Source organism: Bradyrhizobium sp. S3.12.5 (assembly GCF_040548225.1).
In the GTDB taxonomy this organism is placed as follows: domain Bacteria; phylum Pseudomonadota; class Alphaproteobacteria; order Rhizobiales; family Xanthobacteraceae; genus Bradyrhizobium; species Bradyrhizobium cytisi.
The window spans coordinates 1-110,593 of record NZ_JBEPRF010000021.1 but is presented as its reverse complement, the minus strand read 5'-3'; the positions used below and the strand labels follow the sequence as shown (position 1 = coordinate 110,593).

General features: G+C 64.2%; 110 protein-coding genes and 1 tRNA gene. 63 read left to right on the top strand and 48 right to left on the bottom strand.

Translation table 11 applies throughout. The features are described 5' to 3' along the window. Positions 1-28 precede the first annotated feature (28 nt). From ABIC09_RS27905 to tolA, 3 genes are all read left to right on the top strand, one after another. A complete protein-coding gene (locus ABIC09_RS27905) occupies positions 29-340 on the top strand; it encodes a helix-turn-helix domain-containing protein (RefSeq protein ID WP_148754841.1) in 312 nt (103 codons plus the stop codon). A 140-nt stretch (positions 341-480) separates the two neighbouring features. Continuing rightward, a complete protein-coding gene (locus ABIC09_RS27900) occupies positions 481-1,299 on the top strand; it encodes an aldo/keto reductase (protein ID WP_354111252.1) in 819 nt (272 codons plus the stop codon). A 49-nt stretch (positions 1,300-1,348) separates the two neighbouring features. Further along, the gene (gene tolA / locus ABIC09_RS27895; RefSeq protein ID WP_354111251.1) at positions 1,349-2,254 is read left to right on the top strand and encodes a cell envelope integrity protein TolA; all 906 of its coding nucleotides are present in this window, start codon (positions 1,349-1,351) and stop codon (positions 2,252-2,254) included. Positions 2,255-3,238: 984 nt separating this feature from the next. On the opposite strand, the gene ABIC09_RS27890 is transcribed toward tolA, so the two are convergent. Beyond that, positions 3,239-3,958 carry a DUF599 domain-containing protein gene (locus ABIC09_RS27890; RefSeq protein ID WP_148754845.1) on the bottom strand — a complete coding sequence of 240 codons (720 nt, stop codon included), beginning with the start codon at positions 3,956-3,958 and terminating at the stop codon, positions 3,239-3,241. Between the two features lie 122 nt (positions 3,959-4,080). Here ABIC09_RS27890 and ABIC09_RS27885 point away from each other — a divergent pair, with 122 nt between their 5' ends. The 5 genes from ABIC09_RS27885 to ABIC09_RS27865 all read left to right on the top strand — a co-directional run bounded on the left by ABIC09_RS27885 (position 4,081) and on the right by ABIC09_RS27865 (position 7,264). After that, positions 4,081-4,743 (top strand): glutathione S-transferase family protein, encoded by a 663-nt coding sequence (locus ABIC09_RS27885; protein WP_148754846.1) that lies wholly within the window; start codon positions 4,081-4,083, stop codon positions 4,741-4,743. Positions 4,744-4,878: 135 nt separating this feature from the next. Beyond that, entirely contained in the window at positions 4,879-5,247 is a 369-nt protein-coding gene (locus ABIC09_RS27880) for a YidB family protein (protein WP_354111250.1), read from the top strand. A gap of 183 nt (positions 5,248-5,430) precedes the next feature. Continuing rightward, positions 5,431-5,634 (top strand): hypothetical protein, encoded by a 204-nt coding sequence (locus tag ABIC09_RS27875; RefSeq protein ID WP_148754848.1) that lies wholly within the window; start codon positions 5,431-5,433, stop codon positions 5,632-5,634. 157 nt (positions 5,635-5,791) lie between these two features. Continuing rightward, a complete protein-coding gene (locus ABIC09_RS27870) occupies positions 5,792-6,781 on the top strand; it encodes a hypothetical protein (RefSeq protein WP_354032607.1) in 990 nt (329 codons plus the stop codon). Positions 6,782-6,823: 42 nt separating this feature from the next. After that, on the top strand, positions 6,824-7,264 hold the full coding sequence (locus ABIC09_RS27865) for a DUF1489 family protein (protein WP_354032608.1): 441 nt from the start codon (positions 6,824-6,826) through the stop codon (positions 7,262-7,264). Positions 7,265-7,301: 37 nt separating this feature from the next. Here ABIC09_RS27865 and panC read toward each other — a convergent pair whose 3' ends face one another. After that, complete coding sequence (panC, locus tag ABIC09_RS27860; protein WP_354111249.1) at positions 7,302-8,156, bottom strand: pantoate--beta-alanine ligase; 855 nt, start codon at positions 8,154-8,156, stop codon at positions 7,302-7,304. A gap of 273 nt (positions 8,157-8,429) precedes the next feature. Here panC and ABIC09_RS27855 point away from each other — a divergent pair, with 273 nt between their 5' ends. The 4 genes from ABIC09_RS27855 (at position 8,430) to ABIC09_RS27840 (ending at position 12,317) form a co-directional block, all read left to right on the top strand. Then, the gene (locus ABIC09_RS27855) at positions 8,430-9,353 is read left to right on the top strand and encodes a division plane positioning ATPase MipZ (protein WP_354111248.1); all 924 of its coding nucleotides are present in this window, start codon (positions 8,430-8,432) and stop codon (positions 9,351-9,353) included. A 344-nt stretch (positions 9,354-9,697) separates the two neighbouring features. Next, positions 9,698-10,558, top strand: coding sequence for an alpha/beta fold hydrolase (locus ABIC09_RS27850; RefSeq protein WP_148754853.1), 861 nt, complete (start codon positions 9,698-9,700; stop codon positions 10,556-10,558). A gap of 126 nt (positions 10,559-10,684) precedes the next feature. Continuing rightward, on the top strand, positions 10,685-11,440 hold the full coding sequence (locus ABIC09_RS27845) for a VWA domain-containing protein (RefSeq protein WP_148754854.1): 756 nt from the start codon (positions 10,685-10,687) through the stop codon (positions 11,438-11,440). A 151-nt stretch (positions 11,441-11,591) separates the two neighbouring features. After that, a complete protein-coding gene (locus ABIC09_RS27840; RefSeq protein ID WP_354111247.1) occupies positions 11,592-12,317 on the top strand; it encodes a DnaJ domain-containing protein in 726 nt (241 codons plus the stop codon). 224 nt (positions 12,318-12,541) lie between these two features. Here ABIC09_RS27840 and ABIC09_RS27835 read toward each other — a convergent pair whose 3' ends face one another. Further along, positions 12,542-14,350: a serine hydrolase gene (locus ABIC09_RS27835; RefSeq protein WP_354111246.1), complete on the bottom strand. Its 1,809-nt coding sequence runs from the start codon at positions 14,348-14,350 to the stop codon at positions 12,542-12,544. A gap of 388 nt (positions 14,351-14,738) precedes the next feature. On the opposite strand from ABIC09_RS27835, the gene ABIC09_RS27830 reads away from it, so the two are divergent. Next, complete coding sequence (locus ABIC09_RS27830; protein ID WP_148754857.1) at positions 14,739-15,077, top strand: phasin family protein; 339 nt, start codon at positions 14,739-14,741, stop codon at positions 15,075-15,077. A gap of 72 nt (positions 15,078-15,149) precedes the next feature. On the opposite strand, the gene ABIC09_RS27825 is transcribed toward ABIC09_RS27830, so the two are convergent. The 3 genes from ABIC09_RS27825 to ABIC09_RS27815 are packed head-to-tail and all read right to left on the bottom strand — an operon-like array spanning position 15,150 to position 17,713. Beyond that, positions 15,150-15,743, bottom strand: a complete 594-nt coding sequence (locus ABIC09_RS27825) for a TadE/TadG family type IV pilus assembly protein (protein WP_354111245.1) — start codon at positions 15,741-15,743, stop codon at positions 15,150-15,152. Then, positions 15,740-16,300, bottom strand: coding sequence for a TadE/TadG family type IV pilus assembly protein (locus ABIC09_RS27820; protein ID WP_354111244.1), 561 nt, complete (start codon positions 16,298-16,300; stop codon positions 15,740-15,742). The genes ABIC09_RS27825 and ABIC09_RS27820 overlap by 4 nt, the downstream gene beginning before the upstream one ends. Before the next feature lie 9 nt (positions 16,301-16,309). After that, positions 16,310-17,713, bottom strand: a complete 1,404-nt coding sequence (locus ABIC09_RS27815; RefSeq protein WP_354032802.1) for a TadE/TadG family type IV pilus assembly protein — start codon at positions 17,711-17,713, stop codon at positions 16,310-16,312. Positions 17,714-18,196: 483 nt separating this feature from the next. Between ABIC09_RS27815 and clpS the strand changes: the two genes are divergently transcribed. Next, positions 18,197-18,529, top strand: coding sequence for an ATP-dependent Clp protease adapter ClpS (clpS, locus tag ABIC09_RS27810; RefSeq protein WP_027530069.1), 333 nt, complete (start codon positions 18,197-18,199; stop codon positions 18,527-18,529). 294 nt (positions 18,530-18,823) lie between these two features. Next, positions 18,824-21,232 (top strand): ATP-dependent Clp protease ATP-binding subunit ClpA, encoded by a 2,409-nt coding sequence (gene clpA / locus ABIC09_RS27805; protein WP_148754862.1) that lies wholly within the window; start codon positions 18,824-18,826, stop codon positions 21,230-21,232. Positions 21,233-21,301: 69 nt separating this feature from the next. Here clpA and ABIC09_RS27800 read toward each other — a convergent pair whose 3' ends face one another. From ABIC09_RS27800 to ABIC09_RS27780, 5 genes are all read right to left on the bottom strand, one after another. Next, positions 21,302-21,760 (bottom strand): translation initiation factor 2, encoded by a 459-nt coding sequence (locus ABIC09_RS27800; RefSeq protein WP_354111243.1) that lies wholly within the window; start codon positions 21,758-21,760, stop codon positions 21,302-21,304. Positions 21,761-21,888: 128 nt separating this feature from the next. Further along, positions 21,889-23,310, bottom strand: coding sequence for an MFS transporter (locus ABIC09_RS27795; RefSeq protein WP_354111242.1), 1,422 nt, complete (start codon positions 23,308-23,310; stop codon positions 21,889-21,891). Positions 23,311-23,494: 184 nt separating this feature from the next. Then, positions 23,495-24,520 (bottom strand): aldo/keto reductase, encoded by a 1,026-nt coding sequence (locus ABIC09_RS27790; RefSeq protein ID WP_148754865.1) that lies wholly within the window; start codon positions 24,518-24,520, stop codon positions 23,495-23,497. 115 nt (positions 24,521-24,635) lie between these two features. Further along, positions 24,636-24,872 carry a hypothetical protein gene (locus ABIC09_RS27785; protein ID WP_148754866.1) on the bottom strand — a complete coding sequence of 79 codons (237 nt, stop codon included), beginning with the start codon at positions 24,870-24,872 and terminating at the stop codon, positions 24,636-24,638. A gap of 104 nt (positions 24,873-24,976) precedes the next feature. Further along, positions 24,977-25,933 (bottom strand): AraC-like ligand-binding domain-containing protein, encoded by a 957-nt coding sequence (locus tag ABIC09_RS27780; RefSeq protein WP_354111241.1) that lies wholly within the window; start codon positions 25,931-25,933, stop codon positions 24,977-24,979. Positions 25,934-26,130: 197 nt separating this feature from the next. Between ABIC09_RS27780 and ABIC09_RS27775 the strand changes: the two genes are divergently transcribed. Further along, entirely contained in the window at positions 26,131-27,147 is a 1,017-nt protein-coding gene (locus tag ABIC09_RS27775) for a carbon-nitrogen hydrolase family protein (protein WP_354111240.1), read from the top strand. A 27-nt stretch (positions 27,148-27,174) separates the two neighbouring features. After that, positions 27,175-28,215 carry a phenylacetaldoxime dehydratase family protein gene (locus tag ABIC09_RS27770; protein ID WP_354083669.1) on the top strand — a complete coding sequence of 347 codons (1,041 nt, stop codon included), beginning with the start codon at positions 27,175-27,177 and terminating at the stop codon, positions 28,213-28,215. Here the strand turns inward: ABIC09_RS27770 and ABIC09_RS27765 are convergent. Continuing rightward, on the bottom strand, positions 28,212-28,850 hold the full coding sequence (locus ABIC09_RS27765) for an HAD family hydrolase (protein WP_354111239.1): 639 nt from the start codon (positions 28,848-28,850) through the stop codon (positions 28,212-28,214). The genes ABIC09_RS27770 and ABIC09_RS27765 overlap by 4 nt on opposite strands. A 72-nt stretch (positions 28,851-28,922) precedes the next feature. Next, positions 28,923-29,939 carry a TRAP transporter substrate-binding protein gene (locus ABIC09_RS27760; protein ID WP_354111238.1) on the bottom strand — a complete coding sequence of 339 codons (1,017 nt, stop codon included), beginning with the start codon at positions 29,937-29,939 and terminating at the stop codon, positions 28,923-28,925. Between the two features lie 39 nt (positions 29,940-29,978). On the opposite strand from ABIC09_RS27760, the gene ABIC09_RS27755 reads away from it, so the two are divergent. From ABIC09_RS27755 to tsaA, 5 genes are all read left to right on the top strand, one after another. Further along, on the top strand, positions 29,979-31,001 hold the full coding sequence (locus ABIC09_RS27755) for a transglycosylase SLT domain-containing protein (RefSeq protein WP_354111237.1): 1,023 nt from the start codon (positions 29,979-29,981) through the stop codon (positions 30,999-31,001). A 118-nt stretch (positions 31,002-31,119) separates the two neighbouring features. Continuing rightward, complete coding sequence (locus tag ABIC09_RS27750) at positions 31,120-31,683, top strand: hypothetical protein (protein ID WP_354111236.1); 564 nt, start codon at positions 31,120-31,122, stop codon at positions 31,681-31,683. A 105-nt stretch (positions 31,684-31,788) separates the two neighbouring features. Beyond that, positions 31,789-32,529, top strand: coding sequence for an AzlC family ABC transporter permease (locus ABIC09_RS27745; protein WP_354111235.1), 741 nt, complete (start codon positions 31,789-31,791; stop codon positions 32,527-32,529). Further along, positions 32,526-32,876, top strand: a complete 351-nt coding sequence (locus ABIC09_RS27740; protein ID WP_354032622.1) for an AzlD domain-containing protein — start codon at positions 32,526-32,528, stop codon at positions 32,874-32,876. The genes ABIC09_RS27745 and ABIC09_RS27740 overlap by 4 nt, the downstream gene beginning before the upstream one ends. Before the next feature lie 31 nt (positions 32,877-32,907). Further along, positions 32,908-33,399 carry a tRNA (N6-threonylcarbamoyladenosine(37)-N6)-methyltransferase TrmO gene (tsaA, locus tag ABIC09_RS27735; protein ID WP_148754876.1) on the top strand — a complete coding sequence of 164 codons (492 nt, stop codon included), beginning with the start codon at positions 32,908-32,910 and terminating at the stop codon, positions 33,397-33,399. A gap of 3 nt (positions 33,400-33,402) precedes the next feature. On the opposite strand, the gene ABIC09_RS27730 is transcribed toward tsaA, so the two are convergent. From ABIC09_RS27730 to ABIC09_RS27715, 4 genes are all read right to left on the bottom strand, one after another. Next, positions 33,403-33,828 (bottom strand): HIT domain-containing protein, encoded by a 426-nt coding sequence (locus ABIC09_RS27730; protein WP_354111234.1) that lies wholly within the window; start codon positions 33,826-33,828, stop codon positions 33,403-33,405. A 64-nt stretch (positions 33,829-33,892) separates the two neighbouring features. Further along, on the bottom strand, positions 33,893-35,134 hold the full coding sequence (locus tag ABIC09_RS27725) for a GNAT family N-acetyltransferase (protein WP_354083665.1): 1,242 nt from the start codon (positions 35,132-35,134) through the stop codon (positions 33,893-33,895). A 48-nt stretch (positions 35,135-35,182) separates the two neighbouring features. Beyond that, complete coding sequence (locus ABIC09_RS27720) at positions 35,183-35,935, bottom strand: glycerophosphodiester phosphodiesterase (protein ID WP_354111233.1); 753 nt, start codon at positions 35,933-35,935, stop codon at positions 35,183-35,185. Between the two features lie 10 nt (positions 35,936-35,945). Then, positions 35,946-36,413, bottom strand: coding sequence for a RidA family protein (locus tag ABIC09_RS27715; protein ID WP_354032626.1), 468 nt, complete (start codon positions 36,411-36,413; stop codon positions 35,946-35,948). Positions 36,414-36,666: 253 nt separating this feature from the next. On the opposite strand from ABIC09_RS27715, the gene ABIC09_RS27710 reads away from it, so the two are divergent. After that, the gene (locus ABIC09_RS27710; RefSeq protein ID WP_354111232.1) at positions 36,667-37,512 is read left to right on the top strand and encodes a cell envelope integrity EipB family protein; all 846 of its coding nucleotides are present in this window, start codon (positions 36,667-36,669) and stop codon (positions 37,510-37,512) included. Positions 37,513-37,685: 173 nt separating this feature from the next. Further along, positions 37,686-38,087 (top strand): RidA family protein, encoded by a 402-nt coding sequence (locus ABIC09_RS27705; RefSeq protein WP_027559671.1) that lies wholly within the window; start codon positions 37,686-37,688, stop codon positions 38,085-38,087. Positions 38,088-38,381: 294 nt separating this feature from the next. Here the strand turns inward: ABIC09_RS27705 and ABIC09_RS27700 are convergent, their stop codons facing one another. From ABIC09_RS27700 to ABIC09_RS27690, 3 genes are all read right to left on the bottom strand, one after another. Beyond that, positions 38,382-38,789 (bottom strand): ACT domain-containing protein, encoded by a 408-nt coding sequence (locus tag ABIC09_RS27700; protein WP_354111231.1) that lies wholly within the window; start codon positions 38,787-38,789, stop codon positions 38,382-38,384. Between the two features lie 136 nt (positions 38,790-38,925). Further along, positions 38,926-40,230 (bottom strand): DNA polymerase IV, encoded by a 1,305-nt coding sequence (locus ABIC09_RS27695; RefSeq protein ID WP_354111230.1) that lies wholly within the window; start codon positions 40,228-40,230, stop codon positions 38,926-38,928. Continuing rightward, on the bottom strand, positions 40,227-40,538 hold the full coding sequence (locus ABIC09_RS27690; protein ID WP_148754883.1) for a DUF3572 domain-containing protein: 312 nt from the start codon (positions 40,536-40,538) through the stop codon (positions 40,227-40,229). The genes ABIC09_RS27695 and ABIC09_RS27690 overlap by 4 nt, the downstream gene beginning before the upstream one ends. A gap of 250 nt (positions 40,539-40,788) precedes the next feature. Between ABIC09_RS27690 and ABIC09_RS27685 the strand changes: the two genes are divergently transcribed. Beyond that, positions 40,789-41,154 (top strand): response regulator, encoded by a 366-nt coding sequence (locus tag ABIC09_RS27685; protein WP_008130064.1) that lies wholly within the window; start codon positions 40,789-40,791, stop codon positions 41,152-41,154. 14 nt (positions 41,155-41,168) lie between these two features. Further along, a complete protein-coding gene (locus ABIC09_RS27680) occupies positions 41,169-42,542 on the top strand; it encodes a PleD family two-component system response regulator (RefSeq protein WP_148754884.1) in 1,374 nt (457 codons plus the stop codon). A 164-nt stretch (positions 42,543-42,706) separates the two neighbouring features. On the opposite strand, the gene ABIC09_RS27675 is transcribed toward ABIC09_RS27680, so the two are convergent. Next, positions 42,707-43,309 carry a TetR/AcrR family transcriptional regulator gene (locus tag ABIC09_RS27675; RefSeq protein WP_354111229.1) on the bottom strand — a complete coding sequence of 201 codons (603 nt, stop codon included), beginning with the start codon at positions 43,307-43,309 and terminating at the stop codon, positions 42,707-42,709. Between the two features lie 152 nt (positions 43,310-43,461). Between ABIC09_RS27675 and ABIC09_RS27670 the strand changes: the two genes are divergently transcribed. Further along, a complete protein-coding gene (locus ABIC09_RS27670; protein ID WP_354111228.1) occupies positions 43,462-44,700 on the top strand; it encodes an MFS transporter in 1,239 nt (412 codons plus the stop codon). A 162-nt stretch (positions 44,701-44,862) separates the two neighbouring features. Here ABIC09_RS27670 and ABIC09_RS27665 read toward each other — a convergent pair whose 3' ends face one another. Together ABIC09_RS27665 and dctA are read right to left on the bottom strand one after the other, a co-directional pair. Continuing rightward, a complete protein-coding gene (locus ABIC09_RS27665) occupies positions 44,863-46,026 on the bottom strand; it encodes a mandelate racemase/muconate lactonizing enzyme family protein (protein WP_354111227.1) in 1,164 nt (387 codons plus the stop codon). A gap of 34 nt (positions 46,027-46,060) precedes the next feature. After that, positions 46,061-47,377 (bottom strand): C4-dicarboxylate transporter DctA, encoded by a 1,317-nt coding sequence (gene dctA, locus ABIC09_RS27660; protein WP_354111226.1) that lies wholly within the window; start codon positions 47,375-47,377, stop codon positions 46,061-46,063. A 193-nt stretch (positions 47,378-47,570) separates the two neighbouring features. Between dctA and ABIC09_RS27655 the strand changes: the two genes are divergently transcribed. After that, on the top strand, positions 47,571-48,461 hold the full coding sequence (locus ABIC09_RS27655; RefSeq protein ID WP_354032635.1) for a LysR family transcriptional regulator: 891 nt from the start codon (positions 47,571-47,573) through the stop codon (positions 48,459-48,461). A 33-nt stretch (positions 48,462-48,494) separates the two neighbouring features. Here ABIC09_RS27655 and ABIC09_RS27650 read toward each other — a convergent pair whose 3' ends face one another. After that, entirely contained in the window at positions 48,495-49,481 is a 987-nt protein-coding gene (locus tag ABIC09_RS27650) for a cysteine synthase A (protein WP_354111225.1), read from the bottom strand. Positions 49,482-49,901: 420 nt separating this feature from the next. Between ABIC09_RS27650 and ABIC09_RS27645 the strand changes: the two genes are divergently transcribed. Together ABIC09_RS27645 and ABIC09_RS27640 are read left to right on the top strand one after the other, a co-directional pair. After that, positions 49,902-50,747, top strand: a complete 846-nt coding sequence (locus ABIC09_RS27645) for a transglutaminase-like domain-containing protein (protein WP_148754891.1) — start codon at positions 49,902-49,904, stop codon at positions 50,745-50,747. A gap of 315 nt (positions 50,748-51,062) precedes the next feature. Continuing rightward, on the top strand, positions 51,063-51,344 hold the full coding sequence (locus tag ABIC09_RS27640) for a type VI secretion system-associated protein TagO (RefSeq protein WP_148754934.1): 282 nt from the start codon (positions 51,063-51,065) through the stop codon (positions 51,342-51,344). Between the two features lie 14 nt (positions 51,345-51,358). Here ABIC09_RS27640 and ABIC09_RS27635 read toward each other — a convergent pair whose 3' ends face one another. The 4 genes from ABIC09_RS27635 to ABIC09_RS27620 all read right to left on the bottom strand — a co-directional run bounded on the left by ABIC09_RS27635 (position 51,359) and on the right by ABIC09_RS27620 (position 55,506). Further along, positions 51,359-51,625 (bottom strand): hypothetical protein, encoded by a 267-nt coding sequence (locus tag ABIC09_RS27635; RefSeq protein WP_148754893.1) that lies wholly within the window; start codon positions 51,623-51,625, stop codon positions 51,359-51,361. Positions 51,626-51,706: 81 nt separating this feature from the next. Then, a complete protein-coding gene (locus tag ABIC09_RS27630) occupies positions 51,707-53,539 on the bottom strand; it encodes a tetratricopeptide repeat protein (RefSeq protein ID WP_354111224.1) in 1,833 nt (610 codons plus the stop codon). A 349-nt stretch (positions 53,540-53,888) separates the two neighbouring features. Then, a complete protein-coding gene (gene rpmG / locus ABIC09_RS27625) occupies positions 53,889-54,056 on the bottom strand; it encodes a 50S ribosomal protein L33 (RefSeq protein ID WP_007603295.1) in 168 nt (55 codons plus the stop codon). Between the two features lie 124 nt (positions 54,057-54,180). Next, positions 54,181-55,506, bottom strand: coding sequence for an LLM class flavin-dependent oxidoreductase (locus ABIC09_RS27620; RefSeq protein WP_354083651.1), 1,326 nt, complete (start codon positions 55,504-55,506; stop codon positions 54,181-54,183). A gap of 296 nt (positions 55,507-55,802) precedes the next feature. On the opposite strand from ABIC09_RS27620, the gene ABIC09_RS27615 reads away from it, so the two are divergent. After that, positions 55,803-57,161 (top strand): metallophosphoesterase family protein, encoded by a 1,359-nt coding sequence (locus ABIC09_RS27615; RefSeq protein ID WP_354111223.1) that lies wholly within the window; start codon positions 55,803-55,805, stop codon positions 57,159-57,161. Positions 57,162-57,188: 27 nt separating this feature from the next. On the opposite strand, the gene ABIC09_RS27610 is transcribed toward ABIC09_RS27615, so the two are convergent. Genes ABIC09_RS27610 through topA form a run of 4 tightly spaced genes read right to left on the bottom strand, consistent with a single transcriptional unit; the run spans position 57,189 to position 63,518 of the window. Then, positions 57,189-57,935, bottom strand: coding sequence for an NUDIX hydrolase (locus ABIC09_RS27610; RefSeq protein WP_354032641.1), 747 nt, complete (start codon positions 57,933-57,935; stop codon positions 57,189-57,191). A gap of 32 nt (positions 57,936-57,967) precedes the next feature. Continuing rightward, complete coding sequence (locus ABIC09_RS27605; RefSeq protein ID WP_354032642.1) at positions 57,968-58,408, bottom strand: DUF983 domain-containing protein; 441 nt, start codon at positions 58,406-58,408, stop codon at positions 57,968-57,970. Then, positions 58,402-60,753, bottom strand: a complete 2,352-nt coding sequence (gene rnr / locus ABIC09_RS27600; protein WP_354111222.1) for a ribonuclease R — start codon at positions 60,751-60,753, stop codon at positions 58,402-58,404. The genes ABIC09_RS27605 and rnr overlap by 7 nt, the downstream gene beginning before the upstream one ends. A gap of 8 nt (positions 60,754-60,761) precedes the next feature. Further along, positions 60,762-63,518, bottom strand: coding sequence for a type I DNA topoisomerase (gene topA, locus ABIC09_RS27595; RefSeq protein WP_354111221.1), 2,757 nt, complete (start codon positions 63,516-63,518; stop codon positions 60,762-60,764). A gap of 216 nt (positions 63,519-63,734) precedes the next feature. Here topA and ABIC09_RS27590 point away from each other — a divergent pair, with 216 nt between their 5' ends. Then, positions 63,735-63,983, top strand: coding sequence for a hypothetical protein (locus ABIC09_RS27590; RefSeq protein WP_148754901.1), 249 nt, complete (start codon positions 63,735-63,737; stop codon positions 63,981-63,983). A gap of 207 nt (positions 63,984-64,190) precedes the next feature. Here ABIC09_RS27590 and ABIC09_RS27585 read toward each other — a convergent pair whose 3' ends face one another. Both ABIC09_RS27585 and ABIC09_RS27580 read right to left on the bottom strand, forming a co-directional pair. Next, positions 64,191-64,745 carry a flavodoxin family protein gene (locus ABIC09_RS27585; protein WP_354111220.1) on the bottom strand — a complete coding sequence of 185 codons (555 nt, stop codon included), beginning with the start codon at positions 64,743-64,745 and terminating at the stop codon, positions 64,191-64,193. A gap of 179 nt (positions 64,746-64,924) precedes the next feature. Next, entirely contained in the window at positions 64,925-65,392 is a 468-nt protein-coding gene (locus tag ABIC09_RS27580; protein WP_354111219.1) for a winged helix-turn-helix transcriptional regulator, read from the bottom strand. Between the two features lie 118 nt (positions 65,393-65,510). Here ABIC09_RS27580 and ABIC09_RS27575 point away from each other — a divergent pair, with 118 nt between their 5' ends. Then, positions 65,511-66,284 (top strand): SDR family oxidoreductase, encoded by a 774-nt coding sequence (locus ABIC09_RS27575; RefSeq protein ID WP_354111218.1) that lies wholly within the window; start codon positions 65,511-65,513, stop codon positions 66,282-66,284. Positions 66,285-66,457: 173 nt separating this feature from the next. Then, the gene (locus tag ABIC09_RS27570; protein WP_354111217.1) at positions 66,458-66,640 is read left to right on the top strand and encodes a hypothetical protein; all 183 of its coding nucleotides are present in this window, start codon (positions 66,458-66,460) and stop codon (positions 66,638-66,640) included. A gap of 68 nt (positions 66,641-66,708) precedes the next feature. Here the strand turns inward: ABIC09_RS27570 and ABIC09_RS27565 are convergent, their stop codons facing one another. Then, positions 66,709-67,317: an FMN-dependent NADH-azoreductase gene (locus ABIC09_RS27565; protein ID WP_354111216.1), complete on the bottom strand. Its 609-nt coding sequence runs from the start codon at positions 67,315-67,317 to the stop codon at positions 66,709-66,711. 83 nt (positions 67,318-67,400) lie between these two features. On the opposite strand from ABIC09_RS27565, the gene ABIC09_RS27560 reads away from it, so the two are divergent. Next, positions 67,401-67,811 carry a winged helix-turn-helix transcriptional regulator gene (locus ABIC09_RS27560; protein ID WP_354111215.1) on the top strand — a complete coding sequence of 137 codons (411 nt, stop codon included), beginning with the start codon at positions 67,401-67,403 and terminating at the stop codon, positions 67,809-67,811. Here the strand turns inward: ABIC09_RS27560 and dprA are convergent. Together dprA and ABIC09_RS27550 are read right to left on the bottom strand one after the other, a co-directional pair. Continuing rightward, a complete protein-coding gene (dprA, locus tag ABIC09_RS27555) occupies positions 67,808-68,950 on the bottom strand; it encodes a DNA-processing protein DprA (protein ID WP_354111214.1) in 1,143 nt (380 codons plus the stop codon). The two genes, ABIC09_RS27560 and dprA, sit on opposite strands and share 4 nt — an antisense overlap. 104 nt (positions 68,951-69,054) lie before the next feature. Continuing rightward, entirely contained in the window at positions 69,055-69,480 is a 426-nt protein-coding gene (locus ABIC09_RS27550; protein ID WP_148754908.1) for a DoxX family protein, read from the bottom strand. Positions 69,481-69,823: 343 nt separating this feature from the next. Between ABIC09_RS27550 and ABIC09_RS27545 the strand changes: the two genes are divergently transcribed. Next, positions 69,824-71,068, top strand: a complete 1,245-nt coding sequence (locus ABIC09_RS27545; protein WP_354111213.1) for an amidase — start codon at positions 69,824-69,826, stop codon at positions 71,066-71,068. Here ABIC09_RS27545 and ABIC09_RS27540 read toward each other — a convergent pair. The 4 genes from ABIC09_RS27540 to ABIC09_RS27525 form a co-directional block, all read right to left on the bottom strand. Continuing rightward, positions 71,060-72,232: a patatin-like phospholipase family protein gene (locus ABIC09_RS27540; protein ID WP_354111212.1), complete on the bottom strand. Its 1,173-nt coding sequence runs from the start codon at positions 72,230-72,232 to the stop codon at positions 71,060-71,062. The genes ABIC09_RS27545 and ABIC09_RS27540 overlap by 9 nt on opposite strands. Before the next feature lie 149 nt (positions 72,233-72,381). Next, positions 72,382-72,978, bottom strand: coding sequence for a glycerol-3-phosphate 1-O-acyltransferase PlsY (plsY, locus tag ABIC09_RS27535; protein WP_354084048.1), 597 nt, complete (start codon positions 72,976-72,978; stop codon positions 72,382-72,384). 98 nt (positions 72,979-73,076) lie between these two features. Further along, positions 73,077-74,378 carry a dihydroorotase gene (locus tag ABIC09_RS27530; protein ID WP_148754936.1) on the bottom strand — a complete coding sequence of 434 codons (1,302 nt, stop codon included), beginning with the start codon at positions 74,376-74,378 and terminating at the stop codon, positions 73,077-73,079. A gap of 5 nt (positions 74,379-74,383) precedes the next feature. Continuing rightward, positions 74,384-75,331: an aspartate carbamoyltransferase catalytic subunit gene (locus tag ABIC09_RS27525; RefSeq protein ID WP_148754911.1), complete on the bottom strand. Its 948-nt coding sequence runs from the start codon at positions 75,329-75,331 to the stop codon at positions 74,384-74,386. 221 nt (positions 75,332-75,552) lie between these two features. Between ABIC09_RS27525 and ABIC09_RS27520 the strand changes: the two genes are divergently transcribed. Genes ABIC09_RS27520 through ABIC09_RS27510 form a run of 3 tightly spaced genes read left to right on the top strand, consistent with a single transcriptional unit; the run spans position 75,553 to position 78,754 of the window. Further along, entirely contained in the window at positions 75,553-76,326 is a 774-nt protein-coding gene (locus ABIC09_RS27520; protein WP_502917704.1) for a M15 family metallopeptidase, read from the top strand. Continuing rightward, entirely contained in the window at positions 76,323-77,966 is a 1,644-nt protein-coding gene (locus ABIC09_RS27515) for an acyl-CoA dehydrogenase family protein (RefSeq protein ID WP_354111211.1), read from the top strand. The genes ABIC09_RS27520 and ABIC09_RS27515 overlap by 4 nt, the downstream gene beginning before the upstream one ends. Before the next feature lie 23 nt (positions 77,967-77,989). Beyond that, the gene (locus ABIC09_RS27510) at positions 77,990-78,754 is read left to right on the top strand and encodes a CPBP family intramembrane glutamic endopeptidase (RefSeq protein WP_148754937.1); all 765 of its coding nucleotides are present in this window, start codon (positions 77,990-77,992) and stop codon (positions 78,752-78,754) included. A 105-nt stretch (positions 78,755-78,859) separates the two neighbouring features. On the opposite strand, the gene ABIC09_RS27505 is transcribed toward ABIC09_RS27510, so the two are convergent. The 3 genes from ABIC09_RS27505 to ABIC09_RS27495 form a co-directional block, all read right to left on the bottom strand. After that, positions 78,860-79,783, bottom strand: a complete 924-nt coding sequence (locus tag ABIC09_RS27505; protein WP_354111210.1) for an AEC family transporter — start codon at positions 79,781-79,783, stop codon at positions 78,860-78,862. Positions 79,784-79,786: 3 nt separating this feature from the next. Beyond that, entirely contained in the window at positions 79,787-80,278 is a 492-nt protein-coding gene (ruvX, locus tag ABIC09_RS27500; RefSeq protein ID WP_148754915.1) for a Holliday junction resolvase RuvX, read from the bottom strand. Positions 80,279-80,354: 76 nt separating this feature from the next. Then, positions 80,355-81,245 carry a LysR family transcriptional regulator gene (locus tag ABIC09_RS27495; protein ID WP_354083633.1) on the bottom strand — a complete coding sequence of 297 codons (891 nt, stop codon included), beginning with the start codon at positions 81,243-81,245 and terminating at the stop codon, positions 80,355-80,357. A gap of 96 nt (positions 81,246-81,341) precedes the next feature. Here ABIC09_RS27495 and ABIC09_RS27490 point away from each other — a divergent pair, with 96 nt between their 5' ends. From ABIC09_RS27490 to ABIC09_RS27455, 8 genes are all read left to right on the top strand, one after another. Next, the gene (locus ABIC09_RS27490) at positions 81,342-82,319 is read left to right on the top strand and encodes an NAD(P)H-dependent flavin oxidoreductase (protein WP_354111209.1); all 978 of its coding nucleotides are present in this window, start codon (positions 81,342-81,344) and stop codon (positions 82,317-82,319) included. A 17-nt stretch (positions 82,320-82,336) separates the two neighbouring features. Further along, on the top strand, positions 82,337-83,413 hold the full coding sequence (locus ABIC09_RS27485; protein WP_354111208.1) for an NAD(P)H-dependent flavin oxidoreductase: 1,077 nt from the start codon (positions 82,337-82,339) through the stop codon (positions 83,411-83,413). 76 nt (positions 83,414-83,489) lie between these two features. Then, the gene (gene gatC, locus ABIC09_RS27480) at positions 83,490-83,777 is read left to right on the top strand and encodes an Asp-tRNA(Asn)/Glu-tRNA(Gln) amidotransferase subunit GatC (RefSeq protein WP_008548395.1); all 288 of its coding nucleotides are present in this window, start codon (positions 83,490-83,492) and stop codon (positions 83,775-83,777) included. Positions 83,778-83,795: 18 nt separating this feature from the next. Beyond that, positions 83,796-84,011, top strand: coding sequence for a hypothetical protein (locus tag ABIC09_RS27475; RefSeq protein WP_014494728.1), 216 nt, complete (start codon positions 83,796-83,798; stop codon positions 84,009-84,011). Further along, positions 84,008-85,483 carry an Asp-tRNA(Asn)/Glu-tRNA(Gln) amidotransferase subunit GatA gene (gatA, locus tag ABIC09_RS27470; protein ID WP_354111207.1) on the top strand — a complete coding sequence of 492 codons (1,476 nt, stop codon included), beginning with the start codon at positions 84,008-84,010 and terminating at the stop codon, positions 85,481-85,483. The genes ABIC09_RS27475 and gatA overlap by 4 nt, the downstream gene beginning before the upstream one ends. Continuing rightward, positions 85,474-85,776 carry a hypothetical protein gene (locus ABIC09_RS27465; protein ID WP_354032661.1) on the top strand — a complete coding sequence of 101 codons (303 nt, stop codon included), beginning with the start codon at positions 85,474-85,476 and terminating at the stop codon, positions 85,774-85,776. The genes gatA and ABIC09_RS27465 overlap by 10 nt, the downstream gene beginning before the upstream one ends. Beyond that, positions 85,773-87,251: an Asp-tRNA(Asn)/Glu-tRNA(Gln) amidotransferase subunit GatB gene (gene gatB / locus ABIC09_RS27460; protein WP_354032662.1), complete on the top strand. Its 1,479-nt coding sequence runs from the start codon at positions 85,773-85,775 to the stop codon at positions 87,249-87,251. Before ABIC09_RS27465 ends, gatB begins: the two co-directional genes overlap by 4 nt. Positions 87,252-88,819: 1,568 nt before the next feature. Next, positions 88,820-89,086: a hypothetical protein gene (locus ABIC09_RS27455; protein WP_148754922.1), complete on the top strand. Its 267-nt coding sequence runs from the start codon at positions 88,820-88,822 to the stop codon at positions 89,084-89,086. 299 nt (positions 89,087-89,385) lie between these two features. Here the strand turns inward: ABIC09_RS27455 and ABIC09_RS27450 are convergent. Further along, positions 89,386-89,478: transfer RNA gene (locus ABIC09_RS27450), tRNA-Ser, on the bottom strand. An 899-nt stretch (positions 89,479-90,377) separates the two neighbouring features. Between ABIC09_RS27450 and ABIC09_RS27445 the strand changes: the two genes are divergently transcribed. Continuing rightward, entirely contained in the window at positions 90,378-91,928 is a 1,551-nt protein-coding gene (locus ABIC09_RS27445) for a porin (RefSeq protein ID WP_354032663.1), read from the top strand. Between the two features lie 825 nt (positions 91,929-92,753). On the opposite strand, the gene ABIC09_RS27440 is transcribed toward ABIC09_RS27445, so the two are convergent. Further along, complete coding sequence (locus tag ABIC09_RS27440) at positions 92,754-95,153, bottom strand: lytic transglycosylase domain-containing protein (RefSeq protein ID WP_354111264.1); 2,400 nt, start codon at positions 95,151-95,153, stop codon at positions 92,754-92,756. A gap of 296 nt (positions 95,154-95,449) precedes the next feature. Here ABIC09_RS27440 and dapA point away from each other — a divergent pair, with 296 nt between their 5' ends. The 4 genes from dapA to ABIC09_RS27420 all read left to right on the top strand — a co-directional run bounded on the left by dapA (position 95,450) and on the right by ABIC09_RS27420 (position 97,941). Beyond that, positions 95,450-96,340: a 4-hydroxy-tetrahydrodipicolinate synthase gene (dapA, locus tag ABIC09_RS27435; protein ID WP_187435282.1), complete on the top strand. Its 891-nt coding sequence runs from the start codon at positions 95,450-95,452 to the stop codon at positions 96,338-96,340. Positions 96,341-96,366: 26 nt separating this feature from the next. Then, positions 96,367-96,810 carry a large conductance mechanosensitive channel protein MscL gene (gene mscL / locus ABIC09_RS27430; RefSeq protein ID WP_354111206.1) on the top strand — a complete coding sequence of 148 codons (444 nt, stop codon included), beginning with the start codon at positions 96,367-96,369 and terminating at the stop codon, positions 96,808-96,810. Between the two features lie 72 nt (positions 96,811-96,882). Then, positions 96,883-97,356, top strand: coding sequence for an SsrA-binding protein SmpB (gene smpB / locus ABIC09_RS27425; RefSeq protein WP_061847806.1), 474 nt, complete (start codon positions 96,883-96,885; stop codon positions 97,354-97,356). Between the two features lie 3 nt (positions 97,357-97,359). Further along, positions 97,360-97,941 carry a peroxiredoxin gene (locus tag ABIC09_RS27420; RefSeq protein ID WP_354111205.1) on the top strand — a complete coding sequence of 194 codons (582 nt, stop codon included), beginning with the start codon at positions 97,360-97,362 and terminating at the stop codon, positions 97,939-97,941. Here ABIC09_RS27420 and ABIC09_RS27415 read toward each other — a convergent pair. Both ABIC09_RS27415 and ABIC09_RS27410 read right to left on the bottom strand, forming a co-directional pair. Beyond that, positions 97,938-98,612 (bottom strand): uracil-DNA glycosylase, encoded by a 675-nt coding sequence (locus ABIC09_RS27415; protein ID WP_148754928.1) that lies wholly within the window; start codon positions 98,610-98,612, stop codon positions 97,938-97,940. The genes ABIC09_RS27420 and ABIC09_RS27415 overlap by 4 nt on opposite strands. Continuing rightward, positions 98,593-99,237 carry a LabA-like NYN domain-containing protein gene (locus ABIC09_RS27410; RefSeq protein WP_148773836.1) on the bottom strand — a complete coding sequence of 215 codons (645 nt, stop codon included), beginning with the start codon at positions 99,235-99,237 and terminating at the stop codon, positions 98,593-98,595. The genes ABIC09_RS27415 and ABIC09_RS27410 overlap by 20 nt, the downstream gene beginning before the upstream one ends. A gap of 328 nt (positions 99,238-99,565) precedes the next feature. Between ABIC09_RS27410 and rpoZ the strand changes: the two genes are divergently transcribed. From rpoZ to parC, 11 genes are all read left to right on the top strand, one after another. Continuing rightward, positions 99,566-99,958, top strand: coding sequence for a DNA-directed RNA polymerase subunit omega (gene rpoZ / locus ABIC09_RS27405; protein WP_014494742.1), 393 nt, complete (start codon positions 99,566-99,568; stop codon positions 99,956-99,958). A gap of 209 nt (positions 99,959-100,167) precedes the next feature. Then, positions 100,168-102,453, top strand: coding sequence for a RelA/SpoT family protein (locus ABIC09_RS27400; protein WP_354083624.1), 2,286 nt, complete (start codon positions 100,168-100,170; stop codon positions 102,451-102,453). A 45-nt stretch (positions 102,454-102,498) separates the two neighbouring features. Continuing rightward, positions 102,499-103,251 (top strand): pyridoxine 5'-phosphate synthase, encoded by a 753-nt coding sequence (locus tag ABIC09_RS27395; RefSeq protein WP_148753495.1) that lies wholly within the window; start codon positions 102,499-102,501, stop codon positions 103,249-103,251. Continuing rightward, on the top strand, positions 103,248-103,667 hold the full coding sequence (acpS, locus tag ABIC09_RS27390) for a holo-ACP synthase (RefSeq protein WP_354032669.1): 420 nt from the start codon (positions 103,248-103,250) through the stop codon (positions 103,665-103,667). Before ABIC09_RS27395 ends, acpS begins: the two co-directional genes overlap by 4 nt. 248 nt (positions 103,668-103,915) lie before the next feature. After that, entirely contained in the window at positions 103,916-104,680 is a 765-nt protein-coding gene (lepB, locus tag ABIC09_RS27385) for a signal peptidase I (protein WP_354032670.1), read from the top strand. Continuing rightward, the gene (gene rnc, locus ABIC09_RS27380; protein ID WP_148753498.1) at positions 104,677-105,561 is read left to right on the top strand and encodes a ribonuclease III; all 885 of its coding nucleotides are present in this window, start codon (positions 104,677-104,679) and stop codon (positions 105,559-105,561) included. The genes lepB and rnc overlap by 4 nt, the downstream gene beginning before the upstream one ends. Next, positions 105,551-106,477: a GTPase Era gene (era, locus tag ABIC09_RS27375; RefSeq protein ID WP_354032671.1), complete on the top strand. Its 927-nt coding sequence runs from the start codon at positions 105,551-105,553 to the stop codon at positions 106,475-106,477. The genes rnc and era overlap by 11 nt, the downstream gene beginning before the upstream one ends. A gap of 21 nt (positions 106,478-106,498) precedes the next feature. Next, a complete protein-coding gene (locus ABIC09_RS27370; protein WP_148753500.1) occupies positions 106,499-106,879 on the top strand; it encodes a hypothetical protein in 381 nt (126 codons plus the stop codon). Between the two features lie 147 nt (positions 106,880-107,026). Next, on the top strand, positions 107,027-107,779 hold the full coding sequence (gene recO / locus ABIC09_RS27365; protein WP_148753501.1) for a DNA repair protein RecO: 753 nt from the start codon (positions 107,027-107,029) through the stop codon (positions 107,777-107,779). 125 nt (positions 107,780-107,904) lie between these two features. Beyond that, positions 107,905-108,180, top strand: a complete 276-nt coding sequence (locus tag ABIC09_RS27360; protein WP_354032672.1) for a hypothetical protein — start codon at positions 107,905-107,907, stop codon at positions 108,178-108,180. 60 nt (positions 108,181-108,240) lie between these two features. Continuing rightward, a complete protein-coding gene (parC, locus tag ABIC09_RS27355; RefSeq protein WP_354111204.1) occupies positions 108,241-110,499 on the top strand; it encodes a DNA topoisomerase IV subunit A in 2,259 nt (752 codons plus the stop codon). Positions 110,500-110,593 lie beyond the last annotated feature (94 nt).

Here is a 110,593-nt window from a genome sequence, read left to right as displayed (position 1 = left end):
TGCCGCATGATCCCTCACGCTTGGGGGAATGAGCATGCGGTTGCGGCTGAAGGCGGACGGACGGGTGGTTGAGTTGCGGGACGGGCAAGAGTTTCCTGTCCAGCCGGTCGTCTCTGCGGTTGAGCCTCCGCCGGCGGAGGCGGGTTCGCCCGCGGTGCGCGATTTGCGCCGGCGCGCCTGTCTCACCCAGATGGAGTTCGCCGCCAAGCTCGGCGTGCCCGTCGAGACCATCCGCAACTGGGAGCAGGGCAAGCGCGCCCCGCGCGGACCCGCTCGCGCACTGCTGGCCGTGATCGCGCATGCGCCCGACACGGTGTTCCAGGCGCTCGCCAAAGCCTGAACGCCTGACGCGAACCCCCCGTTAGCATTGCGCTGAAGATCCGGCCCCGAGGTCGGCGTCCTCAGTTGCACTCTGGCGGACCGGGCCCATAATGATGCCTGTGATGACACTTGGGGCTGCCGCAACAGAGAGGATTCCTCATGCTGTTCGTCGAGGCCAATGGCGCGAAAATTCCGGCGATCGGGCTGGGGACCTGGGAGCTGAGCGGCCGGACCTGCGCGCGCGTGGTCGAGCAGGCGCTGCGGCTCGGTTACCGCCACATCGACACCGCCCAGGTCTATGACAATGAGCGCGAGGTCGGCGACGGATTGCGCGCCTCCGGCGTCCGCCGCGACGACGTTTTCGTCACCACGAAAGTCTGGACCAACCATTTCGCGCCCCACGATCTCGAGCGGTCGGTCAAGGAGAGCCTGGTGCGGTTGCGGCTTCCCGCCGTCGACCTGGTGCTGCTGCACTGGCCCAATTCGCATGTGCCGCTGGAGGAGACGCTGGGCGCGTTGGCGCACGCCAAGCGCATGGGCCTGACACGCCACATCGGTGTCTCCAATTTCACGGTGGCGCTGATCGAGCAGGCGGTCGCGCTGTCACCCGAGCCGCTCGTCTGCAACCAGGTCGAATATCATCCCTATCTGGATCAGGCGAAGGTGAGGGCGGCCTGCGACCGGCATGGGATGGCGCTCGTTGCCTACAGCCCGATCGCGAAGGGCCGCATCAAGGCTGACCAGACGCTCGCCGGGATCGGCCGCGCCCATCACAAGACACCGGCACAGATCTGCCTGCGCTGGCTGGTGCAACAGAATGTGTCCGCGATTCCCAGAACTTCGCGTGTCGAGCGTCTGTCGGAAAACATCGAGATCTTCGATTTCGAGCTCTCCGATGACGAGATGGCGGAGGTCGCGGCACTCGCCAGCCCCAAGGGCCGCCTGACCGATTTTGGCTTCGCGCCGAAATGGGATTGAGGGGCTGTTCCGGTATGCTAGGAGCAGGCCGGCAACCCAAGATCGGGCGATGGAACTGCGGAAGATCATACGGACGGACATTGCGGCATCAGCCATCGCGCATCTGACGCTGGTGGTGCTGATCATCGTGATCAGCGAGGTCCATCCGTTTCATTCCGGGCCGCCCGAGACTGTCGCGGTCGATATCGTCACGCCGGAGCAGGTGAAGCAGGAGGAGGCCAAGGCAGAGGAAAAGGCTGAGGAAAAGGCTAAAGAGGAGGCCAAGGAGAGGCCGCCGGAGCCGCTCCCCGAGCTGAGGCTGCCGAAGCTGGATATCAACGACAAGCCGGACGCCGCGCTGAAGCCTGCGCAGGCCAAGGAGAAGGCGTCACCGCAATCATCGCCGCAGAAGCAGGCCTCGCACGAACCGCAGCAGAAGCAGCCGCAGCCATCGCAGGTGCCGCCGCAACAGCCGCCGCCTCAGCCTCAGGCGGCTCAGCCGCCACCGCCGGCACCGCAGCGGCAGGCCGCGCCGCCAGCCTATCGGGCGCCGGAGCCTGACGTCACCGTCAAATACGGCGTGATGCTGGGCCTGCCGCCCGAATTGCCGCCCGCGCCGAAAGACGCGCCCAAGGATGACGGCGGCGATGCCATGGATTCGATCGGCGCCAGATTGTCGCCCGAGGTCATTGCCGAGCTTCGCCGGCACTTGAGGAGCTGTTCGAAACTTCCGGCCGGGGTCGCGCCGACCGATGCCGTGCGCATCAAGCTGCGTGCGGTGCTCGCCACCGACGGCACGCTGGCGCGCCCGCCGATCCTGATCGAGGCGCCGCCGTCGGCGAAGGGCGTGGCCATCGTGGAATCGGCGATGAGCGCGCTGCAGGCTTGCCAGCCCTACAAGATGCTGCCCGTCGACAAGTACGAGGAATGGAAGGTGATGGACCTGTCGTTCACGCCGGTGGATTTCGGGTCGTAGGCTCGGCGTCGCACCGACGGGCGAAACACCGCAAAACACCTCAGAGGCTGTCAATCCGTCTTTGCAAAAATATTCCACTTTACCGAAATTCGGAAATGGCGTATGTATCGCCCATCCCGGCTCATCCTCGAGGGGCGATCGTACGTCGTCACTGATTGCGAGCCGGAGTTGCGGTGGACGCGGCAGCGTCGGCACGAGAGGTGCGGGCAGGGCGGGTAGTCCCTGTGAGCCCGAAACCGCGTGTGGATGAGCGGCGCTGTCAGTTCGTCTCGCCAACATTCTTGCGGCGCGTGTGCACACTGCCGCGAGACCCTGTGGCATCAGGCGAACATGCGTACGGCAAAACCGTGTGGTCCTGGCCGTCGTCGCTACGGTCAAGCCTGTTGCGGAGGTGTGGAGCGCCCAACCGGGTCAACCGCATCGCTAATCCGCGAGGCGAGGGAGGCCAGAAGGAATTCGGCTCCCGGGAGAGCACGGCATAAGCCGTCAAACCACTGCGCAGGGAAGGCCGAGTGATTGGCACCACCTGTATGCTGCTGTGCGGTTTTCCTGCGCTACATTTTCGCGCAGCGGACCGCGGGTGCGAGGTCAGCACCCGGCCTTCCCTGCGCCCTCTTGGACAAGAGGGCGGAGTGACCAGGCAAAGCTCGGGCGAAATGCGCCGCGAGGGCGCGAAGGCGCGTCTACGATTCAAATGCGAGGGGGAAGAGCAAAGCTGTTGCCTCATACTCCGTCATTGCGAGCGCAGCGAAGCAATCCAGAGTCTTTCCGCGGAGGGATTCTGGATTGCTTCGCTGCGCTCGCAACGACGATGGGGAGAGGTCCGCGCGACAGACTCCGCTCTCGTGCCCCGGACGCAGTGCAGCGTCTCTTCGACGGTGCGCCGCAGAGCCGGGGCCCATGTCTCAGAGCAATCCGTGCGGCGTGGGTCCCGGCTCCGTGCAGCAACGCTACGCGTTGCAGCGCGTCCGGGACGAGAGAGCATCAATGACCTTGCTTCCGTACCTCCCCACCGTCCACCACCACATCCGGCGCCATCGCCGCCCATGCACTGGACGCAAACTGCCGGCGCCAGGTTACGATCACCACGGCCGCCGTGGTCACGAACAGCACCCAGGGGCTAACGAACCAGCCGAGATAGCCGAGCGCGAAGAAGAAGGCGCGCTGGCCGCGATTGAAGTGGCGGCCGGCGGATTCGAACACGCGCGAGGTGCGGTTGACATGGGCCTCGGCCTCCGGCGTGCCGCGCTGGGAGGCGGGCGGCATGCCGCCGAACAGGATCGCGACATAGTTGAACAGGCGATAGGCCCAGGCGAACTTGAAGAAGGCGTAGACGCAGATCAGCACCAGGCCGACGCATTTCAGCTCCCACATTGCGGGCGAGGTGCTGAGGTCGATCGGCAGCTTGCCCAAAATGGTGATGGCGTCGTTGGTCGCATGCAGCAGCGCCAGCGCGCCGCCGAGCGCGAACAGGCTTGTGGAGGCGAAGAAGGCGGTGCCGTTCTGGAGCGAGGCCATGATCTGCATGTCGACCATGCGCGCATCGCGGTCGAGCAGGCGGCGGACCCAGACCTCGCGGTAGCGGTTCATCCGCGCCGACAGGCTGTCGCGGCCATAGGCGGAGTGCTCGAGGGTTGCGGCATAGACCAGCCATTCGATGATGAAGAAGCCGACGGCGGTGATGTCGACCCAATGCCTGCTCATGTCTCTCTCCTCGCGAGGATCGCAACGATTGCCACGCATGCTGGGTTGCGGCAACGATTGATTGGCGGCAGGCAATGGCGTTAAAAGCAGCCGCATAAGAGGACTTACGGAAGGATCAGGACATGGCAGCGCTCAAGCTCGCGATCGGCAACAAGAACTACTCGTCATGGTCGATGCGTCCCTGGCTTGCGCTGCGCGCCAACGACCTCCCGTTCGTGGAGACCGTAATCCCGCTCTACACCGACAATCCTGAGGACAAGGAGCAGATCCTGTCCTTCAGCCGCGCCGGCAAGGTGCCGGTGCTGGTCGATGGCGACATCACGGTGTGGGATTCGCTTGCCATCATCGAGTACATCGCCGAGCGTTATCCGGAAGTGAAGCTGTGGCCCGATGACGTCGCGGCCCGCGCGTTTGCCCGTTCAGTGTGCGCCGAGATGCATTCCGGCTTCATGGCCTTGCGCAACGAATGCGGCATGAACCTGCACCGTCCCGTGCGTCCGGTGACGCTGTCGGCGGACGCCAGCGCCAACGTCGCACGCGTGCAGGAGATCTGGCGCACGTGCCGGACCCGCTACGGCGCCGGCGGGCCGTTCCTGTTCGGCCGCTTCGGCGCGGCGGATGCGATGTATGCGCCGGTCGTGCATCGCTTCCGGACCTACGCCATCGAGGTCTCACCGGAGACCAAGGCCTACATGGATACGATGATGGCGATGCCGGCGTTCCAGGAATGGACCCGCGACGGCCTCGCCGAAACGCTTGTCATCGAAAAATTCGAGACTGTGTAATCGCGAGCATGATCCGGAGAAGTGGACACCGGTTCTCCGACAAGATCATGCTCACTAGAAATGTGAATGGGCGCGGCTTGACGGCATGGCCGCTCGCAGCGCTCAATCACAGGGAATAATGGAGAGGCGACCGCTATGGGAATTCTGGACTCGCTGGAGAACAATCCCGCGCTGCGCAGCGCGCTTGGCCAGCTCGGCGCCGCCGTTCTGCCGGCCGTGATGAACGAGGTGCTCGGCAGCAACAACCAGGGCGGCCTGGGCGCGATCGTCGCAAAGCTCCAGCAGGCGGGTTTTGGCGACCAGGTCAAATCCTGGCTCGGCAACGGGCAGAACCTGCCGATCTCCGCCGACCAGCTGCGCGCCGTGCTCGGCAACGACACCGTCCGGCAGCTTGCCGCGCGCTACAATATTCCGGTCGACCAGCTGGGCGAGATCCTGGCCCAGGAGCTGCCCAAGGCCGTGGATCAGGCAAGCCCGGAGGGTCATCTGCCTCATGCCGCCTGAGGCCTGGTTCCAGCGGTCTGCAGCCCGGCTCTGTTCCCGTTATCGCCCTGAAAAGACTTCAAAATTGGTAGGTTTGCCATGCTCGCGAGGCTGGTCAAAAACGCCGCATGCGTGCTATACAGTGGCTGGGCTTCCAGCCGCCTCGCAGTGGGACCACGGGCGAGGCAGGCGTTGTTTGAGTGAATGGAGAGGGTGTTGAAGCACAAATTCTCGATTGGAACGCGCGTATTGTTCACTGCTAGCAACGTCGCGCGCCCGGCTGCGAGTGGTTCGTACGAGATCATTCGCCTGCTGCCGACGGACGGCGACGACTGCCAGTACCGGATCAAGAGCTCGACCGAAGCCTTCGAACGGGTCGCCAAGGAAAGCCAGCTCGCGCTCTCGTAACGCGCTGACGGCACCACCATTGACATCGCGGATGAATTTGCTCCGCCCGCCGTCAAAAGGCCCCGCTTCGCCTCGACAAATTGGGCCGGGGGGCAGTTGCCGACTCGCGGTGCTCGCTTGACCATTCGCTCTTTGCTCGCGTGAGGGGACATCGCGCATGAACTGGGCATGGGCCTCGTCGCTCGACCAAATCTGGCGCTTGCCGGCCTTTCCGATGTGGATGACGCTGGCGGCTGCCGGCTTCTTCGGATTGATCCTGCTGATCACGCTGCTGCGGGCCGAGAAATCGGTCGCCAACGGTGCGCTGACCGTCATCACGCTGCTCTCGATCGGCATCGCGGTGGCCGCAACCATGCGCGTCTACGGACCCGCGGGGCAGGCCGCGCCGAGCGAAGCGCGCGCGCTAGCCATGGCGAATATAAACCTGCCGGCGCTGTCCTGCCTCGACGATCTCGCCGGTGATGCCGTGGCCGTTGGCTGCGAGAAGGCGCTGTTCGGTGCGCCTGACGCGGCGGCTGCCGCCGTTGCTTATACGGCGGCCCGGATCGATCGGCTGACCGCGCTCGGCGACGTCGCGACCGCCGAAATGAGCCTGACACCGGACACGAAGGTGCTGCGCAAGTCGCTGGAGCGCGATCGCTACGGCCTCGTTGCCCAGGTGCTGGTCGTGCGCGACGGCTGCACCCAGTTCGATTGTGCCGCCTTCCGCTCGCTGACCGATCAGCAGCAGGTCGCCGCCCACATGGACGCCCATCTCTACGACATGCTGGTCGCACGCTACGCGCCGACCTGGAACGCCGCCGCGGCGCCGGCGGGGGCCTCGGGCCCGGTCGCCGCGCTGCCGCCATCGATGCCCACGGGCAAACCGACCAATGCGGAGTTCCCGAGCGCGTCGTCGACGCCGCCGGTGAGCATCATGAATCCTGAGCCGCCGACGGCGGCCACGCGCCAGGGATCGGCCGCCAATGCGGCGGCGGCACCCGCTGCGCCGCCGGCACCACGTGCCCCGGCTGCGACCTCGGCCCAGGCCGCAGCACCGGCTGCGAAGAAGCCGCCGGCGCCGAAGGCTGCGCGCGCGCCCGCGGCCCCGCCGGTTCCGCTCGCGCCGCCGCCGGGCTCGGCTCCCGCGGCTGCGGATAACAACTAGTTCGGCTTTGAAAACCTGTGGCTGGCCCGCTAATGCTGGGCCATGCCACTCCATCTGATCAAGCTTGCCGTCGGCTGTGACTCCGTCAAGGAATTGAAGGGGTGGATCGCCGAGCGGATGCAGACGGCCAAGAAAAAAGGCCTGCCGCGACACCACATCCACATCACCCGCATGGTTCCCAAGCGCGACGCCGAGATTCTCGCGGGCGGATCGCTTTATTGGGTCATCAAGGGCGAGATCGCCGCGCGCGAAAAAATCATCGGCATCGAGCCGTTCCGCGACAAGGACGGCATCGGGCGCTGCCGGATCGTGATGCAGCCGAAAGTGATCTCGGTGTCGCCGCGGCCGATGCGCCCGTTCCAGGGCTGGCGCTATCTCACCGATGATTCCGTGCCGCCGGATCTCGGCAAGTCCGCCGCAGGCACCATCGCGGCGATGCCGGAGCCGATGCGGCGCGAGCTGCGCGATCTCGGACTGCTGTAGTCGCTAGTTCCAAGGTCAATTTTGAGATCAACCTCGGCTATCGCACCGCGATATTGTCGATCAGTCGCGTCGTGCCGAGCTTGGCTGCGACCAGAATCCGCAACGGCCCGTCCCTGCGCGAGGTGACAGGTGCCAGCGTCTCGCCATGACGGAGCTCGAAATAGTCGAGCGCAAAGCCGGCGGCGTTGATCGCCTCCGCGCCGCGCGCCATCGCGCTCGCGATGGCTTCGCCGGCCTGGATCCGCCCGGCGCTGTCCTTCATGGTGCGGTACAGGACGGTGGCGGTCTGCCGCTCCTCGAGCGAGAGGTAGACGTTGCGCGACGACATCGCGAGCCCATCGCGCTCGCGCACAGTGCGGGAGCCGATCACCTTCACGCCAAGGTCGAGGTCGCGCGCCATCTGCGTCACCACCCGCAGCTGCTGAAAGTCCTTCTCGCCGAAGATCGCGACATCCGGCCGGCATTGCGTGAACAGCTTGCCGACGACGGTGGCGACGCCACCGAAGAAGTGTGGGCGAAAGCGGTCCTCGAGGCCGGCCAGCGCCGGTCCCTCAGGCACGATGCGCGTCGCAAAGTCCTCCGGATACATCGCCTCGACGCCGGGGTGCCAGACCATGTCGACATCCTCGGCCGCAAGCTTGGCGATATCGGCCTTCCAGGTTCGCGGATAAGCGCCGAAATCCTCGGTCGGCGCGAACTGCGTTGGATTGACGAAGATCGACACAACGACGCGGCTCGCGCGTCGCTTGGCCAGGCGCACAAGCGACACATGCCCGTCATGGAGCGCCCCCATGGTCGGAACCAGCGCGACCGTGGCTTTTCGCTTGCGAAGATTGTCGACGGCGCGTCGCAGGGCGGGCACCGTGCGGGTGATCAAGGGGTGTCGTGACATCAGGACTCGGGGATCGTTGGGGAATGGGAGCGGCCTGCCGCGCTAGCGGCTAACCTTAACAAGCGGCGGTCGTGGACGCCATGCGTCGACATGCGGCACAGCATCCCCGCAACGCGGATGTCGCGCCATTGTGGGCCGGATCACAGACGCGACACCGCGACACGATTCACGATGAAGACCCGCGCACTGTGATTTCGTTATCCTGTCACGCATTTCACTTGACCGCAGACGCGGCCAACTCGAAGATATTGTTTAGGGGTGTTGAGGATCGCCATGCTTGTGCAGGCTAGCCAAAGCCAATCCGGCTCGGCGCACGTCGTCGTGCTCGGCAATGAAAAGGGCGGCTCCGGCAAATCGACCACCGCCCTGCACATCGCGGTTGCGCTCCTGAAAGCCGGCCAGCGCGTCGCCACCATCGATCTCGACTGCCGCCAGCAAAGCTTCACCCGCTACATCAACAACCGCTCTGCCTGGGCGCGCCGCACCAAGCTCGACCTCGAGCTGCCGATGCATCGCTGCATCAAGCTCGGCGAGACCATGCAGGTCGCCGAGAACGAGAATTCGGAGTTCCTCCAGTTCATGGAGGCGGTCTCGGCGGTCGAGAGCAGCTTCGACTTCATCGTCATCGATACGCCCGGCACTGACAGCTATCTGATGCGGCTGGCCCATTCGATGGCCGATACGCTGGTCACGCCGATCAACGACAGCTTTCTCGATTTCGACGTGCTCGGCACCGTCGACCCCGCCAATTACGCGGTGACAGGTGAGAGCCATTACGCGGAGATGGTGCGCGACGTCAGGCGCAAGCGCCGCCAGCTCGACGGCTCGACCACCGACTGGGTCGTGGTGCGCAACCGCCTGTCGATGCTCGGCTCCCGCAACAAGCAACTCGTCGCCGAGGGGCTGAAGGATCTGTCGCTGCGGCTCGGCTTCCGCTACGTCGACGGCTTCGCCGAGCGCGTCGTCTATCGCGAGTTTTTTCCGCGCGGCCTGACGGCGCTCGACGAGATCGACGAGGCCACGCTCGGGATGCGGCCCAATCTCGGCCATCTCACCGCGCGGGAAGAGGTGACGAGCCTGCTCCGCCAGCTCAAGCTGCCGCTCGATGAACGTGGCCGCCGCCGTGCGGCAAATCGCGCCGAGTGGTTCAGCCAGGTCGACAAGCCGCTCGAGGTTCACGACATCCTCGGCGCCTGATCCAGGCGGTATAACGCTACTTCCAGTCGACCAAAACAGCCAGTTCCCGCGGGAACCGTGGTCGTGTTCGGCCGTTTTCATCCCACGTTTACCGCGAAATTGAACCCAATCGAGACGGGTTGCGTCGGATGGTGACCTACACCCTGACGTAGCCGTACAAGAACGCGATGCCCAAGAAACGTGTGCGGCGCACAACGAAAGGGCTGCCAGTTCACAATATTTGGCCTTCCTGTCACGCGGCTGTGACATATATTAGGGAATAGGCGCGAAGGGGCCGAAGAGCTCCTCGAATAACACGATTTTCAACAGGGATCAGGTCGCAGGACCTGAGGCTGAGGACGAAAATGAAGCGTGGAATTGCCGTTCTGGTTTCTGTCGGAGCCCTCTGCGGCGTCGCCTATTTCACGGCGAGCAAGTGGGCCATCAAGCACGAGACCATCACCTTCTACGACGCTTCGCGCGACAACCGTCCCGTGCCTGTCGACATCGCGATCCGTCGCGACAAGGAAATGCAGGCCAACGCCGGCATGATCACCATGCCGGTCGCCGTGATCAATCACGGCAACACCGTCAAGAACACCGAGTACGGCTTCCTCGCCAACATCTTCGCCGCGCGCGGCTACCTCGTCGTCAGCCCGCAGCATGATTTGCCGACCGATCCGCCGATGGTGACCAAGCCCGGCGAGATCTATGTCGGCCGCCTGCCGCAGATCCTGCGTGGTGTCGCCAATATCCATCTGGCGATGCAGGAGATGAAGAAGGTTCAGCCCAACGCCGACTATTCCAGGGTGACGATGGTCGGCCATTCCATGGGCGGCGACATCACGATGTATTTCGCCAAGCAGTATCCGGACGAGGTCAAGAAGGTCGTGACGCTGGACAATCTCCGCGTGCCCTTTGTCACTGCCGGCAAGTTCAAGATCCTGTCGTTCCGCTCCAAGGATCCGCAGTTCAAGACCGATCCGGGCGTGATCCCGACCGACGAGGAGTGCGAGAAGGCCGGTATTCAGGTCGTGAAGACCGACTTCCAGCACAACGACATGCGTGACACCGGTCCGGACGGCGCCAAGAACTCGATTCAGGGTATGCTCGATAAATTCCTGAGCGACACTGACAGCGCAATCGCGCCGGTCGATACCACGTCGTCGCCGCCGAAGGTGCTCGAGCCGGGTCCCGTCGCGCTGATGTCGCCGGCCAAGAGCTGATCAGTCCGACTATCGTTCGAAACACGCTTCAAAGCCTCCGCCGGCTTATGCCTGCGGAGGCTTTGCACATTGACCGGGCAGGGCGCGCTATCCACATTGGTGGTGTGAGACCAAGTGCGACCCCAGATGTCCGGCGATCCCATTAAACCGCGCAATAGCGATGCCGTCTCGGCGAGAGCCGAAAGCGACGGCGCGTTGCCGCAGGCAAAGACCTCGACTTCGGAGGACGTCGCCGCCTTTGTCGCCAAGGCGCGTGCACTGTCGCCGCATGCGCCCGGCGCCAAGGGCCGCCTGATCTTCGCGCTGGATGCGACAATGAGCCGGCAGCCGACCTGGGACATGGCCTGTGCGCTTCAGGCGGACATGTTTCGTGAGGCCGCCTCCCTCGGCAGCCTCGACATCCGGCTCGTCTATTATCGCGGCTTCAACGAATGCCGTGCCACCGGGTGGATTTCGGACAGCGGCAAGCTTGCGACGCTGATGAGCAAGATCGATTGCCGCGGTGGCGACACTCAGATCGGCAGGGTGCTGACCGACGCGCGGCGCGAGGCGGTCGCGTCGGGCGTGCGTGCCGTGGTCTTCGTCGGCGACGCCATGGAAGAGAAGGTCGATGCGCTTTGCGCCAAGGCCGGCGAGCTTGGCATGCTGAAGGTGCCGGTGTTCCTGTTTCAGGAAGGCCATGATGCGCTCGCCGAACAGGCCTTTCGCGAGATCGCGCGCCTGACCGGCGGCGCCTGGTGCCGGTTCGATCCGGGCGCGGCGGCGCAGCTGCGCGAATTGTTGCGGGCCGCTGCGGCCTATGCCGCTGGCGGCCGTGAGGCACTATTGAAACTGGCGAAGACGGCGAGCGGTGCGGCGCAGCTGATCGGACAGATGAAGTAGCAGATCAAGCCGGCGCTGCCTGCGGCGGAGGCGGTGCGGCGACAGGCGGCAGCAAGCGTCCCTGCACAAACGTGGCCAAGGCCCTTCTGTCAATTGCGGACGCGCGAAACGACGCCATGCTTTTCGACAAGAGGGCGACTATATTCCAGCCATGACCCTGATCGCCGGCCTTGTCGCCGTTATCACGATTTATCTGCTGCTCCAGATGTTCCGCGCCGCCAATCCGGCGGTGCTGGCACGCACCATCAAGGTCGGGGGCGGCGTGGTCGCGCTCGCTGTCGCTGCCTTCACGGGCTTGCGCGGCGAATTGGCAGTGGCGATTCCGCTTGGGCTATTCGGTGCCGGACTGCTCGGCTGGACGCCACTGGCGAATGCGGGCTTCGGCAATATCGGAGGCCTGTTCGGCGGCGGCGCGGCGCGCTCGTCCGGCCAGACCTCGCGCGTGCGCTCGCAATTCCTGGACATGCGGCTCGACCACGAGTCCGGTCAGCTCTCGGGCCAGATCGTCGCCGGACCGCACGCCGGGCGTGAGCTCGACGAGCTCGACCTTGCCAGCCTGCTGGCGATGGTCCCGGCATTCGACGCCGAGAGCGTGGCACTACTTGAAAGCTATCTGGACCGCCGGTTTCCCGCTTGGCGTCAGAACGCGCAGGGCAACGCGGCAGGGGGGCAGCGCCGCACGGCGTCGAGCGGCAAAATGACGGCGGAGGAAGCCTATCAGATCCTTGGCTTGCAGCCTGGAGCGGGGCGCGACGACATCAGCCGGGCGCACAAGTCCCTCATGAAGAAACTGCATCCCGACCAGGGGGGGTCGACGTACCTCGCTGCCCGTGTAAACGAGGCCAAGGATACTCTGCTTCGTACGCATAACGGCTAACTCCGGCACCACGCCACAAACGCCCGTACCGTGTGAGCTCCACTTGCTCTGTTTGCCGTCGCCCCGATGCCCGCCATTGTCGGCGTGGTCGATCCCTTGAGCAAAGTTTTAACCGTAAAGTCTTGACGAGAGGTTGTCGCGGAACAGCCTCCAGCGTTACCGCTTCCCAAAAACAAGAATGCCCGCGCAGGGCGCGGGCATTTCGCTTGGAGGGGTAGGGAAGATCAGTTGCGGACGGTCATGCAGGAGATGTCGGCGCGCTTCAGCGCCTTGCACACCGCTTCGGCCTGGTCCCGCTCGAGCCCGGCAAAGCGGGCGCGGTAGAGCTTGCGATTGTCCCTGGCGACAACAGGCTCGGTGAACGGATCGGCCTTGCTGAGCAGGCCGCGGGCCGAGCTGCGCGCGGCTTCAATTCGCTGCTGGGCCTCGCTCTCGCTCTCGAGCGCGCCCACCTGGACGATCCAGCCGCTATGGGTGGCGAGCGGCTTGGTGGCGGCGCTCGTCTGGATCGGCTGCGGCGCCGGATCGGCAGAGGCGAGCCTCGCGACCGGGGCAGCGGCGGTGGCCGCCGGCAGCACGCCGAGGATGCCGTTGCCGGTGCCGAAGCCTGCCGGCTGCTGCGGCATCTCGGTCCGGGTGACCTCGGCCCGGGTGGGCTCCGGCTTGTTGATGATGTCGGCCCTGGCGACGACGGCGCCGGAAGTCTCGGCGACGTCGGTGCGGGGCGAAATCGTGTTGGTGACCTGCGGCGCGACCTGGGTCGGGGCGGCGGACGCGACTTTGACCGCGCCGGCCTTGACCTGAACCGTCTTGACCCGGACCGGCTTCATCGGCTCGGACGAGCCCGGAATGAGGGCGAGCGGCTGGCTCGAGATCACCCCATTGGTGAGCGGTGCGGGCTCGATCTTGGACTCCATGGGCTTGGCTTCGGGCTTGGGCTGGGCCGGCGGCATCGCGGCGGTCGCAGCTGAAAGGGCCGACAGGCGCGAGGCGGGTCGTGACGCGGCCGCCTCGGGGGCGGGGGCGGCCGCGACCTGAACCGGCGCAGCGGGACGGGCCGGGGTATCCGAAGCGTCGGCAACGTCGGTGCTGGTGTCGGCGCTGTTGCGCTCGGTCACCGCCACGACAGTGTGGTTGGTCGCGCCCTTCTCGAGATTTTCCGCGAGCAGGTTGCGCATGATGGCATCGCGCGAGCCTCCGCTGCGGCCGCCGAGCACGACGCCGATCAGATGGCGGTTGCCACGGCGCATCGAGGTCACGAGGTTGAAGCCGGAAGCGCGGGTGTAACCGGTCTTGATGCCGTCCACACCCTCGACACTGCCGAGCAGGTGATTGTGGTTGCGGATCTGCTCGCCGCGCCAGGTGAACGACGTGGTCGAGAAATAGCGGTAGTAGCGCGGGAAGCGCTCCTGGATGGCGCGGCCGAGCGTGGCCTGGTCGCGCGCGGTCGTCACCTGCTCGTCGTTGGGAAGGCCGTTGGCGTTGCGGTAGACAGTCTTGGTCATGCCGAGCGCGCGCGCCTTGCGCGTCATCATCGCGGCGAAATCGTCCTCGTCGCCGCCGATCGCTTCGGCGATCACAACGGCAGCGTCGTTGGCGGAGCGGGTGACGAGACCCTTGATCGCGTCCTCGACGCGGATGGTCTGGCCGGCACGCAGATTGAGCTTGGTCGGATCCTGATCGGCGGCGTGCTGCGACACCGGCATCTCGGTGTCGAGCTTCATCTTGCCGGATTCGAGACGCTCGAACAGCAAGTAGAGCGTCATGATCTTGGTGAGCGAGGCCGGATGGCGAACCCCGTCGGGGCTGGTCGACTGGAGCACTGTGCCGGAATTGCCGTCGACGATGATCGACGCGAATTGCGGGCTGTAGCTTTCGGAAACGTCGCGATGCACACGGTGGTGCGCGTAGTGGCGCCGATAGCGCCGCGCGTCGGCGGCATCGGTCGTGAAGATGACGGCTGTGGTGACCGCGAGAAGCCCGAAAATGCCGACCCGCGCCAAGCGCGAGGAAGACCAGTTGTTACGAAGCATGGAACCCCGTCCCCGTTTGTGACTTGATCACCGGCTCGTGAGGCGAAATTGTGCCCTGCGTACCCGGGATCATTACCTGCTCAGGCTGTCCCTCCGCTGGTGCTCGCCGCGGGGGACGTTGGACCTGAGCCGCTATTCTGGCTAAGGTGATGTTCTCAAACGGCTTTTGACCGTCTGCGGAAGGTGAACACGTCCAGGGAATCAGGGTAGGGGTCCGCGGTTTCCAAAAGCTTAAGGAACCCTTGCGGGAAACCCAGGGAATCTCCGTAACTTGGATTGACTTTTGTGCGTCGCACAAGATTCTTGACTTTTTTGTGCGTTGCACTAATTGTGGGCAGAGTCAGGGAGCCGGGGCTTCCGGACACGAGCCAGGGAAAAGGATTCCAAGATGTTCAAGGTTGAAGACTTTCAGAACTACGGGAAAGAGCATTTCGAGACGTGCGTTGCTTCCGCGACCTCGGTGCAGCACGGCCTCCAGGCGATCGCCAGCGCTTACGGCGACTACACCAAGAAGTCTTTTGAAGACACCAAGTCCTTCGTCGAGAAGCTCTCCGGCGTGAAGTCGCTGGACAAGGCGATGGAAGCCCAGACCGATTTCGCCCGTTCCGCCTACGAGACCTTCGTCGCGGAATCGCAGAAGATCGCCGGTCTCTACAGCGATCTCGCCAAGCAGGCGTTCAAGCCGGTCGAGACGGTCGTGTCGAAGTTCACCCCGGCCGCGCAGTAACGCATTCGAAGAGTGCTGGAATCGAAAAAGCCCGGCTGGTTCAGCCGGGCTTTTTCTGCGAGTGGCGGCACGTCAAGAGGTTGGACATGAGGTACCTGGGACGGGCGGCGTCGTCCCGCTTGTGATGGTAGGGACAAAGCTCGTTTGACGTGGATACAGGTAGTAGCTGTCGCTGAGCGAAACTGTCCCGCTGATCGTGTAGCCGAGGTTAGGCGTATAGAAGTACGTCGCCTCACCAAGGATAAGCCCAGCTGTCGTCGGCACCCCCGTCAGGGATGTTGGCAGGATGACAGTCGCCCCGGCGGTCCTCGCTGTGCCGTTGAGTGACTGGCTCCAGATCACCTTGGCTGTGACGTTATCGCCGGTCGGCTGCACCTCCGAGACGGTCACGAAGGCCTTGGTGACGTCATAGGGTGATAGAACTTTCGACGAGGCGTTGAGAATGCCGGTGACGTCGCTCGTCGTCACACATTTGTTCTGCGACAGGATATCGGCGATGGTATGTACCGTAGCCGTGACCTTGACGTTGATCGAGAGCGCGTTGCCGAGCTCGACTCCGCCCATGCAAAGCAGCAGCATGAACGGCAGCACGATAGCAAGCTCGATGGCTGCCACGGCATTTTCGTCGGCTCGGAATTCCCTCAGACGCATGGGCAAGCGGGTCATTGATAGGGCTCGTTCTGGAAAGCGGCGGATGCCGTGATCTGGCGATTGCCGTTGGGCAGGTTTGCCAGGGTAAAGCCGAGCGGTCCCATGAAGACCGGCCATTGGTAGATCACCGCCAGGATGACCTTGTCGCTGGGGCCTCCCGGGTTGTAGGGCCAGTTGTTGGCGACACTGCCATCGGCATTGAAAGTTAATGTTGGTGCAGCCGCGCTCAACGCCGACCAGCTGCTCCCCGACTGAACGCTGATCATCAAGTTGTTGCAGTTGAAGATGATACGGACCTGCGAGCAGACCAGGGTCGAAAATTGGGTCTGCGTCATGCCGGCTGCCTGTACCTGGCCGGTCATGACCTGGCGCGCCGACTGCTGCACGACCTGCTGAAGCAGCTGCTGGCCAAAGAAGACCAGGAAGATCTGGATGATTCCAACCAGCAACGCGATGAACACCGGCGCAACCAGCGCGAATTCGACAGCGTTCGCGCCGTCTTCGTCTTTGCGGAAAGTTGCGAACAGCTCGCGAAGGCTTCGCTTTCCGGATATGGCTCGCAACTCGGGCATGACGTTAGCTCAGTTCGTCAGGTGAGGGGCCGTTTCCACGACCAGCAGGAACAGTTTCTTGAGTGCGTCGGTGATGTCGCCGCCTGATTGGACGTCGTAGAACAAGCCGGGCGACGCGCAGGACTTCGCGTTTTGCGCGATCTGTCCGGTCGACGACGAAGGATTGTTGAATGGCGCGATGTAGGAATCGTACCAGTTGTTGCCTGTGAGCGGCAGGTACTCGGTATAAAGCACCGCGATGCGAATTCCCCGGTTCTTGATCGTCGTGCATACCGATGTGTTGATCGGCTGCTGGCACCGATACTTGGAGCCGTTGGCAAGCGGCGTTCCGCTGCAGGACGAGCTCAGCGACACCATCTTGTCATCGACCCCGTCGGTGACGAGGAACACCACTTCCTGAGGTGTATCCCCGGTCTGATTGGATCCTCCGCCGGGTAAGGGCATGAGGTTGTTGACGCTCGTGAGCGCGTTTTCGATGTCTGTGCCATAGTCGGTGGTGCAGCTCCCCGAAACGACGCAGTTCTGATGGTCGACGGTGAGAAGCGAGATGTTGTTGGCGGCCGAGGTCGCGGCACTCGACAGGTCGGCGGATGGCAGCCCCGACGGCGCATAAACCGTGTTGAATCCGTAGTCGAATGTATAGATCGCAGCCCTGTAGGTGTTGTTCTGCGCCGCCTGTACGGTTTGCGCGGTGCGCATGAGACTTGCGGTCGCCTGGGCCACGAGGTCGATGCGCAACGTGATGTTCTTGCTGAGTGCGATGCTGAGGTTGTCCTTGGTCGAGGCGCTCGCGCCGCTGTCGAGATTGGGATGCGTTTCATGACAGGCGAACGCGCAGCTCCTCGAGCCGGAGGGCTGGCTCGCGGTCGCGGCTATCATTTTGGTGATATCGTCCGACGTCGCTGCAATTCCCATCGATGGCGAGTCGTCGAGCAGCAGATAGAAGTTGATGTTCGGCGCGCCGGAGGCGCTGGCCGTCGCTGCGCCCCTGATTGGCCACACGGGGGCGCCGAGCAACGTCGGGAAGGCGTTGCTGGAGTTCGCGGTGTAGCTGACGGTCGCAGTGCGCACCAGGCCGGTGTTGCCGACGTTGACCGTCAGGATCGGATTCCCCGTCAGGCCGCCGGCGATTGCGTTTGCCGTTGCATTGAAGATATTCGTGGCGGTCGTCTGTGCGACTGTCGTGCTTTGGGACATCATCGACGGCGTCACGGCCGCGATTGCGGCGGCATCGGCAGCGGCGTCCAGCTGCGATTGCCGGCGTTGGGCCTGGGTGTAATCGAGCGTCATGCCCAACAAATAGATGGTCGGGAACAGCATGATCGCGAAGATGACGGCGACGTTGGCTTGCTCGGCGGCGGCAAAGCGAGCCAGGGGTCGACGAATGCACCGGGCGGCGGGCAGGCGAAACATGACTTTCCCCGAAATCTCTGGTTTGCCTGATTTCGGGGCGCGCGGTTGAAGACCAGGTAAATTTGGCCGTACAAAACCGGGGCCAATTGCGCGCAAAAGGTCGCGACCCCGCCGCTGAAGGGGTTCCTGGTTAATGTCGGTGAAACCGAGGACGGATTATTTTGGCAAATCGGTCCGGATTGGTTAACCTTGGCCCGGATCGCCCGAACCGGGAATCGGGACCGCCGCGGCCACATCGGCTCGGCCGTTGCACGCTTGCGGCGAGCCGGGGGCGGGCCCATATTCCCTGCAATCGATCCGGCTTCGACCGGACCGGTTGGAAGCGGCGATCCAACAGGGCGGCGCGCCCGTGCGAGGCTCCCCGGTGCGGGACCGCGCGGCAACCCGCCATACGCTTCCGTGGGGAATTTGAACGCCTGAGCCATGCCGCAAGTGACTTCCAGACTCGATCCGTCCGCGGCCGCCGCCGCCCACGCTCCCCGAATGAGCAACGATGAGAACCGTTCCGGTGGACCGGCGGGTCCGAACACGTCCGTCATCACCAAGGTCAAGCCAAAGACCAAGCGGCCCAACCTCTATCGCGTGCTGATCCTCAACGACGACTACACGCCGATGGAATTCGTCGTCCACGTGCTGGAGAAGTTCTTCCAGAAGGATGTCGAGGCCGCGACCAAGATCATGCTGCACGTCCATCATCACGGGATCGGCGAGTGCGGCGTGTTCACCTACGAGATTGCCGAGACCAAGGTGACGCAGGTGATGGATTTCGCCCGCAAGCACCAGCATCCGCTGCAATGCGTGATGGAAAAGAAGTAACTGCGCGTTCGAGTCCCGAGCTGTCCAGATCGGTTCTGTTCGTGCGGTGTGTGATGTCAGCGGATACCGCTGCATGATCCGGCGAAAATCGGCGCCGACGCCAATCCTGCCCAAACGGGTAGTTTTGCCCAAATCGGAACGGGTTTTGCATTGAGAATGCGGTGGGGCGCGTAATGCCCACCGAGTCGCGGAACCGGTCTTTTGCCGCGGTCTTGTATAACTATATGTGACAAAGGTTGTTGTTGCCTGACCGGGCGATGGCGATCATGATGGTGGGGGCCATAGAGGACGCGAATGCCGACTTTTTCCCAAAGCCTTGAACAATCCCTGCATCGTGCACTGGCGATCGCCAACGAGCGTCACCACCAATACGCGACGCTCGAGCATCTACTGCTCTCGCTGATCGATGATTCCGATGCAGCCGCGGTCATGCGCGCCTGTAGCGTCGATCTCGACAAGCTCCGCACGAGCCTCGTCAATTATCTTGAGACCGAATTCGAAAATCTGGTGACGGATGGCGCCGACGACGCCAAGCCGACCGCCGGTTTCCAGCGCGTGATCCAGCGCGCGGTGATCCACGTGCAGTCCTCCGGTCGCGAAGAGGTGACCGGTGCGAACGTGTTGATCGCGATCTTCGCCGAGCGCGAGAGCCATGCCGCGTACTTCCTGCAGGAGCAGGACATGACGCGCTACGATGCCGTCAACTACATCAGCCACGGCATTGCCAAACGGCCGGGCGTCTCCGAGGCGCGGCCGGTGCGCGGCGTCGACGAGGAGACCGAGACCAAGGGGGCCGAGGACGCCAAGAAGAAGGGCGAGGCGCTCGATACGTATTGCGTCAACCTCAACAAGAAGGCGCGTGACGGCAAGATCGATCCGGTGATCGGACGCAATTCCGAGATCAACCGCGCGATCCAGGTGCTGTGCCGCCGCCAGAAGAACAATCCGCTGTTCGTGGGCGAGGCCGGGGTCGGCAAGACTGCGATCGCGGAGGGCCTTGCCAAGCGCATCGTCGACAGCGAGGTGCCGGAGGTGCTGGCGGCTGCGACCGTGTTCTCGCTCGACATGGGCACGCTGCTCGCGGGCACACGCTATCGCGGCGACTTCGAGGAGCGCCTCAAGCAGGTGCTGAAGGAGCTCGAGGCGCATCCCAACGCCATCCTGTTCATCGACGAGATCCACACCGTGATCGGTGCGGGCGCGACGTCGGGCGGCGCGATGGACGCATCGAACCTGCTCAAGCCTGCGCTCGCCTCGGGCACGATCCGCTGCATGGGCTCGACCACCTACAAGGAATACCGTCAGCACTTCGAGAAGGACCGCGCGCTGGTGCGGCGCTTCCAGAAGATCGACATCAACGAGCCGACGGTCGAGGACGCGATCGCCATCCTCAAGGGCCTCAAGCCGTACTTCGAGGACTATCACCGGCTGAAGTACACCAATGAGGCGATCGAGGCTGCCGTGCAGCTCTCCTCGCGCTACATCCACGACCGCAAGCTGCCCGACAAGGCGATCGACGTGATCGACGAGTCCGGTGCGGCGCAGATGCTGGTTGCCGAGAACAAGCGCAAGAAGACGATCGGCATCAAGGAGATCGAGACCACGATCGCCTCGATGGCGCGGATCCCGCCGAAGAGTGTGTCGAAGGACGATGCCGAGGTGCTCAAGCATCTCGAGCAGACCCTGAAGCGCACCGTGTTCGGCCAGGACAAGGCGATCGAGTCCCTTGCCGCTTCGATCAAGCTCGCACGCGCGGGCCTGCGCGAGCCGGAGAAGCCGATCGGCTGCTACCTGTTCTCGGGTCCGACCGGTGTCGGCAAGACCGAGGTGGCCAAGCAACTCGCGGCGTCGCTCGGCGTCGAGCTGCTGCGCTTCGACATGTCCGAATACATGGAGCGGCACACCGTGTCGCGCCTGATCGGCGCGCCTCCGGGCTATGTCGGCTTCGACCAGGGCGGCCTTCTGACCGACGGCGTCGATCAGCATCCACATTGCGTTGTGCTGCTCGACGAAATCGAGAAGGCGCATCCTGACCTTTACAACGTGCTGCTCCAGATCATGGATCACGGCCGGCTCACCGACCACAATGGCAAGCAGGTCAACTTCCGCAACGTGATCCTGATCATGACCACGAATGCGGGCGCTTCGGATCTCGCCAAGCAGGCGTTCGGCTTCACACGCTCGAAGCGGGAGGGCGACGACCACGAGGCGATCAACCGGCAGTTCGCGCCGGAATTCCGCAACCGCCTCGATGCTGTCGTCTCGTTCGGCCATCTCAGCGTCGAGGTGATCGGCACTGTGGTCGAGAAGTTCGTGCTCCAGCTCGAGGCGCAGCTTGGCGACCGCGACGTCACGATCGAGCTGTCGGAGCCCGCCAAGGCCTGGCTGGTCAAGCACGGCTATGACGAGCAGATGGGTGCGCGGCCAATGGCCCGTGTCATCCAGGAGCACATCAAGAAGCCCCTGGCCGACGAGGTGCTATTCGGCAAGCTCAAGGGCGGTGGCCACGTTCGCGTCGTCCTGGTCAAGGACGAAACCGACGAGACCAAGGAAAAGATCGGCTTCGAGTTCGTCGAGGGCCCGGTCACGCCGAAGCAGGAAAAGCTGCCCGGCGCCCGCAAGCGCCCGCCGGGCAAGTCCAAGCCAGGCGGCCCCGGCGGCTCCAAGGGGCCGACCTCGAAGGGGCCGCTCGTCAAGGCTTGATCGGCGCATCATGAATCGAAAAGGCCGGCTGAAAAGCCGGCCTTTTTGTTGGCATGGCGGTGCCTGAATCTAGGTGCCGGCTTCGGGGGCGGCCGCAGCCGGTGGCCGCGGTTTCCTTGGGGCGGACGGCCGCGCGCGGGGAGCGGGGGACGGCTGCATCGTGACGATGACCGGATTCGGCTTGTGATCGGTTGCGGCGCCCGTCGCGGCATCGACGCCCATGCCGACGACACCGCCAAGCAGGAGATTGCCTGCGAAGCCGGCGGCCCCTCCGGTCTGGATGTCCCGGCTGAGCGGCACGATCTGCGGTTTATAGCCTTCCTTCTGGAAGGCGATGGAGATGTCGGCGTTCCGCTTGACGACCACGGAGCACGGCGTCGTGCAGGTCGTTGGCACTTCCAACCCGCTGACGACGGCTTCAACGCCAGACGGTGTCGATGAAATGCTGATGTTCTCGGTCGTGCCGCGCGTGACAGACGCGCAGCCGCCCAGCATGACGCTGAGCGCCACTATTCCAAATGAACGCATGAAATGCCCCTTGTCCCGGCGCAAATGAAGCGCAACCGGAGCGGGAGAGCAATCCCTCATATGTCTGGATAGTTAAGCCACGCACAGGTTGCGCCTGGGAGCAACGGGAGCCTGTGCATGAACGCCTGTCATTCGCCCCGCAGGCGCTGGTCGTCCTGGACGCGGACATGCTCGGCGCCGCGCGCACCCGCGGGCGACAGCCGCAGCATGCTCAGCATCGCGCCGCACATGGCAAAGCCAACGCCGGTGAAAAGCGCGATCCGGGTTCCCTCAACGGGATAGCGGCCGAGGAACAGCGCGACCAGCGCAGCTCCGGTGGTTTGGCCGAGCAGGCGTGCCGTGCCCAGCATGCCGCTCGCGCCGCCGGCGCGTTGGCGCGGCGCGGCGGCGATCATGGTGCGGTTGTTGGGCGTCTGGAACAGGCCGAAGCCGGCGCCCGCCAGCGCCATCCGCCAGACCACGTCGAGCGGCGCCGGGCTGGCGGGCAGGACGGCGAGTGCGGCGAGGCCACAGGCGAACAGCGTCAGCCCGATGCCGCCGAGCAGGCCGGCCGGATAGTGCTCGACCAGGCGCCCGGCCAGCGGAGCGGCAAACGCCACCGCGATTGGCCACGGCGTGATCAAGAGGCCCATATGCACGGCCGAGTAGCCGAAGCGGCTCTGCAGGTAGAAGGGGATCGCGACGAAGGCCAGCATCTGCCCGCAGAACGAGGCGATCGAGGTCGCAATCGAGAGCCCGAACACCGGGATGCGCAACAGGTCGACCGGCAGCAGCGGCGACTTCATGTGCGTCTCGCGATAGATGAGCAACGCGCCGGCGACGATCGCGATGGCGAACTGGACGAGCCAAGTGATCGGCGCCTCGCCGTGGCCGACGCTGTCGATCGCGGCGATGCCGACGCCGAAGGTGATCGCCGACAGCCCCGCGCTCTGCCAGTCGAAGGAATGGCTCGCCGGAATCGTATGCGGCAGGCTGCGCAGGCCGAGGACCAGCGTGATCGCGCCGAGCGGAACGTTGATGGCGAACAGCCAGGGCCAGCTGCCGACTGCGAGAATGCCGGCGGCGAGCGTCGGCCCGACCGCGGCGGAGAAGGCGACGACGAGCGCGTTGAGCCCGATGCCGCGGCCGAGCAGGTTGCGCGGATAGGTAAAGCGAACCAGCGCCGCGTTGACGCTCATGATGCCGGCCGCACCAAATCCCTGGACGATGCGCGCGATGGTCAGCAGCGGCAGCGTATGCGCCAGTGCGCAGAAAGCGGATGCAAGCGTGAACAGCACGAGTCCGACCAGATAGACGCGACGATAGCCGACGATCTCGCCGAGCGACGCCAGCGGCAGCAGCGAGATCGTGATCGCGAGCTGGTAGCCGTTGACGATCCAGATCGAGAAGGCGGGGCTCGCATTCAGGTCGGCTGCGATCGTCGGCAACGCGACATTGGCGATGGCGCTGTCGACGACGGCCATGGTGATGCCGAGCGCAATGGTCAGGATCGCCTGATTGCGCTGGGGCTGTGGCAGGCCGTCGGCATGCTCGATCGGGACGGACGACATGGTGGAGGCGTGCTTGATTCGAGCCGTGATGATCTCCGGATTAGGAAATTGCGCGATGCATCGCAACCCGGCAGGACACGGACGGTTCCTGTGCCGGAAGCAGGTCTCCCGCTGCCACTGGCATGGATCGGTCAGGCTCTCGCAGGCTCACCAGCGCGATGTCCAGCCGCTGCTGGTAAGCCAACTACACCGGCGGCGGATTGCGGTCGGAGAAGGTCCCCCGCTGGTGCCAGTACGGATAGGGCAACGTCACCTTGCTAGCCGCGTCGAGCGCTTCGATCTGGTCCTTGGTCAAGGACCATCCGACCGCGCCGAGATTTTCGCGCAACTGTGTTTCGTTGCGGGCGCCGATGATCAGCGTCGAAACGGTCGGACGCTGCAGCAGCCAGTTCAGCGCGATCTGGGAGACGCTCTTGCCTGTCTCCTTTGCGACCTCGTCGATGGCCTCGACGACCCGATAGACGTGTTCGTCCGGTACGGGCGGCCCGAAATCGGCGGTCTGGGGCAGGCGGCTCACTTCAGGCTTCGGCTGGCCGCGGCGAATCTTTCCGGTGAGGCGGCCCCATCCGAGCGGTGACCAGACCACGGCGCCGAGCCCCTGATCGAGGCCAAGCGGCATCAGCTCCCACTCATAATCGCGCCCGACCAGCGAATAGTAGGTCTGGTTGGCGACGTAGCGTGGGAAACCGTGCTTGTCGGCAACGCCAAGCGACTTCATCAGGTGCCAGCCCGAGAAATTCGAGACACCGACATAGCGGATCTTGCCGGCGCGCACGAGGGTATCGAGGGTGCTCAGCACCTCTTCGGGCGGGGTGAAGGCGTCGAAGGCATGGAGCTGGAACAGGTCGATATAATCGGTGCCGAGCCGGCCGAGCGAGCCGTCAACGGCCGCGAGCAGATGCTGGCGTGACGAGCCGATGTCGTTGGGGCCGTCGCCAAAGCGGAACGTGGCCTTGGTCGAGACCAGCACCTTGTCGCGGCGGCCCTTGATGGCTTCACCGAGGACCCGCTCGGATTCACCGAGCGAATAGACGTCGGCGGTATCGAACATCGACACGCCGGCCTCGAGACAAATGTCCAGCAGGCGCCGCGCTTCCGTGGCGTCGGTCGTCCCCCAGGCCGCGAGACGGCCAACGCCGCCGAACGTGCCCGTGCCAAGGCTCAAAGCGGGCACCATGAGGCCGGACCGGCCCAAGCGTCGGTGTTCCATCGAATTGCTCCTCGTGGCCGCTGATTGATTGGCGCGGCCTTGGAAGCAGATCGTAATGCAAGCAGCCGCGTTGTCCTATCGCGCGCTGACATACCCGCCTTGCTTGGAAAATGGCCTAGTCGTGCAGACGCATGTCATCAAATGTTGCGTCTGCGACGCGCGCGCCGACCGTCGTCGCAGGAGGTTGCGCTTCGACCCTGGCTGCTGACGATGCGACGCAGGCAGCCTCGCTGTCACGCGCCTGCCGGGGCAGGAGCGTCAAGCCCCAGCCCACCAGGACCAGCACCGCGAGCCGGATCGCGATCACACCCAGCAACAGCTCCGACCCGCTTATCGTCGCGTGAGTCCTCATGCATGCGAGCCTGAGGCAGACTGCACGACCTGACAATCTGGAATTGACGAGCATTGCCTTCGCCTGATGCGAAGGCTTGCGATGATGGCTGACCGGAGTGGCTCTCAGTGCGGCAGCTGACTGTGCCGGAAGTCGCGCGGTGACATCCCGAAATGCTCGCGGAAGACGCGGCCGAAATGCGAGACATCGTTAAAGCCCCAGGCGAACGCAATCTCGCCGATGTGGCGCTGGGCGAGCACGGGCGAGGCGAGGTCACGTTTGCACTGGGCGAGACGCTCGGCCAGCACATGGCGCTGGAACGAAGTGTCCTCGTCGGCGAGGAGATCGTTGACGTAGCGCGAGGAGATGCCGAGCGCGGCGGCGGTCTCGGCGAGCGAGAGGTCGGGGTCGGCGAGGCGTGTGCGGATATGCGCCTTGAGCCGGTAGAGCAGAGCGGAACGATGGGTCGACGACGGCAGCGACGTCCCGCCGAGCCGTTCGCTCAGCGCCATGGCGAGCAGGTCGACGGCTTGCGCGGAGAGGGCGGCGGCGCTGTTGGGCGCGAGCCGGTCCGCGCTCTGGCAGAGGCGGAAGATGAAGTCATAGGCGAGCCGCTCGAGCGGTACGTCGGCCCCGAATGTGATCGCGGTGAGTGTCTCGGTGCCGCCGAGCCGGCGCTGCAACATCTCGCGCGGCACCTTGAAGATGGTCTGGGAGAAGCTGTCCTTGAACTTCAGCTCATACGGACGCGTGGTGTCGTAGAGCGCGAACTCGCCGGGATGAATCACGGTCTCTCGACCATCCTGCACCACGCCGCCATCGCCGCGATGGCCGAGCGCGACGAGAACATAATCCTGATCCGAGCGCGCGATGCGCGAGGGCGTGCGGAAAACGTGCTGACGGTCTGAGCAGACCTCGGAGCAAACGGCCTTGCCGAGCGCGACTTGCGTGACCGAGCCGTGGAAGGCGCTGCCGAGGTCCGACTTGCAGTCGAGCCCGACGAAAACGTCGCAGACGATGTCCTGCCAGAGGGCGAGCCGGCGGTAGCCGGGGCTGCCGTCTGTCGTGAACTGGATTGGCATCTCACAGGCCTCCCTTTCACATCCAGCAAAACCGCATGGTGGCGCAGATCCAGCCTGACCGCAGGAAAGTTCCGTACCGGGGCGGCGATCCTTCCAGTCGAGTTTTTGTTCCGCCGTGGTCGAGCGCGCGGCCGCCCGGCTTGCCTCAATAGACTGCATCGGACGTGATCTCCGATCAACCGGCAATGGAGGCGGCAATGGGCATTGAACATCCAAAATACAAGGTCGCGGTGGTGCAGGCGGCGCCCGCCTGGCTCGACCTCGACGCCTCGATCGACAAATCGATCGCGCTGATCAGGGACGCCGCGGAGAAGGGCGCCAAGCTGATCGCCTTTCCGGAGGCCTTCATCCCCGGCTACCCCTGGCACATCTGGATGGACTCGCCGGCCTGGGCGATCGGCCGCGGCTTCGTGCAGCGGTACTTTGATAATTCGCTGTCTTACGACAGCCCGCAGGCCGAACGGCTACGCGATGCCGTGCGTAAGGCCAGGCTCACGGCCGTGATCGGCCTGTCCGAGCGCGACGGCGGCAGCCTTTATCTGGCGCAATGGTTGATCGGGCCGGATGGCGAGACAATTGCAAACCGCCGCAAATTGCGGCCGACGCATGCCGAGCGCACCGTCTATGGCGAGGGCGACGGGAGCGATCTTGCGGTCCATGCGCGCCCCGACATCGGCCGCATCGGCGCGCTGTGCTGCTGGGAGCATCTCCAGCCGCTGTCGAAATACGCCATGTACGCCCAGAACGAGCAGGTGCACGTCGCGGCCTGGCCGAGCTTCTCGCTGTACGACCCGTTCGCGCCGGCCCTCGGCGCCGAGGTCAACAACGCGGCCTCGCGCGTCTATGCGGTGGAGGGCTCCTGCTTCGTGCTCGCGCCTTGCGCGACGGTCTCGCAGGCGATGATCGACGAGCTCTGCGACCGGCCGGACAAGAACGCGTTGCTGCATGTGGGCGGCGGTTTTGCCGCGATCTATGGCCCGGATGGCAGCCAGATCGGCGACAAGCTGGCGCCAGACCAGGAGGGGCTGCTGATCGCCGAGATCGACCTCGGCGCCATCGGCGTCGCCAAGAATGCTGCCGATCCCGCCGGGCATTATTCGCGGCCCGACGTCACGCGGCTGCTGCTCAACAAGAAGCCGTACAAGCGCGTCGAGCATTTCGCGCTGCCGGTGGATACCATTGAGCCCACGGACATTGCCGCGGCGGCGAGCTGATCGCCGGGATCAAGGGGAGGCACGATCATGGAATCCGCAATTCCTCTGCATCTCGAGACACAGCGCACCCGCCACAAGCGCGTGCCGGAGGATTACCAGCCGCCATACCCATCGTTCGTGGCGCGCTACAGGCCCGCGGTGAGCCGCGTCGTGATGGCCTATTTCGGCCTGCAGTATCGCGGGGCGACGCCGGCGGCTGCGGCGGAAGCGCTCGCAGAAATCGCCGGGCTGTTCGCCGGCGAAGGTGGTCCCTCGCATTGGGACCGCGCGCACTATGTCGACCAGGCCGGCCACGCTAACATTGTCTCGGTGGCCTATTGGGACGACATCGCGCGTTTCGACGCCTGGTTTGTGCCGGCACGCGAGGCGTGGACTGGAAAGCACCGCGACGGCATCGGCACCTTCATCGAGGTGCTGCGTCCCACGGTGGCGCGGCACGAGACGCTGTTCTCCTCGCTCGGCAGGCCCGAAGGCGTCGCGATGATCGCCGACGGCATGAGCGGCGAGGTTCAGGAGCACGCCTATTGGGGCGGCATGCGCGACCGCATTCCGCTGTCGCAGACCGACCCGATGTCGCCGGGCGGCAATCCGGGATTGATCCGTGATGGTGCGCGGCTGCGCGTGAAGGCGAACGACAACCTGTGCCTGATCCGCTCAGGCCAGGACTGGAGCGATACCGAGGCGTCGGAGCGCAAGCTCTATCTCGACGATGTCGAGCCGGTGCTGCGTGAGGGCATGGATTTCCTGCGCGACGACGGGCTTGCGATCGGCTGCTATGCCAACCGCTACATGCAAGTGCTCTCGGCTGACGGCAAGGCGAGTGAAAAATCCTACGGCCAGAGCTGGTGGAAAAGTCTCGCTGCGCTGGAGCGCTGGGCGGAATCGCATCCGACCCACGTGAAAATCTTCGGTGCGGCGATGAAATATCTCTCCACGCTAGGGCCGTCAGCGAAGTTGCGGCTCTATCACGAGGTCACGGTGGCAACTGTCGATGAGCAGTTTTTCGAATATCTCAACTGCCATCCGAAGACGGGGATGCTTGCGGCGGTCGAGACAGTCACCGCCTAGGCAACGCAATGGCCAAGCAGCTCCGGGTGCGCGGCGCAGATGTGATGCGCGCCGGCGTCCCGCAGCTCGGCCTCGCTGCCATAGCCATAGAGCACGCCGATCGCAGTCATTCCGTTGGTGCGGGCGCCGACCACGTCATGGCTGCGGTCGCCGATCATGATGGCGCTGTTTGCATCGACGCGGGCCTCGTCCAGCGCGTAACGGAGCAGGTCACACTTGTCGACGCGCGTGCCGTCGAGCTCGGAGCCGAACACGCGCTCGAAATAGGGTTTTAGGCCAAAATGATCGACGATGCGGTTGGCGTAGACGGCGGGCTTGCTGGTCGCAACGAACATGCGCTGGCCGGTCGCGGCAATCGTCGTCAGCGTGTCGACAATACCGGCATAGGCCTCGTTCTCGAACAGGCCGATGTTGCTGAAGCGGTCGCGATAGAGCATTAGCGCCTGGTCGGCCAGTGCGTCGGTTCCGGTGAGCTTCTTCAGGCTCGCATGCAGCGGCGGACCGATGCACCAGGTCAGATCGTCCTCGCTCGGCACTGCGAGGCTCAGCCGCTCGAGGGCGTACTGGATCGAGCGGGTGATACCGGGCTTCGGGTCGGTCAGGGTGCCGTCGAGATCGAAGAAGACTGTCGCCATCAGGAGCCGGCTCGCGTTGAAATTGCCGTTCCGTTGCTAGTCGGATCGGATATCAAGTCAAGACCCGTTGCATCATTGCTGCTTCGTCCATTTGACGATCGCGGTGGCATCCGCGCCCGCCTGCGCCTCCCAGGCAGTGATCGTGCCCGTTGCGGCCGTTCGGAGCGCCGCGACGAGGGATGGCGGCGCGGGCTCGGCGATCTTGACGCCGTTGTCGCGCATGCGCGCATAATTCTCCGAGGTGCGATGGGTCAGGAGCGCGAGCTGGCTCTGCTCGGTCTCGGCCGCGGCCGCCATCACCTCGCGCTGCGTCGGCTCCGGTAGCGCGGCAAATGCCTCGCTGCGGACGAAGGCGATCGAGACCGGCATCGCGTAGTTGATGGCCGTGAAATAGGGCAGGAAGTCCCACAGCTTGCGTCCCGCGCCGCCGTCGCCGGAGGTGAGGAACGCGTTCAGTTGATGCTCCTTCAGGCCGACAAGCGCTTTGTCCATCGGCAGGAACTGTGCGTTCGCGCCGGCCGCCTTCATCACCTCGCTGGAATTGGCATCGTAAGCCCGCAAATTGAGTTTCGGCAGGTCGTCAGCGCCTGCAAGCGACCGGTCCGACCACAGGCCCGTCGCAGGCCAGATCGTCAGATAGAGCACCTTGAGGCCGTGGGCGGCGAGGGCCTTTTCGTAAAGCGGCCGTGCGCGCGCATTGGCGGCGCGAGCGATGTCGACCGATTGCACCAGGAAGGGTAGCGTCGAGAGGCTGAGCACGGGGTCGAGGCCCGAGAGCGCGCCTGCAAAGGCGTCGCCGCCCGCGATCCGGCCGTCCAGCGCCGCGCGCGGCATTTCGCCCGAGCTGATCTTCAGCTGATTGTCGAAGGCGTTGGTCACGCTCACGAAACCGTTTGTGCGCGCGGCCACGCGATTGGCGAAAGTGCTGAGCCCGATCCCGGATATGTTGTTCTCGGGATATTCGGTGGTCATCCGCCAGTTCACTTGCGCCATGGCTGGCGCGGCGGACAGGATCAATAATGCGAGGGCAAGGATCGCGCGGATCCGTTTGGCGGGGAAGCGCATTGGGAGAAGCAGGTCAGTCAGCATTTATTGGCAACTCATCGAACCATGGCACGACGCCACGACATGGCAGATCATCTTGTTGCATGCCGCGCCCGCGTGCGCCACGGCGATACTTGGGCACGGCTGACGCGAATTGCATCACGCATCGTCCCCGCACTGCTCGTGTCCGCGACACAGGCGATGGCTTGGGACAGCTCACCCGCAAAGACCAACGTTGCCGTTCCCAGCGTCGAGGAGCTGGCGATGCCGCCTGCGATGCCGGCGGATGGCCGCGAGAGCGACACGCGGGAATCGATCTGCCTGATCGTTGAGGCGGCCGCGCGCGATGCCAAGCTGCCGTTGGAATTCTTCGCCCGCGTGATTTGGCAGGAAAGCCGTTTCCAGGCCGATGCGGTGGGCCCGATGACGCGCAACGGCGAGCACGCGCAGGGGATCGCGCAGTTCATGCCGGGCACCGCGAGCGAGCGCGGGCTTCTCAATCCCTTCAATCCGGTGCAGGCCCTGCCGAAATCGGCCGAGTTCCTGAATGAGCTCCGCAATCAGTTCGGCAATCTCGGCTTGGCTGCGGCCGCCTACAATGCCGGGCCGCGGCGGGTGCAGGAATGGCTCGCCGGCAGTGGTAGCATGCCGGAGCAAACCCGCAACTACGTCTACGCCATCACCGGCACGACGGTTGACGCGTGGGCCAAGGCCGGCAGCACCGGCAAGGGGCCGCCCAGCTCACCGCCCACGAGCTGCCGCGACCTGATGGCGCTGTTGAAGCGCGCACCGAACCCGTTCGTGGCCGAGCTCGAGCAGCATGTCGAGCTCGCTGCCGCCAGGATCTGGGGCGTTCAGCTCGCGGCGGGCTTCGATCGCAACAAGGCGCTGGCGATGTATTCCCGCGCCGTCACGCGCCTCAGCGCCGTGATCGGCGAGCGCGATCCCAGCCTGTTGAGCTCGGTGATGCGCAGCCGCGGTTCGCATCCCTTCTACCAGGTGCGCATCGGCACCGACACGCGCCCCGAAGCGGACGATCTCTGCAACCGCATCCGGAAAGCGGGCGGGGCTTGCTTCGTGCTGAAGAACCGCGGCGTGGCGGGGTAGGCGATAGCTGGAGCTTTCGCTTTGCGAAGAGCGGATCATAGCCTGCATTGATCTTGCGCTGGGTGCAGCCGTGTGAAAGGACAATCAAGGAGCGAACGCCCCGCGGAGGGTGGGCCTTTTGGAGCTGCTGCAGGTGATTGGGGGCGCGACACACAGAGATCCCATCGGAACGATCCACAGAATTGCTCTGGCATGCGCTTGTATGGTGAGCTTCGTGCTCTGGCTTGCATTGGATTCGGACTTCGCCAACGCCCTGTTTTGGGCTGCGAAGCTGGAGGGGCATCCGATCAGTGGGACCGTCCCGGTGAGCAAAGTCGCAATCTGCCTCGGCTGGAGCTTGTTGGCATTCGGATTAATCTGCCACCGCTACTGGATAGGGACGATCGCTATTTTGGCGCTTTTGGCGGCCACCCTTGTTGGCGAGATCGGCTCCAGCATTGTCGACATCAGGTTTTTTGATCTGCCGGTAGCCAAATCGATCGTTCAGTCGGCGCCGCATGGATTGCTTTATGCTCTCAAGCTGCCATTCATCGCGATTGCTCTTGCCTACTTCATCGTTACCAGGCGTGCCTTCGCCAATGCATATGAGCGGCTCTGCCTGGCAGCCATATTGGGCTTGTGCGCTATCATGACGTGGACCGGCTTGTTCGATCTGATCTATCCGGGCATCGCATGGCGCTAGCCAGCATTGCGCCGCGCATGCCAGCCCCGCCGCGTGTTTCCTTGACGCGGCCGCCGGCATTGCCCGTTATGCAGGCCCGATTCCACAACCCCGACCGGCCGTCCCTTGGCGTTTCCTCCGCTCAATTCTCCTCAATGGCAAAGTCCGTGGCGCACCTTCGCCTGGGGGCTGCGTTCAATCACGCAGACGATCCTGACGCTAGTGCTGTTCGCGACCTATCTCGGCATCGGCGCGCTCGCCCATGACAGCCATTTCAGCCTGCTCTGGGCGCTGTGCTCGACACTGTTCGTCTGGGCCGGGCCGGCACAGATCATTTTGACTACCACGCTCGGTTCGGGTGCGACCGTCATCCAGTCGGCGATCGCGGTCACCGTCAGCGCGATCCGGCTGTTTCCGATGGTGGTCTCCGTGCTGCCGCTGATGCGCACACCAACGACCAAGCGGCGTGAGCTGTTCTTTGCGGCGCATCTCACGGCCGTGACGTTGTGGGTCGAATGCCATCGCTTCCTGCCGCAAGTGCCGCGCGAGCGTCGCATCGCCTTTGTGAACGGACTTGGCTTCGGTCTGGTCTCGGTATGTCTGACCGCCAACACGATCGGCTATTTCCTCGCCGCCAACCTGACTCAGGCATTGGGCGCCGCGATCCTGCTGCTGACGCCGCTATCCTTCCTGTTCTCGACCGCGCGCAACAGCCGCGAGGTCGCCGATGTCGTCCCGCTCGCGCTTGGGGTTCTGCTCTATCCGCTGGCCGCGAAGATGAACTCCGGCCTCGACATCCTCGTCAGCGGCCTTGCCGCGGGCACGATTGCCTATGGCGTGCATTGGTGGCGGGAGGTGCGCGCATGAGCGCCCCGCAACTCATCGGCGACTGGCACGCGCTGCTCTTGCTGTTCGTCGCCGGCGTCATTCCCAACCAGATATGGCGCATGCTGGGCCTGTGGTTCGGCGGCGGTATCGACGAGGGCTCCGAGCTTCTGGTCTGGGTGAGGGCGGTCGCGACCGCGATCCTGGCCGGCGTCATCGCCCAGATCGTGGTCGAGCCACCCGGCGCGCTCGCCAGCGTGCCGGATGCCTTGCGCTACGGCGCGGTCGGCGCCGGCCTCGTTGTGTTCCTGCTGACCCGCCGCTCGATCTTCGCAGGCGTTGTCGCCGGCGAAGTCTTCATGCTGGCCGGCAAGTGGTGGTTGGGCTAAAACCGTCGCGAACAGCCAAGGAACTGGAAATATGGTTCGCGAAAACGAACTCCGCGAAGGCGAGGTCGCCATCGAGCTGCCGTCGACGGAGGATGCCGGCCTCGTCTTCATCGGCCGCATCCGCACCCCCTGGACCTCGCGGCTGGAGACGCCGCGCCAGGGCCGCGCCGACGGCCCGGTGTGTCGCCTCGAGATTTTCGAGCCGTTCTTGCCCGCGATCAAGGGCGTCGATTTCTACAGCAATCTCGAAGTGCTCTACTGGCTCGACAAGTCGCGCCGCGACATCGTGCTGCAGAGCCCGAAGAACAACGACAAGACCCGCGGCACGTTTTCGCTGCGCTCGCCGGTCCGGCCCAATCCGATCGGCACCTCGATCGTGAAGCTGGTCGGCATCGAGGGCGGCACGATTCTCGTGCGTGGCCTCGATTGCCTCGACAACACGCCGCTGATCGATATCAAGCCTGATCGCTGCGAGTTCACGCCATTGGCTGCGCCGCAGCCGGGGGACTTTCAGACGGAATAACGATCAGCCCTTCAACGCCGCGATCAGCTTGATCGCATTCTCTTCCAGCACCTTGACGTCTTCCTTGCGGCTCGCGGGCGGCAGCATCGCCACGCCGTCGTGGCGGGGCATCACGTGCATGTGGAGATGAAACACCACCTGGCCGCCGGCGGCCTCGTTGAACTGCTGCACGGTGATGCCATCGGCCTTGAAGGCCTTCATCGCGGCGGCCGCGATCTTGTGCGTGCCGCGGGCGACGTGAGCATAGTCATCGGGCTTGATGTCGAGGATGTTGCGGGCAGGAGCCTTCGGGATCACCAGCGTGTGGCCGGGCACCCGCGGCATGATGTCGAGGAAGGCGAAGACATGCTCGTCCTCGTAGACCTTGTGGCAGGGAAACTCGCCGCGCAGGATCTTTGCGAAGATGTTGTTCGGATCATAGGCGGTCATGGCGGCGGCTCCCAAGAATTTTGAGCTTAGTTTTGCGCTTACTGTCACCGGCGATGGCAAACCGTCAAGGCGCCTCGTCGATGCCTTTCCGGAACGGGCCGAGCTCGGCGAGCTCGCGTCCGGCCTCGGCGACATAGGCACGCTCGCGCTTGAGATAATCGTCGATGGCGCGACGCAGGCCAGGATCGGCGATGAAATGGGCGGAGTGGGTGGTCCGCGGCAGGTAGCCGCGCGCGATCTTGTGCTCGCCCTGCGCGCCGGCCTCGACATATGTGAGGCCGCGCTTAATGGCGAAATCGATTGCCTGGTAGTAGCAGACCTCGAAATGCAGGAACGGATGATGCTCGACCGCTCCCCAGTTGCGGCCGAACAGCGCGTCCGAACCGATGAAGTTGATCGCGCCCGCGATCCAGCGCTCGTTGCGGCGGGCCATCACCAGCAGCACGTCCTGGCTCATGGTCTCGCCGATCAGCGAGAAGAACTCGCGCGTGAGATAGGGACGGCCCCATTTGCGCGAGCCGGTCTCCATGTAGAATTCGAAGAAGGCATCCCAGGCGTCCTCGGTGATGTCCTTGCCTGTGAGCCAATGGATGGTGATGCCGGCGGGTAGCGCATCGCGTCGCTCGCGCTTGATCGATTTGCGGTGGCGCGAGTTCAGCGTCGCCAGAAAATCGTCGAAGGTGGCAAAGCCCTCATTGCGCCAGTGGAACTGCTGGTCGGTGCGCTGGAGGAAGCCGTGCTGGGCAAGCAGCTTCCACTCGGCCTCGCGCGCAAAGGTGACGTGCACCGAGGAGGCCTTGCTGACGCCGCACAGCGCCACCAGCCCGCTCGCCAGTGCCTCCGTGATCCGCTCGTGGTCGACGCCGTCGCGGACCAGGAGCCGCGGCCCCGTCGCCGGCGTGAAGGGAACAGAGACCTGCAGCTTCGGGTAATAGCGTCCGCCGGCGCGCTCATAGGCGTCGGCCCAGCCGCGGTCGAAGACGTACTCGCCTTGGCTATGCGATTTCAGATAGCAGGGCACGACGCCGGCGACACGGTCGTTGATCTTGGCCACCAGATGCCGGGGTCCCCAGCCGGTGCGGATCGTGGCTGAACCCGATTTCTCAACGGCGGAAAGAAACGCGTGAGATACGAACGGGTTATAGGCGGGCCTTAAGAGGCTGAGAGAATCGGCTGGAAGCCTGGATGAGGTTCCCGTGCCATGCCCGTTGCAGGCCTTGCCAGGATTGGCGCAGGCGTCCCAATCCTCTGGCGAGACTTCGCCAATGGACGGTACGGCCTCCAGCGTGATTTCCGATGATCGCATTGCGCCCAAGATCGTGCATTGCAGCAGCGACTTCAAGGGTGGGGAACATCAAGCCTGCGGCACGAAGCCCTCAAAGATCATCTGATCGGCATGTTGCCCAACCCGCGTCCGCTGCTCCGGCGTGCGCACGGTCCAGCCGAGCAGCGCGCAGCCGAAGAGGTTGCGGGCGATCCAGGGGGCGGACGCCGGCAGGTGATCGACCTTGAAGGCGACGAAGTGGGGCTGGGTTTGGAAGCCGTGGCGAAGGTACAGCATGCTGTCGCGCTGCGCTTGCGTCAGGTAGGTCCAGTACTCGTCCTCATAGCTCCGCTGCGCGACGATGCCGCGCGGGCGGGAGGGCAGCAGCTCACGCAGCGCCAGCACCTGGTCTGGGTCGAAGGACATCCCGACCGCTTTGCCCTGATACGACGCCAGCACCTCGGCCATCCGCTTCACCAGCTTGCGGTCGCCGTCAAAATGGCTTTTCACCTCGATCACCAGCGGCACGCGGCCGGCAACCATGACGCAGAGATCGCTGAGCGACATCATCCGCTCAGGCGTATCCCTGAACCTGATGGCCTTCAGCTCCGCCGCGGTCTTGGCGACCACCGGGCCGGTGGCCTCGGTGAGGCGGCCAAGCGCGTGGTCGTGGTGCACCATGGCCTCGCCGTCGGCGGAGAGCTGGATGTCGACCTCGATCGAGAAATTGCCCGCAACCGCCGCCTGCACCGCGCCCGGCATGTTCTCGACGATACCGCGGGAGATGTCATGCAGGCCGCGATGGGCGACCGGCCGCGCTGTCAGCCAATCCGGAGCACGCACGATGCTGACCTCAGGCGACCTCGAACACGCCTTCGACCTCGACCGCCGCATCAGCGGGCAGCGAGGCCACGCCGACGGTGGTGCGGGCGTGGCGGCCCTTGTCACCGAAGGCCGCGACCATCAGGTCAGAGGCGCCGTTGAGAACCTTTGGCCCGTCCAGGAAGTCCGGCGCCGAGTTGATGAAGCCGCCGAGACGCACCACGCGCACAACCTTGTCGAGGTCGCCAAGCGCCGCCTTGACCTGTGCGAGCAGGTTGACGGCACAGCCACGCGCGGCCGCAGCACCTTGCTCGAGCGAGACGCCAGCGCCCAGTTTGCCCTTGGCGATCAGCTTGCCGGCGGGATCGAAGCAGACCTGGCCGGAGACGAACAGCAGATTGCCGGTGCGCACGAACGGCACGTAATTGGCGACGGGAGTGGGGGCCTCGTGCAGCTTGATGCCCTGTTCCGCCAGTTTCTGCTCGACCGTGCCCGCCATGTCTCGACCTCGATGTCTGAAAAATCATCCGCTCCGGCGGGTCTGGTGACCGCGGGGCGCGCCCTGTTTCGCCCATCATGCCGCCACATGCAAGCAAGCCGATAGGGCGACGGGACGCCGGGGTGAACTGGATTTTCCCGAGGCAGGTCAGGGGGTTCAGCGGAGAGGCGCAACTTTACGTGAAACCGCCGCAGTTGCGACGCAATGGAACGGTCATTAAAGTGTCGAATCTGCGCGTCCCCAGGGAACAGACATGGTGCACCTTTTCCGGACTTCATTCGGTGTGATGGCGCTCGCGATGGCCGCCGTCGGCGCCGGTGGCAGCGCGCATGCCGCGAACGGTCCGTTCCTCGCACACCAGGCGCTCTATGATCTGAGCCTGGTCAAATCGCGCTCCAATTCCATCAACAGCGCGCGCGGCCGCATCCTCTACAATTTCGCCGGAAGTGCTTGCGAAGGCTACACGTCCGAATTCCGCCAGGTCTCCGAGCTCGACAGCGGCGAGGGCAAGGTCACGCTCAGCGATCTCCGCTCCAATTCCTGGGAGGACGCCACAGGGAAAAGCTACCGCTTCAAGATCGAGACGCGGATGAACGAGACCGAGGCCGGCCTGGTCGACGGCTCGGCGGAGCGCGACGGCGACCACATCAACGTCAAGCTGAAGTTGCCGGCACCGAAGAATTTCACTCTCGACGGCAAGATTGTGTTTCCGACCGAGCAGATCCAGCACATCATTGCCGCCGCTAAGGACGGCAAATCGCTGCTCGAGCTCTCGGTCTATGACGGCTCCGACGATGGCCAGAAGGTCTACAACACGCTGACCGTGATCGGTCAGGCGATCCCTGCCGACCGCACTGCTTCGCCAGATCCTTCGACGTCGGACGAGCACATGAAAACGCTGAAGCGCTGGCCGGTGACCGTCAGCTATTTCGACCGCGACGTCCAGCAGAAGGAAGGCGAGCAGACGCCGGTTTATGCGATGTCGTTCGAGCTCTACGAAAACGGCGTCTCCCGCCAGCTCGTGCTCGACTACAACGACTTTGTCATTTCCGGCGCGATGGGCAAGTTCGACGTCAAGGACAGCAAGCCCTGTAATTGAGGGGCCCCGCGCTCTCTCCTTCGTCATTGCGAGCGCAGCGAAGCAATCCAGAATCTCTCGGCGGAAAGATTCTGGATTGCTTCGTCGCAAGAGCTCCTCGCAATGACGGGCTAGCCCTCAACGCCATCTCCAGTTACGCTCCCTCCCAACCACAAACTCCGGGAGCCAGCACCATGCCCAAGCTCGACCATCTGCGCCCCAGCGGCCTGCACCACAATCCCGCTTATTCCCACGTCGTCACCGCCTCCGGCGCGCGCACGATCTACATCTCCGGCCAGGTGTCGGTGGACGAGGAAGGGCGGATCGTCGGCGAGGGCGATCTCGCCGCACAGACCACGCAGGTGATGCAGAATCTCGGCCATGCGTTGAAGGCAGCCGGCGCGAGCTATGCCAACATCGTCAAGATCACGACCTTCGTCGTCGGCTACAAGCCGGAGCTGCGCCCGATCATCGGCAAGGCCCGCTCGGCTTTCTTCGAAGGCATGGAGCCGCCGGCCTCGACGCTGGTCGGCGTCTCCGCGCTTGCGGCGCCGGAGTGGCTGATCGAGATCGAGGCGATCGCAGTCGCGGATTGAAGAACGACGCTCCCCGCAGAAAATGAAAAACAACCCCATGCACAGTAGGCGGGCGGTGCAAGGGGACCGCAATTCAATGCCAGTACAAATTTCGCATTTAGCGAATTCCATTTGACGCGTCGGGCAAAACAGTGGCACTCTGCCATGCTGGCATTTTCGAAAAGCCCGTAGCCCGTAGATGGGTTGAGCGTTTGCGAAACCCATCGCGCTTGTTTGTTGGTAACGGGCGATCAGTCTGATGATGGCAACGATTTCGGAGAGCGGTGAGCGGGAAGAGATGGGTTTCGCAAGGGCTCAACCCATCCTTCGGACTGACATCTCTTGCAGCAGCATCATTGCGTCGTCGGCCCGGTTGGTCGGCACGAAGAGATGGTCGTGGTGGAAGGCCGAAACTGCATTGGCGCTGATGCCGGATTCGGCGAGCCGGGCCGTGATGGCGGCGAGAAAGCCGACCGCATCGAGCGCGGAGTGAACCGTCAGGGTGATCAGGCGCGAGGCGAATGCGTAGCTTAGTCCTGCCGCTTGCGCCTCGTCACGCAGGATGACCAGCGTCGTCCCTTCCTGCTCGCGGAATGTCAGCAGCGGATTGAGCCCTGCGGGAATGCGCTCGTTTGCCGCGATGGTGCAGAACACGAAGGTGCCCGGCTGCAGCTCCGGTTTCATGTGCTTCAGTAGCACGCTGAGACCGCGTTCACCTGTCACAGCCGTTTGTCTCTCGGGAACGGGGCCCGCCGTATCCCGTCATTGCGAGCGCAGCGAAGCAATCCAGAATCTTTCCGCGGTGACAGTCTGGATTGCTTCGCTGCGCTCGCAATGACGATGTGGATGCACTTTGCCATCATTCCTGCGCTTTCTCCGGCCCGTCATATGCGATGCCCCGAATGACGGCGGCGCTGCCGAACTTCTTGCGCAGGCTGTCCACCGCGCGCTCGGCATGCGCGGCGCGGCGGTCGAGCATGTCGGTGTCGTCGGCGGGGGAGCCTTCGCGCAGCGCGCTGACGCCGGCGCCCATCAGGCGGAAGGCAGTGCCGTCGATCTCTTTCGCCAGCATCTCGCGGCAGATCGAAAAAATCTTTGCGGCGAGCTGCGTCGGCGCTGCGATCGACTGCGAGCGCGTGCGCTGACGAAAATCGGCGGTCTTCAATTTCAGCGTGACGGTCGAGCCGGCAAGCTCGCTGCTCTTGAGCCGCGACGACGTCTTCTCGCACAGCCGCCACAGGATCTTTTCCAGCGAGGCGAAGTCGCGGATGTCGGTCTCGAATGTGGTTTCGCTCGAAATCGTTTTGGCGCCGCGATCGGCCTCGACGCGGCGGTCGTCGATGCCGCGGGCGAGCCGCCACAGCCTGCGGCCGTCGCTCGGAAACTGCCGCATCAACTCGATCTCGTCGGCCTTCTGCAGGTCGGCGATGAGGCGGAAGCCGCGCTGGACCAGGCGCTCCTGCGTCGCCGGTCCCACGCCGAAGATGAAGCCGACCGGCCTCGAAGCCAGCATCGTGCGCGCTCCCTCCTGATCGAGCGCAGCAAAGCCGCGCGGCTTGTCGAGATCGGAGGCGATCTTGGCCAAAAACTTGTTGCAGGACAGGCCGACCGAGACGGAGATGCCGACATCGCGCTCGACGTCTCGGGCAAAGCGTGCCAGCACCTTCGCCGGGATCATGCCGTGCACGCGCTCGGTGCCGGAGAGATCGAGAAAGGCCTCGTCGATCGACAGCGGCTCGACCAGCGGCGTCAGCGCCTGCATGGCCTGTCGCACGTCGCGCCCGACCCGGACGTATTTCGCCATGTCGGGCGGGATCACGATTGCATGCGGACAGGCTTCCAGGGCCTTGAACATCGGCATCGCCGAGCGCACGCCATAGGTGCGCGCGATGTAGCAGGCGGCCGACACCACGCCGCGTCTGCCCCCGCCGATGATGACGGGCTTGTCGGAGATGTCAGGATTGTCGCGCTTCTCGACCGTTGCATAGAAGGCGTCGCAGTCGATATGGGCGATGGTCAGGCTCGCGAGCGCGCGGTGGCGGACGAGGCGAGGGGATCCGCAGGCGGAACAGCGCCGCAGGCCGAAATTCTGCAAACCGATGTCCAGATCGGCCAGACAATCCCGGCAGAAGCAGCGGGGCCCGGCCGGATCGGCGGCGCTCACGGCACGTCGCGCTCCCAGGTCCGGTCGCCGAGCGCATCGCCCAGCACCTGCCGCGCTGCGGCAACGTTGGTCGGATGCAGCTCCAAGGCCTTGGCAAAGGCCTTCACGGTGTCGTCATCGCGCAGCACGAAATCGAGCACGCTGAGCAGGAAATTGGGGTCCGAGGCGGCGTTCCGGAGCGTCTCCGGGCCGACCCCTGTCTCAGCCAGGAACAGGCCCAGCCTTTCGGGATCGCCCGCCACAAAGGACAGCGCCTGAATCGCAACGATTTCAGCGACTTCGCGAGGGTTGTGAACAGGCTTTTTCACGGGCCCGGTTTGCCTTTCCATTAACTTTCAGTGTCTACTTTGGATCATGCCCGAGTCTTGGGAATGAGTCTCGTGCCTGAGTCTTGCGACCCCAGACAAGCAACTGGAAACCACATCGCAGAAAGTGGCCCCTCGGGTTTAACGAAACTCAAGCGAATCTGAGGCTAGTTTGAATCCAGTTTTCGAAGCGCCGGAAAGCGGCGCCTGAGGCGTCACATGCATCGGTCTTTGGGACCAACTGGAGGGCGGGATGGCTAAGACCGTCCTGATCGTGGAAGACAACGAGCTCAACATGAAGCTCTTCCGCGACCTGTTGGAGGCGCACGGCTACCAGACCTCGGGAACCAGCAACGGCTACGAGGCGCTCGACCTCGTCCGCAAGATGCGGCCCGACCTGGTGCTGATGGATATTCAATTGCCGCAGGTCTCGGGGCTCGAGGTGACGCGCTGGATCAAGGACGATCCGGAGCTGCGCTCCATTCCCGTCGTCGCGGTCACGGCGTTCGCGATGAAGGGCGACGAAGAGCGCATCCGCGAGGGCGGGTGCGAAGCCTATTTGTCCAAGCCGATCTCGGTCGGCAAATTCATCGAGACGGTCCGGCGTTTTATCGGATAGGAAGTGAGTTCAAAGTGTCCGCGCGTATCCTGGTTGTCGACGACGTTCCCGCCAACGTCAAACTCCTCGAAGCCCGCCTGTCCGCCGAATATTTCGACGTGATGACCGCCTCGAACGGCACCGAGGCGCTGGCGCTGGCCCGCCGCGCCGAATGCGACATCATCCTGCTCGACGTGATGATGCCCGACATGGACGGCTTTGAAGTCTGCCGCCGCCTCAAGACCGATCCGGCCACGCACCATATTCCCGTCGTGATGGTCACCGCGCTCGACAGCCCGGCCGACCGCAACCGCGGACTGGAAGCCGGCGCCGACGATTTTCTGACAAAGCCCGTTTCCGACGTCGTGCTGATCGCGCGCGTGCGCTCGCTGACGCGGCTGAAGATGATGACGGACGAGCTGCGCATGCGCGCCATCACCTCGCTCGAGATCGGCATGCAGGCGCCCGAGCGCAGCGCCATCGCCGATGCAGGCAAGGGCGGCCGCATCCTGCTGGTCGACGACCGGCAGTCGTCCTATGAGCGGCTGGCGACGATCCTCGCCGCCGAGCACACCGTCGACGTCGAGTCCAATCCGACCGAGGCGCTGTTCCACGCCGCCGAGGGCAATTACGACCTGCTGATCGTCTCGCTCGACCTGCACAATTTCGATGGCCTGCGGCTCTGCAGCCAGGCCCGCTCGCTGGAGCGCACCCGCCACGTGCCGATCCTGGCGATTGCGGAAGCGGAAAATGCCACGCGGCTGCTTCGTGGTCTCGAGATCGGCGTCAACGACTATCTGCTGCGTCCCATCGACAAGACTGAGCTCTTGGCGCGCGCCCGCACCCAGATCCGCCGCCGCCGCTACACCGATCATCTGCGCGATAACGTGCAGAACTCGATCGAGATGGCGATCACCGATGCGCTCACCGGCCTGCACAATCGTCGCTACATGGAGAGCCATCTGGCGACGCTGGCCGAGCAGGCATCCACGCGCGGCAAGCCGCTGGCGCTGATGATCCTCGACATCGACTATTTCAAGTCGATCAACGACAATTACGGCCACGACGCCGGCGACGACGTGCTGCGCGAATTCGCGGTGCGCGTGCGCAAATCGATCCGCGGCATCGATCTCGCCTGCCGCTATGGTGGCGAGGAGTTCGTCATCGTGATGCCGGAGACCGATCTCCACGTCGCCGGCATGGTCGCCGAACGCCTGCGCCGCTCGATCGCGGGCGAGCCCTTTGCCGTCCACAAGGGCACCAAGCGCATCGAGGTCACGATCTCGATCGGGCTCACCACGCTAGAGCAGAAGGGCGAAGCGGTCGCCGACGTTCTCAAGCGCGCCGACACCGCCCTCTACCGCGCCAAGCACGACGGGCGGAATCGCGTGGTGTCGCAGGCGGCGTGAGGCGGAGTCGGGAGTAGCCGCTAGTCCCACAAGCTCCGCTGTCATTCCCCGCGAAGGCGGGGAATCCAGTACGCCGCAGCTTCTCGGATCAACCCTCACTGTCTCTGGAATACTGGATCACCCGCCTTCGCGGGTGATGACACCGAAAGGTACGGCGACGGCGATTATTGCGGCGCGGGCTTGCGTCCCTTTGCTATCACCGCATCACCCACATCCACCCCCGCGTTCCGCAGCAGCACCTTCGCCGCTTCCTTCGCCGCGCGCGCCATGGCGGGGTCGTCGCGGACGAGGTCTTGCGCAATCGAGCCGTCGACCAGCAGCACGAGCTGCGTTGCGAGCGCGTCGGCATCCGCAACGCCAAGCTCGTTCAACCGCTCGCGAAACCAGACGCGGCGGCTTTCCTTGAAGGCGATGGCGATCTTCTTCACGGCGCGGTCGGAGGGGCCGAGCTCGGCGACTGCATTCACGAACGGGCAGCCGCGAAAATCCTTGGCCGAAAAGCGCCGCTCCAGCGAATCGAAGGTGCCGAGAATCTGCTCGGCCGGCGGCTTGTCGGAGGGGCGCTGGGCTACGAAGCGGCGTTCCAGATAGGCGGCGATCAGCGCGTCCTTGGACGGGAAGTGGTTGTAGAGCGTCCGCTTGGAGATGCCGATCTCGGCCGCGATGGTGTCGACGCCGATGGCGCGAATGCCTTGCAGATAAAACAGCTTGTCGGCGGTCTCGAGGATCCGCTCTTTCATCGTCTGTGGGGCGGGCGGGGGAGCCATGCGGCCGGATAAGTCCTGTTGAGCTTCTCTTGAGCTTCTCTTGGCTTGACAGTGCAACCCTTCTATAGACTAATTACACAGGTCTGTGTACCCAAAATCAGCGCGAATTGCAGACGCCGGCACGCGCGCCGTGCCCATGAGGGAGAACAACAATGCCCCTGTTGCAGGTCCTGCGTCCGACATTGCCGATCCTGATCGGCGCCTCGATCATGCTGACGCTGAGCATGGGGCTGCGGCAATCGCTCGGCATCTTCATGCAGCCGCTGACGCACGACATTCACCTCTCGGTGTCGGACTTCACGCTGGCGCTGGCGGTGCAGAACCTCGCCTGGGGCTTCCTCCAGCCGCTCGCTGGTGCGATGACCACGCGCTACGGTTTTCGCCCGATCATGATCGTGGGCGCCTTGATGTACATCGTGGGCCTCATCCTGATGGCGACCGCGAACGGTCTTGTCGCCATCATGATCGGCGCCGGCGTGCTGATCGGCACCTCGCTCGCCTGCACCGCGGCTGCGATCGCGATGTCCGTGGCGGCACGCGCGGTGCCCGCAACGGTGCGCTCGACCGTGCTCGGCATCGTCTCCGGTGCGGGCTCGCTCGGCGCGCTGCTGTCGGCGCCGATCGGGCAGATGCTCAACGAGGGATTTGGCTGGCGCATCGGGCTCGCCGGCTTCGTTGTGATGTCGGTGCTGATGATTCCCGCGGCCTGGTACGCCGGCCGTGTCGACGCGATTCCGCTGCCGAAGCCGGCCGCCGATGACATCGGCGATGCCACGGCCACGACTGCGGCGAAGACCGCGTTCGGCAACGCCTCCTTCGTGGTGATGACCTGCGCCTATCTCGTCTGCGGCATGCAGCTGGTGTTCCTCACCACGCATCTGCCGTCGTATCTGGCGATCTGCGGCCTCGATCCGATGCTGAGCGCGCAGACGCTCGGCATGATCGGCGGCTTCAACGTGCTGGGCTCGCTGTTCTTCGGCTGGGCCGGCCAGCGCTGGAACAAGCTGGCACTGCTCGGCGGCATCTACATCTTCCGCTCGCTCGCGCTCGCCTGGTATTTCATGCTGCCGGCCACACCTGCATCGACGCTGCTGTTCGGCGCCATCATGGGCTTCCTCTGGATGGGCGTCGGGCCGCTGGTCGCGGGCGCCGTCGCCGAGATGTTCGGGCTGCGCTGGCAGGCCATGATCCAGGGCCTCGCCTTCATGAGCCACCAGATCGGCAGCTTCCTCGGCGCCTACGGAGGAGGGCTGATCTACGACCAGCTCGGCTCCTACACCATGGCCTGGCGCATCGGCGTGGCGCTGGGCCTTGCCGGCGGCATCATCCAGGTCGCCTTCGCGCTGATCCGGCCGTCGCAGCCGCCGGCGCCGGTGTTGCGGACGGCTTAGGCGAGGCGCGGGCGCATTATAGGTATGACGCGGATGTCGCGACGCCTGGTTGCGACTGGCCGCTTCTGCCGCCAACGTTGATGTGTGTGCCAGCGACCCCGCAACGAACTTCTCGTCCTATGCGGGATCGCTTGTGACGGCGCTTTCGCCTGAACTGCCGGCCTATTCGGCCAGTTCGCGCATGACCTTGATCAGATCCGACTTGCCTTCGAAGCCGATGCCCGGAATGTCCGGCATGATGATATGGCCGTCTTCAACCCGGACCGAATCCGGAAATCCGCCGTAGGGCTGGAAGAGGTCGGGGTAGCTCTCGTTGCCGCCGAGCCCCAGGCCCGCGGCGATGTTCAACGACATCTGGTGACCGCCGTGCGGAATGCATCGCGACGGTGACCAGCCATGTTGGGCCAGGACGTCCAATGTCCGGAGATATTCGACGAGACCATAGGACAAAGCACAGTCGAACTGCAGCCAGTCGCGATCCGGACGCATGCCGCCGTAGCGGAGCAGGTTGCGGGCGTCCTGGTGCGAGAACAGGTTCTCGCCCGTGGCCATCGGGCCGGGATAGAATTCCGCGACGGCGGCCTGGAGGGCGTAGTCGAGCGGATCGCCGATCTCCTCATACCAGAACAGCGGGTACTCGCGCAGCATCTTGGCATAGGCGATGCCGGTCTCGAGATCGAAGCGACCATTGGCATCGACGGCCAGCCTGGCCTGCGACCCGATCTCCTTGAGCACGGCCTCGATGCGGCCGCGGTCCCCGTCGATCGACGCGCCGCCGATCTTCATCTTCACGACGTTGTAGCCGCGGTTCAGGTAGCCGCGCATTTCCGCCTGCAGCGCGGAGTTGTCCTTGCCGGGATAGTAGTAGCCGCCAGCAGCGTAGACGAAGACCCGCGGGTTGGCCTCCTTGCCCTTCATGTCCGCGAGCAGGCGAAACAGGGGCTTGCCCGCAATCTTTGCGGTCGCATCCCAGATCGCCATGTCGAGCGTTCCGACCGCGACCGAGCGCTCGCCGTGACCGCCGGGCTTCTCGTTCGACATCATCTTCGTCCAGATGCGGTGCGGATCGAGATTGGTGCCATCGTCGTTCAGCAGGCTCGCGTGTTCGGCTTCGAGGATGCGGTCGCGAAAGCGCTCCCGGATCAGCCCGCCCTGACCATAGCGGCCGTTCGAATTGAAGCCATAGCCGACCACCCGCCGCCCGTCGCGGACGACGTCGGTCACGACGGCGACAAGGCTGGAAGTCATCTTCGAAAAGTCGATGTAGGCATTCCGGATCGGTGACGAGATTGGCTTGGTCGTCTCGACGACGTCTACGATACGCATGGCATTATCTTTCTGTGGTTGTTGATGTCTTCGGTTAGGGATCGGTTGCCAGAACTTCGGTCTCGGCCGTGGCGGGCTTGTCGTGGCGCAGCCGCACGGCTTCCATCGCCTGCTTCTGATCGAAGGCGCCGTCCCACTTGGCGATCGCGATCGTCGCGATCCCGTTGCCGACGAGATTGGTCACGGCGCGGGCTTCGTTCATGAAGCGGTCGACGCCGAGCAGAAGAACGAGGCCGGCGACGGGAACGGTGTGGATCGACGATAGGGTTGCGGCGAGCGTCACGAAGCCAGCGCCGGCGACGCCTGCCGATCCCTTCGACGTCAGAAGAAGCACGCCCAGCAGGACGATCTGGTCGCCGAGAGAAAGATCCGTGTTTGTCGCCTGAGCGACGAAGACGGCGGCCATCGAAAGGTAAATGGAGGTTCCGTCGGCGTTGAACGTGTAGCCGGTGGGCAGCACCATGCCGACGACGGTCTTGTCGCAACCGAGCCGCTCGAGCTTCACCAGCATCTGCGGCATCACCGCTTCCGTCGAGCAGGTGCCCAGGACGATGAGGATCTCGTCCTTGAAGTAGCGCAAGAACTGTGGCAGCGGAAAGCCGGCCCACGCCGCGATGCCGCCCAGCACCACCACGACGAAGAGGATCGTGGTAATGTAGACGCCGAGCATCAGATAGCCGAGCGACCAGAGCGTCGCGATCCCGTACTTTCCGATTGTGAAGGCGACCCCCGCTCCAGCGCCCAGCGGGGCGAGGCGCATGACCATGGCCACCACCCGGAACAGGGCGTGCAGCAGGATGTCGATAACGTTCACCAACGGCTTGCCGTAGTCGCCGAGCTGGACCATGGCGATGCCGATCAGCACCGAAACCAGGATGACCTGCAGCATCATCCCCTTGGCGAAGGCATCCACGATCGTGGTCGGGATGATGTCGAGCAGGAATTGCACGAAGCCGTGGTTGCCGTCGGCGGCCTTCACGTAGGCTGAGATCGATCCCGCATCGATGTGGCTGGCGTCGATGTTCATGCCGGCGCCGGGCTTGATCACGTTGACGACCACCAGGCCGATGACAAGGGCCAAGGTCGAGACCACCTCGAAGTAGATCAGCGACTTCACGCCAATCCGGCCGACCTCCTTGATGTCGCTCATCTTGGCTATGCCGACAACGACCGTACCGAAAATGATCGGCGACAGCAGCATCTTGATCAGCTTGATGAAGCCGTCGGCGAGCGGCTGAAGGCTGGTTCCGACCTGGGGCCAGAGATAACCGAGCAGGCCGCCCAGCACGATAGCAAGGAGGACCTGCACGTAGAGTTCGCTCAAATATCCGAAAGAAGGCGAATTTTTCAATGTTTTCTCCCTGACGGCTACGTCTATGCCGGGCCTTGGGGGCCTCTGTCGCTGTTTGGGAAGGGTCACTCCGGTCTCCGGAACGGCTTCCGTGCTGCTGTGGTGTTGTGTAGCTTCCGACGATCCGTAGGCTTCGGCCGGAGAGAACGCCAATGCTGTTGCCGAGATTAGTCATGCCGGTTAGGCATCACCGATGGAGCTGATCTGGTTCGAGGATTATCTGGCTCTCTCGGAGACCTTGAGCTTCTCCAAGGCAGCCGAAGCCCGTCACGTGACCCAGCCGGCCTTCAGCCGGCGGATCCGGGCATTGGAGGAATGGGTGGGGGCGCCGCTATTCGTTCGAACGACACACAGCGTGACGCTCACGCCTGCCGGCGAGCATTTCCATGGCCAGGCCGAAATTCTGACCCGGGCGCTGCATCAGTTGCGCCGCGAAACACTCGAAGTGGCCGGACGGGGCACGGGGCCGCTGTCGATCGCGGCGACGCACGTGCTGTCGTTCACGTTCTTTCCGAAGTGGGTTCGGAGCAGCGAGAAGATTCTCGCCTTGGGCAATCTCAATCTCGTCTCGGACAGCATGTTGGCGTGCGAGCGGATGATGCTCCGGGGCGACGTGTCGTTCCTGTTGTGCCACTACCACCGCAGCATGGGCAGCCGGCTCGACACCAGGCAGTTCAAGAGCATCGTCGTGGGTACCGACACGCTCGTTCCCCTCAGCATCGCTGACGCCGGCCGGAAGCCGCGATGGTCGCTGCAGAACGACGAGACCGTCCCCTACCTGGCCTACAGCCCGCAGTCGGGGCTGGGCCGCATCGTGGCAAGCCAGTTGGCGAAGAGGGACCTGAAGAAGATCTTCACGTCGCATCTCGCCGCGACGCTGCTCTCGATGGTCAGGTCCGGAGACGGTGTCGCCTGGCTTCCTCGAACGCTGGCGGAAGACGACATCGAGGCGGGTTCGCTCGTCGAGGCTGGGGACGCCAAGTCCGCGGTCCCGATCGAGATACGGCTGTTCCGCCCGGCAGCACGACAGGGGCAAGAAGTTGAAGCTCTGTGGTCGGCATTCGAAGCCGCAGAGGTCGGCTGAAGAAACACTCGGCAGCCACGCGCTGCCGGGTTGCTATTGCATCCAACGTGGGGTGGGGAGATTTTTCTGACGCAGGAAATCCGGGTTGAACAGCTTGGATTGATAGCGCTGTCCGCCATCCGCGAGGATGGTCACGATGGTCTTGCCCGGGCCAAGGTCGCGCGCGAGCCGCATGGCGCCAACGATGTTGATGGCACTCGACCCGCCGAGCACAAGTCCTTCATGCTCGATCAGGTCGAATAGAACGGGCAACGCTTCCTCGTCCCTGATCTGATACGCCGCGTCGATTGGCGTGCCTTCCAGGTTCCTTGTCACACGCACTTGCCCGATGCCTTCAGTGATCGAGTCCCCTTCGATCGTCAGCTCGCCCTTGGTGAACCAGTTGTAGAGCGCGGCCCCCATGGGGTCGCTGAGCGCAATCCTGACGGCTGGATTTCGCTCCTTGAGCGCTCGCGCAACCCCACCCAAAGTCCCGCCACTGCCGACCGCACACGTAAAGCCGTCGATTTTTCCGCCGGTTTGTTGCCAAATCTCAGGTCCTGTCGTGCGGTAGTGACCCTCGCGATTGGCGATGTTGTCGAACTGGTTAGCCCAGAACGCACCGAGCTCTTCGGCGAGCTGGCCGGAGTAGCGAGCGTAGTGACCGGGACTCGAATAGGGAACGGCGGGGACCAGTCGCAGGTCCGCACCACACAACCGCAACATATCCTTCTTTTCCTGACTTTGCGTGTCGGGCATCACGATCACGCTTCGATAACCGCGTGCATTGGCCACGAGCGCAATACCGATGCCGACATTTCCGGCCGTGCCTTCGACGATGACGCCGCCGGGTCCGAGCTTGCCGCTCTGCTCGGCATCATTGATCATGGCGAGGGCCGCACGATCCTTGATCGAGCCACCGGGATTGAGAAATTCAGCCTTGCCGTAGATCTCGCAGCCCGTGGCCTCCGACGCCATTCGCAACCTGATCAATGGCGTGTTGCCGATGGAGTCCAAAAATCCCGTTCGCACGCCGTTCATCGCCTGCCCACCTTCGCGCTTCCGCAACTTTAAGCTGTTCGGCGGGCAATTCCGTTCTCTAGTTCAGGCGATCCAGGCAACGATTTTGGCGTGCGGGCGGCTCAATCGGCGATTTTATTCCGTGCGGTGTTTCGTTTTCGCTTGTGGGCCGGGCAGCATGCGCCGAACTGTCCTCATCCGTCGGATACGCAGTTGAACTTTGGGCCCTTGGGGCTATTGTCCTGGGATCGCCGAGTTGGACCTGGCATCGGCGCCTGAGAGCCCATTTCGCTCCCGCCAATCGGCGGAGCGAGTTCATGCACGAAGCTGCTGCCCGTCCCGCGATAGACTGAGGCGGTTCTCACCCAGGAGAGGGCGCCAGGCAGTCGCGTGGTGCCGACGTGCCTTTCTCAGAAAACCAGCTGGAGTTGGGCCCTTCGCATGAAAATCCGTGTCGGCTTCGAGATGATCTACGAGTTTCCGCAACCAACGCCTTTGATCGCGGTGATGGGCATTCACTTCACGCGGGCCTCCGACATCATCGTGCCCGATTACCTCACAAGCCAACCCTCAGTGCCGATCACGCCTTATCGCGACGGCTTCGGCAACTGGTGCAGCCGGATCGTCGCGCCCGCCGGTCGCGTGCGCCTCTCCGCCGACGGGACGGTGCGCGATAGCGGTTTGCCCGATGTGATCGTGCCTTCAGCCGCGCAACACGCGGTCGAGGATCTGCCGCCGGACACCATCGTTTACCTCCTCGGGAGCCGGTACTGCGAGACCGACCGGCTGTCCGACGTCGCATGGAAGCTGTTCGAGAAGACAACGCCGGGCTGGGCCCGGGTCCAGGCGATTTGCGACTTCGTTCACGGTCATATCGCGTTCGGCTATGAGCATGCCCGCGCAACCAAGACGGCGTGGGAGGCCTTCAACGAGCGCAAGGGTGTTTGCCGCGATTACGCGCATCTGGCCATCTCGTTCTGCCGCTGCATGAATATTCCCGCGCGCTATTGCACCGGCTATCTCGGCGATATCGGCATGCCGCCGCCGTATTCGCCTGGCGATTTTGCCGGCTGGTTCGAGGCCTATCTCGGCGGCCGCTGGTATACCTTCGATGCGCGCAACAACATTCCGCGAATTGGCCGCGTCCTGATCGCGCAAGGACGCGATGCCGCCGATGTTCCGATCACCCAGACGTTCGGACCCAACACGCTTCTCAGCTTCAAAGTGTGGACCGATGAGGTCGCGGAGACGTCCGGCGCCGCCTCCAGCCCAAGCGACCGCGATTGACCTCGCTATCGGGGGAGGGGCCTGCTACACTCTTCGCATCACCGCACGCTGCCGGGCTGTTATCGGTGACTGAGAGCATTGCGCTCCCGCCTTGATCTTGAAGGGCGGTCTGCATGGCAAACACAGCAATCATCAGGGACGCCTACGGGATTCCGGCAACCTTCGTCGGCTCAAAAACCGGCCGGGACGACGCTCCCTTCGTTTTTGTCAGGGTTGGAGACGAGGAACGCCGGATGCGATGGTCCGAATGGGATGCGCTACCAGCCTGGACCGGCGCGCCGCCGCCCAGGGCAGGCAAGCAGAAACAATGAATGGATGCTCGACATGAAAATCGTCCGGATAAGAACGCCAATGACGACACTTGTCCTGATCTCTGCGCTTGGCCTGTTCGCGCGCGCTGCTCTCGCCGCGGAGCCAAGCTGCCGAGCCATCGAAAGCACTTCTGAGCGATTGGCCTGCTATGACGCGGCGTTTCCTCCAAAGGCGAAGAAGCCCGCCATGGCCAATATCGATGCGCCGTCCGGCTATAAGGATCCGTTCGTCGAAGAAGAAGCGCGAACCGCGGCCAAGCTGAAGAACATTTGCCGCGGCTGCTGAGAGCTCACCTGACGTCAATCATTGGCGGCGCTTGCATCTGCAGCCTGTGCATTGGCGAGATCGATCGAACCGATCGAGACCATCTCCATGGAGCCGCGGACGTTCTCCGAAGGCACCGTGATCATTGTGGCGACGCGGCGATAAACCGGGAAGCTGAGACCCTCGATCGCCTCCTCGTCGGTGACGACATCATATGTGCCAGCGGGCAGCAGCCGCTCGATGCCGCGGATCCGAAACGGATGTCTGAACGTGACGGTTTCTCGCCGCGAGCGGATGGTCATGTGGGCCTGCCTTTTCGACAAGAGGGGCTCAACCGACGCTGGCGGGGCGACCATGCGCCCGTTGCCCGGCAATAGCCAGCGCTATCGTCGAGACGTGGCGCGCTGCGCCCGCCGTGCGGCGAGCTGCCTCTCGAGTTCGCGGCGAACGTCGTCCACCACGCTGGCCCAGTCGCCTCGCGTGGGCTGCCTGAACAGCTTCATCGACCGATACCACGGGCTGTCGTCGCGGTTGAGCAGCCAGCGCCAGTCCGGGTTGAACGGCAGCATCGTCCAGACGGGGGCGCCCAGCGCGCCGGCGAGGTGAGCGACGCTGGTGTCGACCGAGATCACCAGATCGAGACAGGACATCAGCGCCGCCGTTTCGCTGAAATCCGTCAGATGTTCCGTGAGATCGACGATGCCACGGCGTTCGGCAAGGAAGGCCCGGTCCTGATCGCGGACGCCCTTTTGCAAGGAGACGAACTGGGCCTCGCAATCGAGCAGCGGCGCAAGTGCGCGCAGCGCCATCGATCGATTGTGATCGTTCTTGTGATCGGGATTACCCGCCCAGACCAGACCGACGCGGAAGCGGGTGTGGGGACCAAGCCGGTCCTCCCAGGCCTTCACGCGCGCTGCGGGAGGCGCGGGAATGTAGCCTTCCGCGAGCGGGATCGTATCCAGCCGCGTCTTGAACGCCAACGGCAGCGCTCCAAGCGGGCAGTGCAGGTCGAACGCCGGCGGAGACGACCGGCCGACACACTCTGCGACCCCGGCGATGCCGCCGAGACACTGCTGGATCGGAGGTTCGACCTCCAGGATGACCCTGGCTCCGAGCGCGGCCACCAGGGGCACATAGCGGGCGAACTGAATCGCATCGCCCAATCCCTCGTCGGAATGCAGCAAGATGGTCTTGCCTTCGAGCGGCTGGTCACCACGCCAAAGCGCTTGCGAAAAGCCGCGGTCGACCAGACCGACGGATGGAAGCCGCCAGCGCGCCTCGCGCGCAAGCCAGCCGCGCTCGAGGTCGCCGGTCAGGAGCTGAAGCGTTGCAAGATAGAACAGCGTCTGCGCATCGTCGGGGGCGGCCGCCAGCGATCTCTGCAGGGTCGCGAACGCCTCATCCAGCAATTGCAGATGCAACAGGACCACGGCCTTGTTGTTGAGCACGGCATGAAAATCCGGGCGAAGCGCCAGCGCCCGATCGAAGCAGGCAAAGGCCTGTTCCAGTCGGCCAAATCGCCAATGCAGCAGGCCGAGATTGTTGTGCGTCTCCGCGAGGCCCGGATCCAGCGCAATGGATGTTTCGTAGTCCGCTTGCGCTTCGTCGAACCGGTTTACGGCCGAAAGGCAAACGGCGCGCATTTGGTACAGGGCTGCGGAATTCCGATTCAGCTTCTCGGCGGTATTGAAGCATTCCAGCGCTTCCGCATGCCGGCCGAGTTCTAGCAGCAACATGCCGCAGTTTTGCGCTGGCTCCCAATATTGCGGATTCAGCGTCAGGGCCTGCTGGTAATGCAGCACAGCTTCGTCGCTCTGCGCGAGTTGCCAGAGCAAGTTGCCGACGTGATTCCAGAGGCCCGCATCATCGGGCTTGAGGCGCAAGGCTTGGCTGCAATGTTGCCGTGCGTCCTCGAGCCGACCCTGCCGCTCCAGGATCGTGGCGAGACTTAAGGAATACTCTGCCCTCGGCGCCTGCCGGACCGCGCGCCCGATCCATTCCACCGCGGCGTCGGGCTGCTGCGCGTGAAAGCAAATCACGCCCAGCAAGTGGAGAGCATCCGGGTGTTGCTCGTCCAGCGTCAGGGCCTGCTGGCAGCAAAGCTCGGCCTCGGCAATTCGTCCCGATTGAAGATGCGTGAAGCCGGTCTGGCTAAGCGCCGCCGGCGTCGCTTGTCCGGATGGCCTGGCCGTGGCCCGGCGCTCGCTGCGATTCATGAACGGCTGGAAATTGTCGCGCTCCGGGCTGATGACTTAGAGCGATGGAGGTCCTAGGAGCCTCGCAATTGAAGAGCGAGGCTACTCCTTCTAACCACGCCAGGATTTCGCGAGGCTGACGGCTCCTCGCCTATCATCGCGCTCCCGTGCCCCGGACGCAGCGCAGCGCTTCTTCAGCGGTGCGCTGCTGAGCCGGGGCCCATGTCTCCACATTCTGCCGTGTTGCTTGCTGGGTCCCGGCTCTGCGCAGCAGCGTTTCACGCTGCAGCGCGTCCGGGACATGAGGGAGCGGCCCAAACGAAAACGGGGCCCGCAAGGGCCCCGCAAACTCTTCAACGCTGCGCCGATCTTACTTGATCTTGGCTTCGCGGAATTCGACGTGCTTGCGCGCCACGGGATCGTACTTCTTCTTGACCAGCTTGTCGGTCATGGTGCGCGAATTCTTCTTGGCGACGTAGTAGAAGCCGGTGTCAGCCGAGGACACGAGCTTGACCTTGATGGTGACCGCTTTGGCCATGTTCTGAACCTCAGAATATTGGGGAATCTGGAGCCGGCCAAACGGCCCGCGTTGGCCGGCAACCTAGCCAGAAACCGCCTGATGTCAAGGTTTCACACGTCGAAAACCACTCGAATCGGGCCCATCAGGCCTCGAAGAACCGGTTTTTCGGTCGGGGAAGGCCCAGATTCTCCCTCAAAGTGGGCCCTTCATATTCTTTCCGGAAAATCCCGCGCCGCTGCAGCTCCGGGACGACCTTGTCGACGAAATCGTCGAGGCCGGCGGGCAGGAACGGGAACATGATGTTGAAGCCGTCGGAGCCGCGCCCGACCAGCCACTCCTCCATCTGGTCGGCGATGGTTTTCGCCGTGCCGACGAAGGCCAGCCCGCCGTAGCCGCCGACGCGCTGGGCGAGCTGGCGCACCGTGAGCTTGTCGCGCCTGGCGAGGTCGACCATGCGCTGCCGGCCGCTCTTGCTGGCGTTTGTTTCCGGGATGTCAGGCAGTTGTCCATCCGGATCGAAGCCGGAGGCATCGGTGCCGAGGATGACCGAGAGCGAGGCGATGGCGCTGTCATAGTGCACGCGGCTGTCGAGCAGAGCGCGCTTCTCCTTGGCTTCCTCGATGCTGTCGCCGACCACGACGAAAGCGCCGGGGAGAATCTTCAGATGCTCGGGATCGCGGCCGATTGTCTCCATGCGGCCCTTGATGTCGGCATAAAGCTTTTGCCCATCGGCAAGGCTGCCGCCGCCGGTGAAGACGGCTTCCGCCGTCTCGGCCGCGAGCTGCCTGCCGTCTTCCGAGGCGCCGGCCTGCACGATCAGCGGCCAACCCTGCACGGGGCGGGCGATATTGAGGGGCCCGCGCACCTTCAGATATTTGCCGTTGTGGTCGAGCACATGCATCTTCGAGGGATCGAAGAACAAGCCGCTGTCGACGTCACGCACGAAGGCGTCATCAGCGAAAGAGTCCCACAAGCCCGTGACGACGTCGTAGAATTCGCGGGCGCGCTTGTAGCGCTCGGCATGCTCCATGTGGTCGTCGAGGCCGAAATTCAGCGCCGCGTCCGGGTTCGAGGTGGTGACGATGTTCCACCCCGCACGCCCGCCGCTGAGATGGTCGAGCGAGGCGAAGCGGCGTGCGACGTGATAGGGCTCGTCGAACGTGGTCGACCCGGTCGCGATCAGGCCGATGCGCTCGGTGACGGCCGACAGTGCCGACAGCAGCGTGAACGGCTCGAACGAGGTCACGGTGTGGCTGCGCTTGAGCGCATTGACCGGCATGTTCAGCACGGCGAGGTGATCGGCCATGAAGAAGGCGTCGAACTTGCCGGCCTCGAGCTTCCTGATCAGCGTCTTGATGTGGCCAAAATTGAAATTGGCGTCGGGCCAGGCCCCGGGATACCGCCACGCGCCGGTGTGGATGCTGATCGGGCGCATGAACGCGCCAAGCTTGAGTTGCCGTTGTGCCATCGCGCCCTAAATCCCGTTCTGGTGTCGTTGGGGAAGGACATAGGCACGCCGGGGAACTCCGCCATCGGGGAAGGCGGGAAGAATTTTTTGTTTTTCGCGATCTGCTCAGCACAATCCCGTCATTCCGGGGCGCCGCGTAGCGGCGAGCCCGGAATCCATCGGGCCAGAGACGGCAAACGAGATCGGGCGAGCGCTCAAGCTTCCCGCGCGCCGGTCCATAGAAGGCCTAGCCACGACCTGTTGCTACCCGTTCCGGAAATTGCCATCCTCGCGGCCGAACACCGCAATGGAAGGCCATGACCTCTGCGAACAATTCCATTCCTGCGATTCTATCGCGCGGCAAAGGCCATCAATTTCTCTTGTATGGCGATGCCTGTTCGGGCGTGCCGGGTGCACCGCACGAGAAGACCTTCGCCTCGGTCAACGCGGTCGTTCAACGCCTCAGACCGCAGCCTGAATTCATTCTGTTTCCGGGCGATGAGATCATTGGACTAACGCCGGATCCGGACGCGCTGCGCGCGCAGTGGCGATATTGGCTGGACACGGAAATGGCCTGGCTCGACCGTGCAGCCATTCCGATGTGGCACACAACCGGCAATCACACGACCTACGACGTGATGAGCGAGGCAGTGTTTCGCGCGGTACTGGACCTGCCGGACAATGGGCCTGCAGGGCAAGCCGGTCTCTCCTACTTCGTGCGGCGCGGCGACCTCGTGATGGTGTTCGTCAACACGCTCTGGAGCGGCCTTGGCGGTGAGGGCCATGTCGAGCTCGCGTGGCTGGAAGCAACGCTCAGAGAACATGGCGATGCCCGACATAAGCTCGTCCTTGGCCATCACCCGGTGTTTCCTGTCAACGGCTTTACGGGGACATATCAGCGCGAGATCGGCCACGAATACGCTCGCCCGTTTTGGGACATCCTGGTGAACGAAAACGTGCTTGCCTACCTATGCAGCCACATCCTCGCCTTCGATGTGCAAGCGCATCGCGGTGTCCTGCAGATCTGCACTGCGGGCGCGGGAACGGCTCACAGGATGCCGGAAGGCGTCGAGTATCTGCATTGCGTTCAGGCCGCACTTGACGAGGAGGGCATGCGTTATCAGGTGCTCGATATCGACGGCGCCGTCAGGGAGAGGATGGAATGGCCGTTGCCCGCTCCTGATGCCGCCGGATGGAGAGAGCTGCCGCTCGGAGATGTCGATGCGCCGTTCAGCGGACTTGTGACGAGCGGACGTCGGATCGAGCTGAGACTGGTGGGGCAAGGCGCCGCGACCGATGTCGCGTCAGCCCAGACGATTTTTACGGCCTTCGCGCCTGGTTCGATCGCGCCGTTCTGGCTCGGGCTCCGGGGACCGAAGCAAACCCTGACGGCCATCGTTGGTCGTGAGCCGGGGCGCAGTCCGTCCTATTGGTTCGGACCCGATCTTCCAGCAGACGACGGTTTCGATATTCACGTGACGATCTACCCGGATATGGGTCCCGGTGGTCTCCTGTACCGCGATCACAACTCTCCTCTTTGGTCGTCCTTCACTTCTGCGTCGGCGCAAGGCCTGGAGCAGCTTTCGTGGCCCCGGCATTGGGCGATCGGCCACGGACAAGGCGGCTGCGAAGACCGTGCCTTCAGAGGTGCGGCGCTGAGCTTGCTAATCGCGTGAGTGAGCTTAGTGAGATCGGTGGCTGGATCAGCTCAAAATATCCTTGTGCATCTTGCCGCCGTAGAAATGGAAGAACGGCACCGGCGCGTCGTGGCGCAGCGGGCCAGTGGCAAGGCGGGTATCGAGCTCGTTGAGCACATTCCGTGTCATGGGATGCAGATCGGCGAGCGGTTTTGAGCCGAGCTCGACCCAGACCAATTCGACCAGCTCCGCATCCGCATGGATCACGCCCTCGACGCGGTGGGTGATCGCCGACGCATCCGCCGTGAAGAAGCGCGTGTCGAACCGCTTGACGCGGCCGGGCGGGGTGATCGCGCGCGCGATCAGGAACAGGCTGGACGGATCTGGCAGCAGGCCCGCATCCGCAAACGGCTTCCAGGCGCCTTCGAGCTTGGCCTTGCCTTCGCTCTTGCGCCCCAAGCAGAGACCGGTCTCCTCGCAGGCCTCGCGGATCGCGGCGATGGCTAGCGATTTTGCGCGCGAGGCCGGGGTCTTCGGGCTGCCCTTGGCGAGATTGGTCTCTAGCTGCGTGGTGATGGGGGCCGCGACTGGCACGCGATAATCGTCCTTGTCGACGCGGCCGCCGGGGAAGACGAATTTGCCGGGCATGAACACCACCTTGTCGTGGCGCTTGCCGACCAGGACCTTTGGAACGGTGCCGCTGCGATCGACCAGGATCAGCGTCGCGGCATCCCGGGGACGGAAATAGGGATGGTGATCGGCTTCCTTCTGATCGTGGACCTCAGCCTTTTCGTCCTGCGCAATATCCGTCATGTCCTCACCCAAACCGCTTTTATTTATTTTGCTTACACCGGCGGAATACCATCCGGCGGGTTGTCGTCAAACCCGTGCATGCGCAGAGCCCATTGCAAGCCGACCACAGCTCCCTTCACGGGCTGCAACAGGGCGAGCGAGGCGAAGAAGGTGAAGGGCAAATAGGCCGCGAAGGTCAGCCAGACCGGCGTCGTGTAATTGGTCTCGATCCACAAGATGCTCGGCACGGTGATGTGGCCGACGATGACGATCACGAGATAGGGGGGCAAATCGTCGGCGCGATGCGGCGTGAAGTCGAGGCCGCATTTCGCGCAATTGTCCGCCGTCTTCAGGAAGGCGCGGAACAGTTTTCCCTCGCCGCACCGCGGGCAGCGGCCGCGAAAGCCGCGCTTCATCGCCGCCCAGAGATCGCGCTTCTCGACGAGGCCGGTCTCGCGCGTCCAGATCTTTGGGGCTGTGCTCATGGTCACCATGCCTTGCCCTTCTGTCCCCCGCCTTTGCTCTTGCTCTTTCCTTTGTCCTTCTTGCCGGGCTTTCGCTTCGGCGGCTTGTGTTTTTTGTCCGGGCTGCGTCCGGGATGTGCCTTGAACGCGGGACGGCGTTGCGGACCAGGTTGCCTGCGGTCGCGCGGCGCGGTCTCGCTGGATGACGACAGCAGCTCGAAACGCAGCGCGCCTGCGATGGGAGCTGCCTCGATCAGGCGGACATCAACGACGTCGCCGAGCTGGTACATGGTGCGGCTGCGGGTGCCGACCAGCGCGTGGCGGCCCTCGTCATAGTTGAAATATTCCGTGCCAAGGGATCGGATCGGGATCAATCCGTCGGCGCCGGTTTCAGCGAGTTTGACAAACAGCCCGGCGCGGGTGACGCCGGAGACGCGGCCCTGAAAACTCGCGCCGATGCGGTCGGCGAGATGGTGCGCGATCAGACGGTCGACGGTCTCGCGCTCGGCCTTCATCGCGCGCCGCTCGGTCAGCGAAATGTGGGCGGCGACTTCGCCGAGCGATTCCGCCGTCTCGCTGTCGAGCAGGGCGCCTTCGCCAAGCCCAAGTGCGCGGACCAGCGCGCGGTGCACGACGAGGTCGGCATAGCGGCGGATCGGCGAGGTGAAATGCGCATAACGGCGCAAATTCAGGCCGAAATGACCGTAATTCTCGGATGAATATTCCGCCTGCGCCTGCGCGCGCAGCACGACTTCGCTGACCAGCGGGAAGTGGTCGTGGCCTTCGAGCTGCGCCAGCACGCGGTTGAACAGAGCGGGGCGCAACGCGCCGCCTTTGGCGAAGGGGACGTCGAGTGTCTGCAAAAACTCCGAGAGCGCGTGGACCTTCTCCAGCGTCGGCTCGTCGTGCACGCGATAGATCAGCGGCAGCGATTTCTTCTCGAGCATTTCCGCCGCCGCGACGTTGGCGAGGATCATGAACTCCTCGATCAGCTTGTGCGCATCGAGCCTGTCAGGGACGACGACACGATCGACGGTGCCGTCGCTCTTGAGCAGAATCTTGCGCTCGGGCAGATCGAGATTGAGCGGATCGCGCTCGTCGCGGGCGCGCTTGACGCAGGCGTAAGCCGCGTAGAGCGGCCTCAGGATCGTATCGAGCAGGGGGCCGGTGGTGTCGTCCGGCCGGCCGTCAATCGCAGCCTGCGCCTGTGCGTAGCTCAGCTTCGCGGCCGAGCGCATCAGAATGCGATGGAATGAGTGCGAACGCTTGCGGCCGTCAGGCGCAATGATCATCCGCACCGCGAGCGCGCCGCGCGGCTCGCCCGGCACCAGCGAGCACAGATTGTTGGAGATGCGCTCGGGCAGCATCGGCACGACGCGGTCGGGGAAATAGACCGAGTTGCCGCGGTCGAGCGCATTGCGGTCGAGCGCGGTACCCGGCCGAACATAGAAGCTCACATCCGCAATGGCGACATCGACGATGAAGCCGCCCTTGTTGTTCGGATCGGGATCGGGCTGCGCATGCACCGCGTCGTCGTGATCCTTGGCGTCAGGCGGATCGATGGTGACGAGCGGGACGTCGCGCCAGTCTTCGCGGCCCTTCAGGTTCGCCGGCTCTGCGGCTTCGGCCTCGCGCTCGGCGGCGGAGGAGAATTGCAGCGGAATATCGTGGGCATAGATCGCGATCAGGCTGATCGCCTTCTCGGACTTGACCGAGCCGAGCTTCTCCTTGACCCGGCCGGAGGCGAGCCCAAAGGCGCGGGAGCGGACGATATCGACGCTGACGAGGTCGCCGTCCTGCGCGCCGTGCGCGTCAGCGGCTGCGATGTTCAGCTCGCGGTCGGCGGACTTCTTGTCGACCGGGATCAGCCGTCCGCCGCCTTCAGGCAGGCTGCGGAACACGCCGAGGATGCGGCTCTTGGTCTTGTCGAAGACCTTGATGATGTGGCCGCGATAGGCCGGACCTTCGATTTCATCCGAGCGCTCGACCCGCAGCAATGCGCGGTCGCCGATTCCGGCTGTGGTGCCCGGCTTTGGCCGGCGTTGCATTACGATGAGGATTTTTGGCGGCTCGCCGCTTTCGACCTCGTCCCATTCGGTGGGGGAGGCGATCAGCTCGCCGTCGGCGTCGCGGCCGGTGATATCGGCAACCAGCGTCGACGGCAGGCTGTCCGGCTCGGAAACCTTGTGGCGTTTCTTCTTGATGGTGCCGTCGTCGGCAAGCTCGCGCAGCAGGCGCTTGAGCTCGATGCGATCGGCGTTCTTCAGGCCGAACTCGCGCGCAATCTCGCGGGTCCCGACGTTTCCATGATTTGCCTTGATGAAGGCGACGATGGCGCTCCTGTCGGGAAAGCCATGGTCATTCTTGCGTTTCACTTAACCTCTTAAGTCGTGCCGGCACTTTTCTTGGCCGGAGCTTTGGCGGCGGACACCTTGGTCGGCGACGTCTTGACTGCTGAAGTCTTGGCGGTCGACGGCACGGCGGCGCGCGCCTTGCTGGTGGATTCGGATTTGGTTTTAACCGCCTTCTTCGCGGCCGGTTTCTTCTTCGGCGCGACCTCGGCGCCATCCGCAGTCTTCTCTGCAGTTTTCTTGGCCTTGGCCGGCTTCGCCGCCTTCCTGGGCTTCTTGCCGCCGCCCTTGGCCGCGCGCTCGTCGATCAGCGCGATCGCCTGCGGCAGCGTCACGGTGTCCTTTTCGAACTCCGCGGGGATCGTCGCGTTGACGCCGCCCGCGGTGACATAGGCGCCGTAACGGCCGCTCTTCACGGTGACGGTGCCGAGCGTCGGATGGTCGCCGATAGTCTTGCCGGGATCGGCACCGAAGCGTCGGCTTGGACCCTTGGCGACCTTCTCGGCGATCAGCGTGACCGCGCGATTGAGGCCGATGTCGAACACTTCATCGCCGGCTTCTAAGCTGGCGTAGGTCTTCTCGTGCTTCACGAACGGCCCGAAGCGACCGAGGCCGGCGGTGATCGGCTCACCGGTCTCAGGATGCTTGCCGATCTCGCGCGGCAGCGACAACAGCTTCAGCGCAAGCTCGAGATCGACATCGCCGGGCGAGGTGCCCTTCGGGATGCCCGCGCGCTTCGGCTTCTCGCCTTCCTCATAATCCTTCTGCTCGCCGAGCTGGATGTAGGGACCAAAGCGGCCGGCCTTGACCCAGACGTCGCGACCGGTGTCGGGATCCTGGCCGAGCGAACGGTCCGCGGTGGTCTCGCTGTCGGCGGCGAGCTGACGGGTGTAGCGGCACTCCGGATAGTTCGAACAGCCGACGAAGGCGCCGAACTTGCCGGCCTTCAGGTTCAGCCGGCCGTTGCCGCAGCTCGGGCACTGCCGGATGTCGCCGCCATCGGTGCGGGGCGGATAGATGTGCTGTCCGAGCAGGTCGTCGAGCACGTCCAGCACCTGGGCGACGCGCAGATCCTTGATCTCGTCGACGGCACCGATGAAGCCGGTCCAGAAATCCTTTAGCACCTGCTGCCATGAGATCTCGTTGTTGGAGATGCGGTCGAGCTGCTCCTCCAGATTGGCCGTGAAGTCGTATTCGACGTAGCGGCTGAAGAAGCTTTCGAGGAACGCGACCACGACGCGGCCCTTGTCCTCGCCATGCAGGCGCTTCTTCTCCAGCTTGACATAGCCGCGGTCCTTCAGCACCTGCAGGATCGAGGCATAGGTCGAGGGCCGGCCGATGCCGAGCTCTTCCATGCGCTTGACCAGCGACGCCTCCGAGAAGCGCGGCGGCGGCTCGGTGAAATGCTGGGTGACGGACAGCGACTGCCGCTTGAGCGCGTCTTTCGGGCTCATCGCCGGGAGGCGGCGTGAGTCTTCGTCCTCCTCGTCGTCGCGGCCTTCCTGGTAGAGCGCCAGAAAACCGTCGAACTTGACGACCTGGCCGGTGGCGCGCAGCTCCAGCGTGCGGGCGCCGGCCTTCGCTGTGATGTCGACGGTGGTGCGCTCGAGCTCGGCCGATTCCATCTGGCTCGCGATGGTGCGCTTCCAGATCAGCTCGTAGAGCCGCGCCTGATCGGCATCGAGCTTGCGGCTCATGCTGGCTGGACGGCGCGACATGTCGGTCGGGCGGATCGCTTCGTGCGCTTCCTGCGCGTTCTTGGCCTTGGCCTGGTACTGGCGTGGGGCGTCCGGCACGTAGGCGTTGCCGTAATCCTCGCCGATCACCTTGCGCGCCTGGGTGATCGCGGACGGATCGATCTGCACGCCGTCGGTACGCATATAAGTAATGAGTCCGGTGGTCTCGCCGCCGATGTCGATGCCTTCATAAAGACGCTGCGCGATGCGCATGGTGTGCGCGGGCGCAAAGCCGTATTTGCGGCTGGCTTCCTGCTGCAGCGTCGAGGTGGTGAAGGGCGCCTGCGGATTGCGCCGGGCCGGCTTCGCGTCGACCGCGGTCACGGCGTAGCTGGCTGTTTCCAGCGCCTTCTTGAAGTCTTCGGCTTCCGCGCCGGTGCCGATGTCGAGACGCTGGATCTTCTTGCCGTCGGCGCCGACCAGGCGGGCCTCGAAGGTGTCGCCGCGCGGCGTCAGCAGGGTCGCGATCAGCGACCAGTATTCGCGGGCAACGAATTTCTCGATCTCGAGCTCGCGGTCGCAGACCAGACGCAGCGCCACCGACTGGACACGGCCGGCCGAGCGGGCGCCCGGCAGCTTGCGCCACAGCACGGGGGAGAGCGTGAAGCCGACCAGATAGTCCAGGGCGCGGCGCGCCATATAGGCGTCGACCAGCGCGCCGTCGATCTGGCGCGGATGCTTCATCGCGTCCGTGACCGCCTGCTTGGTGATCGCATTGAACACCACGCGCTCGATCTTGTGGTCCTTCAGCGCGCGTTTTTCTTTCAGCACCTCCAGCACGTGCCAGGAGATGGCCTCGCCCTCGCGATCAGGGTCGGTCGCCAGAATCAGGCGGTCGGCGCCCTTCAGGGACCTGGCGATGTCGTTGAGCCGGCCGGCCGCCTTGGGGTCGATCTCCCAGATCATCTTGAAATTGGCGTCGGGATCGACGGAACCGTTCTTTGCGGGAAGGTCGCGGACATGGCCGAACGAGGCCAGAACCTCATAGGACGAGCCCAAATACTTGTTGATCGTCTTGGCTTTCGCCGGCGACTCCACAATGACGATATTCATGTAGTTCCAGTAACTTACGGGGAAATATAGGGCCGAAATCGACGAGATTCGGGTCGGCCGTTTCGACCCGAACATGGGTGGTGAGGCCCTCGCTGTCAAATCGAAGCGTGTTGAAGCCCAGCGAAATGGGAAAAGTTTCATATCGAGAAAGTTGCAAACTACCACCTTGGAGTTGCGGCCGATGTAGGCGTAATGTCCCCGCGGGCATGGATTCGGATGGGGCTGGTGGCAAAGCCAGGAAAGAAACGCGCGCGCGCCGCATCAGGCGTGCGGGGAGGCTCGCGCAACGAGGAACCGGGGGAGGGCGGGGTCGATGAAGCCGTGGGCTTCATCGCCGAGCAGGCGGGCGCGCTGCGCAAGCTCGCCGAGCGCCACAAGCTCGATGTGCTGCATTATCTCTTAGGGATGACCAAGCTCGAGGCCGACGAGCACTTAAGGCTGCGGAGCAAGCGCAAGCTGTCGTGAGGGGCGGCGGTGCGAGACTTGAGCGCGCCGCTGTCCGACCGTCATCCCCGCGCGAGCGCGCAGCGCTCGTCGCTGGAGGCGCGAGTGGCGCGATGCGAAGCATCGCGCCGGGAGCCTCGAAGGATGAACGGCCGAGATGCAGCCTGGCCGTCGTCCTTCGAGGCTCGTCCTGCTTCGCATGACGAGCACCTCAGGATGACGGTGCGGTCAGCCGTTGCGCCCAGCCATCTTCGCCAATCGCTGGCCGAGATATGCGGCGGTGCTGATGTCGCTCTGAGGCAGGGCGCCGTCGACGAAATGTGTCGCCAGGCCAAGCTGGCTGCCCAGGCGATTGCGGCCGCTCGGATCCTCTCCGCCCGGGAGATCCAGCCCGCACCAGAGCATGCCGTGCTGGGCAGCCAGAATGGAAAAGTAGGTGAGCGTGTGGAGTTGATCGCCGCTTGCACACGCGCCGGTCGTGAATCCGCCCGCGATCTTGTTGGCCCATCGCTGCTGGCTCCATCGGTCACTTGAAGCGTCTGCGAAGGCTTTGAATTGGGCTGCTGGTCCGCCCATGTAGGTCGGGCTGCCAAACGCGACTGCGTCGGCGCGGTCGATTATTTCCAGCAATCGCTCATTCTGAAAGCGGCCTGACACGATGTCGTCGCCGGTGATCTGACACAGCGCGATCTCCGTCATTCCAGCCGCACCGCGCGCCATCGCATGCGCCAGCCTCTCGGTGGTGCCGGAGATTGAAAAGTAGACGATGGCGAGCAGGGGCATGGTGGCGCCACTTTGCGGTATCTCGTCATCTTCGACGCCGTCTACCTTTTGTACAAGTCCCCCGCGTCGTCATTGCGAGCGCAGCGAAGCAATCCAGACTGTCTCCGCGGTGGCAGTCTGGATTGCTTCGTCGCAAGGGCTCCTCGCAATGACGGGTGTGGTGACGCTGTCTGCCATCATCAAGCCGATCTTCGCCGCGGCGCCGGCCGCGGTTTCAAGGTGATATCGGCCAGGTTGAGCAATCGTCCATCCTCGGCGTGCAGCTCGAGCTTCTTCACGGCGCGGCCTTTCGCGCGATCGACCATGATGGTGTCGATCTCCTCAGGCGTATCGTCGAACTCCTCGCTCCATTGCCGGAGCGCGACCAGGATCGGGAAGAGGCCGCGTCCCTTCGGCGTCAGTACGTATTCGTGGTAGGCGCTGCCGTCGGAAGCGGGGGCGGTCGCCAGAATGCCGTGCTCGACCATTGATCGCAGCCGCACTGACAAGATGTTCTTGGCCATGCCGAGCTTGTTCTGAAACTCGCCGAAGCGGCTCAGGCCGAGCATCGCTTCGCGGATGATCAGGAGCGTCCACCAGTCGCCGATCGCCTCCAGCGATCGCGCGACCGGGCAACCGTCACCCTCAAAACTCGTTCGTTTCACCATCGTCGTAGTCCTGTCGCATTCGCCCGATTTTGGCGCTGATCACGCGCTTGTGTGGTTGCATAATAAAACTATCTGCCCTAGGCAACATAGTTTTATAATGCAACCACTGGAGACGAGCGTGAGGCTGAAGAACAAGACGGCGCTGATTACCGGCGGCAATAGCGGCATTGGACTGGCAACGGCAAAGCTGTTCGTGGCCGAGGGCGCCAAGGTGATCATCACCGGGCGCAACAAGGAGACGCTGGAGGCCGCCGCGAAGGAACTCGGTCCTAACGCGCTCGCAGTCGCGGCCGACGCGACCGACATCGCCGCGACGGAAGCCGCGATCAAGCAGGGCGCTGAAAAGTTCGGCAAGCTCGACATCGTGTTCGCCAATGCCGGCATCCCCGGCGGCACGCCGCTGGGATCGGCAACGCTCGAGGTGTTCGAGAAGGTCATCAGCACCAATCTCACCGGCGTGTTCTTCACCGTGCAGTCGGCGCTGCCCTATCTCAACGACAACGCCTCGATCATCCTGAACGGTTCGGTGATCTCCGTGCTCGGGATTCCCGGTTACTCCGCTTACGGTGCTGCGAAGGCCGGCGTGCGCGCAATGGCGCGGATCATGGCCTCGGAACTGTCGCCGCGCGGAATCCGCGTGAATGTCGTTGCGCCCGGTGCGATCCGCACGCCGATCTGGGGCGCGGCGATCGCAACACCCGAAGCGGAGAAGGCGTTCGAGAAGCGCATCGGACTATCGACGCCGTTGGGACGCATTGGTGAACCGGATCACATTTCGAAGACGGTGTTGTTCCTCGCTTCCGAAGACGCCGCGCATATTCAAGGGCAGGAGATCTTTGTGGACGGCGGCGCGGTTGCTTCGCCAGCCGGCGCACCGATCTATCGCGGTTGATCGACGTTTGCGAAAATTGAATCGGTCGGCGCGCGAGACACGGTTGCGCCGGCCGGTTCCCACATCTGGCAAGACGTATTTTCTGAAGCTTGCGTGATGCGTTGAACCTTCGCGCGTGCTGCCAAGACATTTCTACGGGCAGAGGTCATAAGACCCATTTAAGGGAGCCCCTGATGCCAAAGGCAGCTCGCATTTATTCTCCGATTTCAGCACCGCGTATTTACACCGAACGTTCCGCAGTTCCTGCCAAGCGCTCCGACACGTCCGAGTTCATTGGGGTCGCCATCTTCTCCGGCATCGGGCTTTTCATCTCGCTCCTTGCCGTGATCATGGGTGTGCAGGGCGCCTGGTTTTAGCTTCGCGGACACCCGCCGGTCCATCAGCCGCCGCAGACGCTTTGGCGGCTGATGATGTCGGCATGGCCTCAGGCCGCGCGCAGGTTCGTCGCCGCCTGGAGCGCGCCGGCCAGCGCCTTCTCGCGATGCTCAGGGCCAACCTGGATGCCGTCGGCGACGATGAATTCGGGGCTCGTGATACCCATGAAAGCGAACACGCCGCGCAAATAGGTTTCGAGATGCTCGAGCGAGGCGGCAGGCGTGCCCGGGCCGTAATAGCCGCCGCGCGAGATCGCCACGATCACGCGCTTGCTGCCGGCGAGGCCCTGCGGTCCGCTCGCACCATATTTGAACGTCTTTCCCGCCACCAGAACGCGGTCGATCCAAGCCTTGAGCTGGCTAGGAATCGTAAAATTGTACATCGGTGCGCCGATCACGACGATGTCGGCATCGAGGAACTCGTTCAGCACGGCCGCGCTCGCGGCAAGGTCAGGTCCGAGTTCCGCAGGCGCCGGTGCGCCTTGCGCGGCGGCGAGGTGCGACCCGGAGAGGTGGGCGAGCGGGGTCTGGGTCAGGTCGCGATAGACGAGGTCGAGCGAGGGCGTGGCCTGCCGCAGCCGGTCGACGACGGCGGCGGACACCTGCCTGGAGACGGAGTGGGGGCCGAGCACGCTGGAGTCGAGATGGAGGAGTTTCATTTGGGTCACCTATGGTATAGATTTGTAACCCGCACTACATGAGTGACTATCAAATTCCCCGCAAGAACGCACTTTTTTGAGCCATGGGCACATCTTTGAGACCTGCACACACCGATTTGCCTGAGCCCCGGAGGCCGGATCCGAACCATGCGGACTGCCGCGGGGTCGCCTCGATCCTTGCGCGCGTCGGCGACAAATGGAGCGTGTTCGTCATCATGATGCTGAGCGACGGGCCCAAGCGCTTCAATGAGCTCAAGCGCATGATCAACGGCATCTCGCAGCGGATGCTGACCTTGACGCTGCGTGGCCTCGAGCGCGACGGCCTCGTCACGCGCACGATCTTCCCGACCATTCCGCCGCGCGTCGACTACGAGCTGACCGATCTCGGCCGCGGATTGCAGCAGCCGGTGAAGGCGCTGGGCGAATGGGCGATCGCGCATCAGGAGCAGATCGCATCGGCACGCACGCGTTTCGACCAACGGAACAGCACCTAAAGCAGCGACACCAATCCGCCGCCGTGACGTTCGAGCCGGCCGGCGAGCTCGAGCTCCAACAGCACCGTGCGCACGATCGCGGGCGAGGCGCCGGACATCCGCACGAGATCGTCGACCGTAACAGGCGTAGGGCCGAGCAGGCCCGTGATCTGGTCGCGGTCATGTCCTTGCGAATCGCTCTCGAACGGCTCGCTGTCGGGTTCGCTCATCGGATGCATCGGCGGCCGCTCCATGATCGGTGCGACCGCGTTGACGATGTCGGCGGCTTCGGTGACGAGCGTCGCGCCCTGCTTGATCAGATCATTGGTGCCGGCGGCGCGTGGATCGAGCGGCGAGCCGGGGACTGCGAACACTTCGCGGCCCTGTTCGGCAGCCATGCGCGCGGTGATCAGCGAGCCCGAGCGGTGCGCCGCTTCCACCACGACCACGCCGAGCGAAGCGCCGGAGATCAGCCGGTTGCGGCGGGGAAAGTCGCGGGCGCGGGGCTCGTGGCCGAGCGGCATCTCGGAGATCGCCGCGCCCTGGTGATCGAGGATCGCGGCGAGCAGATCGCCATGCTCGGGCGGATAGATGCAGTCGTGGCCGCCGGCGAGTACCGCGATCGTGCCGCTTGCGACGCTGGCGCGATGCGCGGCCTGATCGACGCCGCGCGCGAGCCCCGAGATGACGATGAAGCCGGCTTCACCGAGCTCGCGCGCGAGCTGGCCGGCAAACTTCAAGCCCGCGCCGGAGGCATTTCGCGATCCGACGATCGCGATCATCGGACGCATGAGCGTTGCGTTGTCACCGCGCACGGCGAGCAGAGGCGGTGCATCGTCGAGCGCCGCGAGCCGCGCCGGATAGCCGTTCTCGCCGGGCGCGAGCCAGGCGATGCCGAGCTTGCGGCTTGCGGCGAGCTCGGCCTTGGCTTCATCCACGCTGCAGGTGCGCCCCGATCGCGCCGCGCCGCCCCGGCGCGCCAGATCCGGCAGCCGCTCCAGCGCGGCGCGCGCCGTGCCGAAGTGATCGACCAGCGAACGGAAGGTGCGCGGCCCGACATTGTCGGAGCGGATCAGCCGCAGCCGGTCGATCCTGTCAGCCTCAGTCAGTTCTACGCTCGGATTGATGGCGTCCACGGCGTCTCCTTGTGGGCGCAGCATGGAACAACCTGAGGGCGTGGGCAACAGGGGGGAGCTCGATCGCGGTCAAAAGCACAACCGGGAAGACCTGCCGCGGTCGACGGGGTCTTCCCAAACTCGTCCGGTTAGCGAGCGTGCGCCGCCTGAACGGCACCGACGCTGCCACGCAAGAGGCGTGCGTCAAGGCTGAACGCACCAGCGCCGAAGGCATAGATCTGAAGCAGTCCGCCCGCCATCATCACGTTCTTGAGGAAATGGATCATCTGATTCTGATCGGCAAAGTTGTTGTGGAACGAGACCCCGGCAGCCACCGAGAAGATGGCGAGCGCCAGCGCGACCGAGCGGGCCTGATAGCCTGCGATCAGCAAGAGACCGCCACCGAGTTCGACCAGAACTGCGATCGCATAAGCCACCGGCGGCACCGGTAATCCAGCAGAGGCGATGTAGGCGGTCGTCGCACCATAGGCGGCGAGCTTGCCGAAGCCGCTCATTGCAAACGGGAGGCCGATCATCAGCCGGCCAACGAGGGAAGCATAACGGGTCGTATCCATGGTAGTCGCTCCTGTGCTTGGTTGAGGTCCGACGGCGGTGACGCATCAGCGTCTGCCGTTTGGAAGAAGTTGCGTCGCGGGCCTTCGTTGTGGCCTCACGGTGGCGCTTTTGAATTGCGGCATAAATAGAAATGATAGAAAGTCACCGTTTCTAATTTTGGGCCTAAGGACCAGCGCGCGCGGCGACGAGTGCTGCGGCCGAGATGCCTCTCTTGAACTGCTCGACGCATTCATTCGATCGGTGTTGTCTCGCCAGACTCCACGCATGGATTGCTCGCGTCGACGTGCGCTTGCACGGCCTCGTCGCGATGCTAAAAGCGATCCCAATAAGAAGGGTTTTGCCATGATCTCACTCGCCGACCTCCAGCGCCGCGTCGCGAGCGGAGAGCTTTCGCCCGATGACGCCATCGCCCAGTCGCACGCGGCGATCGAGGCCAAGGAGAAGGACGTTCGCGCCTTCGTCCGTCACGACAAGTCGGCGAAAGCTCAGTCCTCCGGTCCGCTGCGGGGCATCGCGGTCGGCATCAAGGACATCATCGACACCGCTGATATGCCGACCGAGATGGGCTCGGAGATCTACCGCGGCTGGCAGCCGCGCTCGGACGCGCCGGTGGTGATGATGCTGAAGCGGGCGGGCGCCACCATCATCGGCAAGACCACGACCACGGCGTTCGCCTCGCGCGATCCGACCTCGACGCTCAATCCGCATAATCTTGGCCACACGCCGGGCGGCTCGTCCTCGGGCTCGGCGGCGGCCGTCGGCGCCGGCATGATCCCGCTGGCGTTGGGCACCCAGACCGGCGGATCGGTGATCCGGCCCGCCGCCTATTGCGGCGCGGCCGCGATCAAGCCGTCGTTCCGGATGCTGCCGACCATCGGCGTCAAATGCTATTCGTGGGCGCTCGACACGGTCGGCCTGTTTGGATCCCGCGCAGAGGATCTCGCGCGCGGGTTGCTGGCAATCACCGGGCGTACTGAATTCGACGGCATTGTCGCGGCGAAGACGCCGCGCATCGGCGTTGTCAGGCAGGAGTTTGCCGAGGCCGTCGAGCCGGCGGCCGAAGAGGGGTTGCTGGCGGCGATCAAGGCGGCCGAGCGCGCCGGCGCCAGCGTGAAGACCATCGAGCTGCCCGAGGCGGTGCAGGAAGCCTGGCGCATCCATCCCATCATCCAGGATTTTGAGGCGCATCGCGCGCTCGCCTGGGAGTTCGACCAGCATCACGACGAGATCGCGCCGATGCTGCGCGAGAGTCTCGACGCCACCGTCGGACTGACGCCGAAGGAATATGACGACGCCCGCCGGATCGCGCGCCGCGGCCGCCGCGAGCTGGCTGAAATGTTCGAGGGTTTCGACGTGCTGCTGACCTATCCGGCGCCGGGCACAGCGCCGGCCAAGGAGCTCGCCTCGACCGGCTCGCCCCGCTACAACCGGCTGTGGACGCTGATGGGCAACCCTTGCGTCAACGTGCCGGTGATGAAGGTCGGGGGCCTCCCGATCGGTGTGCAGGTGATCGCGCGCTTCGGCAACGACGCGAGCGCGCTGGCGGCGGCGTGGTTCCTGGAGGATGCGCTGGCGAAGTCAGGCTAGCGCGGGTTCGCGATCGTCCGATTTGATCTGCACCGCGGCGGCATGCGAACTCTGCCCGAGCCAGCGCTCGGCGGCTTCGCGGCCGCTTCGGTGCAACAGGCGGATGAAGCCGCGGCCGAGGTCGGTGGACGAGCGCTGCGCCAGGCCCTCGACCGAGTCTTCCGCGGCGATCTTGGAGAGCCGCAGCGCGTTGGCTGCGTGGGACTGCGCCCATGCGATTGCTGCGATCTCGGCGTTGAGCGCCGCGTTGGCCGCGATCTGGTCGAGGCGGCGATCGATCGCGGCGAGCGTGATCGGCACATAGCTGTCGCGCGTGGGCGTGACCTGGATGAGCAGCAGATCGGCGGTTGCCGATTGCTGCGCCAGCTCGATCAGCGGCGGATTGCCGCCAAGCCCGCCATCCCAATAGGCCTCGCCGTCGATCTCGACGGCGCAGTGAACCAGCGGCGGGCAGGTCGAGGCCAGCGCGACGTCGGCGGTCACGGCGTCATTGCCAAAAATCTGTTGCTGCCCGTCGCGGATCCGCGTTGCCGCGATCAAGAGCTTTGGGCATCTGGCATTGCGCAAGCCGGCAAAATTGATGTCGCGTGACAGCGCCAGGCGCAGCGGATCGAGATCGAACGGATCGAACTGGCCGGAGCGCAACGTCGGCCCGAAGGCGAGCGAGCTTCCCGCCGGCGAGAAGCCGCCGATCAGCATCAGCGAGCGGAACGAGGCCTCGTGCATCAGCCGGATCCAGAACCGGTTCAGCCGGCTGCGAGCGCCTTCGCGGCCGCCTTCTGCAAGGCCGCAGGCCAGCAGCAGCGCGTTGATGGCGCCGGCGCTGGCGCCGCTGATAGTATCGAATTCAATCGACGGCTCTTCCAGCAGCCGCTCCAGCACGCCCCAGGTGAAGGCGGCAAAGGTCCCGCCGCCCTGAAGCGCTAGTGACAGTTTTCGCGGCGGCCATGGCTCGGCGTGCGGCTGTACGGACGCAGCAGTGTTTACGACCTTGACCGTTGCAGGAGCTTGCACCACGGGAGCAGGTGGAGGTGCGGGGACAGGCTTCGGCGCGGGAGGCAGTAAGGGCACGTTGGACCAGACGTTGGTCGATGAGAGCAGCCGGCTTGCCGCAGTGCCCTGCGAGCCGCCGTCGTCATGCGTGCCGTCCATCTTCTCGCTCATTCTGAGCAACCGCGTAACACCATTTCCGCCGTCAGGATGACAGGCATGGAACCCGCTCGCCACTGTGGCCGCGAAAGGCTTCCGAGTTGCGAACAGGAATTGGCATATAATGCGGTTGCCCCGCGGCGGTATCCGGACTTTTTCCGGCCTTACGCCTTCTCGCCGATCCGGCTTTCCTTGCCTGATTGCAGCCGCTTGATATTCTCGCGATGCGCGTAGAACAGCAGCAGTGTCAGCACCACGGCCAATGAGGCCAACTCATAGTTGCCAAAAAACCAGAGTGAGATTGGCGTTACGAAGGCCGCCACGAGCGCCGAGAGCGACGAGTAGCGGGTGGTGAAGGCGGTGGCGAGCCAAAGGATACAGAAGACCAAGGCACCGGCCGGAATCAGCCCTAGCAGGATGCCGATATAGACCGCGACGCCCTTGCCGCCTTTGAACTTCAGCCAGACCGGGAAGAGATGGCCGAGGAAGGCGCCGAGGCCCGCCACCATCGCGGCATTGGGGCCGGCGATGTAGCCGGCGATCAGCACGGCCACGGTGCCCTTGAGCGCATCGAGCAGCAGGGTGCCCGCGGCGAGACTCTTGCGGCCGGTGCGCAGCACATTGGTGGCGCCGATGCTGCCGGAACCGATCGAGCGGATATCCTGCGTGCCGGCAAGCCTGGTCAGCACCAGCCCGAACGGAATCGAGCCAAGCAAGTAGCCGATGACGAAGGCCACCGGCAGGAATGCATCAAGCCCCATGGCGGTGTCTCCATGGCCGACATAGCCAGCGCCCATGATCCGGTCCTGACATATTGCCGCGACGCGAGACGGGCCCCGCATCGCCAAAAGACGGCATCCTAGACATGCTCAAAAACCGTCCGTCCGCCAACGATGGTCCGCACCACGCGACCTGTAAAGCGGGCTTCGTCGAACGGGGTGTTCTTGCACGGCGATTTGAGGTCGGCGGGATCGACCACCCAGGGCACGTCGGGATCGATCACGATGACGTCGGCCGGGCTGCCTGCGCGCAGAGTTCCGCCGGGCAGGCCCAGAATCTCCGCCGGCCGGGTCGACATCGCCCGGATCAGCGTCTTGAGGTCGAGCTCCTCATTATGAACCAGCCGCAGGCCCGCGGGCAGCATGGTCTCGAGCCCGATGGCGCCTGGAGCCGCTTCCGCAAACGGCAGGCGCTTCATCTCGACGTCGTGCGGATTGTGATCGGACATGATGACGTCGACGAGGCCGGAGGCCACCGCCTCCACCAGCGCGCGGCGATCGTCCTCGGTGCGCAGCGGCGGCGACAATTTCAGGAAGGACCGGTAGGGGCCGATGTCGTTCTCGTTCAGCGCAAGATGGTTGATCGAGACCGAGGCGGTGACGGCAAGGCCTGCGTCGCGGGCGCGCTTCAGGATCTCAAGCGACTCGATGCAGGACAGTGAGGCGGCGTGATAGCGGCCGCCGGTCAGTGCAACCAGGCGCATGTCGCGTTCGAGGATCACGGCCTCGGCGGCCTTGGGGATGCCCATCAGGCCGAGGCGCGAGGCGAACTCGCCCTCGTTCATCACGCCTTCGCCGACGAGATCGGGGTCCTCGGTGTGATGCACGATCAGCGCGTCGAAGTCGCGCGCGTAGGTCAGCGCGCGCCGCATCACCTGCGCATTGGTGACGCTGCGGTCGCCATCGCTGAAGGCCACAGCGCCTGCGGCCTTGAGCAGGCCGAACTCGGTCATCTCCTCGCCGCGCATGCCCTTGGTCAGCGCCGCCATCGGCTGGATGTTGACGATCGCGGTGTCGCGCGCACGCCGCATCACGAAATCGACGGTCGCGGAGTTGTCGATGACGGGAGACGTCTCGGGCTGGCAGATGATGGTGGTGATGCCGCCGGTCGCGGCCGCCTGGCTCGCGGACGCAAAGGTCTCGCGATGGCTGAAGCCGGGCTCGCCGACGAAGGCGCGCATGTCGATCAGGCCGGGCGCCACGATCATGCCGGAGCAATTGACGACGTCGGTGCCCTCGGGGACGCCGGCGGCACCAATGCCGCGACGGGTCTCGCGGATGACGCCGTCGGCAATCAGGACGTCGCCGGGACCGTCGAAATCCCTGCTGGGATCGACGACGCGGGCGTTGGCGAGCAGGATCGGGCGGCGGTCAATCAGCATGAGCATCACGCGTTCGGCAGGTTGCGGGCGAGCGCTTCGAGCACCGCCATGCGCACGGCCACGCCCATCTCCACCTGTTCGCGGATCAGGGACTGTGCGCCGTCGGCGACCGCCGTGTCGATCTCGACGCCGCGGTTCATGGGGCCTGGATGCATCACGAGTGCGTCGGGCTTGGCGTAGGCGAGCTTCTTCTGGTCGAGCCCGAAATAGTGGAAATATTCGGAGGTCGACGGCACGAAGGAGCCATTCATGCGCTCGCGCTGCAGCCGCAGCATCATGACGATATCCGCGCCGTTGAGCCCTTCGCGCATGTCGCGCGCGACCTCGACGCCCATCCGCTCGATGCCGGGCGGCAGCAGCGTGGAGGGGCCGACGACGCGGACGCGGGCGCCCATGGCGTTGAGCAGGATGATGTTGGAGCGGGCGACGCGCGAATGCAGCACGTCACCGCAGATCGCGACCACGAGGCCCTCGATCCGGCCCTTGTTGCGGCGGATGGTGAGTGCGTCGAGCAGCGCCTGCGTCGGATGCTCATGCGCGCCGTCGCCGGCATTGATCACGGAACCGTCAACCTTGCGGGCCAGCAGTTCCACCGCGCCGGAGGCGTGATGGCGCACCACCAGGATATCCGGATGCATGGCGTTCAGCGTCATCGCGGTGTCGACCAGCGTCTCGCCCTTCTTGATGGACGAGGAGGACACCGACATGTTCATGACGTCGGCACCCAAGCGTTTGCCGGCGAGCTCGAACGAAGACTGGGTCCGGGTCGAGGCCTCGAAGAACAGGTTTACCTGCGTCCGTCCACGCAGGACGGTGCGCTTCTTGTCAACCTGGCGGTTGAGCTCGACATATTCTTCGGACAGGTCGAGGAGGCCGCTGATGTCGGCCGCGGAAAGGCCCTCGATGCCCAGCAAATGCCGGTGGCCGAGGACGAAGGTCGATTTCGATGTCATTAAAGCGAGAGCTATAGGCGCGGATGGCGGAGGGAGCAAGGGCCAATGCCGGGGCGGGGAGTTATCCCCTGATCTGTCGGCCTATTGCCGACGTTGCATGCCCAAGCCGTCTATCTCCGTCATGCCCGGGCTTGTCCCGGGCATCCACGTTCTTAGGTGCTGCCGCAGAAAAGGCGTGGATGGCCGGGACAAGCCCGGCCATGACGATGTGGAGGCATCTCGTGAGATTATTTCCGACGGCGATTGGTGCGATAACCATAATCTCATCCGCTTCAGCCCAATCGCTCCCCGGCGGCTTCGTCTATCTGCGCGACGTCGATCCCACCATCATTCAGGACATCCGCTACGCCACCGCGAACAACTTCGTCGGGCGCCCGCTCGCCGGCTATGGTGCGGGCGAATGCGTGGTGAGGCGGGAGGTGGGGCTACGGCTGAATGCGGTTCAGCAGGATCTCGCCACGCAAAATCTCTCGCTCAAAATGTTCGATTGCTACCGGCCGGCGCGCGCCTCGCTCGACATGGTGAAATGGTCGCAGAACGGCCACGAGACATCAGCCGATCGGCGCTACAATCCGAAGATCCCCAAGACCGAGCTGTTCCGCCTCGGCTATATCGCGAGCCGCTCGCAGCATTCGACGGGTGCGGCGCTCGACCTCACGCTGGTCGATCTCAAGGCTGACAATTCCGCCAAGATCGATCCGTCAAAATCCTACGCCGACTGCACCGCGCCGGTCGAGGCGCGGCTGCCGGAAAGCAGCGTCGACATGGGCACCGGCTATGATTGCACCGATGCGAAAGGGCATACCGCGGCACCATCGATCAATCCGGATCAGCGCGCCTGGCGCAGACGGCTGGTGGCCGCGATGGCGAAGCAAGGCTTTGTGAACTATTCGAAGGAGTGGTGGCATTTTTCCCTGCCGGGGGCGGGCGGGGCGGCCTATGATTTCCCGATCCAGCCGCGGCGGAACAGATTCCGCGCCGAGGACACGAGATGACCCAGCCGAGCTTCGCGACCCACGAGGTCTTCAACCAGTCGCCGCCGTTCGAGGACGTCGACCTGTTTGCCGTCGATCGCCCGCTGGTCGACGCTGTGAAGGCCAATGGCGGCGCCGCCGCGGAGCGGGAGCTGTCCGAGTTCGGGAAACATTGGGGCTCGGCGGCGATGGCCGATCGCGGGCGCGCGGCGAACGAGAACACGCCGAAACTCCGCACCTTCGATGCCAAGGGCAATCGCCGCGACCAGGTCGAATTTCATCCCGCCTATCATGAACTGATGGCGCACAGCGCGCATGCCGGCGTGCACAATTCGACGTGGATGGCGGATGGGACACCGGTGGGCGATGCCGCCGAAGTCATTCGTGCCGCAAAATTCTACATGGCCTCGCAGGTCGAGACCGGTCATCTATGCCCGATGACGATGACCCGCGCCTCCGTTGCGGCGCTGGCGATGCAGCCGGACCTGCTCGCCAAGGTGATGCCGGTGTTATCGACGAGGAGCTACGATCCCGGCTTCACGCCGTGGTGGGACAAGCGCGGCATGACGCTCGGCATGGGCATGACCGAAAAGCAGGGCGGCACCGACGTGCGCGCCAACATCACGCGTGCGGTGCGCGACGGGAACGCCTACCGCATCACCGGCCATAAATGGTTCATGTCGGCGCCGATGTGCGACGCGTTCCTGGTCCTGGCGCAGGCCGAGCAGGGACTGACCTGCTTCTTCATGCCGCGCTTCGCGCCGGACGGATCGGTCAACGCGATCCAGTTCCAGCGGCTCAAGGACAAGCTCGGCAATCGTTCAAATGCGTCCTCGGAAGTCGAGTTCGTCGGTGCCCATGCCGAATGCGTTGGTGAAGAAGGCAAGGGCATCCGCACTATCATCCAGATGGTGCAGTTGACGCGGCAGGATTGCGCGATTGCCTCGGTCGGCCTGATGCGCTCGGGCCTCGCGCACGCGCTGCATCACGCCCGTCACCGCAGTGTGTTCCAGAAACATCTCGCCGATCAGCCCTTGATGCAGGCCGTGCTGTCCGACATGGCGCTGCATGTCGAGGCGAGCACGGCGCTCGTCATGCGGCTCTGCCGCGCTTTCGACCGCACGCCGCATGACGCGGCTGACGCGGCCTACATGCGTCTGCTGACGCCCGCGATCAAATACTGGACCTGCAAGAGCGCACCGCCATTCCTTTATGAAGCAATGGAGTGCCTCGGCGGCAACGGCTATGTCGAGGACGGCATTCTGGCGCGCCACTACCGGGAGTCGCCGGTCAACGCGATCTGGGAAGGCTCGGGGAACGTGATGTGCCTCGACGTGCTGCGCGCGCTCTCGCGCGAGCCGGAGGCCGCGATGGCCGTGCTGCAATCGCTTGCGGCCGAGACGAAAGACCTGCCCGGGGCGAGCGAGGCGGTCGCTCTTATCGGGAAAACTTTCCGTCGCGCCGACGGCGAGCGCATCGCGCGGCTCGCGGTCGAGAAGCTGGCGCTGCTGGCCGCCGCCGCGGCGCTCAGCGGCGTCTCATCCCACCACGCTGAGCTGTTCGCCGCGACGCGCCTCGCCGTCAATCACGCCAGCATGTACGGTGCCGTGGAGCTCGAGAGCGGTGAGGTGCGTGGGCTGCTGGAGCGGGCGCTGCCGTGAGCCCGCCAAACGAAAGCCTTCTGATGGACACGCTCAATCCCGATCATCCGCCGCTGATCTTGAGGCCTGCGCCCCTGCGCGTCTGGAAGTTCTGGGGCACAGCGTTGTGGGGCCTGCTTGTCTTTGTCGCGATGTTCGTCGGCCAGGTTGGGGCGGTCCTGCTGCTGGGGGTCATGCGCGGGCTGCCGCTCGACATGAACTCGATCCAGTCGGTCGGCCGCGAACCGCAGGCGCTGGCGCTGTCCGTGATCATGGGCCTGCCTGCGACGCTCGCGGCGGTGTGGCTCGCCATCCGCATCAAGAAGGCATCCTTCGTTGACTATCTGGCGCTGCGCTGGCCGGCCTGGAGCCAGCTTTTGCTCGGCGCCGCCGGCCTCATCCTGGTCGTGATGGCCTGGGAGGTCGTGTCGCGATCCTTCGGCCGTGAGGCCACGCCAGGCTTCATGACCGACCTGTTGAAATCGGGCCGTGACAAGGGCGCCGCGCTGTTGCTGCTGTTCGCCTTCAGCGTGGCCGCGCCGATGTCGGAGGAGGTGCTCGCGCGCGGCTTCCTGTTCCGCGGCTGGTCGGCGAGCTTCCTGCGCGTGCCCGGCGCGATCATCCTGTCGTCGCTGGTGTGGACGGCGGTGCACCTGCAATACGATCTGTACTTCCTCGCCGAGGTGTTCTCCATCGGCCTCTGGTTCGGCTACATGCGCTACCGCGCCAATTCGCTCTGGCTCACCATCGTGCTGCACGCGTTGAACAACATGACGGCGGTGGTGCTGACGATGTGGCTGGGGGGGTAGCCAAGCGGTTGCCCCACACTCCGTCATTGCGAGCGCAGCGAAGCAATCCAGACTATTGCCGCGGTGGGATTCTGGGTTGCTTCGCTGCGCTCGCAATGACGAGGTCTAAGCCACCAGCGCGATCGCGATCGGCATCGTGATCGCCGCCAAAATCGTTTGCAGCGTGATGATCTGCGCCAGCAGCGGTGCATCGCCGCCCATCTGGCGGGCCAGCACGTAGGCGCTGGGCGAGGTCGGCACCGCCGCGCAGATCGCGACGATCGCGAGGTTGATACCTGACAGGCCGAACCAGACGGCGAGTGCCAGCGCGAGCACCGGCATCAGCGCGAGCTTGAACGCCACGCCCAGCGTTGCACCGAGACTCGGGCGGAGCAGGCCCTTGAGCTGGAGGCCGGCGCCGGTGACGAGCAGGCCGATGGCGAGCGAGGAGCGGCCGAGCGCGTCGGCAACCTCGTGCCAGATTTTCGGCAGCGGCAGATGGGTGACGTTGATGAAGAGGCCGATCGCGCAGGCCCAGATCAGTGGATTGCGGATCACGGTCATGACGATGGCGCGCGCCGATTGCTTCTCCGGCGCGGCGTAATGCGCGAGCACGGCGACGCTGAACACGTTCACCAGCGGAATGATCGCGACCATCGCGACCGAGGCCAGCGCCAGTCCGACGTCACCGTACAAATTGGCGGAGACCGACAGCGCGACATAGGTCTGCCAGCGCGTCGCGCCCTGGAAGATCGAGGTGAAGGCGGGGCCGTCGATGTCGAGGCGCGCCAAGGCTGGCCGCAGCGCAAGGCACAACAGCGACATCGCCAGCGCCGACAGCAGCAGCGCGCCGCCGACGCCGGCGACCGGCACTTTTGTGAGGTCGGCCTTCACCAGCGTCTGGATCAGCAGCATCGGAAACAGCACGAAATAAGTCAGCCGCTCCAGCCCGTGCCATTGCGTGTCGAGCCGCATCAGGCTGCGCCTGAGCACCACGCCGAGCACGATGAGGATGAAGACCGGCAGCAGCGCCGCGATCACGACGGCCATGGATCAGCCATTCTCTGAAGCCGTACGAAGATTGGCGAGCCGGTCGAGCGCGCCCTGCAGGATGAAGATCGCGGCGTGCTCGTCGATCACCTCGGCGCGCTTGGCGCGGCTGACGTCCATGCCGATCAGCTCGCGCTCGACCGCTGCGGTCGAGAGGCGCTCGTCCCAGAGGCCGATCGGAAGCGTGGTGAGGTTGGCCAGATTGCGCGCAAACGCGCGGGTCGACTGGGCGCGCGGGCCCTCGCTGCCGTCCATGTTGATGGGCAGGCCGAGCACGAAGCCGACCACCTTGCGTTCGGCTGCGATGGCGAGCAGCCGCGCGGCGTCCTGCTTGAACGCCTTGCGCTGGATGGTCTCGACACCGGTCGCGAGCCGGCGGTCCGGATTGGATACGGCAACGCCAATGGTCTTGGTGCCAAGATCAAGGCCGATCAACCCGCCGCGGTCGGGCCAGTGGGTTGCAGCATCGACGAGGGGCAGGATAAGAGCCGGCATGGACTAGCGCATATCACGCGTCGCGCCGCGGAGTGAACCCCGATCTTGGCTCCCGTTGCGCTGCGGCGGTGGTTCATCAGGCCGCGATGATGTCGTCGGCCCTGGTCAGGCATGACAAGAAGCCATGAAGCGCGCTGGTTTGATGGCCGGCGCGGCGCTGGATGAACAGCGTCTCGACGCGGGCATGCGACGGGCTCAGCGCGTGCATCGTCACGCTGCCGTTCATCGCGCTGCGCTCGACCACAGCGCGCGGCAGGAGCGTCACGCCCATGTCGGCGGCGACGCAGCCGATCATGCCGTCGAGCGTGCCGAGCTCGAAGCGCGCTGCCGAAGGCCAGCCGAATTCGACGAAGATCTGCTCGAGCCGCTGCCGATAGGTGCAACCGGTGCGGAACGCGAGCGCCGTCGGGCCGGATTCCGGCGTGCCGGCGCGCAGTTCGGCAAGCGAGGCCCAGCGCCGCGCGCTGACCAGCACCAGCTCTTCGCGAAATGCGCTTGTTACGGTGAGGTCGGCGTGCGCGATGGGGCCGGCGACGAAGGCGCCATCGAGTGTGCCTTCGAGCACGCCGGCGACGAGATCGGCGGTCGGCGACGTGCGCAGGCTGAGGCGCACGGCGGGGAAACGGCGGTGGAAATCGGACAGCAGCGGCGGCAGCCGCACTGCCGCCGTCGTCTCCATCGATCCGATCGCCAGCGGCCCCTTCGGCTCGCCGTCGTCGCGCGCGGCGAGCACGGCTTCGCGCGACAACGCCGCCATTCGTTGCGCGTAAGGCAACAGCCTCTTGCCGGCGCCGGTCAGCGTCATGCCGCGGCTGTGACGCTCGAACAGCGGTGTGCCGATCTCGGCCTCCAAGGCCTTGATGCGCTGGGTGACGTTGGATTGCACCGTGTTGAGCTCTTCGGCGGCGCGCGTGATGCCCCCGGTGCGGGCGACCGCGGCAAAGGTCTGGATGTCGCTGAGTTCCATGGTGTCGTTTCGCTTTTGTGATGGCAGCGTTCGCTACAATTCATTTTTCGAGAATGCTAGTTGGGCCTAATGTTTCTGTCCAGAGCGGGAGAACGCATGCCGATCACCACGCCGCTGACGGAGCTTCTCGGGATCAGGCATCCGATCCTGTCGGCGCCCATGGACACGATCGCGGGCTGCCGGCTCACCCGCGCCGTCAGCGAGGCCGGCGGCTTCGGGATCCTCGGTGGTGGCTACGGTGACCGCGCCCGACTTCAGGCCGAGGCCGCGGAGTTGAAGGGTTTTGCGCCGTTCGGCATCGGCTTCATCACCTGGAGCCTGGCAAAACAACCTGACCTTCTCGACATCGCGCTCGATGCCGGCCCGCAGGTCGTCATGCTGTCGTTCGGCGATCCCGCGCCGTTCGCGCCGCAGATCAAGGCCAGCGGTGCGCGATTGATGTGCCAGGTCCAAAGCGAGGACATGGCGAAACAGGCGCTCGATGCCGGCGCGGAGATCTTGATCGCGCAGGGGACGGAGGCGGGCGGCCATGGCGCATCGCGAACGACACTCGATATCGTGCCAGCAATCGTCGATCTCGCGGCCGGGCGCGTGCCTGTCGTCGCGGCTGGCGGGATCGCTGACGGTCGGGGCCTCGCCGCGATGATGATGCTGGGCGCCTCCGGCGTGCTGGTCGGCACGCGCTTCTATGCGAGCGTGGAGGCCAATGCCGCTGCGGACGCCAAGGAGCGCATCCGGACAGCCGATTCGAACGACACAGTGCGCGGCGTCGTTCCCGACTGGTCGCGAAAACTGTTCTGGCCGGCGCCGTTCACTGCGCGAACGCTGGTCAACGGCCATATCAAGAGCTGGACCGGCCGCGAGGTCGAGCTGATGCAGCGCGCAGACGACGTTGCCAAGGAATACGCCGCGGCAAAAATGGCGGGCGATTTCGAAGTCGCGGCCGTCTTTGCGGGAGAAGCTGTCGGCCTGATCCATGATATTCCACCGGCGGCCGAGATCGTCGAACGGATTGCGACTGAGGCCGAGCAGCTCCTTGCCGGCCGGCGCAACGCCATCGCATCGCTCGCCTGAACCAAGAGAGACACACCATGTGGCCTGACCGTCGACTGATCGATCTCTTCAAGACCGAATTTCCGATCGTGCTGGCGCCGATGGCCGGCGTGATGGACGCCGAGCTGGTGATCGCGGTGGCAGAGGGCGGCGGGCTCGGCTCGTTGCCGAGCGCGATGCTGTCGCCGGAGAAGGCGCGCGAGCAGGTCAACATCATCCGCCAGCGCGTGAAGGCGCCGGTCAACATGAACTTCTTTTGCCACACGCCGGTCGAGCTCACGGCCGAGGCCGAAGCGCGCTGGAAGCAGCGGCTCACGGGCTATTACACCGAGCATGGCCTCGATCCCGCTGCGCCGATCAATGCCGCGAACCGCGCGCCGTTCGATGCCTCTTTCTGCGAGGTGGTCGAGGAGCTGAAGCCGGAGGTCGTCAGCTTCCATTTTGGCCTGCCGGAGCCGGCGCTGCTCAAGCGCGTCAAGGCGGCAGGCTGTCTCGTCATCTCGTCCGCCACGACAGTGAAGGAAGCGGTCTGGCTCGAACAGCGCGGCGTCGACGCCATCATTGCGCAAGGTGCCGAGGCCGGCGGCCATCGCGGCATGTTCCTGACCGACAAGATCTCGGAGCAGCCCGGCACGTTTGCGCTGGTGCCGCAGGTCGTCGATGCCGTGAAGGTGCCGGTGATCGCGGCCGGCGGCATCGCCGACGGGCGCGGCATTGCCGCCGCCTTCGCGCTCGGCGCCTCCGGCGTGCAGATCGGCAGCGCGTACTTGCGCTGTCCGGAGTCCAAGGTCAGCGCAGGCGGCCGCAAGGCGCTTGCCGAGGCGCGGGACGATTCCACCGTCATCACCAATGTGATGACCGGCCGCCCGGCGCGCGGTGTCCAGAACCGGCTGATGTGCGAGGCCGGCCCGATCTCGCCGGACGCGCCGCCGTTTCCCCATGCGGCGACGGCGCTGGGGCCGCTGAAGACGGCTGCCGAAAAGCAGGGCCGGGTGGATTTCACCAATCTCTGGGCCGGCCAGGCCATTGCCCTGGGCCGCGAAGTCCCCGCGGCCGAATTGACCCGGGATCTGGCCCAATCGGCGCTGGCCCGGCTGCGGCAGATGGCCGGGTAGCTCCCGGCGCCGGTTGCGGCGCAAAACCGGCCTCTGCTATACGGCACATAGGTTTTGCCGTGAGAGGCCTTATATAATGTCCGTCGACGCCGCTACCGTCCGCCGCATCGCGCATCTGGCGCGCATTGCAGTTTCCGAGGACGAGGTTCCGCATCTGCAGGGCGAGCTCAACGCCATGCTCGCCTTTGTCGAGCAGCTCTCCGAGGTCAATGTCGAGGGCGTGGAGCCGATGACCTCGGTCACCCCGATGCAGATGAAGAAGCGGCAAGACGTGGTCAATGACGGCGAGATCGCCGACGATATCGTTGCCAACGCGCCTGCGACCGAAGGTCACTTCTTCCTGGTGCCCAAGGTTGTTGAGTAGCTTTTAGGGCCAAGTCCGATGTGCATGCTTTGCGACGATGAAAAGGCCTATCAGGCCTACATGAACTATCTCGACAAGATGGAGCGGCAGGGTAAGGCTGCCGATCCCAATGTCGCCGTCAATGCCGTGCTCGACGAGATCGAGGCCGCTGCGAACGCCGCCGCCAAGAAAAAAGACGACCCGGCCAACGACAAGACCCTGTCTCCGTTCTTCTGCAGCCCGATCAATAAATGACCGATTTGACATCGCTGACGCTCGCCGAGGCCCGCAAGGGTCTCGCCGACAAGACTTTCACGTCCCTCGAGCTGACCGACGCGCATCTTTCAGCGATCGAAGCCGCGCGCGTGCTCAATGCCTTCGTGATGGAGACGCCCGATCGCGCGCGTGACATGGCCAAGGCCGTGGACGAGAAGATCGCCAAGGGCGACGCCGGCCCGCTCGCCGGCATCCCGCTCGGCATCAAGGACCTGTTCGCGACCAAGGGCGTGCGCACCACGGCGTGCTCGAAGATCCTCGGCGATTTCGTGCCGACCTACGAGTCGACCATCACCTCGCAGCTCTGGCGCGACGGCGCGGTGATGCTCGGCAAGCTCAACAATGACGAGTTCGCGATGGGCTCGGCGAACGAGACCTCGTGCTTCGGTCCCGTCGCCAATCCCTGGCGGCGCGACGGAAGCAACACCACGCTGGTGCCGGGCGGCTCGTCCGGCGGCTCGGCCTCCGCGGTGGCGGCGCTGCTGTGCATGGGGGCGACTGCGACCGACACCGGCGGCTCGATCCGCCAGCCGGCCGCGTTCACCGCAACCGTCGGCATCAAGCCGACCTATGGCCGTTGCTCGCGCTGGGGCATCGTCGCCTTTGCCTCCTCGCTCGACCAGGCCGGGCCGATCGCGCGCAGCACGCGCGACGCGGCGGTGCTGCTGCGCTCGATGGCCGGTCACGATCCGAAGGACACGACCTCCGTCGACATTGCCGTGCCGGACTACGAAGCCGCGATCGGCAAGTCCGTGAAGGGCCTCAGGATCGGCATCCCCAAGGAATATCGTCTCGACGGCATGCCGGCCGAAATCGAAAAACTCTGGAGGGAGGGGGCGGCATGGCTGAAGGCGGCCGGCGCCGAGCTCGTCGAGGTGTCGCTGCCGCACACCAAATACGCGCTGCCGGCTTATTACATCGTGGCGCCGGCGGAGGCCTCGTCTAACCTCGCGCGCTATGACGGTGTCCGCTATGGCCTGCGCGAGCAGGGCAAGAGCATCACCGAGCTCTACGAGAACACCCGCGCCAGAGGCTTTGGCGCGGAGGTGCGCCGCCGCGTCATGATCGGCACCTATGTGCTCTCGGCCGGCTATTACGACGCTTATTACCTGCGTGCCCAGAAGGTGCGCACGCTGATCAAGAAGGATTTTGAGGATTGCTTCGCCAAGGGCGTCAACGCGATCCTGACGCCGGCGACGCCGTCGGCGGCCTTCGGCATCGGCGAGAAGGGCGGCGCCGACCCCGTCGAGATGTATCTCAACGACATCTTCACGGTCACCGTGAACATGGCGGGCCTGCCGGGCATCGCCGTGCCCGCCGGCAAGGACGCGCAGGGTCTGCCGCTCGGCCTGCAGCTGATCGGCCGTCCCTTCGACGAGGAGACGCTGTTCTCGCTCAGTGAGGTGATCGAGCAGGCCGCCGGCCGCTTCACGCCCGCGAGGTGGTGGTGAATGTCGCCGATTTCATCGCGAGCCTCGACGGCGCAGCGCCCGCGCCTGGCCTGAGCGCGCCGCTCGCCGGTCTCTGGTGGGCCGCGAAGGGCGACTGGGACCAGGCGCACAAGATCGTCCAGGACGACAATGGCCGCGCCGCCGCCTGGGTGCACGCCTATCTGCACCGCGTCGAAGGCGATCTCGGCAATGCCGGCTATTGGTACCGCCAGGCCGGCCAGCCTGCGGCAAAGGATTCATTGGAAGCGGAGTGGGAGCGGATCGCTGCCACGCTGCTCGGGAGCAAGACATGAGCACGGCCACGCACAAGCTTCTGAAGGGCTCAACCGGTGACTGGGAGATGGTCATCGGCATGGAGATCCATGCCCAGGTGACCTCGAACTCAAAGCTGTTCTCGGGCGCGTCCACCACGTTCGGCGGCGAGCCGAACAGCCACGTGTCGCTCGTTGACGCGGCGATGCCAGGCATGCTGCCCGTCATCAACGGGGAATGTGTCAGGCAGGCTGTCCGGACCGGCCTCGGCCTCAACGCAAAAATCAATCTGCGTTCAGTGTTCGACCGGAAAAACTATTTCTATCCGGACTCGCCGCAGGGCTACCAGATCAGCCAGTACAAATCGCCCGTTGTCGGCGAGGGCGAGGTGACGGTTGAATTGGGCGACGGCAAGACTGCCACGATCGGCATCGAGCGGCTGCACCTGGAGCAGGATGCCGGAAAATTGCTGCACGACCAGTCGCCGTCGCTGTCCTTTGTCGATCTCAACCGCTGCGGCGTCGCGCTGATGGAGATTGTCTCTAAACCGGACATCCGCGACGCCGAGCAGGCCAAGGCCTATGTGACCAAGCTGCGCTCGATCCTGCGCTATCTCGGCACCTGCGACGGCGACATGGAGAAGGGATCTTTGCGCGCCGACGTCAACGTCTCCGTGCGCAAGCCGGGCGCGCCGCTCGGCACCCGCTGCGAGATCAAGAACATGAACTCGATCAACTTCATCGGCCAGGCGATCGAGTACGAAGCGCGCCGCCAGATCGAGATCCTCGAGGATGGCGGCCAGATCGACCAGGAGACGCGGCTCTACGACCCCAACAAGGGTGAGACGCGCTCGATGCGCTCGAAGGAAGAGGCGCACGACTACCGCTACTTCCCCGATCCGGATTTGCTGCCGCTGGAGTTCTCGCAAGGCTTCGTCGACGAGCTGAAGGCTGAGCTCCCCGAGCTGCCGGACCAGAAGAAGACGCGCTTTGTCGCCGACCTCGGCCTGTCGGCTTACGACGCGAGCGTGCTCGTCGCCGAGCGCGAGAGCGCGGTGTTCTACGAAACGGTGCTCGACAGGCTCGCCAACCGCGCCCGCGATGGCAAGATGGCGGCGAACTGGGTGATCAACGAGCTGTTCGGCCGTCTCAATAAGGAGGGACGGGATATTACGGGCGCTCCGGTCAACGCCGAGCAGCTTGCCGCGATCGTCGACCTGATCGGCGAGGGCACGATCAGCGGCAAGATCGCCAAGGATCTGTTCGAGATCGTCTGGCAGGAGGGTGGCGACCCTCGCGCGCTGGTCGAAAGCCGCGGCATGAAGCAGGTCACGGATCTTTCGGCGATCGAAAAGGTTGTCGACGACATCATCGCGGCCAATCCCGACAAGGCCGCGCAGGTGAAGGACAAGCCGCAGTCGCTCGGCTGGTTCGTCGGCCAGGTGATGAAGTCATCCGGCGGCAAGGCGAACCCGCAGAGTGTCAACGAGCTGCTCAAGTCTAAGCTCGGCGTCTGACGTCGCGCGTTCGGACGAGACGGCGGGATGCTTGCCGTCACCTCGCGCCACGTCGAGACGAGACGAGACGCGCGCACGCATCGCAAACAGCAAACTTCATCCCGTTGAGGTCACGTTGCAGATGCGAATCGCGGCGGCGCGATTCGCATGAAACGGCGACTTGCACGCGCTCTGACGAGCGCTTCCGCCGTTAAGCATGAAAATAATTTCGTTGCCAAAATTCGCGACTCAGAGTCCGCGATTCGTCCCCGCGACGCCATCGCGCGCTTTGCAGTGCGCATCATCGCACTGATCATTCGTGATGTGCGCGCGCAGAATAATACTTGCTGCATAGTGTTTTCCTGCGATCGCGGCGCTTGCCGACGGCGACGTCACGAGAAGCATTTGCAATCGCTGACGCGTGTCTGTGCGTGCCGGCAAATCAAGCGCGGCTGGCGCACGCGCGCTGCGTCGTCAACACTTCCTTAAGTGAGAAGATGTTTTTTTCGTCGTGTTGGTGTATTCGGGGTGAGTGCACATTCGATCCCCGAATGCGCGCAGCGATTAAAGCCATCTCACACATCGGAGGGCAACATGGCCAAGAAAGCGAAGAAGGCGAAGAAGGCGAAGAGCGCAGTGAAGAAGACTGCGAAGAAGACCCGCAAGGTCGCGAAGAAGAAGAAGTAACTTCGACTTCTGAAGTTGCCGGCTCCCAGAGAGCCGGCACGTCATCAGCGCCTCCTGGAGGTTCTGGTCGACGATAGAGGGTGTCGGCGAGACATCAGGTCAACGGTCGGATCGTCAGCTTTCACGGGCTCGCTCGTCAAAGTCCGGTCCGGCAGAAGAAACAAGTTTTCTTCGTTCGGTGCGGCTCCTTGAATAAGGGCTCCGCAATTCCACAGACGGCCTTCGGGCCAATTTGGAATCTGATCCTGACGTGTTCGCCGACGCCCTCGTTCCCTGAGGCCGGGGTATTGCCGGCATTCCTTTCCCGACATTGTTGATCTGACCGCGACGATAGTCGCACTGCGCTGTCGCGTTGCCTTGGGTCTTGGGGCAGGCGAGAGCTGTGGTGTGATTGCGCGCCGCTTCCCCGCACGCGGTGTCATCGCCCGGCTTCGACCGGGCGATCCAGTACACCGCGGCTTCCCGGGGAACGATTGCTGCCTCTGGGAATACTGGGTCCCCAGTGCGCAAGTGCGCACAAGGCGGGTGACGACAGTCGGTGGAGAAACACCACAGGACACGCACCACCGCGCGCGATGGTTATCGATGTCCGAAAATCCCAAGGTAAACCAAATCTGACAAATCGCAGAAGTGCCTGCAAATCAGGGGCTTGTTGAATTTCCCGCGCGTGGGGCGCGCGCTTCCGTTTACGTCTGCTTCATCGCGATACTTAAACTGCCATTCAAATTTGCCCGCCATCATCGTCTCCAACAAGCCGGCAAACGGCTTGGGCAACAAGACTTGGGCAACAAGACTCGGGGATGAGTTGAACAGCGCAGGATCCCAGAAGGGATCACGCAAATCAGAGTTGGACGGGAGCCGCGCTCGGGGAACGAGGCGGCATAAGAAAAAGGGGATGCGTTATGTTTCAGGGTACTTTCGATCTCGATGCGGCAACGCCGATCGATGCAAGCGCGCTGTCGGACGTTCTGTTCGAGCGTGGGATCTATTGGGCGAGCGGCCGCTCGGGCCTGGTCGACCTCGTCGCCGCGCACAAATGGTTCAACCTCGCTGCGCTGAAGGGCCGCAAGGACGCCGTCGCGCTGCGCCAGGAAGTGGCCGGCCAGATGTCCGAGGTCGAGATCTCGGCCGCGCAGCGTGACGCGAGGGCGTGGGTATCCGCTCATTGAATTAAGAAGCGCATCCGCCCCCGTGGCCTCACGGGGCGATCCGGTCGCGCTGAATCAAGTTCCCGCGTCGTGCCGCGACGTGTGAGAAATGCGGGCTTGGCCCGCGCGGCATGAGCGATCCCAGAAGAATGGCTCAGTAGTGAGTCGCGGATCGGGCGGTCCGGCCCGCGAGATGCGGACATACATATATAAAGAGCGCGCGAATCGGGCTGAGCTCAGCCGCGCGAATCCTGGCGCCGGGCTTTCGCAGCCGTGCGACGTCGCTTTTCAGATGAATAGGCCGGGATTCTGCCGCTGGATGGCGGAGAGGGAGGGATTCGAACCCTCGATACAGCTTGAGACCGTATGACGCTTTAGCAAAGCGTTGCCTTCAGCCACTCGGCCACCTCTCCGGTGCGAGCCTTATGCATCTAATTACTTGGGCCGGTCAATTTGGAAGCGTGTGTTTTCGCTCGAATATTCCCAACGATTTCCGCAGGACTGCGCGCCAATCAGGGCGGTTTGCCTTCCAGTCGAGAAACATCACGTCGGAACAGCGGACGCAGAACTGAAACGTTTGGCAGAGGCGACAGAGACAGTTTCTGCGGGTTAGGCCATGTCCGCTCTATCAAGCGATTGAATTTACTAGGAATTTCACGCGGCGGTCGGCTTTGCCAGGCAGATGCCGGCTTGCTGCGCCGTTCGAGGCTTATGAAGTCATCGACGGGCGAACCCCTTAATCTCCGCCAGCAGGGAGGCCGGTGCTGATTCCCCCCAGTCGGCCGCGTGACTTCAGCTACATAAATGTCTGCGCCGTGCCGGCCGTTTGCACGCGACCGGCCAGAGATCACCGAGAGTTACGGCGCGTTACACATCCTCTGAGTCTGTGGGCCGATTCACGATTCGAGCGTGTCAAAGCCGCCTCTGTGTGTAAGTCGACCCGCGCACCATCGGGTCGGGAATTTCGGCGGCAGATGAAACCGATCAAAAAAATACAGTAAAAACAATATGTTGCAGACGTCGCGTGATCACATCTGCGTGTTATTTGTGCAACACCCGTCGGAAAACACACGCCATAGGCCCGTTTCGGAGCGTTCTGTTGTTGTGTGTGCAAGGTCGTTCGGTAATTGTGATCGGGCGACGGAGGGGGGCATCCCAAGGTCGTCCCGTTTAGGTCTTTCGCTTAAGTCCCTCGCGTTCATGCGGGTGTGTCCGAAGACGCGAAGGTGGCCAAGGCGGTGATTTAAAGGGGGTTTGGGAATTGGCCATTCGGGTCAGTGACCTTCCCTGAAGAGCAACTTGGAGGTTTAACATGAAGTTGGTTAAGAGCCTTTTGCTCGGCTCAGCGGCGGGTCTTATCGCCGTGGGCGGAGCGCAGGCAGCCGATCTCCCCGTGAAGGCCAAAGCGGTCGAATACGTGAAGATCTGCTCCCTGTACGGTGCGGGTTTCTACTACATGCCCGGCACTGACACCTGCATCAAGCTGGGTGGTTACGTGCGCGCTGACGCAGTCCTCGGCGGCGCCAACGACTACGGTTTCAACAATAGCCAGCCGGCTGCGGCGAACGGTGGTTCGAACAACCGTCTGACGAACTACTATTACACCCGCGCTCGTATGGACCTCAACGTCGATACCCGCACGGCGACCGAATACGGTGTTGTCCGCACCTACGCTGACATGATCTTCAGCTACGATACGGGTAACATCACCGGCAGCGCCCCGGCGACGTTCGCGGCTGGTGGTGCCACGCTCGGCCTCTACCATGCGTTCATCCAGTTCGCTGGCTTCACCATGGGTCGCACGGTCTCGATCTTCGACGCACCGTGGAATTCCTACCCGGCTGGTGGTCCCGATACCATTCCGGGCGGCTCCAACCACGTCACCGGTATCAACCAGTTCGCCTATACCGCTGACTTCGGTCAGGGCATCACCGGTTCGCTGGCGTTGGAAAGCCCCGATACGCAGTCCAACGGTCAGGGCAACCTGTGGAACGTTACCGCCTTCACGGCCAGCGGTTCTGTTAGTGGTGCGGGTGTCCCGCTGTTTTCCTCCGCTGCTACAAACGCTGGTAACGCTCTCGTCCTGGGCCAGTACGGCCTCAACGGTTGGGGTGGAACGCGCTCTCCCGATATCGTTGGTGCTGTTCGTGTTGACCAGGCTTGGGGTCTTGCCCAGTTCTCGGTTGCCGCGCATGACCTGCATCCCGGCTACTACGCACAAACGGAACCCTCCGGTCATCCCTCCGACAAGTGGGGTTGGGCTGTCCAGGGTTCGTTGTCGATCAAGAACATCCCGACTGGTGCGGGTGACACGATCAACTTGCAGGCCGTCTACACCGATGGCGACAGCCGGCAGAACTTCCAGGTCCTGTTCCCGCAGAGCTTCTCGATGTACAGCGGTTCGGGCATCGCCTACCAGAGCGTCGGTTTCGCTGGCATTGCTGACGGCGTCTTCGGCGCTGGCGGTAGCATCGAGACCGTCAAGACCTGGGGCGTCCGTGGTGGTTTCACCCACAACTGGAACCCCTACTGGGTGAGCGCGATCTATGGTGGCTATGCTTCGCTGAGCTACACCAGCAACGCCAAGGCCCTGATCTGCGCCAACTTTGTTGCCGCTTACGGTGCCGCTACTGCGACCTGTAACCCGGACTTCAACTTCGGCGTCATCGGCGTCAACACCGTCTGGACCCCGGTCAAGAACCTGGCGTTCACGGCTGACCTGAGCTGGTCGCGCCTGGATCAGAAGTACTCTGGTACAATCGCGATCCCGGCCATCAACGCCTTCGCGAAGCCGACTGCGACGTATGAGCTGAAGGATCAGAACTCTCTGACCCTGCTCCTCCGCGCCAACCGCACGTTCTAATATCGATCTATCAATCGATAGTGAGCCCCCGGCAGGAAACTGCCGGGGGTTTTGCTTTGTGGCGGTACGGCCATTGGTTATGCGAGGCGCAAATCGGCAGATGGGTCATCGAAGGGCAAAAGTCCGGCCCGGGTCCTGCTTTCATTTGCGCCAAGAGCGACAGCAGCAATCAGAAAGTCGTCGAACGCAGGCTCGCGTTGAACTCGACGCCGTACTTTGATGCCGGGGACGTGAGCAATCGTGAAGAGGTGGCGGACTGGTGCGGCAAGGGCCGAAGCCTAGGTACGCGTAGCAACTCAACAGGAGCAATTGCGATGCGTGCGATCTTGGCCTTGGGTATCCTTGTCGCCCTGACCGTCTCGGCCAGTGCTGGAACGACAAATCATAAGCGGCATGCCGCGTCTGCCACACAGACTTTCGCCCCCCGATTGACGCCGCGTGCGGCTAGGGGCTTTGCCTATGTTCCCCACGCGGCCCCATACTCAGCACCGGTCGGACACGGCGATCCCTACCAAAGCCAACACTGGGGCGGTTAACCTCACAAGTGCATGATCGGGAAGAGTGTGAAGCGGTTTTCCGAAAGGGATCGTGCTTCCGCTTTAGAATGGCTCCCGGCAGCCGATATAAGCGCATCAGATTCCTCGATAGCCTGATCCAAATTACTAGAGCCTTCGGACAAAGCATCGGCGGTCGGGCCGCGCGCCGAACTTCTCGCCCCGATTGAGCCTCAGGGTGCGATGGCTTACTCGCGCCCCTCGGTCGTTCGGGACGTGCCCGCCAAGACCCTATCGCGGGGCAGCCTCTTACGGGCGAGAGAGAAGGTCGCTATTCCACGCTGCCGGCGCCGCGGCGCAAATCGGCCTCGATCTGGAGCCGCGTGCCGCCGCCGAAGCGGGCGCGGTAGACTTGGAGATTCTCCATGATCCGCTGCACGTAGTTGCGGGTCTCGGAGAATGGGATCAGCTCGACCCAGTCGACGGCATCGATCTTGGCGTCGCGCGGATCGCCGTAACGGTCGATCCACTTCTTCACGCTGCCGCGGCCGGCGTTGTAGGCGGCGAAGGTCATGATGTAGGAGCCGCGATAATCCTCGAGCAGGCCGCCGAGCTCGGCCGCGCCGAGCGTGGCGTTGTAGGACGAATCGTTCTTCAGCCGCGACAGGTCATAGGTCGCGCCGTGCCGTTTGCAGACGTAACGCGCGGCATCCGGCGTCACCTGCATCAGGCCATAGGCCTGCGCCGGCGAGACGACGGCCGGATTGAACGCGCTTTCCTGTCGCGCGATCGCGTAGACGATGCTGCGCTCGACCTCGGGACCGATCTGCGTGAACTGCGGGATGCCGTTGACGGGATAGGCGTAGAAATCGAACGGCAGGCCACGATTGAGCGCTGCCTTGCCGAGCAGCAGCATGCCGCGTGCGTCGCCGTAGCGCTGGGTCAGCTCGCCGAGGCCGGCAAGCGCTTCGGGATCGCCGTTCTCGCCCATATCGGCGAGCAGCGGTATTGCCATCTCGCGCTCGTCGAGCTCGTAGAGCAGTTGCGCGGCGCGCACGATCTCCAGCCGCTCGGCGCCGCGGCCGCGCGGCTGGCTGTTCAGCTCGATCTGCGGCAGGCCGAGCTTTGCGCGCGCGAGCTGGCCATAATAACTGGTGGATTGCTCGGCAGCGCGGGCATAGGCGTTGCGCGCCTCCTGCTGGCGACCGGCGGCCTCGGCCGCGCGGCCCTGCCAGTAACCGGCACGCGCGAGCGTGGTCGGATTGACGCTGCCGACACCGATGCGGGCAAAGTGCTGGGCGGCTGCGGCGGGATCGTTGAGGAAGCGCAGCGCGATCCAGCCCGCCGTGAACTCCTGCTCGGTCTTGTAGATGTCGCGTGAGGGGAGCGCCGCGTCGCGCGCGATCAGATAGGCGCTGCGGAATTCCTCGGTGTCGATCATCTTGCGGGCCAGCAGGCGCCGCTCGATCCACCATTCGTCGAGATTGTAGAGCCGGTTTGGATCCTTCGGCGCCGACAGCATGAGCTGGGCGGCTTCGGCAAACTTCTCCTCACGGCGCAGCAGCTGGATCTTGCTGAAGATGAAGCCGGGATCATTGTGCAATTCCCGCGGCACCTCTTCGAGCAGAGCGCGCGTGTTCGGCGCCTTCTTGAAGGAGGCGATGCGGGCCTTGGCGAGCGCGACATAGCCGGCGCCGAGCCGTTTTGCCGCGCGCAGTGCCGCCTCGTGCTCGCTGCCATACAGCAGCGTGTCCATCCGTGCCTTCTGGTCGCCCGGCGTGAGCAGGGCGCCGAACTGGTCGAGCGCGTTGTTCTCGGTGTCCTCCGACATCGGATCGCTGCGCCAGGCCTCGCGCACGAGCCGCTCGGCATTGGCGCGATCGCCGCGCGCCAGCATCGCCTTGGCGAGCACGAAGCGGCCCTTGGCCGAAACGGGGGATTCGTTCTCGAACCACGACCAGCCAACGGAATCGTCGCGCCTGTCGTCCCACATCGCGGCCTCCAGGCGCCGGCGCAGGAAGGTCTGCGACGGCCAGCTCGGATTGGCGGAGAGGAAGGCGCGGTAGCGCTCGACGCTCGCGCCATTGTCCTCGCTGCGCAGGATGATCCATTCCGCGAGCTTTCGCGCAACGGGGTCCGAAATCGAATCCGCGTAACTGCTGGCGTCGCCGGGCTTGCGCTTGCGCACCAGCTCGATGACGTTCTCGAGCGTGTCCTTGTCGGCTTGCGATGTCGACGAGGTCGCAGCAACCGCGGCCGGCGTGACCAGCTTGCGCGGCGCGGCGTGCTGGCGGGTCGCAGGCGCCAGCACCGGCGTCGCGACAGGCTTGGCGGGGACCGGGGCGGAAGGTCTGACGGTGGCCGTCACCGCCGGCGCGGTCTGCGAGGCCGGAGCATTGGCGGCCGGTCGTGCCTTTGGCGCGGGGGTGGCGGCCGCGGGCTTCGGCTTGTCCTTGGCGGCATCCTTGCTGGCGGGCTTCTTCGCAGCATCCTTCTTCGCAGGATCTTTGGCCGGCGCGGAAGCTGCTCCCTTGCTGGCGCCTTTGGCGGTTTCTTTGCTTGTGTCCTTGGCCGATCCCTTCGTCGCGTCCTTCGCGGAAGGCTTGACGGCTGGCTTCGCGGTTCCCTTGTCAGTTCCTTTGGCGGCCTGCTTGGCCGGTTCCTTCGCAGTGTCCTCGGCCGTCTCATTGGATTTGGCTAGGGCGACGCAGCCGATCGACAGGCCGGCCATCAGGCAGATGGCCAGACCGGCAGATCGCCATGCGGCGCGCGGAAAGGAGGTCACGGAGGTTCGTCGCCCCGAATCAGTCAATTGGCTCAAGACCTATCTGTACAAGATCTGGCTGTATTTGATTGAATATGCGGACAAAATACCAACAGCCGCTTACCTTCGCCCGGTTTGCACCACCACCGCGGCAAAATCGCGGCTTAAACGGTGCGTCGGCCGGCAGCAGGTCTTTTACCGGCCGGACAGACCCGATAAGAATGGGCCTTGCTCTAAATTCTCGCCGCGTACGGAGGAAGTCCATGGCAGCCAAGACGAAATTCCGGGGGTCGTTCACCGCCTTGGTCACGCCGTTCAAGAACGGCTCGCTGGACGAGGCGGCGTTCCGCTCCCTGGTCAACTGGCAGATCTCCGAGGGCACCAACGGCCTGGTCCCGGTCGGCACCACCGGCGAGAGCCCGACGCTCTCTCACGACGAGCACAAGAAGGTCGTCGAATGGTGCATCGAGGAGGCCAAGGGCCGGGTGCCCGTGATCGCCGGCGCCGGCTCCAACTCGACCAAGGAAGCGGTCGAGCTGGCCCAGCATGCCGAAAAGGCGGGCGCCAACGCCGTGCTGGTGGTCACGCCCTACTACAACAAGCCGACCCAGGAAGGCATGTACCAGCACTTCAAGGCGATCAACGATGCGATCGGGATTCCGATCATCATCTACAACATCCCGCCGCGCTCGGTGATCGACATGTCGGTCGACACCATGAAGCGGCTGTGGGAGCTGAAGAACATCGCCGGCGTCAAGGACGCCACCGCCAGCATGGTACGCGTGTCGCAGCAGCGTGCGGCGATGGGCGAGGACTTCAATCAGCTCTCCGGCGAGGACGCGACCATCCTCGGCTACATGGCGCATGGCGGCCATGGCTGCATCTCGGTGACGTCGAACGTCGCACCGCGGCTGTGCTCGGAGTTCCAGGCCGCCTGGGCGAAGGGCGACCACGCCACCGCGCTGAAGATCCACGACAAGCTGATGCCGCTGCACAACAACCTTTTCATCGAGAGCAATCCGGCGCCGATCAAGTATGCAATGACGCTGCTCGGCAAGATGGACGAGACGCTGCGGCTGCCGATGGTGCCGGTGTCCGAACCGACGCGCGTTGCCGTGCGCAGCGCCATGGTGCACGCCGGCCTGATCAATTGATGCTTTAGCCACCGGGGACGCTTGTCATGAGCGCAGTCGACGAAAAGGGCAGGCGGATCCTCACGGAGTTTCGCGAGTTCGCCATGAAGGGCAATGTCGTCGACCTCGCGGTCGGCGTCATCATCGGCGCGGCCTTCGGCGCAATCGTCACTTCGCTGGTCGGTGACATCATCATGCCGCTCATCGGCGCCGCGACCGGCGGCCTCGACTTCTCGAACTACTACTTACCCTTGTCGAAGGCGGTTACCGCCACCAACTTAGCGGATGCGAAAAAGCAAGGCGCAGTGCTTGCTTATGGCAGCTTCCTGACGCTGACGATCAACTTCATCATCGTCGCCTTCGTGTTGTTCATCGTGATCCGCGCTATAAACACGCTGAAGCGCAAGGAAGCGGCGGCACCCGCCGAGCCGCCGAAGCCGTCGGCGGAGGTGGTGCTGCTGACCGAGATCCGCGATCTCCTCAAGAAGTGACGCGCGCGCTTCATCCTAACTGTTAGCTTACGCGCGCATCCCGATCAGGTTTGCTGCCAGGTTTTGAAGGTCATGGCCGATAAGAACGAACGTCCTATCAAGGTCATGGCGGAGAATCGCAAGGCCCGCTTCAACTATGCGATCGAGGATACGATCGAGGCGGGCATTGCGCTGACTGGAACCGAGGTGAAGTCGATCCGCAACGGCAAGAGCACGATCGCTGAGTCCTACGCCGACTCCAAGAACGGCGAAATCTGGCTGATCAACGCCACCATTCCCGAATACCTCCAGGGCAACCGCTTCAACCACGAGCCCAAGCGACCGCGTAAGCTGCTGCTGCACCGCCGGCAGATCAACAAGCTGATGGGCGCGGTCGACCGCGAGGGCATGACGCTGATCCCGCTCAAGCTCTATTTCAACGAGCGCGGGCGGGCCAAGCTGCAGCTCGCGGTTGCGAAGGGCAAGAAGCTGCACGATAAGCGCGAGACCGAGAAGAAGCGCGACTGGAGCCGGGAGAAGGGCCGGCTGATGCGGGCGAGGGGGTAGGGAATGACTCAGAGGAACCTGCTCGAGGTCGATTGGAGCCAGATCCCGGCGCCCACCGATGACGGCGCCGCCGCGCATCTGAAAGGCCTGACGCTGCCTGCGATCAGCCTGCTCGCGACCGACGATACGTCAGTGACGTTGTCGACGCTCTTCGGGCGCACCGTGGTGTTCGCCTATCCGCGCACCGGCGAGCCCGGCAAGATCTCGCTGGTCGACGATTGGGATATGATTCCCGGCGCGCGCGGCTGCACACCGCAGACCTGCGCGTTCCGCGATCTTTTCGCCGATCTCCGGGCGGCCGGCGCCTCGCACGTGTTCGGCCTGTCGACCCAGGGCAACGAATACCAGACCGAAATGGCCTCGCGGCTGCATCTGCCGTTCCCGGTGCTCTCGGACGAGAAGCTAGCGCTCACGCGCGCCCTCAATTTGCCGACCATGGAGGTCGCAGGCCTGACGCTGATCAAGCGCCTCGCGCTGATCATCGACGATGCCACGATCACGCATGTTTTCTATCCGGTGTTTCCGCCGGACCGGAACGCCGGCGACGTGCTCGACTGGCTGAAGGCCAATCCGGCCAGCGCCTAGTCGAGATCGGCCTTCACCTTCGCGAACACGCTGCGAAACATGTCCGTCGTCAGCACGCCCGTGTTCGTGTTGTAGCGGGAGCAGTGATAGCTGTCGTAGAGCTTGAACCGGCCTGCCTGGTGCACGGCGCCGTGGCCGAAGGGGGCTTGCGAAGCCTTCAGCTTCAGCGGCTTGAGCACGCTGTCGTGTGCAATCCGCCCGAGCGCCACGATCGCGCGCAGCTTCGGCATCGTCTCGAGATTCGTGACGAGGAACGGGCGGCAGGTGTTGATCTCGACCGGCAGCGGCTTGTTCTGCGGCGGCACGCAATGCACGGCATTGGCGATCCGACAGTCGACCAGCTTCATGCCGTCGTCAGGACGCGCCTGATAGGTGCCCTTGGCAAAACCGTATTCCAGCAGCGTGGCGTAGAGCAGATCGCCGGCATAATCGCCGGTGAAGGGTCGGCCCGTGCGGTTGGCGCCCTGCATGCCCGGCGCAAGGCCGACAATCAACAAGCGCGCCTTGATGTCGCCGAACGGTGGTACCGGCGCATTGTGCCAGGACGGCTCGCGCGCGCGGTTCGCCTCGCGAAAGGCGACCAGGCGCGGACAGAGCGGGCAATCACGGTCGGGGACGAGGGTGGGGGCCTGGCGGCTAGACCGGGCTACCTCACTCCTCGAAGTCGTCATCGCCCCTCGGCGCCATCGTGGTCGCGCGTTGGAGGAACTGCGGGGCGTGGTGGCGCGCCTCGCGCTCGCCGCGATCACGCGGGGCGGGGCGTTCGGACGGATCGCGGCCAAGCTTGGACTGCAACTCGACGAGGTCAGTGAAGACGTCGGCTTGGCGACGCAGCTCGTCGGCGATCATCGGCGGCTGGCTGGCAATGGTGGAGATCACCGTGACCCGCACGCCGCGGCGCTGCACGGCCTCGACCAGCGAGCGGAAGTCGCCGTCACCCGAGAACAGCACCATCTGGTCGATGTGCTCTGCGAGTTCCATGGCGTCGACCGCGAGCTCGATGTCCATGTTGCCCTTGACCTTGCGGCGGCCGGAGGCGTCGATGAATTCCTTGGTCGCCTTGGTGACGACCGTGTAGCCGTTGTAGTCGAGCCAGTCGATCAGGGGACGGATCGAGGAATATTCCTGATCCTCGATGATCGCCGTGTAATAGAACGCACGCAACAGCGTCCCGCGGCTCTGAAATTCCTTCAGAAGGCGCTTGTAGTCGATGTCGAAGCCCAGAGTTTTCGCAGTTGCGTAAAGATTGGCCCCGTCGATGAAGAGCGCGATCTTGTTGGTAGGGGAAGGTGACATTCAGTTTGCTCGCGTAGTGTTCGTGATAAATCGTTTATTGTTGGCGCGGCGGCAGCAAGCCGCGCAATTCAAAGTCCTGCCAAAACCCGTCGAAACCGCAAATCCGGAGAAGTCGGGGCAATCAAGGTATAGTTATGGCGGACCTTCATACACCCGTCGCCGCCCTCAATGGCGGCCCGGGAAACCACCCGTCCCAGCCCCAATGTGGAGGTAGCAGAGGCGTTTGGCGAGGCCAAATCACAAATTTGCCTTGCGAAACCGCCCCGGCCCCTATAACTACCCCCAATCATCCACATATTTCGTCCCACCCACAACGGAGCGACAGTCTATGGCTCGCGTCACCGTAGAAGATTGTATCGACAAGGTCGACAACCGGTTTGACCTGGTCCTGCTGGCCGCCCACCGTGCCCGCATGATCTCGTCCGGTTCACAACTAACGGTTGACCGCGATAACGACAAGAACCCTGTTGTATCTTTGCGTGAAATTGCCGACGAGACCATCTCGCCGGAGGATCTCCGCGAGGAGCTCGTGCACTCCCTCCAGAAGTTCGTCGAGGTGGACGAGCCCGAGCCGGATACGGTGCCGCTGATCGGTTCCGCCGGCGCCAGCGTCGATGCCGACGATACCGAAGTCGCTGTGGAGCGCATGACCGAAGAGGAGCTCCTGAAGGGCCTCGAAGGCCTCGCGCCGCCCGAAGAGCAGCCCGAGGAGGACGAGTAATCGTCCTATCGTGATCGTCGACTTCTTGTGATCTTATCAAAGGCCCGAACCCGTGTTCGGGCCTTTGCTTTTGTTGGCGTTTTCGTGGTTACCATAGCGCTGCCGGATTGCGCCGCGCGCCTGTCATTGAATTGATCGGCCGTGTCCGCGATCGGAGCTTAGGATGTATACAACGGGCCGTTTCATGGTCCGTTTGAAGGCAGGACGGCATGGTGTATCGACGCCGCAGACCCACGCAGATGCAGGCCGCAACCGAATCGGTTGCCGTGGCCCCGACTGCGCCGGTGGCACGGCCAGCGAAGCCGCGCGCGCGCATGATGCGTCAATATGACCTTGTCGAACGCGTCCGGTCCTACAATCCGAGCACCGACGAAGATCTGCTGAACCGCGCCTATGTCTACGCCATGAAGGCGCACGGCTCGCAGACCCGCGCTTCCGGCGACCCGTATTTCTCGCATCCGCTCGAAGTCGCGGCGATTCTCACCGACCTGAAGCTCGATGACGCGACCATCGTCGCCGCGCTGCTGCACGACACGATCGAGGACACCGAGGCGACGCGGGCGGAGATCGATCAGCTGTTCGGCCCCGAGATCGGCGCGCTGGTTGAGGGCCTGACCAAGCTGAAGCGGCTCGAGCTGGTGTCGCGCGAGGCCAAGCAGGCCGAGAACCTGCGCAAATTGCTGCTGGCGATTGCCGACGATGTCCGCGTGCTCCTGGTCAAGCTCGCCGACCGCCTGCACAACATGCGCACGCTCGACTTCGTGCCGACCGAGTCGCGCCGGCGCATTGCCGAGGAGACGCTCGACATCTACGCGCCGCTGGCCGGGCGCATGGGCATGCAGGAAATGCGCGAGGAGCTGGAGGACCTTTCCTTCCGCACCCTCGATCCCGAAGCCTATTCGGTGGTGATGCAGCGGCTCGATGCGCTCGCCGAGCGCAACCGCAACCTGATCGGCGAGATCGAGGACCAGCTCTCCAACAATTTGCGCCACAGGGGTCTCGGCGCGCGGGTCTATGGCCGCCGCAAGAAGCCGTTTTCGATCTGGACCAAGATGGAGCGCAAGTCGGTCGGCTTCGAGCAATTGTCCGATATCTTCGGCTTCCGTGTCGTCGTCAACGACATCGAGGCCTGCTATCGCGCGCTCGGCATCGTCCACACGACGTGGCCGGTCGTGCCGGGGCGTTTCAAGGACTACATCTCGACGCCGAAGCAGAACGACTACCGCTCGATCCACACCACCGTGATCGGCCCCGGCAACCAGCGCGTCGAGCTCCAGATCCGCACCGAGGCGATGGACCAGATCGCCGAGCGCGGCATCGCCGCGCACGTCTTCTACAAGGAAGGTGTGGGCTCGCCGACCGAATTCCTCAAGCGCGAGTCCACCGCGTTCGCCTGGCTGCGCCACACCATCGGCATCCTCTCCGAGAGCGCCAACCCCGAGGAATTTCTCGAGCACACCAAGCTCGAGCTGTTCCACGACCAGGTGTTCTGCTTCACCCCGAAGGGCAAGCTGATCGCGCTGCCGCGCCATGCCAATGTGATCGACTTCGCCTATGCCGTGCATACCGACGTCGGCAACAGCGCGGTCGGCTGCAAGATCAACGGCCAGTTCGCGCCGCTGTCGTCTGAGCTTCAGAACGGCGACGAGGTCGAGGTGCTGACCTCGGAAGCCCAGTCGGCGCCGCCCTCGGCCTGGGAGACGCTCGCGGTCACCGGCAAGGCGCGCGCTGCGATCCGGCGCGCCACGCGCACCGCGGTGCGCGATCAATATGTCGGCCTCGGCCGGCGCATCGTCGAGCGCCTGTTCGAGCGCGCCAAGATCGAATACGCCGACGACAAGCTCAAGGGCGCGCTGCCGCGGCTGGCGCGCACCTCGATCGAGGACGTCATGGCAGCGGTCGGCCGCGGCGAGATCAAGGCCTCCCACGTCGCGCGCGCGATGTATCCCGACTACAAGGAGGAGCGCGTCGCGCGCTACGGCGTCAAGAAGGGGCTCGCCGCCAAGCTCAAGGAGAAGGCGCTGGAGCCGTCGCGCCGCCCGGTTGCGATCCCCATTGGCGGCAACAATTCCGACCTGCCGGTGAAGTTCGCGCCGAACGGCGGCGCCGTGCCCGGCGATCGCATCGTCGGCATCGTCACGCCGGGCGAGGGGATCACGATCTATCCGATCCAGTCGCCGGCGCTGAAGGATTTCGAGGAGGAGCCGGAGCGCTGGCTCGACGTCCGCTGGGACATCGAGGATTCGGCGCCGCAACGCTTCCCGGCGCGCATCAAGGTCGAGAATGTCAACGAGCCCGGCGCACTGGCGCAGATCGCGACCGTGATCGCCGAGCATGACGGCAACATCGACAATATCAGCATGCAGCGCCGCTCGCCCGACTTCACGGAGACGACGATCGATCTCGAAGTCTACGATCTCAAGCATTTGAGCGCGATCCTGGCCCAGCTGCGCGCCAAGGCGGTCGTCGCCCGCGTCGAACGTGTTAATGGATAGGCGTCTGTCGCAATCGCCTGTACCTCCGATCTCGTGAGTCCTGAAATGCCTGCATCTCCGCTCCGCCTCGGCGTCAATATCGATCATGTCGCGACCGTCCGTAACGCTCGCGGCGGCCGCCATCCCGATCCGGTCCGCGCCGCGCTGCTTGCGATCGAGGCCGGCGCCGACGGTATCACCGCGCATCTGCGCGAAGACCGCAGGCACATCCGCGACGAGGACATGGCGCGGCTGAAGGCGCAGATCTCCAAGCCGCTGAATTTCGAGATGGCGGCGACCGACGACATGATGCGCATCTCGCTCGCAACCAAGCCGCATGCGGTGTGCCTGGTGCCGGAGCGGCGCCAGGAGGTGACGACCGAGGGCGGCCTCGACGTGGTCGGCCAGCACAATGCGCTCGCGCCCCATATCGCGCGGCTGAACGATGTCGGCATCCGCGTCTCGCTGTTCATTGCTGCGGACCCTGCGCAAATCGAGATGGCGGCGCGGCTGCGCGCGCCTGTGATCGAGATCCACACCGGCGCCTGGTGCGACGCCGTGGTCGACGGCCACAGCGACAAGGCCGAGGCTGAATGGCGGCGGATCGTGGCGGGCGTGAAGCTCGCGAAGGACGCAGGCCTCGAGGTCCATGCCGGCCACGGGTTGGACTACGCGACGGCCGAGAAGATTGCCGCGCTGCCTGAAATCATGGAGCTCAACATCGGCTACTACATGATCGGCGAGGCGCTGTTCGTCGGTCTTGCGGAGACGGTGCGCACGATGCGCGCGGCAATGGATGTCGGACGGAGCCGGGCATGATCATCGGGATCGGCTCCGACCTCATCGACATCACCCGCGTGGCGAAGGTGATGGAGCGCCATGGCGAGCGTTTCCTCGACCGCATCTTCACTGCGGCCGAGCGGGCCAAGGCGGAGCGGCGGGCCAAGAACGAGAAGATGGTGGTGGCGACCTACGCCAAGCGCTTTGCCGCCAAGGAGGCCTGCTCCAAGGCACTCGGCACCGGCATCAGGCAGGGCGTGTGGTGGCGCGACATGGGCGTGGTCAACCTGCCCGGGGGCCGGCCGTCGATGCGGCTGACCGGGGGGGCGCTGGCCCGGCTCCAGGCCCTGACGCCGGAGGGATTCGAGGCCCAGATCGACCTGTCGATCACCGACGACTGGCCGTTGGCGCAGGCCTTCGTGGTCATTTCCGCCGTGCCGCGGGCGAAGCCCTGAAGGTCGGCGTTAATTTTATAATTCGTGTTAAAAATCAACACCTTATTTGTTTTTGATGCGATCCTTGATTGCGTGGCCTGCGACAACCGTCTAAAAGTCCGCGGACGCAAATCAGGCTGGTCGAATTCGGCTTTACGCCGGAATTGGCCCTCACTATCAGAATCAGGACAATCTCCTTGGGCTGCGAATCGGTGGGCCGTTCGCGGGAGGAGGGCGTTCTGTGATCGCCGGCCGGAATTGAGAGAGCAATGAGCGTGACTTCGGGAACGAAAACTGAAAGCGGCGTCGGCGAGACGATCCGGGTCGTGATCCATGCTCTCCTGATCGCGCTGGTGATCCGCACCTTCCTGTTCCAGCCGTTCAACATCCCGTCCGGCTCAATGAAGGCGACGCTGCTGGTCGGCGACTATCTGTTCGTCTCGAAATATTCCTACGGCTACAGCCACTACTCGATTCCGTTCTCGCCGCCGCTGTTCTCGGGACGGATCTGGGGCTCGGATCCGAACCGCGGCGACATCGTCGTGTTCCGGCTGCCGAAGGACGACACCACCGACTACATCAAGCGCGTGATCGGCTTGCCTGGCGACCACGTCCAGATGAAGGACGGTCTGCTCTACATCAACGACACCCCGGTCGAGCGCCAGCGCATGAGCGAATATGTCGGCGAGGATCCCTGCGGCTCCGAAGGCAGCGGCATCTCGCGTGTGAAGCGCTGGAAGGAGACGCTGCCGAACGGTGTCTCCTACGAGACGCTCGATTGCGCCGACAACGGCTACATGGACAACACCAACGTCTACACCGTGCCGTCAGGCCATTTCTTCATGATGGGCGACAACCGCGACAACTCCACCGACAGCCGCTTCCTCGGCCAGGTCGGCTATGTGCCGCAGGAGAACCTGATCGGCCGTGCCCAGATGATCTTCTTCTCGATCGCCGAAGGCGAGCATGCCTGGATGTTCTGGCGCTGGCCGTGGGCGGTGCGCTGGAATCGTTTCTTCAAAATCGTCCGATGAAAGACGAAGCCAAGGACATCACGACCCAATCGATCGAGGCGCAAGCCGCTCCTGAGGGCGAAGCTGCAACCAAGACGCTTGCGACCAAAACGCCTGATACCAAGGCGCCTGATACCAAGACTGCTGAAACCAAGGCTCCGGCGAAGAAGAAGCGGACGCGGAGCAGCAAGGCCAAGGCGGCAGCTGATGCGAATGCGGCGCTCGAGGCGCGCATCGGCCACAACTTCGCCGATCCGAACCTGCTGATGCAGGCGATCACCCACGTTTCGGCGCTGAAGTCCGGACGCAAGCGCGGCGACAGCTATCAGCGGCTGGAGTTCCTCGGCGACCACGTGCTCGGGCTCGTCGTGTCCGACATGCTCTATCATGCCTTCCCGAATGCCGATGAGGGCGAGTTGTCCAAGCGGCTTGCCGAGCTCGTGCGCAAGGAGAGCTGCGCCGACGTCGCCAAGTCGCTCGGTCTGCTCGATGACATCAAGCTCGGTTCGGTCGGCTCCAGCGCCGATGCGCGCCTGCGCAAGTCCATTCTCGGTGATATCTGCGAGGCGGTGATCGGCGCGATCTTCCTCGACGGAGGCCATGCGGCGGCGGACGAGTTCGTCAAGCGCAACTGGACCGAGCGCATGCACAAGCCGCGGCGGCCGCTGCGCGATCCCAAGACCGTGCTGCAGGAATGGGCGCAGGGGAAGGGGCTGCCGACGCCTGTCTATCGCGAGGTCGAGCGCACCGGCCCGCATCACGATCCGGAGTTCCGCGTTGCTGTCGACCTGCCGGGTTTGGCGCCGGCCGAAGGCACCGGCGGCAGCAAGCGCGCGGCGGAGAAGGTCGCGGCCTCCGTCATGATCGAGCGCGAAGGCGTTGGTGGCGGCAATGACGGCTGAAGCGAGCGGCGAGGCGCCCATTGCTACGCGCTGCGGCTTCGTTGCGCTGATCGGTGCGCCGAATGTCGGCAAGTCCACGCTGGTCAATGCGCTGGTCGGGGCCAAGGTCACGATCGTCTCGCGCAAGGTGCAGACCACGCGCGCGCTGATCCGCGGCATCGTGATCGAGAACAACGCGCAAGTAATCCTGGTCGACACGCCTGGCATCTTCCTGCCCAAGCGCCGGCTCGACCGCGCCATGGTCTCGACCGCCTGGAGCGGGGCGCATGACGCCGATCTCGTCTGCGTGCTGCTCGACGCCAAGGCCGGGATCGACGAGGAAGCCGAGGCGATCCTCGGCAAGGTTGCCAGCGTGAAACACGAGAAGATCCTGGTCATCAACAAGGTCGACCTGGTCCAGCGCGAGAAGCTGCTGGCGCTGGCGCAGGCCGCCAACGAGCGCATGCCTTTCGCGAAGACCTTCATGATCGCGGCAATCTCGGGCGACGGCGTCGATGACCTCAGGCAGACGCTGGCCGAGATCGTGCCGCCGGGGCCGTTCCTCTATCCCGAGGACCAGATGTCGGACGCGCCGATGCGGCAGCTTGCGGCCGAGATCACGCGCGAGAAGATCTATCGCAAGCTGCACCAGGAATTGCCCTACCAGTCCACGGTCGAGACCGACAAGTGGGAGGAGCGCAAGGACAAGTCGGTGCGCATCGAGCAGACGATCTTCGTGGAGCGCGAAAGCCAGCGCAAGATCGTGCTCGGCGCTGGCGGCGCTACCATCAAGTCGATCGGCGCGGACTCGCGCAAGGAAATCGCCGAGATTCTAGGCGTGCCGGTGCATCTGTTCCTGTTCGTCAAGGTGCGCGAGAACTGGGGCGACGATCCCGATCGCTATCGCGAGATGGGCCTGGAATTTCCCAAGGAATAAGCAAGAACAGATCGGTATTTGATGAGTGTGCCCCGTAACGTCCAGCGCTTCGAAGCGTTGCTCTATGCGTCGCTGATGCTGGATGCGCTGTCTGTGGCGGTGCAGGACCGCACGCCCACCACCGAGATGACCGAGCAGATGATCATGACGTCGACGCTGCTCGCCGGCGTGATGATTTCTCTGCTGATCTATTTCGTCTGGCTGGCGGCGCGCTGGCGCAAGAACTGGCCGCGCTGGGTGCTGGCCGCAGCGCTGGTGCTCTCCGTGATCTCGCTCGGCCAGATCATCGGCGAGAGGGGCATGGAGCTCGACAGCGCCATCGAGATCGTCTCCTGCGTGCTGACGGTGTTCGGGCTATATTTCTCGTTCACCGGCGACGCGCAGGGCTGGTTCAACGCGTGAGGTCTCGCGCGGTGCCGTAGGTTTGCAAAGGCGCGCCCTGGCGCGCCGTGCCCACCATTGATCGTCCGCGTCGCGTGGATCAAATTGGTGGGCACGCTTCCGCTTTGCCCACCCTACAAGCGCTCGAATTGCGCTACAATCGATCCCATGGAATGGACCGACGAAGGCATCGTGCTGGGCGTGCGGCGGCATGGCGAAAGCAGCGCCATCGTCGAGCTCTTGACGCGCCAGCACGGCCGGCATCTCGGTCTCGTGCGCGGCGGTGCCGGCTCGCGGATGCGGCCGCTCTTGCAGCCGGGGAACAGCGTCAGCGCGGTGTGGCGGGCGCGGCTCGACGAGCATCTCGGCACCTACGCGATCGAGGGATTGAAGTTGCGCGCGGCGACGCTGCTGGAATCGTCCCATGGCGTCTACGGCGTCACGCATCTGGCCTCGATTGCGCGGCTGCTGCCGGAGCGCGATCCGCACAACGACATCTTCGCGCTACTCGAACATTCGCTCGACGATTTCGACGACATCGGCAGCGCGGCCGTGCATCTCATTCATTTCGAGCTGGCGATGCTCGCAGAGCTCGGCTTCGGGCTCGCTCTTGAGAATTGCGCGGTGACCGGAGAGACCACAGACCTGATCTACGTCTCGCCCAAATCAGGCGGCGCGGTGTCCCGCGGCGCGGGCGAGCCGTGGCGCGACCGGCTGCTGCGGCTGCCATCCTTCCTGCGCCGTGGCGAAACCGCGAGCGAGCTTACCGATCAGGATCTCCAGGACGGCTTTCGGCTGACCGGCCTGTTCCTGCTGCGCCATGTTCTGGAGCCGCGGGGGCAGGTCCATTCCGACGCGCGCGCCGGCTTCATCAATGCGCTGACGCGGCAGCAGGCCAAAACCGCCCTTCCTGCGTCCTGAAAAGGGGGCAACTCGTCGCCATGACGTCAGCGCGGCTCTGTATTGCCCAATCAGGCAGCTCTTGGCGGAACCAAAGCGGGTTTCCCGGATTGGCCCTTGGGTTCCAACCCCCGGGGGATAACCTGATGCTGATCAAGGGACTTATCGTATCGGCAGCGCTGATGGCGCTGGCGCCGGACGCCCTCGCAGGCGAGCAACCAAGCGTGCTTCGTCGCGCTTCCTGCACGGTCGTCAGGTTCTATGTCGCCAAATATTCCGCTGCGGCCGCAGAGGCCTGGGCGCGGTCCAAGGGCGCAACGGAGGCCGAGATCGAGGCCGCCCGGCGTTGCCTGGCCAATGCGCCTGTCACCGCTCAGGCGAAGGTCCAGCCAACTGTAGCCGCCGGCTGGGCAGGGCAGTAGAAGCCCGCACGGAACCAATCCATCCTTGCCCGATTCGCTTCCACGGTTTAACCGGGCGGCATGGGAAAACGAATCGTTCCGCCGGAAGAACCGGCCGAAATTCATGATGTGCCGCTGCGTGAAGCGCTGGAAGAGCGCTATCTTGCGTACGCGCTCTCTACCATCATGCATCGCGCGCTGCCCGACGCGCGCGACGGCCTGAAGCCGGTGCACCGGCGCATTCTCTACGGCATGCGCCTGCTCAGGCTGGACCCGGGGTCCGGTTTCAAGAAGTCCGCCAAGATCGTCGGCGACGTGATGGGCTCGTTCCATCCGCACGGCGACCAGGCGATCTACGATGCCATGGTGCGCCTCGCGCAGGATTTCTCCTCGCGCTACCCGCTGGTCGACGGCCAGGGTAATTTCGGCAATATCGACGGCGATAATCCGGCCGCCTACCGTTACACCGAAGCGCGCATGACTGATGTCGCGCGGCTTCTGCTCGACGGCATCGACGAGGACGGCGTCGAGTTCCGCCCCAACTACGATGGCCAGTCCAAGGAGCCGGTGGTTCTGCCGGGCGGCTTCCCGAACCTGCTCGCCAACGGCGCGCAGGGCATCGCGGTCGGGATGGCGACCTCGATCCCGCCGCACAACGCCGCGGAGCTTTGCGATGCCGCGCTGCATCTGATCGAGAAGCCCGACGCGAAATCCAAGGCGCTTCTGAAGTGGGTGAAGGGTCCGGATTTCCCGACCGGCGGCATCTGCGTCGATTCCAAGCAGGCCATCGCTGAGGCCTACACCACCGGCCGCGGCTCGTTCCGTGTTCGCGCCCGATGGGAGCAGGAAGAGGGTACGCGCGGCACCTGGGTGGTCGTCGTCACCGAGATCCCCTTTCTGGTGCAGAAGTCGCGCATGGTCGAGAAGATCGCCGAGCTTCTCGACCAGAAGAAGCTGCCTCTGGTTGGCGAGGTCCGCGACGAATCCGCCGAAGACGTTCGTCTTGTCATCGAGCCGAAGTCGAAGAATGTCGATCCGGCCTTGATGATGGAATCGCTGTTCCGGCTGACCGAGCTGGAAAGCAAGATCCCGCTCAACCTCAACGTGTTGATGAAGGGCCGTATCCCCAAGGTGGTCGGCCTCGCGGAGTGCCTGCGCGAATGGCTCGACCATCTGCGCGACGTCCTGATCCGCCGCAGCAATTATCGCAAGACGCAGATCGAGAACCGGCTCGAGATCCTCGGCGGTTATCTGATCGCCTTCCTGAACATCGATGAGGTGATCAGGATCATCCGCACGGAGGACGAGCCGAAGCCGGTTCTCATGAAGACATTCAAGCTTACGGAGGTGCAGGCCGAGGCGATCCTCGATATGCGCCTGCGTCGCCTGCGCAAGCTTGAGGAAATGGAGATCCGTACCGAGGACAAGGATCTGCGCAAGGAGCTGAAGGGCATCGAGGGACTGCTCGCGTCCGAGCCCGAGCAATGGAAGAAGGTCGCCGAGCAGGTCGGCAAGGTCCGCGACATGTTCGGACCCAAGACGCCGCTCGGCAAGCGCCGCACCACCTTTGCGGATGCGCCCGAGCACGATCTTGCCGCGATGGAGGAAGCGCTCGTCGAGCGTGAGCCGGTGACGGTCGTCGTCTCCGACAAGGGCTGGATCCGCACCATGAAGGGCCATGTCGAGGATCTCTCGGGGCTCGCCTTCAAGCAGGACGACAAGCTCGGCTTCGCCTTCTTCGCGGAGACGACCTCGAAGCTGCTGCTGTTCGCGACCAACGGAAAGTTCTACTCGCTCGATGTCGCGAAACTGCCGGGCGGCCGCGGTCATGGTGAGCCGATCCGCCAATACATCGACCTCGAGCCGGAGGCCGCTCCTGTCACGCTGTTCGTCAACAAGGGCGGACGCAAATTCCTGGTCGCGAGCCACGAGGGCCAGGGCTTTGTCGTCAACGAGGACGATTGCGTCGGCACCACCAAGAAGGGCAAGCAGGTCCTCAACGTCGACATGCCGAACGAGGCGCGCACGGTCACCGAGGTGATCGGCGATACCGTCGCGGTCATCGGCGAGAACCGCAAGATGCTGATCTTCCCGCTCGACCAGGTGCCGGAGATGGCGCGTGGCCGCGGCGTGAGGCTGCAAAAATACAAGGATGGCGGCTTGTCCGACGTCGCTGTGTTCGAGGCCAAGGCGGGCCTTACGTGGAAGGACTCGGCGGGGCGCGAATTCTCGGCGACCATGAAGGAGCTCGCCGAATGGCAAGGCACCCGCGCCGACGCCGGCCGCCTGCCGCCGAAGGGTTTCCCGAAGTCGAACAAGTTCGGCAAGGTGATCGGGTAGGGCGGCTCTCGCCTCCTCGTCGTTGCGAGCGCAGCGAAGCAATCCAGAATCTTTCCGCGGAGACAGTCTGGATTGCTTCGCGCCGCTCGCAACG

What these genes read in the sequence shown, in the direction of transcription:
- ABIC09_RS27905 (WP_148754841.1), top strand. Translation starts at nt 29, where the DNA reads ATGAGCATGCGGTTGCGGCTGAAGGCGGACGGACGGGTGGTTGAGTTG.
- ABIC09_RS27900 (WP_354111252.1), top strand. Translation starts at nt 481, where the DNA reads ATGCTGTTCGTCGAGGCCAATGGCGCGAAAATTCCGGCGATCGGGCTG.
- tolA (WP_354111251.1), top strand. Translation starts at nt 1,349, where the DNA reads ATGGAACTGCGGAAGATCATACGGACGGACATTGCGGCATCAGCCATC.
- ABIC09_RS27890 (WP_148754845.1), bottom strand. Translation starts at nt 3,958, where the DNA reads ATGAGCAGGCATTGGGTCGACATCACCGCCGTCGGCTTCTTCATCATC.
- ABIC09_RS27885 (WP_148754846.1), top strand. Translation starts at nt 4,081, where the DNA reads ATGGCAGCGCTCAAGCTCGCGATCGGCAACAAGAACTACTCGTCATGG.
- ABIC09_RS27880 (WP_354111250.1), top strand. Translation starts at nt 4,879, where the DNA reads ATGGGAATTCTGGACTCGCTGGAGAACAATCCCGCGCTGCGCAGCGCG.
- ABIC09_RS27875 (WP_148754848.1), top strand. Translation starts at nt 5,431, where the DNA reads ATGGAGAGGGTGTTGAAGCACAAATTCTCGATTGGAACGCGCGTATTG.
- ABIC09_RS27870 (WP_354032607.1), top strand. Translation starts at nt 5,792, where the DNA reads ATGAACTGGGCATGGGCCTCGTCGCTCGACCAAATCTGGCGCTTGCCG.
- ABIC09_RS27865 (WP_354032608.1), top strand. Translation starts at nt 6,824, where the DNA reads ATGCCACTCCATCTGATCAAGCTTGCCGTCGGCTGTGACTCCGTCAAG.
- panC (WP_354111249.1), bottom strand. Translation starts at nt 8,156, where the DNA reads ATGTCACGACACCCCTTGATCACCCGCACGGTGCCCGCCCTGCGACGC.
- ABIC09_RS27855 (WP_354111248.1), top strand. Translation starts at nt 8,430, where the DNA reads ATGCTTGTGCAGGCTAGCCAAAGCCAATCCGGCTCGGCGCACGTCGTC.
- ABIC09_RS27850 (WP_148754853.1), top strand. Translation starts at nt 9,698, where the DNA reads ATGAAGCGTGGAATTGCCGTTCTGGTTTCTGTCGGAGCCCTCTGCGGC.
- ABIC09_RS27845 (WP_148754854.1), top strand. Translation starts at nt 10,685, where the DNA reads ATGTCCGGCGATCCCATTAAACCGCGCAATAGCGATGCCGTCTCGGCG.
- ABIC09_RS27840 (WP_354111247.1), top strand. Translation starts at nt 11,592, where the DNA reads ATGACCCTGATCGCCGGCCTTGTCGCCGTTATCACGATTTATCTGCTG.
- ABIC09_RS27835 (WP_354111246.1), bottom strand. Translation starts at nt 14,350, where the DNA reads ATGCTTCGTAACAACTGGTCTTCCTCGCGCTTGGCGCGGGTCGGCATT.
- ABIC09_RS27830 (WP_148754857.1), top strand. Translation starts at nt 14,739, where the DNA reads ATGTTCAAGGTTGAAGACTTTCAGAACTACGGGAAAGAGCATTTCGAG.
- ABIC09_RS27825 (WP_354111245.1), bottom strand. Translation starts at nt 15,743, where the DNA reads ATGACCCGCTTGCCCATGCGTCTGAGGGAATTCCGAGCCGACGAAAAT.
- ABIC09_RS27820 (WP_354111244.1), bottom strand. Translation starts at nt 16,300, where the DNA reads ATGCCCGAGTTGCGAGCCATATCCGGAAAGCGAAGCCTTCGCGAGCTG.
- ABIC09_RS27815 (WP_354032802.1), bottom strand. Translation starts at nt 17,713, where the DNA reads ATGTTTCGCCTGCCCGCCGCCCGGTGCATTCGTCGACCCCTGGCTCGC.
- clpS (WP_027530069.1), top strand. Translation starts at nt 18,197, where the DNA reads ATGAGCAACGATGAGAACCGTTCCGGTGGACCGGCGGGTCCGAACACG.
- clpA (WP_148754862.1), top strand. Translation starts at nt 18,824, where the DNA reads ATGCCGACTTTTTCCCAAAGCCTTGAACAATCCCTGCATCGTGCACTG.
- ABIC09_RS27800 (WP_354111243.1), bottom strand. Translation starts at nt 21,760, where the DNA reads ATGCGTTCATTTGGAATAGTGGCGCTCAGCGTCATGCTGGGCGGCTGC.
- ABIC09_RS27795 (WP_354111242.1), bottom strand. Translation starts at nt 23,310, where the DNA reads ATGTCGTCCGTCCCGATCGAGCATGCCGACGGCCTGCCACAGCCCCAG.
- ABIC09_RS27790 (WP_148754865.1), bottom strand. Translation starts at nt 24,520, where the DNA reads ATGGAACACCGACGCTTGGGCCGGTCCGGCCTCATGGTGCCCGCTTTG.
- ABIC09_RS27785 (WP_148754866.1), bottom strand. Translation starts at nt 24,872, where the DNA reads ATGAGGACTCACGCGACGATAAGCGGGTCGGAGCTGTTGCTGGGTGTG.
- ABIC09_RS27780 (WP_354111241.1), bottom strand. Translation starts at nt 25,933, where the DNA reads ATGCCAATCCAGTTCACGACAGACGGCAGCCCCGGCTACCGCCGGCTC.
- ABIC09_RS27775 (WP_354111240.1), top strand. Translation starts at nt 26,131, where the DNA reads ATGGGCATTGAACATCCAAAATACAAGGTCGCGGTGGTGCAGGCGGCG.
- ABIC09_RS27770 (WP_354083669.1), top strand. Translation starts at nt 27,175, where the DNA reads ATGGAATCCGCAATTCCTCTGCATCTCGAGACACAGCGCACCCGCCAC.
- ABIC09_RS27765 (WP_354111239.1), bottom strand. Translation starts at nt 28,850, where the DNA reads ATGGCGACAGTCTTCTTCGATCTCGACGGCACCCTGACCGACCCGAAG.
- ABIC09_RS27760 (WP_354111238.1), bottom strand. Translation starts at nt 29,939, where the DNA reads ATGCTGACTGACCTGCTTCTCCCAATGCGCTTCCCCGCCAAACGGATC.
- ABIC09_RS27755 (WP_354111237.1), top strand. Translation starts at nt 29,979, where the DNA reads ATGGCAGATCATCTTGTTGCATGCCGCGCCCGCGTGCGCCACGGCGAT.
- ABIC09_RS27740 (WP_354032622.1), top strand. Translation starts at nt 32,526, where the DNA reads ATGAGCGCCCCGCAACTCATCGGCGACTGGCACGCGCTGCTCTTGCTG.
- tsaA (WP_148754876.1), top strand. Translation starts at nt 32,908, where the DNA reads ATGGTTCGCGAAAACGAACTCCGCGAAGGCGAGGTCGCCATCGAGCTG.
- ABIC09_RS27730 (WP_354111234.1), bottom strand. Translation starts at nt 33,828, where the DNA reads ATGACCGCCTATGATCCGAACAACATCTTCGCAAAGATCCTGCGCGGC.
- ABIC09_RS27725 (WP_354083665.1), bottom strand. Translation starts at nt 35,134, where the DNA reads ATGCGATCATCGGAAATCACGCTGGAGGCCGTACCGTCCATTGGCGAA.
- ABIC09_RS27715 (WP_354032626.1), bottom strand. Translation starts at nt 36,413, where the DNA reads ATGGCGGGCACGGTCGAGCAGAAACTGGCGGAACAGGGCATCAAGCTG.
- ABIC09_RS27710 (WP_354111232.1), top strand. Translation starts at nt 36,667, where the DNA reads ATGGTGCACCTTTTCCGGACTTCATTCGGTGTGATGGCGCTCGCGATG.
- ABIC09_RS27705 (WP_027559671.1), top strand. Translation starts at nt 37,686, where the DNA reads ATGCCCAAGCTCGACCATCTGCGCCCCAGCGGCCTGCACCACAATCCC.
- ABIC09_RS27685 (WP_008130064.1), top strand. Translation starts at nt 40,789, where the DNA reads ATGGCTAAGACCGTCCTGATCGTGGAAGACAACGAGCTCAACATGAAG.
- ABIC09_RS27675 (WP_354111229.1), bottom strand. Translation starts at nt 43,309, where the DNA reads ATGGCTCCCCCGCCCGCCCCACAGACGATGAAAGAGCGGATCCTCGAG.
- ABIC09_RS27670 (WP_354111228.1), top strand. Translation starts at nt 43,462, where the DNA reads ATGCCCCTGTTGCAGGTCCTGCGTCCGACATTGCCGATCCTGATCGGC.
- ABIC09_RS27665 (WP_354111227.1), bottom strand. Translation starts at nt 46,026, where the DNA reads ATGCGTATCGTAGACGTCGTCGAGACGACCAAGCCAATCTCGTCACCG.
- ABIC09_RS27655 (WP_354032635.1), top strand. Translation starts at nt 47,571, where the DNA reads ATGGAGCTGATCTGGTTCGAGGATTATCTGGCTCTCTCGGAGACCTTG.
- ABIC09_RS27650 (WP_354111225.1), bottom strand. Translation starts at nt 49,481, where the DNA reads ATGAACGGCGTGCGAACGGGATTTTTGGACTCCATCGGCAACACGCCA.
- ABIC09_RS27645 (WP_148754891.1), top strand. Translation starts at nt 49,902, where the DNA reads ATGAAAATCCGTGTCGGCTTCGAGATGATCTACGAGTTTCCGCAACCA.
- ABIC09_RS27640 (WP_148754934.1), top strand. Translation starts at nt 51,063, where the DNA reads ATGCTCGACATGAAAATCGTCCGGATAAGAACGCCAATGACGACACTT.
- ABIC09_RS27635 (WP_148754893.1), bottom strand. Translation starts at nt 51,625, where the DNA reads ATGACCATCCGCTCGCGGCGAGAAACCGTCACGTTCAGACATCCGTTT.
- ABIC09_RS27630 (WP_354111224.1), bottom strand. Translation starts at nt 53,539, where the DNA reads ATGAATCGCAGCGAGCGCCGGGCCACGGCCAGGCCATCCGGACAAGCG.
- rpmG (WP_007603295.1), bottom strand. Translation starts at nt 54,056, where the DNA reads ATGGCCAAAGCGGTCACCATCAAGGTCAAGCTCGTGTCCTCGGCTGAC.
- ABIC09_RS27620 (WP_354083651.1), bottom strand. Translation starts at nt 55,506, where the DNA reads ATGGCACAACGGCAACTCAAGCTTGGCGCGTTCATGCGCCCGATCAGC.
- ABIC09_RS27615 (WP_354111223.1), top strand. Translation starts at nt 55,803, where the DNA reads ATGACCTCTGCGAACAATTCCATTCCTGCGATTCTATCGCGCGGCAAA.
- ABIC09_RS27610 (WP_354032641.1), bottom strand. Translation starts at nt 57,935, where the DNA reads ATGACGGATATTGCGCAGGACGAAAAGGCTGAGGTCCACGATCAGAAG.
- ABIC09_RS27605 (WP_354032642.1), bottom strand. Translation starts at nt 58,408, where the DNA reads ATGGTGACCATGAGCACAGCCCCAAAGATCTGGACGCGCGAGACCGGC.
- topA (WP_354111221.1), bottom strand. Translation starts at nt 63,518, where the DNA reads ATGAATATCGTCATTGTGGAGTCGCCGGCGAAAGCCAAGACGATCAAC.
- ABIC09_RS27590 (WP_148754901.1), top strand. Translation starts at nt 63,735, where the DNA reads ATGGGGCTGGTGGCAAAGCCAGGAAAGAAACGCGCGCGCGCCGCATCA.
- ABIC09_RS27585 (WP_354111220.1), bottom strand. Translation starts at nt 64,745, where the DNA reads ATGCCCCTGCTCGCCATCGTCTACTTTTCAATCTCCGGCACCACCGAG.
- ABIC09_RS27580 (WP_354111219.1), bottom strand. Translation starts at nt 65,392, where the DNA reads ATGGTGAAACGAACGAGTTTTGAGGGTGACGGTTGCCCGGTCGCGCGA.
- ABIC09_RS27570 (WP_354111217.1), top strand. Translation starts at nt 66,458, where the DNA reads ATGCCAAAGGCAGCTCGCATTTATTCTCCGATTTCAGCACCGCGTATT.
- ABIC09_RS27565 (WP_354111216.1), bottom strand. Translation starts at nt 67,317, where the DNA reads ATGAAACTCCTCCATCTCGACTCCAGCGTGCTCGGCCCCCACTCCGTC.
- ABIC09_RS27560 (WP_354111215.1), top strand. Translation starts at nt 67,401, where the DNA reads ATGGGCACATCTTTGAGACCTGCACACACCGATTTGCCTGAGCCCCGG.
- dprA (WP_354111214.1), bottom strand. Translation starts at nt 68,950, where the DNA reads ATGCTGCGCCCACAAGGAGACGCCGTGGACGCCATCAATCCGAGCGTA.
- ABIC09_RS27550 (WP_148754908.1), bottom strand. Translation starts at nt 69,480, where the DNA reads ATGGATACGACCCGTTATGCTTCCCTCGTTGGCCGGCTGATGATCGGC.
- ABIC09_RS27545 (WP_354111213.1), top strand. Translation starts at nt 69,824, where the DNA reads ATGATCTCACTCGCCGACCTCCAGCGCCGCGTCGCGAGCGGAGAGCTT.
- ABIC09_RS27540 (WP_354111212.1), bottom strand. Translation starts at nt 72,232, where the DNA reads ATGAGCGAGAAGATGGACGGCACGCATGACGACGGCGGCTCGCAGGGC.
- plsY (WP_354084048.1), bottom strand. Translation starts at nt 72,978, where the DNA reads ATGGGGCTTGATGCATTCCTGCCGGTGGCCTTCGTCATCGGCTACTTG.
- ABIC09_RS27530 (WP_148754936.1), bottom strand. Translation starts at nt 74,378, where the DNA reads ATGCTGATTGACCGCCGCCCGATCCTGCTCGCCAACGCCCGCGTCGTC.
- ABIC09_RS27525 (WP_148754911.1), bottom strand. Translation starts at nt 75,331, where the DNA reads ATGACATCGAAATCGACCTTCGTCCTCGGCCACCGGCATTTGCTGGGC.
- ABIC09_RS27515 (WP_354111211.1), top strand. Translation starts at nt 76,323, where the DNA reads ATGACCCAGCCGAGCTTCGCGACCCACGAGGTCTTCAACCAGTCGCCG.
- ABIC09_RS27510 (WP_148754937.1), top strand. Translation starts at nt 77,990, where the DNA reads ATGGACACGCTCAATCCCGATCATCCGCCGCTGATCTTGAGGCCTGCG.
- ABIC09_RS27505 (WP_354111210.1), bottom strand. Translation starts at nt 79,783, where the DNA reads ATGGCCGTCGTGATCGCGGCGCTGCTGCCGGTCTTCATCCTCATCGTG.
- ruvX (WP_148754915.1), bottom strand. Translation starts at nt 80,278, where the DNA reads ATGCCGGCTCTTATCCTGCCCCTCGTCGATGCTGCAACCCACTGGCCC.
- ABIC09_RS27495 (WP_354083633.1), bottom strand. Translation starts at nt 81,245, where the DNA reads ATGGAACTCAGCGACATCCAGACCTTTGCCGCGGTCGCCCGCACCGGG.
- ABIC09_RS27490 (WP_354111209.1), top strand. Translation starts at nt 81,342, where the DNA reads ATGCCGATCACCACGCCGCTGACGGAGCTTCTCGGGATCAGGCATCCG.
- ABIC09_RS27485 (WP_354111208.1), top strand. Translation starts at nt 82,337, where the DNA reads ATGTGGCCTGACCGTCGACTGATCGATCTCTTCAAGACCGAATTTCCG.
- gatC (WP_008548395.1), top strand. Translation starts at nt 83,490, where the DNA reads ATGTCCGTCGACGCCGCTACCGTCCGCCGCATCGCGCATCTGGCGCGC.
- ABIC09_RS27475 (WP_014494728.1), top strand. Translation starts at nt 83,796, where the DNA reads ATGTGCATGCTTTGCGACGATGAAAAGGCCTATCAGGCCTACATGAAC.
- gatA (WP_354111207.1), top strand. Translation starts at nt 84,008, where the DNA reads ATGACCGATTTGACATCGCTGACGCTCGCCGAGGCCCGCAAGGGTCTC.
- gatB (WP_354032662.1), top strand. Translation starts at nt 85,773, where the DNA reads ATGAGCACGGCCACGCACAAGCTTCTGAAGGGCTCAACCGGTGACTGG.
- ABIC09_RS27455 (WP_148754922.1), top strand. Translation starts at nt 88,820, where the DNA reads ATGTTTCAGGGTACTTTCGATCTCGATGCGGCAACGCCGATCGATGCA.
- ABIC09_RS27445 (WP_354032663.1), top strand. Translation starts at nt 90,378, where the DNA reads ATGAAGTTGGTTAAGAGCCTTTTGCTCGGCTCAGCGGCGGGTCTTATC.
- ABIC09_RS27440 (WP_354111264.1), bottom strand. Translation starts at nt 95,153, where the DNA reads ATGGCCGGCCTGTCGATCGGCTGCGTCGCCCTAGCCAAATCCAATGAG.
- dapA (WP_187435282.1), top strand. Translation starts at nt 95,450, where the DNA reads ATGGCAGCCAAGACGAAATTCCGGGGGTCGTTCACCGCCTTGGTCACG.
- mscL (WP_354111206.1), top strand. Translation starts at nt 96,367, where the DNA reads ATGAGCGCAGTCGACGAAAAGGGCAGGCGGATCCTCACGGAGTTTCGC.
- smpB (WP_061847806.1), top strand. Translation starts at nt 96,883, where the DNA reads ATGGCCGATAAGAACGAACGTCCTATCAAGGTCATGGCGGAGAATCGC.
- ABIC09_RS27420 (WP_354111205.1), top strand. Translation starts at nt 97,360, where the DNA reads ATGACTCAGAGGAACCTGCTCGAGGTCGATTGGAGCCAGATCCCGGCG.
- ABIC09_RS27415 (WP_148754928.1), bottom strand. Translation starts at nt 98,612, where the DNA reads ATGACGACTTCGAGGAGTGAGGTAGCCCGGTCTAGCCGCCAGGCCCCC.
- ABIC09_RS27410 (WP_148773836.1), bottom strand. Translation starts at nt 99,237, where the DNA reads ATGTCACCTTCCCCTACCAACAAGATCGCGCTCTTCATCGACGGGGCC.
- rpoZ (WP_014494742.1), top strand. Translation starts at nt 99,566, where the DNA reads ATGGCTCGCGTCACCGTAGAAGATTGTATCGACAAGGTCGACAACCGG.
- ABIC09_RS27400 (WP_354083624.1), top strand. Translation starts at nt 100,168, where the DNA reads ATGGTGTATCGACGCCGCAGACCCACGCAGATGCAGGCCGCAACCGAA.
- ABIC09_RS27395 (WP_148753495.1), top strand. Translation starts at nt 102,499, where the DNA reads ATGCCTGCATCTCCGCTCCGCCTCGGCGTCAATATCGATCATGTCGCG.
- acpS (WP_354032669.1), top strand. Translation starts at nt 103,248, where the DNA reads ATGATCATCGGGATCGGCTCCGACCTCATCGACATCACCCGCGTGGCG.
- lepB (WP_354032670.1), top strand. Translation starts at nt 103,916, where the DNA reads ATGAGCGTGACTTCGGGAACGAAAACTGAAAGCGGCGTCGGCGAGACG.
- rnc (WP_148753498.1), top strand. Translation starts at nt 104,677, where the DNA reads ATGAAAGACGAAGCCAAGGACATCACGACCCAATCGATCGAGGCGCAA.
- era (WP_354032671.1), top strand. Translation starts at nt 105,551, where the DNA reads ATGACGGCTGAAGCGAGCGGCGAGGCGCCCATTGCTACGCGCTGCGGC.
- ABIC09_RS27370 (WP_148753500.1), top strand. Translation starts at nt 106,499, where the DNA reads ATGAGTGTGCCCCGTAACGTCCAGCGCTTCGAAGCGTTGCTCTATGCG.
- recO (WP_148753501.1), top strand. Translation starts at nt 107,027, where the DNA reads ATGGAATGGACCGACGAAGGCATCGTGCTGGGCGTGCGGCGGCATGGC.
- ABIC09_RS27360 (WP_354032672.1), top strand. Translation starts at nt 107,905, where the DNA reads ATGCTGATCAAGGGACTTATCGTATCGGCAGCGCTGATGGCGCTGGCG.
- parC (WP_354111204.1), top strand. Translation starts at nt 108,241, where the DNA reads ATGGGAAAACGAATCGTTCCGCCGGAAGAACCGGCCGAAATTCATGAT.